The sequence below is a fragment of the Steroidobacter sp. genome, assembly GCF_036406195.1.
Classification (GTDB): Bacteria; Pseudomonadota; Gammaproteobacteria; order Steroidobacterales; family Steroidobacteraceae; genus Steroidobacter.
This window is the reverse complement of the sequence record NZ_DASWVW010000055.1, coordinates 56,886-172,228: the sequence shown is the minus strand read 5'-3', so window position 1 is coordinate 172,228 and position 115,343 is coordinate 56,886. Positions and strand designations below refer to the sequence as shown.

At 63.3% G+C, this 115,343-nt stretch carries 87 protein-coding genes (2 of these 87 cut by a window edge); 65 read left to right on the top strand and 22 right to left on the bottom strand.

Annotated features, from left to right (window positions below; genetic code table 11):
- From VGE08_RS21375 to VGE08_RS21365, 3 genes are all read right to left on the bottom strand, one after another.
- A protein-coding gene (locus VGE08_RS21375; RefSeq protein ID WP_331069952.1) for an FAD-binding oxidoreductase crosses the window boundary here: on the bottom strand, positions 1 to 1,252 show its 5' portion. 128 nt of this gene lie to the left of the window's left edge; 1,252 of the gene's 1,380 nt are visible here — the first part of the coding sequence; its start codon is at positions 1,250 to 1,252; its stop codon lies off the left edge, out of view.
- A 35-nt stretch (positions 1,253 to 1,287) separates the two neighbouring features.
- The gene (locus VGE08_RS21370) at positions 1,288 to 2,835 is read right to left on the bottom strand and encodes an acetolactate synthase large subunit (protein ID WP_331069951.1); all 1,548 of its coding nucleotides are present in this window, start codon (positions 2,833 to 2,835) and stop codon (positions 1,288 to 1,290) included.
- A gap of 98 nt (positions 2,836 to 2,933) precedes the next feature.
- Positions 2,934 to 4,193: a putative Na+/H+ antiporter gene (locus VGE08_RS21365; RefSeq protein ID WP_331069950.1), complete on the bottom strand. Its 1,260-nt coding sequence runs from the start codon at positions 4,191 to 4,193 to the stop codon at positions 2,934 to 2,936.
- 510 nt (positions 4,194 to 4,703) lie between these two features.
- Between VGE08_RS21365 and tssA the strand changes: the two genes are divergently transcribed.
- The 26 genes from tssA (at position 4,704) to VGE08_RS21235 (ending at position 47,051) form a co-directional block, all read left to right on the top strand.
- Entirely contained in the window at positions 4,704 to 5,711 is a 1,008-nt protein-coding gene (gene tssA, locus VGE08_RS21360) for a type VI secretion system protein TssA (RefSeq protein WP_331069949.1), read from the top strand.
- Between the two features lie 58 nt (positions 5,712 to 5,769).
- Positions 5,770 to 6,279 (top strand): type VI secretion system contractile sheath small subunit, encoded by a 510-nt coding sequence (gene tssB / locus VGE08_RS21355; RefSeq protein WP_331069948.1) that lies wholly within the window; start codon positions 5,770 to 5,772, stop codon positions 6,277 to 6,279.
- Between the two features lie 50 nt (positions 6,280 to 6,329).
- Positions 6,330 to 7,817, top strand: a complete 1,488-nt coding sequence (gene tssC, locus VGE08_RS21350) for a type VI secretion system contractile sheath large subunit (RefSeq protein WP_331069947.1) — start codon at positions 6,330 to 6,332, stop codon at positions 7,815 to 7,817.
- 114 nt (positions 7,818 to 7,931) lie between these two features.
- Positions 7,932 to 8,414 (top strand): type VI secretion system tube protein Hcp, encoded by a 483-nt coding sequence (locus VGE08_RS21345; RefSeq protein WP_331069946.1) that lies wholly within the window; start codon positions 7,932 to 7,934, stop codon positions 8,412 to 8,414.
- A 128-nt stretch (positions 8,415 to 8,542) separates the two neighbouring features.
- A complete protein-coding gene (locus VGE08_RS21340) occupies positions 8,543 to 9,343 on the top strand; it encodes a type VI secretion system accessory protein TagJ (protein ID WP_331069945.1) in 801 nt (266 codons plus the stop codon).
- A gap of 13 nt (positions 9,344 to 9,356) precedes the next feature.
- Entirely contained in the window at positions 9,357 to 10,133 is a 777-nt protein-coding gene (tssE, locus tag VGE08_RS21335) for a type VI secretion system baseplate subunit TssE (RefSeq protein ID WP_331069944.1), read from the top strand.
- A 6-nt stretch (positions 10,134 to 10,139) separates the two neighbouring features.
- The gene (gene tssF / locus VGE08_RS21330) at positions 10,140 to 12,023 is read left to right on the top strand and encodes a type VI secretion system baseplate subunit TssF (protein ID WP_331069943.1); all 1,884 of its coding nucleotides are present in this window, start codon (positions 10,140 to 10,142) and stop codon (positions 12,021 to 12,023) included.
- Positions 12,005 to 13,015 carry a type VI secretion system baseplate subunit TssG gene (gene tssG, locus VGE08_RS21325; RefSeq protein ID WP_331069942.1) on the top strand — a complete coding sequence of 337 codons (1,011 nt, stop codon included), beginning with the start codon at positions 12,005 to 12,007 and terminating at the stop codon, positions 13,013 to 13,015. Before tssF ends, tssG begins: the two co-directional genes overlap by 19 nt.
- A gap of 41 nt (positions 13,016 to 13,056) precedes the next feature.
- Positions 13,057 to 15,768 (top strand): type VI secretion system ATPase TssH, encoded by a 2,712-nt coding sequence (gene tssH, locus VGE08_RS21320; RefSeq protein WP_331069941.1) that lies wholly within the window; start codon positions 13,057 to 13,059, stop codon positions 15,766 to 15,768.
- 27 nt (positions 15,769 to 15,795) lie between these two features.
- Positions 15,796 to 17,001 carry a tetratricopeptide repeat protein gene (locus VGE08_RS21315; RefSeq protein WP_331069940.1) on the top strand — a complete coding sequence of 402 codons (1,206 nt, stop codon included), beginning with the start codon at positions 15,796 to 15,798 and terminating at the stop codon, positions 16,999 to 17,001.
- Between the two features lie 120 nt (positions 17,002 to 17,121).
- Positions 17,122 to 17,394: a hypothetical protein gene (locus VGE08_RS21310; RefSeq protein ID WP_331069939.1), complete on the top strand. Its 273-nt coding sequence runs from the start codon at positions 17,122 to 17,124 to the stop codon at positions 17,392 to 17,394.
- 138 nt (positions 17,395 to 17,532) lie between these two features.
- Positions 17,533 to 19,563: a type VI secretion system Vgr family protein gene (locus VGE08_RS21305; RefSeq protein WP_331069938.1), complete on the top strand. Its 2,031-nt coding sequence runs from the start codon at positions 17,533 to 17,535 to the stop codon at positions 19,561 to 19,563.
- Complete coding sequence (locus VGE08_RS21300) at positions 19,560 to 20,261, top strand: DUF6931 family protein (protein WP_331069937.1); 702 nt, start codon at positions 19,560 to 19,562, stop codon at positions 20,259 to 20,261. The genes VGE08_RS21305 and VGE08_RS21300 overlap by 4 nt, the downstream gene beginning before the upstream one ends.
- Positions 20,258 to 20,557, top strand: a complete 300-nt coding sequence (locus VGE08_RS21295) for a PAAR domain-containing protein (RefSeq protein ID WP_331069936.1) — start codon at positions 20,258 to 20,260, stop codon at positions 20,555 to 20,557. Before VGE08_RS21300 ends, VGE08_RS21295 begins: the two co-directional genes overlap by 4 nt.
- Positions 20,558 to 20,595: 38 nt before the next feature.
- Complete coding sequence (tagH, locus tag VGE08_RS21290; protein WP_331069935.1) at positions 20,596 to 21,939, top strand: type VI secretion system-associated FHA domain protein TagH; 1,344 nt, start codon at positions 20,596 to 20,598, stop codon at positions 21,937 to 21,939.
- Positions 21,940 to 22,013: 74 nt separating this feature from the next.
- Positions 22,014 to 22,487 (top strand): type VI secretion system lipoprotein TssJ, encoded by a 474-nt coding sequence (gene tssJ / locus VGE08_RS21285; protein ID WP_331069934.1) that lies wholly within the window; start codon positions 22,014 to 22,016, stop codon positions 22,485 to 22,487.
- A gap of 12 nt (positions 22,488 to 22,499) precedes the next feature.
- Positions 22,500 to 23,834, top strand: a complete 1,335-nt coding sequence (tssK, locus tag VGE08_RS21280; protein WP_331069933.1) for a type VI secretion system baseplate subunit TssK — start codon at positions 22,500 to 22,502, stop codon at positions 23,832 to 23,834.
- Positions 23,835 to 23,838: 4 nt separating this feature from the next.
- A complete protein-coding gene (gene icmH, locus VGE08_RS21275; protein ID WP_331069932.1) occupies positions 23,839 to 25,218 on the top strand; it encodes a type IVB secretion system protein IcmH/DotU in 1,380 nt (459 codons plus the stop codon).
- Between the two features lies 1 nt (position 25,219).
- On the top strand, positions 25,220 to 28,732 hold the full coding sequence (tssM, locus tag VGE08_RS21270; RefSeq protein WP_331069931.1) for a type VI secretion system membrane subunit TssM: 3,513 nt from the start codon (positions 25,220 to 25,222) through the stop codon (positions 28,730 to 28,732).
- Positions 28,733 to 28,735: 3 nt separating this feature from the next.
- Entirely contained in the window at positions 28,736 to 29,494 is a 759-nt protein-coding gene (tagF, locus tag VGE08_RS21265) for a type VI secretion system-associated protein TagF (RefSeq protein ID WP_331069930.1), read from the top strand.
- Between the two features lie 58 nt (positions 29,495 to 29,552).
- Positions 29,553 to 30,818, top strand: coding sequence for a type VI secretion system-associated FHA domain protein TagH (gene tagH / locus VGE08_RS21260; protein ID WP_331069929.1), 1,266 nt, complete (start codon positions 29,553 to 29,555; stop codon positions 30,816 to 30,818).
- 2 nt (positions 30,819 to 30,820) lie between these two features.
- The gene (locus VGE08_RS21255) at positions 30,821 to 31,558 is read left to right on the top strand and encodes a PP2C family protein-serine/threonine phosphatase (RefSeq protein ID WP_331069928.1); all 738 of its coding nucleotides are present in this window, start codon (positions 30,821 to 30,823) and stop codon (positions 31,556 to 31,558) included.
- A complete protein-coding gene (locus tag VGE08_RS21250) occupies positions 31,555 to 35,652 on the top strand; it encodes a protein kinase domain-containing protein (protein ID WP_331069927.1) in 4,098 nt (1,365 codons plus the stop codon). The genes VGE08_RS21255 and VGE08_RS21250 overlap by 4 nt, the downstream gene beginning before the upstream one ends.
- Positions 35,653 to 35,659: 7 nt before the next feature.
- Positions 35,660 to 37,282: a formylglycine-generating enzyme family protein gene (locus VGE08_RS21245; RefSeq protein ID WP_331069926.1), complete on the top strand. Its 1,623-nt coding sequence runs from the start codon at positions 35,660 to 35,662 to the stop codon at positions 37,280 to 37,282.
- 2 nt (positions 37,283 to 37,284) lie between these two features.
- The gene (locus VGE08_RS21240; protein ID WP_331069925.1) at positions 37,285 to 39,063 is read left to right on the top strand and encodes a ShlB/FhaC/HecB family hemolysin secretion/activation protein; all 1,779 of its coding nucleotides are present in this window, start codon (positions 37,285 to 37,287) and stop codon (positions 39,061 to 39,063) included.
- A gap of 86 nt (positions 39,064 to 39,149) precedes the next feature.
- Positions 39,150 to 47,051 carry a filamentous hemagglutinin N-terminal domain-containing protein gene (locus tag VGE08_RS21235; RefSeq protein ID WP_331069924.1) on the top strand — a complete coding sequence of 2,634 codons (7,902 nt, stop codon included), beginning with the start codon at positions 39,150 to 39,152 and terminating at the stop codon, positions 47,049 to 47,051.
- A gap of 132 nt (positions 47,052 to 47,183) precedes the next feature.
- Here VGE08_RS21235 and VGE08_RS21230 read toward each other — a convergent pair whose 3' ends face one another.
- Both VGE08_RS21230 and VGE08_RS21225 read right to left on the bottom strand, forming a co-directional pair.
- On the bottom strand, positions 47,184 to 48,821 hold the full coding sequence (locus VGE08_RS21230) for a methyl-accepting chemotaxis protein (protein WP_331069923.1): 1,638 nt from the start codon (positions 48,819 to 48,821) through the stop codon (positions 47,184 to 47,186).
- Between the two features lie 130 nt (positions 48,822 to 48,951).
- Positions 48,952 to 50,370 (bottom strand): MBL fold metallo-hydrolase, encoded by a 1,419-nt coding sequence (locus VGE08_RS21225; protein WP_331069922.1) that lies wholly within the window; start codon positions 50,368 to 50,370, stop codon positions 48,952 to 48,954.
- Positions 50,371 to 50,562: 192 nt separating this feature from the next.
- Here VGE08_RS21225 and VGE08_RS21220 point away from each other — a divergent pair, with 192 nt between their 5' ends.
- The 7 genes from VGE08_RS21220 (at position 50,563) to VGE08_RS21190 (ending at position 54,405) form a co-directional block, all read left to right on the top strand.
- Complete coding sequence (locus VGE08_RS21220) at positions 50,563 to 51,015, top strand: CBS domain-containing protein (protein ID WP_331069921.1); 453 nt, start codon at positions 50,563 to 50,565, stop codon at positions 51,013 to 51,015.
- Between the two features lie 37 nt (positions 51,016 to 51,052).
- Entirely contained in the window at positions 51,053 to 51,469 is a 417-nt protein-coding gene (locus VGE08_RS21215) for a cytochrome c (protein WP_331069920.1), read from the top strand.
- A gap of 6 nt (positions 51,470 to 51,475) precedes the next feature.
- Entirely contained in the window at positions 51,476 to 51,916 is a 441-nt protein-coding gene (locus VGE08_RS21210) for a cytochrome c (protein ID WP_331069919.1), read from the top strand.
- Positions 51,909 to 52,883, top strand: coding sequence for a universal stress protein (locus VGE08_RS21205; RefSeq protein ID WP_331069918.1), 975 nt, complete (start codon positions 51,909 to 51,911; stop codon positions 52,881 to 52,883). The genes VGE08_RS21210 and VGE08_RS21205 overlap by 8 nt, the downstream gene beginning before the upstream one ends.
- A gap of 16 nt (positions 52,884 to 52,899) precedes the next feature.
- Positions 52,900 to 53,487, top strand: a complete 588-nt coding sequence (locus tag VGE08_RS21200; RefSeq protein ID WP_331069917.1) for an NAD(P)H-dependent oxidoreductase — start codon at positions 52,900 to 52,902, stop codon at positions 53,485 to 53,487.
- A gap of 114 nt (positions 53,488 to 53,601) precedes the next feature.
- On the top strand, positions 53,602 to 54,042 hold the full coding sequence (locus VGE08_RS21195) for an Hsp20/alpha crystallin family protein (protein WP_331069916.1): 441 nt from the start codon (positions 53,602 to 53,604) through the stop codon (positions 54,040 to 54,042).
- 54 nt (positions 54,043 to 54,096) lie between these two features.
- Positions 54,097 to 54,405, top strand: coding sequence for a DUF2934 domain-containing protein (locus VGE08_RS21190; protein ID WP_331069915.1), 309 nt, complete (start codon positions 54,097 to 54,099; stop codon positions 54,403 to 54,405).
- Between the two features lie 50 nt (positions 54,406 to 54,455).
- Here the strand turns inward: VGE08_RS21190 and VGE08_RS21185 are convergent, their stop codons facing one another.
- Positions 54,456 to 55,451 (bottom strand): zinc-dependent alcohol dehydrogenase family protein, encoded by a 996-nt coding sequence (locus tag VGE08_RS21185; protein WP_331069914.1) that lies wholly within the window; start codon positions 55,449 to 55,451, stop codon positions 54,456 to 54,458.
- A gap of 146 nt (positions 55,452 to 55,597) precedes the next feature.
- Here VGE08_RS21185 and VGE08_RS21180 point away from each other — a divergent pair, with 146 nt between their 5' ends.
- From VGE08_RS21180 to VGE08_RS21155, 6 genes are all read left to right on the top strand, one after another.
- Positions 55,598 to 56,530 carry a universal stress protein gene (locus VGE08_RS21180; protein ID WP_331069913.1) on the top strand — a complete coding sequence of 311 codons (933 nt, stop codon included), beginning with the start codon at positions 55,598 to 55,600 and terminating at the stop codon, positions 56,528 to 56,530.
- Positions 56,531 to 56,590: 60 nt separating this feature from the next.
- On the top strand, positions 56,591 to 57,328 hold the full coding sequence (locus tag VGE08_RS21175; protein ID WP_331069912.1) for an ABC transporter ATP-binding protein: 738 nt from the start codon (positions 56,591 to 56,593) through the stop codon (positions 57,326 to 57,328).
- Positions 57,325 to 59,691 carry an ABC transporter permease gene (locus VGE08_RS21170; RefSeq protein ID WP_331069911.1) on the top strand — a complete coding sequence of 789 codons (2,367 nt, stop codon included), beginning with the start codon at positions 57,325 to 57,327 and terminating at the stop codon, positions 59,689 to 59,691. The genes VGE08_RS21175 and VGE08_RS21170 overlap by 4 nt, the downstream gene beginning before the upstream one ends.
- A gap of 3 nt (positions 59,692 to 59,694) precedes the next feature.
- Complete coding sequence (locus tag VGE08_RS21165) at positions 59,695 to 60,912, top strand: efflux RND transporter periplasmic adaptor subunit (protein WP_331069910.1); 1,218 nt, start codon at positions 59,695 to 59,697, stop codon at positions 60,910 to 60,912.
- A gap of 127 nt (positions 60,913 to 61,039) precedes the next feature.
- Complete coding sequence (locus VGE08_RS21160; RefSeq protein ID WP_331069909.1) at positions 61,040 to 62,044, top strand: universal stress protein; 1,005 nt, start codon at positions 61,040 to 61,042, stop codon at positions 62,042 to 62,044.
- A gap of 63 nt (positions 62,045 to 62,107) precedes the next feature.
- Complete coding sequence (locus VGE08_RS21155) at positions 62,108 to 62,353, top strand: EF-hand domain-containing protein (RefSeq protein WP_331069908.1); 246 nt, start codon at positions 62,108 to 62,110, stop codon at positions 62,351 to 62,353.
- 11 nt (positions 62,354 to 62,364) lie between these two features.
- Here the strand turns inward: VGE08_RS21155 and chrA are convergent, their stop codons facing one another.
- Positions 62,365 to 63,591 carry a chromate efflux transporter gene (gene chrA, locus VGE08_RS21150; protein ID WP_331069907.1) on the bottom strand — a complete coding sequence of 409 codons (1,227 nt, stop codon included), beginning with the start codon at positions 63,589 to 63,591 and terminating at the stop codon, positions 62,365 to 62,367.
- 190 nt (positions 63,592 to 63,781) lie between these two features.
- Here chrA and VGE08_RS21145 point away from each other — a divergent pair, with 190 nt between their 5' ends.
- The gene (locus VGE08_RS21145) at positions 63,782 to 64,369 is read left to right on the top strand and encodes a GNAT family N-acetyltransferase (RefSeq protein WP_331069906.1); all 588 of its coding nucleotides are present in this window, start codon (positions 63,782 to 63,784) and stop codon (positions 64,367 to 64,369) included.
- A gap of 21 nt (positions 64,370 to 64,390) precedes the next feature.
- Here the strand turns inward: VGE08_RS21145 and VGE08_RS21140 are convergent, their stop codons facing one another.
- From VGE08_RS21140 to VGE08_RS21130, 3 genes are all read right to left on the bottom strand, one after another.
- Positions 64,391 to 65,650 carry a ferredoxin reductase family protein gene (locus tag VGE08_RS21140; RefSeq protein ID WP_414717520.1) on the bottom strand — a complete coding sequence of 420 codons (1,260 nt, stop codon included), beginning with the start codon at positions 65,648 to 65,650 and terminating at the stop codon, positions 64,391 to 64,393.
- A gap of 1,545 nt (positions 65,651 to 67,195) precedes the next feature.
- A complete protein-coding gene (locus VGE08_RS21135) occupies positions 67,196 to 67,654 on the bottom strand; it encodes a hypothetical protein (protein ID WP_331069904.1) in 459 nt (152 codons plus the stop codon).
- 20 nt (positions 67,655 to 67,674) lie between these two features.
- Complete coding sequence (locus VGE08_RS21130; RefSeq protein ID WP_331069903.1) at positions 67,675 to 67,914, bottom strand: hypothetical protein; 240 nt, start codon at positions 67,912 to 67,914, stop codon at positions 67,675 to 67,677.
- Positions 67,915 to 67,949: 35 nt separating this feature from the next.
- On the opposite strand from VGE08_RS21130, the gene VGE08_RS21125 reads away from it, so the two are divergent.
- The 4 genes from VGE08_RS21125 (at position 67,950) to VGE08_RS21110 (ending at position 74,578) form a co-directional block, all read left to right on the top strand.
- A complete protein-coding gene (locus VGE08_RS21125) occupies positions 67,950 to 68,132 on the top strand; it encodes a hypothetical protein (RefSeq protein ID WP_331069902.1) in 183 nt (60 codons plus the stop codon).
- A 1,949-nt stretch (positions 68,133 to 70,081) separates the two neighbouring features.
- Positions 70,082 to 72,247 carry a DEAD/DEAH box helicase gene (locus tag VGE08_RS21120; RefSeq protein ID WP_331069901.1) on the top strand — a complete coding sequence of 722 codons (2,166 nt, stop codon included), beginning with the start codon at positions 70,082 to 70,084 and terminating at the stop codon, positions 72,245 to 72,247.
- A gap of 3 nt (positions 72,248 to 72,250) precedes the next feature.
- Positions 72,251 to 72,919, top strand: a complete 669-nt coding sequence (locus tag VGE08_RS21115; RefSeq protein ID WP_331069900.1) for a DUF2290 domain-containing protein — start codon at positions 72,251 to 72,253, stop codon at positions 72,917 to 72,919.
- A 606-nt stretch (positions 72,920 to 73,525) separates the two neighbouring features.
- Positions 73,526 to 74,578 carry an acyl-CoA dehydrogenase family protein gene (locus tag VGE08_RS21110; protein WP_331069899.1) on the top strand — a complete coding sequence of 351 codons (1,053 nt, stop codon included), beginning with the start codon at positions 73,526 to 73,528 and terminating at the stop codon, positions 74,576 to 74,578.
- A gap of 78 nt (positions 74,579 to 74,656) precedes the next feature.
- On the opposite strand, the gene VGE08_RS21105 is transcribed toward VGE08_RS21110, so the two are convergent.
- Positions 74,657 to 74,995, bottom strand: coding sequence for a hypothetical protein (locus VGE08_RS21105; RefSeq protein ID WP_331069898.1), 339 nt, complete (start codon positions 74,993 to 74,995; stop codon positions 74,657 to 74,659).
- A gap of 22 nt (positions 74,996 to 75,017) precedes the next feature.
- Between VGE08_RS21105 and VGE08_RS21100 the strand changes: the two genes are divergently transcribed.
- Complete coding sequence (locus tag VGE08_RS21100; protein WP_331069897.1) at positions 75,018 to 75,464, top strand: hypothetical protein; 447 nt, start codon at positions 75,018 to 75,020, stop codon at positions 75,462 to 75,464.
- A 47-nt stretch (positions 75,465 to 75,511) separates the two neighbouring features.
- On the opposite strand, the gene VGE08_RS21095 is transcribed toward VGE08_RS21100, so the two are convergent.
- Positions 75,512 to 76,216, bottom strand: a complete 705-nt coding sequence (locus VGE08_RS21095; RefSeq protein ID WP_331069896.1) for an AroM family protein — start codon at positions 76,214 to 76,216, stop codon at positions 75,512 to 75,514.
- A 176-nt stretch (positions 76,217 to 76,392) separates the two neighbouring features.
- Here VGE08_RS21095 and VGE08_RS21090 point away from each other — a divergent pair, with 176 nt between their 5' ends.
- From VGE08_RS21090 to cofH, 15 genes are all read left to right on the top strand, one after another.
- The gene (locus tag VGE08_RS21090; RefSeq protein WP_331069895.1) at positions 76,393 to 79,032 is read left to right on the top strand and encodes a LuxR C-terminal-related transcriptional regulator; all 2,640 of its coding nucleotides are present in this window, start codon (positions 76,393 to 76,395) and stop codon (positions 79,030 to 79,032) included.
- 173 nt (positions 79,033 to 79,205) lie between these two features.
- Positions 79,206 to 80,762 carry a hydantoinase/oxoprolinase family protein gene (locus VGE08_RS21085; RefSeq protein ID WP_349258764.1) on the top strand — a complete coding sequence of 519 codons (1,557 nt, stop codon included), beginning with the start codon at positions 79,206 to 79,208 and terminating at the stop codon, positions 80,760 to 80,762.
- A 25-nt stretch (positions 80,763 to 80,787) separates the two neighbouring features.
- Positions 80,788 to 82,911 (top strand): TonB-dependent receptor, encoded by a 2,124-nt coding sequence (locus VGE08_RS21080; RefSeq protein WP_331069893.1) that lies wholly within the window; start codon positions 80,788 to 80,790, stop codon positions 82,909 to 82,911.
- A gap of 19 nt (positions 82,912 to 82,930) precedes the next feature.
- Entirely contained in the window at positions 82,931 to 84,226 is a 1,296-nt protein-coding gene (locus tag VGE08_RS21075) for a cytosine permease (protein WP_331069892.1), read from the top strand.
- Positions 84,223 to 84,999, top strand: a complete 777-nt coding sequence (locus tag VGE08_RS21070) for an aspartate/glutamate racemase family protein (protein ID WP_331069891.1) — start codon at positions 84,223 to 84,225, stop codon at positions 84,997 to 84,999. The genes VGE08_RS21075 and VGE08_RS21070 overlap by 4 nt, the downstream gene beginning before the upstream one ends.
- Positions 84,996 to 86,093, top strand: a complete 1,098-nt coding sequence (locus tag VGE08_RS21065; RefSeq protein WP_331069890.1) for a DUF917 domain-containing protein — start codon at positions 84,996 to 84,998, stop codon at positions 86,091 to 86,093. The genes VGE08_RS21070 and VGE08_RS21065 overlap by 4 nt, the downstream gene beginning before the upstream one ends.
- A gap of 843 nt (positions 86,094 to 86,936) precedes the next feature.
- Entirely contained in the window at positions 86,937 to 89,237 is a 2,301-nt protein-coding gene (locus VGE08_RS21060; protein WP_331069889.1) for a TonB-dependent receptor, read from the top strand.
- Between the two features lie 189 nt (positions 89,238 to 89,426).
- Positions 89,427 to 90,368: a cyclase family protein gene (locus VGE08_RS21055; protein ID WP_331069888.1), complete on the top strand. Its 942-nt coding sequence runs from the start codon at positions 89,427 to 89,429 to the stop codon at positions 90,366 to 90,368.
- Between the two features lie 70 nt (positions 90,369 to 90,438).
- Positions 90,439 to 91,335, top strand: coding sequence for an LLM class F420-dependent oxidoreductase (locus tag VGE08_RS21050; RefSeq protein WP_331069887.1), 897 nt, complete (start codon positions 90,439 to 90,441; stop codon positions 91,333 to 91,335).
- Entirely contained in the window at positions 91,335 to 93,011 is a 1,677-nt protein-coding gene (locus VGE08_RS21045; RefSeq protein ID WP_331069886.1) for an FAD-dependent oxidoreductase, read from the top strand. The genes VGE08_RS21050 and VGE08_RS21045 overlap by 1 nt, the downstream gene beginning before the upstream one ends.
- Before the next feature lie 42 nt (positions 93,012 to 93,053).
- Positions 93,054 to 93,743, top strand: coding sequence for an NADPH-dependent F420 reductase (npdG, locus tag VGE08_RS21040; protein WP_331069885.1), 690 nt, complete (start codon positions 93,054 to 93,056; stop codon positions 93,741 to 93,743).
- 4 nt (positions 93,744 to 93,747) lie between these two features.
- Positions 93,748 to 94,515, top strand: a complete 768-nt coding sequence (gene cofE, locus VGE08_RS21035; RefSeq protein WP_331069884.1) for a coenzyme F420-0:L-glutamate ligase — start codon at positions 93,748 to 93,750, stop codon at positions 94,513 to 94,515.
- On the top strand, positions 94,512 to 95,483 hold the full coding sequence (cofD, locus tag VGE08_RS21030) for a 2-phospho-L-lactate transferase (RefSeq protein WP_331069883.1): 972 nt from the start codon (positions 94,512 to 94,514) through the stop codon (positions 95,481 to 95,483). The genes cofE and cofD overlap by 4 nt, the downstream gene beginning before the upstream one ends.
- On the top strand, positions 95,480 to 96,103 hold the full coding sequence (gene cofC, locus VGE08_RS21025) for a 2-phospho-L-lactate guanylyltransferase (protein ID WP_331069882.1): 624 nt from the start codon (positions 95,480 to 95,482) through the stop codon (positions 96,101 to 96,103). The genes cofD and cofC overlap by 4 nt, the downstream gene beginning before the upstream one ends.
- Complete coding sequence (gene cofH, locus VGE08_RS21020) at positions 96,100 to 98,487, top strand: 5-amino-6-(D-ribitylamino)uracil--L-tyrosine 4-hydroxyphenyl transferase CofH (RefSeq protein ID WP_331069881.1); 2,388 nt, start codon at positions 96,100 to 96,102, stop codon at positions 98,485 to 98,487. Before cofC ends, cofH begins: the two co-directional genes overlap by 4 nt.
- A gap of 55 nt (positions 98,488 to 98,542) precedes the next feature.
- Here cofH and bktB read toward each other — a convergent pair whose 3' ends face one another.
- From bktB to VGE08_RS20995, 5 genes are read right to left on the bottom strand one after another with little or no spacing between them, the layout of a single operon-like run.
- Positions 98,543 to 99,727 (bottom strand): beta-ketothiolase BktB, encoded by a 1,185-nt coding sequence (bktB, locus tag VGE08_RS21015; protein ID WP_331069880.1) that lies wholly within the window; start codon positions 99,725 to 99,727, stop codon positions 98,543 to 98,545.
- 37 nt (positions 99,728 to 99,764) lie between these two features.
- The gene (locus VGE08_RS21010) at positions 99,765 to 101,528 is read right to left on the bottom strand and encodes an acyl-CoA dehydrogenase (RefSeq protein ID WP_331069879.1); all 1,764 of its coding nucleotides are present in this window, start codon (positions 101,526 to 101,528) and stop codon (positions 99,765 to 99,767) included.
- 9 nt (positions 101,529 to 101,537) lie between these two features.
- Complete coding sequence (locus VGE08_RS21005) at positions 101,538 to 102,320, bottom strand: SDR family oxidoreductase (RefSeq protein WP_331069878.1); 783 nt, start codon at positions 102,318 to 102,320, stop codon at positions 101,538 to 101,540.
- A complete protein-coding gene (locus VGE08_RS21000; RefSeq protein ID WP_331069877.1) occupies positions 102,317 to 103,636 on the bottom strand; it encodes a 3-hydroxyacyl-CoA dehydrogenase in 1,320 nt (439 codons plus the stop codon). The genes VGE08_RS21005 and VGE08_RS21000 overlap by 4 nt, the downstream gene beginning before the upstream one ends.
- Positions 103,637 to 103,662: 26 nt before the next feature.
- A complete protein-coding gene (locus VGE08_RS20995) occupies positions 103,663 to 105,207 on the bottom strand; it encodes an AMP-binding protein (RefSeq protein ID WP_331069876.1) in 1,545 nt (514 codons plus the stop codon).
- A gap of 281 nt (positions 105,208 to 105,488) precedes the next feature.
- Between VGE08_RS20995 and VGE08_RS20990 the strand changes: the two genes are divergently transcribed.
- Positions 105,489 to 106,205, top strand: a complete 717-nt coding sequence (locus VGE08_RS20990; protein WP_331069875.1) for a TetR/AcrR family transcriptional regulator — start codon at positions 105,489 to 105,491, stop codon at positions 106,203 to 106,205.
- A gap of 48 nt (positions 106,206 to 106,253) precedes the next feature.
- Here the strand turns inward: VGE08_RS20990 and VGE08_RS20985 are convergent, their stop codons facing one another.
- Genes VGE08_RS20985 through VGE08_RS20965 form a run of 5 tightly spaced genes read right to left on the bottom strand, consistent with a single transcriptional unit; the run spans position 106,254 to position 111,060 of the window.
- The gene (locus tag VGE08_RS20985; RefSeq protein WP_331069874.1) at positions 106,254 to 107,435 is read right to left on the bottom strand and encodes a hypothetical protein; all 1,182 of its coding nucleotides are present in this window, start codon (positions 107,433 to 107,435) and stop codon (positions 106,254 to 106,256) included.
- Positions 107,436 to 107,449: 14 nt separating this feature from the next.
- Positions 107,450 to 108,685, bottom strand: coding sequence for an acyl-CoA dehydrogenase family protein (locus tag VGE08_RS20980; RefSeq protein WP_331069873.1), 1,236 nt, complete (start codon positions 108,683 to 108,685; stop codon positions 107,450 to 107,452).
- Entirely contained in the window at positions 108,682 to 109,467 is a 786-nt protein-coding gene (locus VGE08_RS20975; protein ID WP_331069872.1) for a hypothetical protein, read from the bottom strand. Before VGE08_RS20975 ends, VGE08_RS20980 begins: the two co-directional genes overlap by 4 nt.
- Positions 109,468 to 109,516: 49 nt before the next feature.
- Entirely contained in the window at positions 109,517 to 110,668 is a 1,152-nt protein-coding gene (locus tag VGE08_RS20970; RefSeq protein WP_331069871.1) for a thiolase family protein, read from the bottom strand.
- Positions 110,668 to 111,060, bottom strand: coding sequence for a Zn-ribbon domain-containing OB-fold protein (locus VGE08_RS20965; RefSeq protein WP_331069870.1), 393 nt, complete (start codon positions 111,058 to 111,060; stop codon positions 110,668 to 110,670). Before VGE08_RS20965 ends, VGE08_RS20970 begins: the two co-directional genes overlap by 1 nt.
- A gap of 143 nt (positions 111,061 to 111,203) precedes the next feature.
- On the opposite strand from VGE08_RS20965, the gene VGE08_RS20960 reads away from it, so the two are divergent.
- The 4 genes from VGE08_RS20960 to VGE08_RS20945 form a co-directional block, all read left to right on the top strand.
- Positions 111,204 to 111,968, top strand: a complete 765-nt coding sequence (locus tag VGE08_RS20960; RefSeq protein ID WP_331069869.1) for an enoyl-CoA hydratase/isomerase family protein — start codon at positions 111,204 to 111,206, stop codon at positions 111,966 to 111,968.
- Positions 111,969 to 111,979: 11 nt separating this feature from the next.
- Positions 111,980 to 112,771, top strand: a complete 792-nt coding sequence (locus VGE08_RS20955) for an SDR family NAD(P)-dependent oxidoreductase (RefSeq protein ID WP_331069868.1) — start codon at positions 111,980 to 111,982, stop codon at positions 112,769 to 112,771.
- Positions 112,772 to 112,823: 52 nt separating this feature from the next.
- Positions 112,824 to 114,035: a CoA transferase gene (locus VGE08_RS20950; protein ID WP_331069867.1), complete on the top strand. Its 1,212-nt coding sequence runs from the start codon at positions 112,824 to 112,826 to the stop codon at positions 114,033 to 114,035.
- 114 nt (positions 114,036 to 114,149) lie between these two features.
- Positions 114,150 to 115,343 carry the 5' portion of a hypothetical protein gene (locus VGE08_RS20945; RefSeq protein ID WP_331069866.1) on the top strand. It continues 12 nt past the right edge of the window, so 1,194 of the gene's 1,206 nt are visible here — the first part of the coding sequence; the start codon lies at positions 114,150 to 114,152; its stop codon lies off the right edge, out of view.

Sequence of the window (115,343 nt, the reverse complement as noted above, 5' to 3'; positions counted from 1 at the left end):
GCTCGGCCGACACCGATCCGCCGATGGCCAGCAGCGGGTGATAGACCATCTCCTCGGCGCGGCGTTTCGCTTCCGGGCTCCAGGGCCGCGGAGCGATGACGATGTGCAGGTTGCTGTCGCCGATGTGGCCAAAGACGGCCATCATGGCCGTGGCGCCGCAGACCGAGGGCAGGGATTCCTGCAGGCCCGAGATGTACTCCTGCATGCGCATGATCGGCAGGCTCACGTCGAAAGCGACGCCGGGCATGAATGTTTTTATCTGTCCTTCCACATCCTCGCGGATCGCCCAGATCGCGTCATGCTGCGACTTGGAGGAGGCGATCACGGCGTCCGCGGCCAGGGACTTTTCCATCGCAGCGCCGAGCACTTCGGTGAACAACGCGCTGTCTGCATCGGGATCGTTGCCGGCGGCCTCGACGATCACGTAGAAATCGTGCCCGGCGGGCAGCGGCGGTTGATGACGGCCGCTGTCGACGCCGATGCGCTGATAGTAGCTGTTCCACATCACTTCGAACGAGCGGACCAGCCCGCCGAGCCGGCGGCCGACGTGCGCGAAGAATCCGGTGAGGTTGTCGAAACCGTCGATGGCGACGATGGCGGTCGCTTCGCTGGCCGGCGCCGGGTGCAGCTTCAGCACTGCCCGCGTGACGAAACCGAGCGTGCCTTCGCTGCCAATGAACAGCTGCTTCAGATCGTAAGCCGCGTTGTTCTTCAGCAGCGTGTTCATCGACGAGACGATCGTGCCATCGGCCAGCACCGCTTCGAGACCGAGCACGTTGTCCCGTGTCATGCCGTAGCGAATCACGGTGTTGCCGCCGGCGTTGGTGGAAATGTTTCCTCCAATGGTGCAGGAGCCGCGCGAGCCGAGATCGACTCCGTAGATCAATCCATGCTCGGCTGCTGCTTCGTGGACCGCTTGCAGCGGAACGCCCGCTTGCAAGGTCATGGTGCGCCCGATCGGATCGATGCTCTCGATCGAGCGCATGCGTTCGAGCGAGATCAGCAACTCCTCGGGACCGGCTTTCGCACCATGCACCAGGCCCGTCAGTCCTCCCGCGGGCACCACTGGCTGGCGTGCGGCGTGGCAGAGCTTCATGACTCTGGACAATTCGGCAGTCGAGGCCGGCCGCACGATGGCCATCGCTTCGCAGCGCTCACGACCCAGCCAGTCCGCCGGGCGGGCGGCAGCGTCGGCGCCCGTGATGAGGCCCTTGTCTCCGACGAGGCTGTGGATGTCTGCAAGCAAAGTCATATCAATTCCTTATGCCTCTCGGCTGATCGGCCTCATCAAAGCATGGCCTCGATCAGCCGAGGTCCCTTGATGTTCAGTGCTTCGGTCAGTGCCTGGCGGAATTCCGCTGTCGTGGCGGCGCGCACAGCAGGAACTCCCATGCCCTGCGCCAGGTGCGTCCAGTGGATCGCCGGCCGGGTCAGATCGAGCATCGAGAGTGCCTTCGGTCCTGGTGCGCCCACGCCCACGCGCTGCAGTTCGATGTTGAGGATGGCGTACGAGCCGTTGTTGAAAATGATGGTGACGACATCCAACTGTTCGCGCGCCATCGTCCACAACGCCTGGTTCGTGTACATGCCCGAGCCATCGGCCTGGAGGGCGATGACCTTGCGATCCGGACATGCCACCGCGGCGCCGACTGCAAGAGGCAATCCCTGGCCTATCGCTCCGCCCGTGAGAGTCAGCCAGTCGTGCGGCCTGGCGCCCGCCGTCATGGGGAACAGGGCGAGGGTGGCGGTTGCGGCTTCATCCGACACGATGGCGTTTTCGGGCATCAGTTCGCAAAGCACGGCTGCCACTTTGGCTGGATTGAGCTTGCCTTCTTCGCACGGCACGCGTTGCGCTTGCTGCACGTTGGCTGGCTGGGCCGGCGCATCGAGCGCACTCGCGACTTCTTCGAGCGCTGCGCGTGCATCCTCACGTGCCGACGCGAGACGGACCATGTTGCATTTGTCCGGTGACAGCCAACTCGGCTTGCCGGGATAGGCGAAGAACGACACTGGCGGTTCCGCGCCACAGAATACGATGGTTTCGAGTCCTTCGAGGAAGGCCCGAGCCTGTTCGCCGAAGTACGGCAGTTTCTCGACGGGCACGCGTCCCGCTCCCCGTTGGTGTCGGGCGGGAAATGTTTCGCACACCAGGCGCGCCCCGCTTGCGGCTGCGATGCGACCCGCCAACCACAACGTGTCTTCGCGAAGCGCGCGCCCGCCGAGAAACAAACATTTGGCGCCTTTCCCCGAGCGCAGAGCGGCAACCGCCGCATCCACTGCCGCTTTCGGACTGCGTGGCGCGGGCACCGGTGGAGCAGGAGCGACGGCCGCGGCTCCTTCGCACCAGGCGTGGTCCGCAGGCGCGATCACCGTGGCAACTTTTCCAGGATAGGTTTGCGCGGCGCTGAAAGCTTCAGCTCCTGCTCGCGCCAGATCTCGCGAGGAACGCGAGGTGCGCACCCAGTCGGATACCGGCGCAGCGATGCCGGCGATATCCGACGTGAGCGGAGCGTCGAAATGCAAATGATAAGTCGCATGTTCGCCCACGATGTTGATGATGGGCGAAGCGGCGCGGCGGGCATTGTGCAGGTTGGCGAGACCATTGCCCATGCCGGAACCCAAGTGCAACAACGTCACCGCGGGCTTGTCCGCCATGCGGCCATAGCCGTCGGCGGCCCCCGTGACCACTCCCTCGAACAAGCCGAGAATGGCCCGCATGCCTTCCTGCCGGTCGATCGCGGCCACCAGTTGCATTTCGGAGGTGCCGGGATTGGCGAAGCACACATCTACGCCGCAGCTGTGCAGGGTGCGGATGAGGGCTTCGGCTCCATTCATATCGAGTCTCGCGGCAGTAGTCATACAGATCATGCTCCACGCGTCATGTTGCAATTTGATCGAGATCAATTCGCGAGCCCGGTCGGACGCCGCGGCTCCTAGAGAAGCAGGAAGGCAGCGGCCGCCAGCAAGGTCGGGCCGGCGGCGCCCAGCAACAGGCCGCCTGCGCCAATGGTCTCATCGGCAAACCCTCGCTTCAGCAAAGCCACTCCCGCGGGATTGGGCGCGTTGGCGATCACCGTCAGTCCGCCGCCGGCGACGGCTCCGGCGACCAGCATATACTTCGACGAATCGGCAATGCCTTCGATCAACGAGCCGAGATAGGTGAGTGCGGCGTTGTCGGTGATCGCGGTGAGTCCCAGCGCACCGGCAAACAATGCCAGCGGCTCGAGAGCGGCGACGATCGGCTGCAGCCACCAGCGCTGCATGCCGCCCAGTACCACCAGTCCGGCGAGAAAAAAGCCGACCAGCAATGCTTCCCTGAGAATGAGCGGGTTCTGGAATCGCTCGTACGCCTGGGTGAAGCCCAGGAACAGCAGGAACAAGGCCATGAAGATGATGGGATGGTGGGCGAACGCCACCACGCCGGCCAGGAAGGCGATGTGGACGAGAGTGACCGCCAGGGGAACGGGTTCGTGCTCGCGAACCTCGATTGCCTGTCGGAGATTCGGTCGCAGCACGATCGTGGCTACGGTGGCATTGATCATCACCACGATCGCGGCCTTCCAGCCAAAGTTCGCGAGCATGAAGCCGGAGTCCCATCCCCAGGTGCCGGCGACCATGAGCACCGGAGGCGCGGCGTAGGACGTCAAGGTGCCGCCAATCGAGACGTTGACGAACAGTACGCCGAGCGCGAAATATTTGGAGCGCTCCGGTACGTAAGGTTGAAACACCTGGGGCGAAAGCATCAAGGCCGCGATCGTCATTGCGGCAGGCTCGGTGATCAGCGAGCCAAACAACGGAACCACGGCAAGGCTGAGCCAGGCGCTAACGAGCGGGGTGGGTGCGGGAACGACGTGAGCAAGCGTACGCAAGCTCGCTTCCACGGCGCGAAGCAGTGGGCGCGAAGCGGCGATGACCATCACGACGAACACGAACAGCGGTTCGGTGTAGTTGCGCGACTCGGCATACTCCACCGCGCCTGAGCCGCCGCCGATCAGCGCCATGCTGGCGATCAGTACGACAGCCCAGAAACCGAAGACGACTTCGACTTCTCCGAGCAGATGAAACAAACCCGCGTGACGAGGCGAGCGCGCCGCGAGGCGTTCGAATTGCTTGGTCGAGAACGTGTGGAGCAGCGCGAGCGCGAAGAGCAGGGCGGCGATTTTTTGCAGCAGCGGGTCGGTTTCGAGATTCATGGGTACAGCGGACAGGCACGGCACAACCGCGTGGCGGCCCGACCATCGCTGCAACCTGCCGCACGAGTCGTCGTCCGACACCCAGGCGCGCGAGTGTATCGAATTGATGCGAGCAGACAACCGACGATCTTTGACATGGCGAGCGGTCGTATCGACCGCAATGCCATTTGCGAACGTGCGAGTCGGCGTTGACGCAGCGGGCTGCGACCTGACAATCCGGCAATAAGATCGCGCGTCCAGCCGGGGTGGGCCGCGACGGGTGCACCATGCCGGCGCATCGTCAGGCGCGCCACCTGATGGCGATCATCCATCAGCCCGGGCAGGGTGCCGGGGGCCGGGGAATCGGGCTTCGCCGGCCGCGGAACTGGTCGACATATTACAAAGCAAATCGTTGACTTCAAGGTGAATTGGTTCATTCTTGGCGCGCTGCGTGCACTGGAGCGGGTGAATGGGCCGGCGCGCGGTGTTTGATATCGACAAGAACGGTTACAAGAACCAATAACGGCAGGCATGCATAGCGCACTGACGACATTACTCGAGCCGATTGCGGCGGATCAGCCCTGTGGGGCCGATCTCGAAGACACGCAGTTGCTCGCCTCGTTCGACGCTTACCGTTTGTTTGGCCAGACCGCTCCCCTGGGCGAGGAGACCGATTGGCGCGAAATTCGCGACCGGTCGCTGGAGGCCATGGCGACCAGCAAGGACTTTCGCCTGCTCACCCACCTGGGGAGCGCGCTGTTGCGGGCCGAGGGGTTCGCGGCGTTCGCCGATACGCTCAAGGTCGCATCCCATTGGCTCACGACCTGGCCCGCCGAAGTCTTCCCGCGCGTCGACGAGGACGCGATCCTGCGTCGTAACGCATTGAACGGCTTTGCAGACCGCATGGCCGTCATCGACGGCCTGCGCCGCACCCCCCTCATGGTCCATCGGGTGCTGGGGCCGCTGTCGATTAGAGATATCGAGATCGCGACCAACCAGATCGCACCGGTGGAGGGCGAGTCGCCGTCGATCGACGCGGCGCAGCTGCAGGCCCACTTGAGCGCGACCGAAGTCGACGATCTCAACGGGCTGAAGCAACAACTCGATGACGCCATCCAAAGCCTCGCTGCGATCGAGGACGAGATGCGTTCCGCCGGCGGCGTGCAGGCAGCGCCGGATTTCAACAACCTGACGACGCCGCTGAAGCGCACGCTGAAGCTGGTGACCGATCACCTGGGCACACGCGGGCCGGTGGCAGGCGAGGCCAGCGACGCAGCCGCCGAATCCGGTCCGGTGTCTGCTGGAGGTACGACCACGGTCGCGGTCGGCGCCATTCGCAGCCGGGAAGATGCCACTCGCGCCCTCGATGCCGTCGCCACGTTCTTCCGCACCAACGAACCCTCCAGTCCGGTGCCGTTGCTGATCGAGCGCGCCAAGCGCCTGGTCGGCAAGGACTTCCTGGCCATGCTCGAAGACCTGGCGCCAGATGCCCTGGAGCAGGCCAAGGCGGCCAGCGGCGTGCGGGAGAACAGCGAGTAGCGCCTTTTCGGATCGAGCCGACAACTATCAGCAGCCATCAGTTCACGGGAGATGAGTCGTGGCCAAGCCCAGCAGTCAGAAATTCATCGCGCGTAATCGCGCGCCGCGCGTGCAGATCGAATACGACGTCGAAGTCTATGGCGCGCAGAAGAAAGTGCAGATCCCGTTCGTCATGGGCGTCATGGCGGATCTGTCGGGCGACCCCAAGGAACCGCTGCCCGGCGTCGATGACCGCAAGTTCGTCAACTTCGACGTCGACAACTTCGACGAGCGCATGAAGTCGATGAAGCCGCGCGTCGCCATCAGCGTGCCGAACACGCTCACCGGCGAGGGCAACATGCAGGTCGATATCACGTTCGAGAGCATGGACGACTTCTCGCCGGCCGCGGTGGCGCGCAAGGTCGACTCGTTGAACAAGCTGCTCGAGGCCCGCTCGCAGCTGTCCAACCTGATCACCTACATGGACGGCAAGGCCGGCGCCGAGGAGCTGATCGCCAAGGCACTGAACGATCCAGCGCTGCTGAAATCGCTGGTCGAGCAGGCCAAGCCGGCCGACAAGGCCGAGTGATCGCCCCAGTGTCGCGCATGACGAACATCATTTCCTGAAGGGGTCCAGACATGGCTGAAGCCAAACAGGCCGCAGAGGCACAAGTCGTCGCGGAGGCGGATCAATTTGCCGCGCTTCTGCAGAAAGAATTCAAACCCAAGACCGACGGCGCCCGCGTCGAGGTCGAGCGCGCGGTGCGCACGCTCGCCGAGCAGGCGCTGCGTGAAACCGCGGTCATTTCCGATGACGTGGTCGGCACCATCAAGGCGATCATCGCCGAGATCGACCAGAAGCTCACCGAGCAGATCAACGTCATCCTGCACAACGAGCGTTTCCAGCAGGTCGAGAGCGCGTGGCGCGGCCTGCACTATCTCGTCAGCAACACCGAGACCGACGAGCAGCTCAAGATTCGCGTCATGAACATCTCCAAGAAGGATCTGGGCAAGACGCTGAAGAAGTACAAAGGCGCCTCGTGGGACCAGAGCCCGCTGTTCAAGAAGTTGTACGAGCAGGAATACGGCCAGCTGGGCGGCGAGCCCTACGGCTGCCTGGTCGGCGACTATCACTTCGATCACACCCCGGGCGACGTGGAGCTGCTCGGGCAGATGGCGCAGATCGCCGCCGCCTCGCATGCGCCGTTCATTGCCGGCGCCAGCCCGACGTTGATGGGCATGGACTCCTGGCAGGAGCTGGCCAATCCGCGCGATCTCGGCAAGATCTTCGCCGCCCCGGACTACGCGGCCTGGCGCTCGTTGCGTGAGTCGGACGACGCCAAGTACCTCGGCCTGGCGATGCCGCGCTTCCTGGCGCGCCTGCCGTATGGCGCCAAGAGCAGCCCGGTCGAAGAGTTCGACTTCGAGGAAGAGACCGGCGCGGGCGATCACAGCCGCTACACGTGGGCCAATGCGGCTTACGCGATGGCGGTCAACATCAACCGTTCCTTCAAGAACTACGGCTGGTGCTCGTCGATTCGCGGTGTCGAGTCGGGCGGCGCGGTCGAAGGGCTGCCGGTGCACACCTTCCCGAGCGACGACGGCGGCGTGGACATGAAGTGTCCCACCGAGATCGCCATCAGCGACCGCCGCGAGGCGGAGCTGGCGAACTGCGGCTTCATGCCGCTGATCCATCGCAAGAACACCGATACGGCGGCCTTCATCGGCGCGCAGTCGCTGCAGAAGCCGGCTGAATATGCCGATCCGGACGCCACCGCGAACGCGCGGCTGTCGGCCCGCTTGCCGTATCTGTTCGCGAGCTGCCGGTTCGCACACTTCCTCAAGTGCATGGTTCGCGACAAGGTCGGCTCATTCAAGGAACGCGCGGACATGGAGCGCTTCCTGTCCGACTGGATCATGGGCTACGTGCTGGGCAATCCCGAGAACGCGGGCGAGACCCTCAAAGCGCAGAAGCCGCTGGCCGGCGCCGAAGTGAAGGTCGAGGAAGTCGAAGGCAATCCGGGCTACTACGCGGCCAAGTTCTACTTGCGCCCGCACTATCAACTCGAAGGCGTGAGCGTGACGCTGAGTCTGGTCTCGCGGCTGCCTTCGCAGAAGCAAGGCTGATCCGCGCCAGCGGCACAGCGGGGGCGCCGGGCGCATAGGAGCGAGCGGCGCGGGCACGACAAGCAACTCGAAACAAGCAAGTCGAAACAAGCAACTCAATAAAGGATCGCGATCATGGCAGTCGATATGTTTCTCGAGCTGGAAGGCGTCAAGGGCGAGTCGGTCGACAAGGTCCACAAGGACAAAATCGACATTCTCGCTTGGTCCTGGGGCCTGTCCAACACCGGCACCCTGCACCACGGCGCCGGCGCCGGCGCCGGTAAGGCGAACTTCCAGGATATTTCCATCACCAAGTACATCGATGCGGCTTCGCCGAATCTGATGCTCTACTGCGCCAACGGCAAGCACTTCGGCAAGGGCAAGCTGATCGTGCGCAAGGCCGGCGAGACGCCGCTGGAGTATCTGGTGATCGATCTGACCAAGGTGATGGTGGCCTCCTATTCGACCGGCGGCAGCGGCGGTGAAGAACGCCTGACGGAAAACGTGACGCTCAACTTCGCGCAGGTGAAGGTCGAGTACGTCACGCAGAACGAGAAGGGCGGCAAGGGCACGCCGCAGGCGTTCGGCTGGAACATCGCCGAAAACACCAAGGCGTAAGGCATACGCCACGAGGCGAACGCGTCACGCTGCGCCGACCCCGCCATCGGCGGGGAGCGCAGCTGGCGCGCGGTTTTCATCATGTGCGGCGCCATTCTGCGAACAGTGCCGCCGATTCCGGGTGACGTATGAGCCAGGCCCAAGAGCTGTTCGGTGCGGGAGATCTTGCGGGCAGCATCGCACAGTTGCAGAACGACGTGCGGCGCCAACCGGCGGACAGCAAGCTGCGCGTCTTTCTGGCTCAATTGCTCATGCTGACGGGCGACTGGGAACGTGCGCTCAATCAGCTGTCGGTCGCCGCCGATCTGGATGCCGGCGCCTTGCCGATGAAACATGCGTACAGCGCGGCTATTCAATGCGAGCGGCTGCGGGCGGACGTGTTCGCCGGCAAGCGTTCGCCACTGGTGTTCGGCGAGCCGCTGCCCTGGATCGCATCTCTCTTACAGGCGCTCGCACTGGATGCGGGCGGACAGGCGGCGCAGGCCGCATCGACAAGAAACGCGGCGCTCGAATTGGCAGCGCCTACTCCCGGAACCATCAATGGCGCAGCGTGCGAATGGATCGCGGACGCGGACTCGCGCCTCGGCCCGGTATTGGAAGTGTTGCTGAACGGTGCCTACTACTGGGTGCCGTTCGAGCGCATTCAGAGCATCATCATCGAGCCACCGTCGGATGCACGTGATCTGGTGTGGATTCCGGCGCAGCTCACCTGGACCAATGGCGGCGAGGCCATGGGCTTGTTGCCCGTGCGCTATCCGGGATCGGAGCGCAGCGACGACGCCATGATTCGCCTGTCTCGCAAGACCGAGTGGCGCGAGCTGGGCGGAGATCAATACGCCGGCCTCGGCCAGCGCGTGCTCACCAGCGATGCCGAAGAGCTCGGCCTGCTCGAGGTGCGCGAGATCGTGCTCGGTCCCGCAGCCGACTGATGCGGGCGGTCCGATGGAACTCAGTCTCCGCGAACGCCTCCAGCCCGCGCTGTTCGATCGCCTGATCGACGACGAGCGGCTGCTCACCCTGTACGAGGTGAGCGTGGCGCACGCCGAGCTGCAACGCCTGGGACTGACCGATCGCGAGCTGAGTGCCATCCTCGAGGGGCAGGGGCTGCAATTCCTCGGCCGCAGTGAAACCAACAGCGACGAGCACCCGAGGATCCTGCTGCGATTCTCCGCGGGTGTTGGACGCACCACACCTTCGCAACTGAAAGCGCTGACGCTCAAACCTCCGGGCGCGCCGCAAGGCATCGCGCTGCAGGCTTTCTGCGAGTTCACAACCAGCAACGTGCCGAACCCCAATGCGGAGACGGCGGAGCAACGTTCGATGGCAATCCGCAGGTTGCGCGACTATGTATGCCGCGACCTGGCTTCGTTGCTCAATTGCGGCAGCCTCGACGCCTCTATCGATCTTGCCGACTATCCATACGTGCAGCGTTCCGTGCTGAACTACGGCATGCCTTCGCTCGCCGGGCGTATGGCGCGCTCGGTGGAAGCCCAGAGCATCAGCAGCAGGATCGAGGCCGCCATCGCGAATTTCGAGCCACGCCTGTCGCGCGTGCGCGTAGTGCCCGAGCTGGGCGACGATGGCAGCGAAACTCACGTGCTTGCCTTCCGCATCGAAGCGCAGCTGTGGGGACAACCGACCCCTCAGCATCTGGTCTTGCGCACCAGCATCGATGTCGATTCCGGCGATGTGAGCATCGCCGACTCCGGTGTGAGATAAGCGCCGATGGATCCACGCCTGCTCGATTACTACAACCGCGAGCTGCAGTTCGTTCGTGAGATGGGCGCGGAGTTCGCGCAGGCCTATCCACGTATCGCCTCGCGCCTCGGCGTCGACGGCGTCGAGTGCTCCGATCCCTATGTCGAACGGCTGCTCGAAGGGTTTGCGTTTCTTGCGGCCCGCGTGCAGCTCAAGCTCGATGCGCGCCATCCGGATTTCACGCAGCACCTGCTCGAGTTGGTGTACCCCCACTTCCTGCAACCGACGCCGTCGTGCGCGGTGGTCGAGCTGGCGCCGGATCTCAAGGAAAGTGCATTGCATACGGGCCACCTCGTAAAGCGCGGTACGAGTTTGCGTAGCCCGCTGGTCAAGGGCGATCGGATCTCGTGCGAGTTTCGTACTGCACATGACGTGACGTTGTGGCCGCTGATCGTCGCGGAAGCCAAGTATCTATCGGGTTCGGGTGCGCTGGCGACGCAAGGAGTGGCCACGGACGGACGCGCGCGCGCCGCTATTCGCCTGCGCCTGAAGACGGCGCCGGGCGTCAAGATGAAGCAGTTGCCGCTCGATTCGCTCACTTTCTATTTGAAGGCGACGCCGGATCTGGCGCATCGGATCTTCGAGCAGGTGGCCGCCGATTGCATGGGGATGTACATCCGCTCGCCGCGCGCTACCAATGCTCAGTCCGCGATGGTGCACTTCCGTCCGGCCGCGAGCGTTCGTCAGGTCGGGCTCGATGACGGCGAAGCGCTGCTGCCGGTGACGCGTCAAAGCTTTCAGGGCTATCGACTGTTGCAGGAGTACTTCGCGTTCGCCGAGCGCTTCCTGTTCTTCTCGCTGCACGATCTGCGCGAAGCGGTGCAGACCTGCGATGGCGACGAGATCGAAATCTATCTGGCGATGGAGCGAGCCCAGCAGGGACTGGAGAATGCGCTGGATGCGGCGCATTTCCGCCTGTTCTGTACTCCGGCGGTGAACTTGTTTCCCCGGGCCCTGGACCGGGTGCACGTCAATAACAAGCAGACCGAATATCACCTGGTGCCGGATCGCAACCGGCCGATGGACTTCGAAGTCCACAGTTTGCAGAAGATGGAAGGCATCGGCGCCGGCGGTGAATCGATCACGCAGATTCGCCCGTTCTATTCGGTCGGTCATGGTGGAGAGACCCGGAACGCCGCGTACTACACGATCCAGCGACGACCGCGTTTGATGTCCGCACGCCAGCAACAAACCGGCGCGCGCTCCACCTATGTCGGCAGCGAATGTTTCGTATCGCTCGTCGATGGCGCGCAGCGCCAGCTCACTGGCGAAATCCGGCAGCTCGATGTCCAGGCGCTGTGTACGAACCGCGACTTGCCGATCCAGCTTGCGACCGGTCAGGCACGCTCGGATTTTACGGTGGAAGGCGGCGCGCCCGTGGAGGCAGTCCGCTGCATTTCAGGGCCCAGCTATCCGCGGCAGTCGCCAGGCTTTGGCGCGACCGCGTGGAAGTTGGTGAGCCATCTCTCGCTCAATTATCTGTCGCTGATCGAGCGCACGCCGGAGGCGGGCGCCGAGATGCTCCGAGACATGCTCGCGTTGTACGTGGATCAGAACGACGTGACCGGCCTGCGACAAGTCGAAGGTGTGCGCAGTGTGGGATACGACACGGTCGTGCGTCGTGCGCCCATCGAGGGTCCGATCAGTTACGCGCGCGGCCTGGAAATCACGTTGACCTTGGATGATGCCGCGTTCGAAGGCGCCGGCATCGTTTCTCTCGGTAGCGTGCTGGAGCGGTTCTTTGCTCGCTACGTTTCATTGAATTCGTTCACGCAGACCCGGCTCGCGTCGGCGTCGCGCGGCGTCGTCAAAACCTGGCCGGTGAGGGTGGGATGCCGACGCTCGATCTGAATGCGCCCATCCAGCCGCTGGCGGAGCTGCAGTCGCGGCCGCACGGCTACACTCTGTTCGCGGCCCTGCGGCTGCTCGAACAGGTATTCGCGGCAAACCCTCGGCTTGGCGAAGCACGCAAGGCCGGCGACGATGCGGTGCGGCTTGGCCAGGCCCCGCATTTGTCGTTTGCTCCGTGCGATGTGGCGCAACTGGAGCATGCAGAAGACGGCACGTTGCATCTGGAGCAGTTTGCGTTCGGCCTGTTCGGCCCCAACGGCGCACTGCCGCTGCACTTGACCGAGCTGGCCTATGAGCGTCGTCGTCACAAGGACGACGCAACCATCGTCGACTTCCTCAACCTGTTTCAGCACCGGCTGATTTCGCTGTTCTATCGCGCCTGGGCGGAGTCGGAACCGGCGGTTAGCCTGGACCGGCCCGACAGCGACCGGTTTCGCACGTATGTGGGCGCACTCATCGGCCTGGCGCCGGAAAGTGCACGCGATGCCGACTCGACGCCGGATTACGCGAAGCTGTCCCGCGCCGGCTTGTTCGCCGCGCAGCCGCGTTCGGCCGAAGGTTTGGAAGCGGTGCTCGCCGACTACTTCGGCATCGATGTCGAAGTGCGACAGTTCATCGGCTCCTGGATGGAGATTCCCGATGACTTGCGCTGCCGCCTCGGCGGTCGCGAAGCGGCGGCGCTCGGCAGCAACGCGACCTTGGGCGCGGCGACCTGGCAATGCCAGCACAAGTTCGAGATCGTGCTCGGGCCGCTGCCGCACGCGACGTTCAAGAATTTTCTGCCTGGCGCGCCGGGCCTCGCGGAGCTGCATTCGCTGTTGCGGCTGTACACGAACGACGAATGGGAATGGCAGGTGCGCCTGTTACTGCGCGAGGTGGATATTCCAGGCGCGCGTCTGGACGGCGCAAGCCCGCTTGGCTGGACCAGCTGGCTCGGCGAGCGCCGCTCGCATGCGGCGGACGTAGTCATTCAAGAATCAGCGGCACGCTAGCAAACCAACATCAACTTACACGGGATCGGGAGCAGGAACTCATGGGAGACATCAGTCGAGTCGCGCTGTTCGGCAAACTGAACAAGCTGGCTTACGAGTCGGTCGAAAGCGCAACCGTGTTCTGCAAGCTGCGCGGCAATCCATACGTCGAGCTGGTTCATTGGCTGCACCAGATCCTGCAGCAGCAATCGTCCGACCTGACGTACATCGTGCGCGCCTTTGACATCGATCCCAGCCGGCTCGCGAGCGACTTCACGAAGGCGCTCGATCGCCTGCCGCGCGGTGCAACCGCCATTTCGGACCTGTCTGCGCACATCGAAGACGCCGCCGAGCGCGCCTGGGTGTGGTCGACGCTCAAGTTCGGCGACGGCCAGATCCGCACCGGCTACATCCTGCTGGCGGCGCTCAAGGCCCCGTCGCTGAAGAACGTGCTGACGAATATTTCCAAGGAGTTCGACAAGATCAAGGCGGATCAGCTCGCCGAGGACTTCGCGAAGATCGTCGCGAGCTCTCCGGAAAGCGCGCTTGGCGCAAGCGACGGCTCGCAGATCGCGGGCGGTGAACCGGGCGAAGCCAGCGGTGCGCTGGCGCCGGCTCAGATGGGCAAGCAGGAAGCGTTGCAGAGATTCACCGTGGATCTCACCGAGCAAGCGCGTGCCGGCAAGATCGATCCCGTGGTGGGACGCGACGATGAGATTCGCCAGATCGTCGATATCTTGATGCGTCGGCGCCAGAACAATCCCATCCTCACGGGTGAGGCGGGTGTCGGCAAGACCGCGGTGGTGGAAGGCTTTGCTCGACGTATTGCTTCCGGCGATGTGCCGCCTTCGTTGAAGGACGTTGCTTTGCGCGCGCTCGATGTCGGTTTGTTGCAAGCCGGCGCCAGCATGAAGGGCGAGTTCGAGCAGCGGCTGCGCCAGGTGATCGATGAAGTACAGGCGTCGCCGAAGCCGATCGTGCTGTTCATCGACGAGGTTCACACGCTGGTGGGCGCGGGCGGCGCTGCCGGCACTGGTGACGCGGCGAACTTGCTGAAGCCGGCACTCGCGCGCGGCACGTTGCGCACGATCGGCGCCACGACCTGGGCCGAATACAAGAAGTACATCGAGAAAGACCCGGCGCTGACACGCCGCTTCCAGACGGTCAAGGTCGAAGAGCCGACCGAAGACAAGGCCGTGCTGATGATGCGCGGCATCGTCTCGACGATGGAAAAGCACCATCGCGTGCAGATCCTGGACGAGGCGCTCGAAGCCGCCGTGAAGCTGTCGCATCGATACATTCCGGATCGTCAGCTCCCGGACAAGGCCGTGAGCCTGCTCGATACGTCGTGTGCCCGCGTTGCAGTCAGTCATCACGCGACGCCTGCGCAGGTGGAAGACAGCCAGCGTCGCATCGAAGCGCTGCAGACCGAGTTGGAAATCATCGGCCGCGAAGCCGCGATCGGCCTCGAGACCGCCGACCGCGAGAAGACTGCGCGCGAAGCGCTGGAATCGGAGAAGGCGCGTCTCGAAACGCTGCAGGCGGCATGGGGCAGCGAGAAAAAGCTCGTCGACGAGATCCTCGCCCTGCGCGGCAAGCTGCGTGAGGCGACTGGCAAAGCAGATGCCACGAATGCAGCAGCGCCTGCCGATCCGGCGGGTGCTGCGCCGATGTCACAAGAGGAACGAGCTGCGGCCATTGCGCGACTGCAGACCTTGCAGGAAGAGCTGGCGAAGGTGCAGGGCGAGCAACCGTTGGTCCTGCCGAGCGTCGATGAGCAGGCCGTCGCGTCGGTGGTCGCGGACTGGACCGGCATCCCGGTCGGCCGCATGGTGAAGGACGAGGTCGCGACCGTGCTGAAGCTGGCGCAGACCCTCGGCCAGCGCGTCATCGGCCAGGATCACGCGCTCGAAATGATCACGCGCCGTCTGCAGACCGCGCGCGCCGGTCTGGAAAATCCGAACAAGCCCATCGGCGTGTTCATGCTGGCCGGCCCGTCCGGCGTCGGCAAGACCGAAACCGCGCTCACGCTGGCCGAGGCCCTGTACGGCGGCGAGCAGAATCTCATCACCATCAATATGAGCGAGTTCCAGGAGGCGCACACGGTCTCCACGCTCAAGGGCGCACCTCCGGGCTACGTCGGCTACGGCGAAGGCGGCGTGTTGACGGAAGCCGTGCGGCGCAAGCCCTACAGCGTGGTGCTGCTCGATGAGGTGGAGAAAGCCCATCCGGACGTGCATGAGATCTTCTTCCAGGTGTTCGACAAAGGCGTGATGGAAGACGGCGAAGGCCGCCTCATCGACTTCAAGAACACGCTGATCATTCTCACCACCAACGTCGGCACCGACCTGATCATGGGCATGTGCAAGGACCCGGAGCTGCTGCCCGAGCCCGAGGGCATCGCCAAGGCGCTGCGCGCGCCGTTGCTGAAGACCTTCCCGGCGGCGCTGCTTGGACGCATCGTCACTATTCCGTATTACCCGCTGAGCGACTCGATGCTCGGCCGGATCATCCGGCTGCAGCTCGACCGCGTCGTGTCGCGCGTGAAGGCGCGGCACGACATCGCTCTCAGCTACGACGAAGAGGTGGTGAAGTTGATCGCCTCGCGCTGTACCGAGCCGGAAAGCGGCGGCCGCATGATCGATGCGATCCTGACCAACACGCTGCTGGCCCAGGTCAGCCGCGAGTTGCTGGAGCGCGTGTCGCTGGGGCAGCCCACGGCCCAGATCGGCGTCGCCGTCGACGGCGTCGACTTCAAATACTCGTTCGCTTGAAGAGGGCCTGAGAGGGGTTGTCTGGCCGTGACCGCGGGGACCGAGAAAGCAGTGCTGTTGCGGGCGATCGAAGCGCACAAGGTTGGGCGCTTCGCCGAAGCGGAGGCGGGCTATCGCCGCGTCCTGCGGCGGCGGCCGAACGATGCCGACGCACTGAACTTTCTCGGCATGATGCGTGTGCAGACCGGCGAGATCGGGCAGGGAGTGGAGCTGTTGCGCCGCTCGGTCAAGAGTCAGCCGCGCAATCCGCACGCATGGACGAATCTCGGCAACGCGCTCATGGCGAGTGGCGCATTCGAGGAGGCGCACCAGGCGTTCAGTAGCGCCACCGATCTCGCTCCGACGATGACAGAAGCCTGGTTCAATCGCGGCGTCTGTGCACGTCACTTGAAGCTGCCCGAAGAGGCGATGGAATGCTTCAGCAAAGCCGTGGAGTTTGGTCCGGGCTATGCGGCGGCATACGACGCGCTCGCGAGACTGCTGTATCGCGCCCGGCGCCTGCCGGAGGCGATCGAGGTCTACCGCAAGTGGCTGGCGGCCGACCCCGACAATCCGCAGGCCAAGCACATGCTGGCAGCGTGCACGGGCGAGAACGTGCCGGCACGAGCCGGCGATGCTTATCTCACGGCAACATTCGATGCGTTCGCCGACACCTTCGATGAAAATCTGCAGTCGTTGGGTTATCGCGCCCCCGAATTGATCGCTGCTGCCGTGACTGAGCAATTGCACGCGCCGGCCGGGTCGCGGCTCGATATCGTCGATGCGGGCTGTGGAACGGGCTGGTGCGGGCCGCTGTTCAAGCCGTTGGCCCGGACGCTGGTCGGGGTCGATATCTCGCCGGGCATGGTGGAGAAGGCGCGTGCCCGGGATGTCTATGACGAGTTGATCGTGGCGGAGTTGTCGACATTCTTGCGGCAACGCCCGGGGTCCGCCGATCTGATCGTCTCGGCCGACACGCTCGTCTATTTCGGCGAGCTCGACGAGCCGCTCGCGGCGGCATGCGCCTGCCTGCGCACCGGCGGTATGATGGCCTTCACGCTCGAACGACTCGAGCCCGGCCCGGACGGCCAACCGTATAGAATCGAACCCCATGGACGCTATTGCCACCAGGAATCCTATGTACGGGCCAGGCTGGCGCAGGCCGGCTTCCAGTCCGTTTCGATCACGGGCGATACGCTGCGCAAGGAAGGCGGCCGGGACGTCGCCGGCCATGTGGTGGTGGCCGTCAAATGAGCGCGCGCCACTGGCCAGATATCGGGCGGCAGCGCCTGGATTGCCGACCCGACACTTGCGGGCGCCCGGTGTTTCAGGTACTTACCGCGGCAACAGACATAATCAAGGTCGGTAGAAGACATGGCGCGGGGCAGAGTGGTCGAGTTCGACTATTACCAGTTCGTCAAGCTGCTGCGGCGGGCGACGGACGCGGGCCAGCGCATCGACAAGAGCGATGCGCGCTGGGCGGAGTACGTGAAGTCGAACGGCATCAACGAAGTCGCCGCGACGGCGATCGCCCGTCAAAAATTCGAAGGCGCGACACCAGTGATCATCGCCGAGGGCCAGGACTCCGACGGCCTGTATTTCTATTCGAAGAACGAGGAAGCCTGCCTGAAGCTGGTGTTCGGCTGAGCGGGCGGCCCGGCACCGGGCCGAGCGGGATTCGTGGCTGGATCATGCAGCCGGGCCAGGCTCGGCCGGCGGGCCTGCGCCTGAATGGTGTGGCCGCCGGGCGGGCCTCCTTTATTGCGAGCAAGGACTAAAGACGCCATGCCGGATTATGGGCAGAACCGTTCCGTAAGCCTCACCGGTCCCGGCGACATGCGCGGGCTGCTGGTCACCCGGCTGACCGCCGCCGAGCAAATCAGCCGGCCGTTTCAATTCGATCTCGAGCTGTGCGGTATGGAAGGCGCCGGCGAGCGCGGCGCGGTCAATCCGGACGGCATCCTGGGCCAGCCGGCGTGCGTGGAGCTGAAAGTCACCAGCACGTACAAGCGCTATTTCCATGGCATCGTCACCGAATTCGCGCATATCGGCTGCAACGAGCGCCGGCACGAATATCGCGCGGTGCTGCGGCCGGCGTTCTGGCTGCTCACGCGCCGCGCCGACTGCCGCGTTTTGCAGAACATGTCGACGCCGGACATCTTCAAGGAAGTCTGTCGCCAGGCCGGTTTCGACGATCACCAGCTCAAGCTCAGTGCCAGCTACGAGCCTTGGGAATACCGCGTCCAGTATCGCGAAAGCGATTTCGATTTCCTGAGCCGGCTGCTCGAACACGAGGGCATCTACTATTACTTCGAGCATACCGGCAGCCGCCACATCATGGTGCTGACGGATGACGTGGCCAAGCTCGGCTCGGAGCCCGACTACGGTGTAGTGCCGTATTACCCGCCCGGCGGCGCGGGCGTGAAGCGCGAGCGCGATCATTTGAGCACGTGGGTCTCGGCGAAGACCTTCCAGCCGGCTGCGTTCGCGGCGCGCGAATACAACTTTGAAACGCCGGCGTCGGTGGCCAGCGGCGTCTCTCCCGTCGCGAGAAGAAGCGATGCCAATCGTTTCGAGATATTCGACTACCCGGCAGGCGCGACCACGCTCACCGCCGCGGGTGTCGAGCGCATAGCCAAAGTGCGTGCCCAGCAGATGCAGTCGTCGCAGACCGTGATCCGCGGCGGCGGCGATGCGGCGGGCCTGTTCGCGGGCAAGCTGTTCGCGCTCAAAGGCCATCCGCGTGATGACTTCAACGATAAGCAACACTTGATCACCAGTTCCTCGTGCACGGTGGTTTCGGATGGCGCACGCACCGGAGAGGTCCGGGCGGACGATAGCCTGCAGATCGCGGTCAGCCTCGAGGCGATCGATGCGCAAGAGCCATTTCGTCCGGCGCGCGTCACGCCGAAGCCGCTCATCCAGGGACTGCAGACGGCACGTGTAGTCGGCGCGAAGGGCGAAGAGATCACCACCGACAAATATGGCCGCGTGAAGGTGCAGTTCCATTGGGACCGTGCCGGCGAGTCCAACGAGGACAGCTCGTGCTGGGTGCGCGTGGCGCAATCATGGGCGGGCAAGAACTGGGGTACGCAGTTCGTGCCCCGCATCGGCCAGGAAGTGGTGGTGTCGTTCCTCGAAGGCGATCCCGATCATCCGCTGATCATCGGCAGCGTCTACAACGCCGAGCAGATGCCGCCCTACGATCTGCCCGCCAAGCAGACCCAGAGCGGCGTGAAGAGCCGCACCACCAAGGAGGGCACGGCCGAGAACTTCAACGAGATCCGCTTCGAGGACAAGAAGGACGCGGAGGAGATCTACATCCACGCCGAAAGGGACCTGCGCCTGGTGGTGGAGAACAACCAGATCGTCACGGTGGGGGCCGAGAAAAAGGAAGACGGCGATCGCACCACCACCATCCACAACCACGACAAGCTCACGGTCGGCGGCGACCTGGAAACCAAGGTGACCGGCAAGGAGACGCGCACGGTCAGCAAGGACCGCGTCACCACCCTGGAAGCCAATGACTCGGCGGACGTGAAGCAGAAGTTCTCGCTCAAGGCCGGCCAGGAGATCACGCTGGAGGTGGGCCAGTCGAAGCTGGTGATGAAGAGCGACGGCACCATCGAGATCAGCGGCATGCAGCTGAAGCTCAAGGGCAATTCCAAGGTCGAGATCGACGGTACGCAGACCGCCATCTCCGGTCAGCAGCTGGATGTGAAAGGCACCATGACCAAGGTGGAGGGCTCGGGTCAGCTGGATCTGAGCGCCAGTGGCATCGCCTCGCTCAAGGGCGCGCTTACCAAGATCGGTTGAGCGCCGCCGGAGATTGCAGCAGCAGACAGCGCAACGAGAAGCATCGAGACAGCAGCGTTAAACAAGAAACATTGGATATGAAGGACGGCATGGTCGCAGCTTTCGATCCCACAACCGAGGTGTCCGCAGCCAGCGTCGTGCAGCTCTCCGCGCTGAGCTCGGACGCGCTCGCGCTGCTGAAGTCGGACAGTGGCGCCAACGTGCGCCGTTTTCTGGATCGGCTCATGGGCTCCGGCCTGCCTGCCGATGCGCTCGCGCTCGTGGCGCGCGTGCTGCCGAAGCGCTACGTGGTCGCCTGGGCGTGCGACTGCTTGAGGACCGCGCTGGCCGACGCTCCCGAGGTGAGCGACGTCGACCGGGCCGGACTGGCGTTGGCTCAGCAATGGTTGTCGGAACCCTCGGAAGACAATCGGCGAGCCGCCCTGGAGTTTGCAGAACGCGGCGAGCTGCGCACGCCAGGCGCGTGGATTGCCGCGAGCGCCGGCTGGACTGGCGGAAGCCTGGCGCCGCGTGGCTACGATCCGATCCCGCCACCAGATCATCTGCCGGCTGAGGCCGCCATCGCGGCCCTGCGGCTCACTGCCGCGCGTGGCACGAACTACGCGGCAACAATCAACGGTTTCGTGACGCGTGCGATACAGATCTTCGGACCCGCCGTTGCAAGATCCGGCTCTGAAGCTGCCGGAGGACGTGCATGAAACCCGCGGCGCGCGTGAGCGACATGCATACCTGCCCGATGCAGACGCCCGGGGTGCCGCCGATTCCGCATGTGGGAGGGCCCATCGTCCCGCCCGGCGCGCCGACCGTGCTCATCGGCAATCTGCCGGCCGCGACGCTGGGCGACATGTGTACGTGCGTCGGTCCGCCGGACTCCATCGTGATGGGATCGACGACCGTGATGATTCAAGGCAAGCCGGCCGCGCGCATGGGCGATACGACGGCGCACGGCGGCACGATCGTCGCGGGCTGTTTCACGGTATTGATCGGAGGCTGACAAAAAGTGACGGGCCCAAAGTCTCGAACCTCTAAGTCATGTATCTGACCCTCGAAGTCATCAGCGCCAACGCCGCCGCGCTCGGCGCGGGTCGTCGCCAGGTATTTTCCGTCGATGGCGGGCGGATCGGCCGCGCGCCCGAGAATCAGATGGTGCTGCCCGGCGCGGGCGTGCACAGGCATCACGCCACGGTGCGCTTCATCAACGGTGTGTTTTTCATCGAAGGCGTCGGCACCAACGGCATCGCCGTCAACAATCCCGATATCGTTCTGCCGCGCCACGAGCCATATCCGCTCAAGAGCGGCGACAAAGTATTCATCGACGAATTCGAGCTGGTGGCGTCGGCGTCGGCGACGCCTCCTGTCGAACCAACGGCGCCTACGGATGCGCCGTTGACCGCGCAGACGGGCCGGCACGCTACGCGTGCAGCCGCGCCTACCATTCCACTCGTCGATATGCCGGGCGAGGCGGAGGATCTCGATCCGCTCAAACAACTGCTGCTCGGCGGCGCCGCGCCGACACCGCCTGCGCCGCGCGTACCGGAGCAGCCGTGGAATCATTCACCCGCGCTGTCCGATCACTTCGCGCCTTCGCCCATTGCGCCTTTCGGTGCGCCGAGCCCCGCGCAAGCCATTCCGGAGGATTGGGACAAGACTTCGTTCAATCGTTCGAAGCTGCAGCCCGCGTCCCCGGTGCCACCGCCGGCTTCTGTCACAGCGAGTGCGCGTCCTACGGCGCCTCCGCCATCACCCGCGCGCCCTGCGCCAATGCCGCCTCACGCGCCCGTTGGCGAAGCCGATGCGGGCACGTTCGACTGGAATGCATTCTTGCGCGCTGCCGGCGTCGATCCCGCCACGGTCCCGTCGGATACATCCGCCGTGCTCGGGAACATCATGCGCACCGTGGTGCAGGGCCTGATCGAAGTGTTGCGCGCGCGCTCGGAGATCAAGACCGAGTTCCGCATGCCCGTAACGCAGGTCAAGGTGTCCGAAAACAATCCGCTCAAGTTCGCGGCGAATGCAGAGGACGCGCTCGCCAATCTGTTCGGCCGTCGCAATCCCGCGTACCTGCCGCCGCAGGAAGCGTTCGAGGACGCGTTCAGCGATGTGCGTTTCCACCAACTCGCGATGCTGGTCGGCGTGCGCGCCGGCTTCGATCACCTGATGAGCCGCTTCGACCCCGAGCAATTGGAAGAAGTGTTCTCGCGGCAGGGCCGCCGGAGCCTGTTCGGCGGCACCAAGAATTGGGAGATGTACTCGGAACGCTATCGCGAAATGGTGAAGGACGGCGATGAAACATTCCGTCGGTTGTTCGGCGAGGAGTTCGCGCGCGCCTATGAGCAGCAGCTGTCGGTACTGAAGCGCGGGCGCACGACGCGCTGAATGGGGCAGTGAGTGGGGCAATGAGTGGGGCAATGAATAAAACGCATCACCGTTCAACGTCTCGGTTCTCGGCAATGCGTCTGTCCACCGCGTGCTTGCTGGCGGTGAGCATGCTCGCTGGCTGCGCCTCCAAGCCGCCGAAGCCACAACCGGCGCGCGCACGCCTGGTCGCGAGCGAGCAGGTGAATCCGGATGCGTCGGGCCGGGCTTCGCCCATCGTCGTGCGCCTGTTCCAGTTGCGGGACGAGGATGCGTTCGCGTCGGCCGAATTCTTCGACTTGTACGGAAAGGAAAAAGAAATTCTCGGCGAGAGCCTGGTCTCGCGCCAGGAATACGTGCTCGCGCCGGGCGAGACACGAGAGCTGGAGATTCCCCTGGACGCGCAGGCGCGCTACCTGGGTGTGCTCGCGGCCTTTCGCGACATTCGCGCCGCGCAGTGGCGCGCTCTGACGCGAGCGCCGGAGAAGAAGCTCACGGACCTGCTCGGCAAGGATGGCGTCACGATCACGCTCGACAAAGACACCGTGGCGCTGTCCGTCAAAGATTGAGAACCAAAGACCATGTCAGAGAACAACCGCGTTGTCTGGTCCGAGGGGCTGTTCCTACGCCCCCAGCATTTCCAGCAGCAGGAACGCTATCTGGAGTCGCACCTGGAAGGCCGCGTCGCCGCTCTGCGCGCCTATTCGTGGGGCTTCACCGAAGTCGAGATTGAGCGTGACCTGCTCGCCATCGGCAAGCTCGGCTTGCGCCGCGCGCGCGGCGTGTTTCCCGATGGCACGCCGTTCACGATGCCTGAGAACGAGCCGTTGCCTGCGCCGCTCGAAATCGGTCCGCAGGTGCGCGACCAGCTGATCTCGCTTGCCGTACCGCTGAGGAAGTCGGGAGCGTTGCAATCTACACGGCAGCCGAACGGCGTCGAACTGACACGCTATCGCAGCCGCGACTACGAGACGCGCGATATCACATCGGACTCCGCCGTTGCGACAGAGCTTACCGTCGCTGCGCTCAATACTCGTCTGATGACGCAAAGCGAGCCGCGCGAGGACTTCGCGCAGATCCCGCTCGCGCACGTTGTGGAGCGTCGCGCGGATGGTCAGGTCGTACTCGATGACCGGTTCATGCCGACTGTCCTGAAGACCGGCGCTGCGGCACGCCTGGCGACCTTCCTGACCGAATTGCAGGGCCTGTTACATCAGCGTGGCGAAGCGCTTGCGGCGCGCGCGGTCGCGACAGGGCGGGGTGGTGCGGCTGAGATCGCGGACTTCCTGATGTTGCAGGTCGTGAATCGTTACGCGCCTGTAGCCACGCATCTGGCCGCGAATGCCGTGTGTCATCCCGAGGAGCTTTATCGGTTGCTGCTGGAGATGACCGGCGAACTGTCGACGTTGACCGCCGCCGCGCGCCGTCCGCCGCAGTTTCCTCCTTATCGTCACGATGCGCTGAATGCGAGCTTCGAGCCCGTCATCAATGCGTTGCGCTCGTGCTTGAGCGTGGTCATGGAGCAGACCGCGATTGCAATTCCGCTGGCTCACAAGAAGTTCGGCATCAGCGTTGCCACCGTCGCGGACCCGACCTTGTTCGATTCCGCGGCCTTCGTGCTCGCCGCGAACGCGGACATGCCGGCCGAAGAGCTGCGCCGCCGCTTTCCCGCCCAGCTCAAGATCGGTCCCGTCGAAAAGATTCGCGATCTGGTGAACCTGCAGCTGCCCGGTATCGGCCTGCAGGCGATGGCGGTCGCGCCGCGCCAGATTCCGTATCACGCCGGCTTTGCCTATTTCGAGCTGGATCGCTCGAACGAGCTGTGGCGCATGCTGAAGACGTCGGGCGGCATCGCCATCCATCAGGCCGGCGAGTTCCCGAATCTCAACATGGAATTCTGGGCCATCCGGGGTTGAGCGCATGAGCCAGGACAGACCCGACGATCCGCTCGCACCCCGCGACGTCACTATTCTCAGGCCGCGCCCCGGCGCGGGCCGCAAGCCCGCCGCGCCGGCACCGCAATCGCCACCGCCCGTGCAACCGTCGGCTCCGCCGCCGGCTGCGTATGCGCCTGCACCCACTCCGCCTCCGCCACAGCCGGCGCAGTTCGCAATGCCTGCGAACGCCGAGCTGCTCGCGCAGTTGCCTGGAGTTGCAGTAAATCCGCTGGTGCAAGCGGCCGTTCCGTTGTTGCTCCTCGCCGGTCGACTCCGCGGGCAGATCGCGCCTGCCGACGTAGAGGCACTGCGTCGTCAGACCATGCAGGAGATCAACTCATTCGAAGATCGCGCGCGACGCGTGGGTATTCCGCCGGAAGACGTGCTCGCTGCGCGTTATGCGTTGTGCACGGTCGTCGATGAAGCCGTGCTCAACACGCCTTGGGGCGCGCAAGGCGGCTGGGCTTCGCAATCGTTGCTCGTCACGTTTCATCGCGAGGCGTCGGGCGGCGAGAAGTTCTTCCAGATTCTGGATCGCGTGTCCGGCGAGCCGCAGCGCTACCTCGCTCTCCTGGAACTGCTGTATGTCTGTCTGGCGCTGGGCTTCGAAGGCAAGTATCGGCTGGACCCGCAGGGCGCCGCGCGCCTCGCGGAGATTCGCCAGAACCTGTATCGCCGCATCGAGGGCTTGCGCGACGGCGTCGAGCCGGAGCTGTCACCGCGCTGGAAGGGCGTTGAGGATCGGCGCAATGCCGTAATGCGCTTCGTGCCGTTGTGGATCGTTGCCGCGGCCTGCGCCGTGGTGCTGCTCGGCGGATATCTCTATTTCGATTCGCAGTTGCGTGCCAAAGCCGATCCACTCAACGCGACACTGGCAGGTGTTGGACTTGAATCGTTCGATACGCCCGCGGTCGCCACGCCTGCTCCGTCGAGCGGTCTGCGCGAGTTGCTGGCTACGCAGATCGCGAGCGGACAAATCTACTTCGACGAGGCTGGCGGACGTACCGCGATCACGCTAGCCGTGCCTGATCTGTTCGCTTCTGGCAGCACTCAGGTCAACGACCGGCACGCGAGCCTCGTGCACGCGATTGGCGCGGCACTGAATCAAGTGCCCGGCCGCGTGGTCGTGATCGGTCACACGGACAATCAACCGCTGCGGTCGCTGCGGTTCAAGGACAACTACGAGCTGTCGCGTGCGAGAGCCGAGCAGGTCGCCGCGCTACTGATGAAGGACATACACAGCGGCGCACGCATCGAGACCGCCGGCAAGGGCGCGCTCGAACCGCGCTTCGAGCCTGCCGACCTGCCGGAAAACCGGGCGCGCAACCGGCGCGTCGAAATCATTCATCGCAGGGACGGCTGACATGCTGGCGCTACTCAAGAGCCGTAACGTGCTGCTGCTCATCGGGCTGGTCCTGCTGTCCGCGCTGATCTGGTTTGCGGGGCCGTATTTTGCATTCGCCGACTTCAAGCCGCTTGAAGGTGTGTTGGCGCGCGTCGTCGCGATTCTCGTGATGGTGCTCGCGTCGGTCATCGTGCTGCTGTTGAAACAGATGCGCAGCACGCGTGCGAGCGCCAAGCTTGCCGACGAAGTCGTGGCGCAAGGTGCCGGAGCGCAAGATAGCGATGCCGCTGCCGGGCGTGCGGGCGATGCCGCGCAACTGCGCAAACGCTTCGAGGAAGCGATCGACGCGCTGAAGAAGTCGAAGAAGAAGGGCGCTGCGAATCTCTACGAGCTGCCGTGGTACGTGATTATCGGTCCGCCCGGCGCGGGCAAGACGACCGTGCTGGTCAACTCCGGGCTCAATTTCCCGCTGGCGCAGAAGTTCGGCAAAGACGCGCTGCGCGGCGTGGGTGGCACGCGCCACTGCGATTGGTGGTTCACCGACAAAGCCATCCTGCTCGACACCGCGGGTCGCTACACGACCCAAGACTCCAATGCGCGCGCGGATGCCGCAGGCTGGGTTGCGTTCCTGCAGTTGCTGCGCAAGTTCCGCAGCCGTCAGCCGATCAACGGCGTCATCGTCGCGATGAGCGCTTCGGATCTGCTCACATCGAGCGAGCAGGAGCGCGAACGCCACGTGATCGCGATTCGCGAACGCCTGGCGGAAATCGGCCGCACGCTCGGCATCGATGTGCCCGTGTACTTCCTTGTGACCAAGTGCGACCTGGTCGCCGGCTTCTCCGAGTTCTTCGACGAGCTCGGGCAGGACGCGCGCGCCCAGGTGTGGGGCACGACCTTTCCGATCGAAGTCACCGAAGCCGGTCAGGCGCCCGCTACGTTCGAGAAGGAGTTCGAGCGCCTGATCGAACGACTGCAGCAACGTGTGCTGCCACGCATGGACAGCGAACGCGATCCGCGTCGCCGTGTCGGCATTCTTGCGTTCCCGCAGCAGATGGCTGCGTTCGGCCCGTTGCTGAACGATCTGCTACGTCGTGTGTTCACGACCACCGACTTCGAAGAGCAGATTCTGTTGCGCGGTGTCTACTTCACCAGCGGCACGCAGGAAGGCACGCCTGTCGACCGCGTGTTGGGCAGCATTGCGCGCACGTTCGGCGTGAGTGGTGCAGTAGCGCCCGCAGCGGCTGGTCGCGGCAAAGCGTTCTTTATCGAGAAGCTGCTGAAGAACGTCGTGTTCCAGGAGTCCGGCCTGGCGGGCATCAATCGACGTCTGCAACTGTGGAAGTTCGGGCTGCAGGCGGCTGCCTATGTCGCTTGCGCCGCCGTGCTGGTGCTCGGCCTTACGGGGCTGGCGCTCAGCTACAAAGCGAACGCGACGTATATCGATTCGGTCAGCGCTTCTGCTGCGACTCTCGATCAAAGCAGCCTCGGACCAAACGTCGCCACGCTGCCGGCGGAAGCTTTGCTGCCGCGGTTGGATGCGCTCCGTGATGTAACGAACACGGCAGAGCAGTATCGCGGCGATGTGCCCCTGAGCATGCGCATGGGCTTATACCAGGGCAACGCGCTCGGCGGAGCGGCTCGCGAAGCGTACTTGCGCGAGCTGAACAATGTGCTGTTGCCAGTGATGGCCATGCGATTCGCGGAGCAGGTGCGCGCGAGCGTTGCCGCGCCCGATCGCTTGTACGAATACCTCAAAGCGTATCTCATGCTTGGCGATGCCGAGCATCGCGACGCAGAGCATCTGCGCGTGCTGGGCGACATTGAGCTGCGCCGAATGTATCCGAATGACCCGAGCACGCGCGAACGCCTCGGTGAGCATTTCACACAGCTGCTGACCGACGAAGAGGGAATGCGTCTCGCGAGCATCGATTCAGATCTCGTCGAGCAAGCACGCTACGCCTTGCGCACTGCATCGCTTCCAGTGCTGATGTACAGCCGGCTGAAGCTGGGCTACGCGGGTGATACGAAGCGTGCGTTGCGACTTGATCTGGCCGTGGGGCCGGGAGCAGAAACCGTGCTCGTGCGGACAAGCGGCGCCGCGCTTTCCGAGCCGGTTCCCGCTCTTTACACGCGAGATGTATTCCTCGAAGTGAACAGCACGGGCAAGTACGAGTTGCTGAAGCAGTTCGCGGCGGACGCCTGGGTATTCGGCGGCAACTTGCTCGATGCGCGCAACAGCGGCGCGCTGCTGCACGAGATGATTTCTTTATATGAGCAGGACTACATCCGCACTTGGGACGGCGTGCTGCGCGATGTGAAGGTCCGGCCGACGGCGAGTGCAACCGAGCTCACGGATCAGCTCGGGATCCTGTCGAGTCCAGCTTCGCCGTTGAAGGGCTTCCTTGCTGCCGCGGGCGAGAACACGAATCTCTTGAAGCCCGCCACAGATGTTGCTGCAGCGGGTGCCGCTGGTGCCGCCGCCGCAGGACTGGCAGCGAAGGCGGCGCAACTCGCCAACGTTCTCGGCGCTCCACCGCCGGGTGCCGCGGAACCTGGCACGGCAGTGACGAAACACTTCGAGTCGATTCGTTCCCTCGTGCAGGGACCGCCCGGCGCGGCACCGATCGATGCCGTGCTTGCGACACTCAAGCAAACACATACTCAGTTGCAATCGATGGGTTCGGGCCTGGGCGACACCAGTGCATTGGACGCCGTGGTGAAGTCCGGTCAGGCGGACGCAATGAAGAGTTTGCAGTTGCAGGCGCGACAGTTGCCGGAGCCGATCGGAGCCATGGTGGCGCAGATCGGCGCTCGCGGTGAATCGATTGCGATGGGGCAAGCGCGCGGTGATCTCTCGCGCCGCTACACCGAACAGGTGTTGCGCGAGTGCCGTGAGCTGTTGGAAGGGCGCTATCCGTTGGATCGCAGCAGCCCCAACGATGTTCCGCTGCAAGACTTTGGTCGGGTGTTCGGTTACAACGGCACGTTCGACACGTTCTTCCGCGACAATCTCGCCGGACTCGTCGACGTGTCGCGCACACCGTGGACCTGGCGCGCAGGCGCGGCAGCCATCGGTGGCTCGCCGGCGATGCTGAAGCAGTTTCAGCAGGCTCGTCGCATCCGCGACGTCTATTTCAAGCCCGGCTCACAGACACCAGAAACACGCTTCACGTTGACTCCCAACTCGCTCGATGCCGCAGTGACGCGGTTCAGCCTCGAGTTGGACGGCCAGCGATTCGAGTATCGACACGGTCCGCAGCAGAGCAGTGCGATGACCTGGCCAGGCGGAGCGGTCGGCCAGGCCGCGATTGTCTTCGAGGCGGCAGGCGGCTCCGGTCCGAGCCTCGTGCGCGAGGGGCCGTGGGCGTGGTTCCGGCTGCTCGATCAATCACGAGTTCAGCGTGTTTCAGATACGCGCCTCAATGTGGCGTTCGCAGCCGGTGGTCGCACGATGCAGGTCACGCTCGATGCGGCATCCATCCGCAATCCGTTTGCGCGCGATGAGCTCGCGGGCTTTCGTTGTGCGATGTAAGTCATGACGAGCGCGGCGATCGACATCGGCTTTTACGGCAAGCTTCCTTGCAGGGGAGATTTCCTGCAGCGTCGCGCGCCGTCGCTGTTCGTGGATGCCTGGGACGCGTGGCTGCAGGAGTGCATGCACGCGAGCAAAGAGCAGCTGGGAGAGGCGTGGCTCGATGCGTATCTCACGGGTCCGGTGTGGCGATTCGTGCTCGATGCCGGCGTTTGCGGTGATGCGTGTTACGCGGGAGTGCTCGTGCCGAGCGTGGATCGCGTCGGCCGGTACTTTCCTCTGACGGTCGTTGCACAACTCGCCGCCGGTCATTGTCCACTCGACGTTGCATGCGGCGCGGGCGCGTGGTTCGAAGCTGCTGAGGCGTTGGTGATCGAGGCACTGGAAGCCGAGGCGGTCGACATCGAAGCTTTCGACGAGCGTGTCGCTGGGCTCAGCGCACCTCTTGCTGCAGAACATGCGAGAGAGTCGGCTTCGCTGATGCAATCGCTGTGTGACAGCGCGTTTCCTGCGCAGGCGCTTCGGTGGCATGTGCCACTCGAGTCCGCGCAGTCTCTGCAGCGTGCAGTCAACGTGCTGGCGTACCGAGAGATGAATCGTGGATTGAAGCCACTCACCCTGTGGTGGACAGAAGGATCTCAAGCGGTCGGTGCGAGTTGGCTGGCGCTGCGCGGGTTGCCCGAAGCAACGGCGTTTGGCGCCATGTTGTCCGGCGACTGGTCGCGCTCGAGTTGGACCAGTCCCGCGGAGATGCTCGTATGAGGCGCGATCGCATGCTCGGCTGTGAGATTTCGGCTGCGGCGTATTGGGGGCTGCCGTCATGTTGCTGGCGTTGAGCATCATCAGTTCGCAGGCTGCGGCGCTCGGCGCGACCGCATATAAAGTGTTCGACCAGCGCGGCGGCACGATCGGTCGCGTGGGCGGCAACGACTGGGTGCTGCCCGATCCGGACAACTTCGTCTCCAGCCGCCACGCCAAGGTGCGCTGGGAGGCCGACGGCTTTTATCTCGAAGACACCAGCTCGAACGGTACGTTCCTCAATGCTCCGGACAAGCCGGTGTCGCGCACGGTGCCGACCAAGCTGCAGGACGGCGACCGGCTGTTCATCGGCGATTTCGAAATCATCGTGCAGCTCATTGCATCCGCGCCGGCGAGTGCGCCTGGCGTAGGGCTCGGAACCGTTGATCCGCTCGCGGCACTCGGCGCGGGCTTGTCTCAGCCGCGCGCTACGCCGGCCGCGGCAATGGTTCATCCCTCGGCGCCACCTGTATCTGCGGCGCCGCCGGTTCATCCTTCGGCACCTCATCCTGCAGCTGCGCCCGCCGCACCTGGTGCAAGCCTTATTCCTGATAACTGGGAGCCCACGGGTTTCAATAGCGTGTCGGCTGCTCACGCAGTGCCAAGCGCGCCGCAACCGGTTCCAACGCCTGCGCCTGCGCCCGCGGCCGTGCCATCACCGCCGGCGAGCGCGCCTCCTGCGGCTGCTGCTGCGTCTGGCGGCGCTGCGGAGCTGCTCACATCGCTCGGCTTGGATCCTGCGCGTGTCGATCCGGCGATCCAGCAGCAGCTAGGTGCGGTTCTACGCATCGCTGTGCAAGGTTTGATGGACGTATTGAAGTCGCGCGCCGACGTGAAGAACACCTTCCGCCTGCCCATTACCATCATCAAGCCAGTGGAGAACAATCCGCTGAAGTTCTCGATGAACGCCGAAGATGCGCTGTTCAATTTGTTCGTGAAGCGCAATCCCGGCTATCTCGGACCGCTCGAAGCCTTCGAGGAAGGTTTCCAGGACGCGGCGTTTCATCAAGCGGCGGTGCTGGTTGGCGTGCGCGCCGCGTTCTACGCGATGCTGGCGAAGTTTCATCCCACGCATCTGGAGGAAGTCTACGAGCGCAAGGTACGGCGTACCGCGATGCTCGGACTCGGCGGGCGCGGCAAGTATTGGGAGCTGTATCGCGAACGCTTCGAGGAGATAGACCGCGACCGCGAGGCTCATTTCCAAATGCTCTTCGGTGAAGAATTCGCACGGGCTTACAACGAGCACCTGCAGAAGCTCGCCGCGGACGCGCGGCTGCGCAGGCGCTGAGCATGTCCGCAGTGGATACTTCATCACGGAAGGGGTTCACGTGGCGCTGCGCTTCGGCCACGACGAAGGGCAATGTCCGCTCGCACAACGAAGACTCGATTCTGGACCTGTCAGCCTGTGGCCTGTGGGTGGTCGCGGACGGCATGGGTGGCCATAACGCTGGCGACGTCGCCAGTCGCATGATCGTCGAGTCCCTCGCGGGATTCCAGCGGCGCGGCCCTCCAAGCGCGCTGCTCGACGATCTCGAAGACCGACTGACCGAGGTGAATCGGCGCCTCTACAACGAATCGCTCGTGAGCGGCGCGGGTATGAGCGGCAGCACGATCGTCGCGCTGCTCGCGCTCGAGCGCCATTGCATCAGCGTCTGGGCCGGCGACAGCCGCGTGTACCGCGGGCGTGGCGGCAAGCTCGAGCAGATCACACATGATCACAGCGAACAACAGGAGGCGATCGACGGTGGTGTGCCGGATGCGCACACGAACGCCTCGAACGTCATCACACGCGCCGTGGGCGGCGCGCAGGATCTGTATCTCGATATCGAACTACGCGAGCTGCGCAATAACGACCGCTACTTGTTGTGCAGCGACGGGCTGTACAGGGAAATCTCCGAGAACGACATGTCTCATCACTTGACCGCGAACGATCCCGAAGGCGCTTGCAAGGCGCTCATGAAACAGGCGCTCGGCGGAGTGTGCAGCGACAACGTTTCCGTCATCGTGGTGGAGTTCTCCGGCGCATGAACGAGTTCCGGCAGGCTCTCGACGCGCACACGGGCGGCCAGCTTGGCATGGCCGAGCTCGAACGCGTGCTCACGCTCGGTTTGACGCGGCAGCCACAGCTCGCGGCGGCGCACGGCGCCTACATCGAGGCGGTATATCGCAGTGGACGCCTTTCGGGCGAGACATATCTGGCGCTCATCCAAGCGGTGCGTACGTTTCAACAGAGTCAGTCTCCGACGCCGGAACCCAGCGCTGCACAGCCGAGCTCGGCGCAGGAGAGCGCAGACAAGACGCAGTTTCGCGCACCCGCAAAGGCAGCAGCACCGCCACCGTCGGGTGATGCCACTCAGTTTCGCGCGCCACGCGCAGCCGCGCCCCCGAACACTGGCGTCGGCAATGCAACCGGCAGCGCTCAACCCGTAGGGAATGTAACGGGCACGGGCGGGGCCCCAAACAGTGCAAATGTGACCGGCACAGGGAACGTGACGGGCACTGGCGTTCCGACTGGCTCGCGGCCCACGGGCTCGAACTGGTCCGATCCGAGCCTGTGGGCGGGCGATGCCGCTTCGCCAACCCGCGGCAGCATCGTCAAAGATCGCTTCGTGCTCGAGGAAGAGCTGGGGCGCGGCGGCATGGGGGTCGTCTACAAAGCGCGCGACCTGCGCAAGGAGGAAGCGCAAGATCGCAATCCTTACGTGGCGATCAAGCTGCTCAACGACGAATTCAGACGCCATCCCGAATCACTGAAAGCTCTGCAACGCGAGTCGCGCAAGGCGCAACATCTCGCGCACGCGAACGTCGTGACCGTCTATGACTTCGACCGCGACGGCGCGAACGTGTTCATGGTCATGGAATTGTTGGAGGGCCAGTCGCTCGACCGGCTCATTCGCGAACACGAAGAAACCGGGCTGCCACTGGACCGCGCGCTGCGGCTCACGCGCGATATGTGCCGGGCGATGGCGTATGCGCATGAGCAAGGCGTGGTGCACTCGGACTTCAAGCCGGCGAACGCGTTCCTGACCAAGGCCGGTGTCGTGAAGGTGTTCGACTTCGGCATCGCACGCGCGGCCAAGCGCTCCGACAACGTGACGGGTTCGACGACGCTGTTCGATCCGGGAACGCTCGGCGCGCTCACGCCGACCTACGCGAGTTGTGAAATGATCGAGGGCCTGGAGCCCGATCCGCGCGACGACGTGTACGCGATCGCGTGCGTTGCTTACGAGCTGATCAGCGGCAAGCATCCATTCAATCGTTTGTCCGCCGTACAAGCGCGCGACAAGCATATGGTTGCGAAGCGCCCGCGCGGTTTGAAGCGCCATCAGTGGAAGGCGCTGAAACACGGCCTTGCGTTCGATCGCGAGCAGCGCACGGCATCGGCGCAGCAATTTCTCAACGAGTTGCTGCCGCGGCGTCGTCGGCCGGGCACTCACGTTGGTGTCGCTGCCGCAGTGATTGCAGTGCTCGTCATCGTGGGTACGCTCACGCCCGGATATCTGGCGAAGCGCCGCGAGCGAGCGCTGATCGACGCGCTTGCCAAGGGCGACGCTACCGAGCTGGATGCAGTGGTGTTGCAATTGGAGTCGCTTACTCCGGAGCAGCGCGCAGCCATCATGCTCGATGATCGTGCGCGCACCGGGCTCATCACGCTGTTCGAGAACCGCATCAACGCAGCAACGGACCCGAGCAGCGAGAATGTCGACTATCCGCGCGCCCGTGCGCTGCTCATTCAACTGCAGTCGTTCCTGCCGGACTCGCTGGCGGTCAAGGATCTGGATGACCGCCTGGTGGCGCGCGAGAACGACGAGATCAAGCGGCTGAGCGACCTGTTCGATGACTACTTGAAACGCGGCTTGCTCATCGATGCGCAAGGCACACCCAACGTGGGCACGGTGCTGGCGGCGTTGCGCGGCATCGATTCCGAGAACCGGCTGCTGCGCGATCCGCGATTGCCGGGTGCATTCGTGCTGTCTGCCGCGCAAGCTTTGAACGCCCAGGACCCAGCTCTCGCTCAACAATTGGTCAGCGCGGGTTTGTCGTTCGACCCCAACGACGCCATGCTGGCCGACTTGCGCGACCAGGCTCTGCGGGCCACGAACGAGCAGCAGCTAGCGATGCGTGCACAAGCGCTCGAAAGCTCGTTGGGCACCTTGCTCGATGGCCAGGTGCAGTTTGCCGACCTCGAAGGCCGTCGCGCAGAAATCGAGGAACTACGCTCGGTCGCTCCGGACAGCGCAGTCCTCAAGCGCGTTCAGCAACTCGCACAGCAGGAAGTGGGCGAGCAGAGCGCACTACTCGCGAAACAGGGCGACCACGCACAGGCGCTGGAACTCGTCGCGCGCAATGCTGACTTGCTTCCTGTCGCTTTCGTCAACCAACAGCGAGAGCAGCTCACCGCGGGGCAGGGCGCCGCTGCGGAACGCGAGGCGGCTGTCGCACAAATCAAGAGTCGCATAGACGCGTTGGTGCAAGGTGGTGCCGCCGATGCGAAATGGGGCGAACGGTTCGAGCTCGAACTGCGCCGGCTGTCGGCATACGTTTCCAGCTCGGACCCATACGTCGCGCAGGTCAAATCGCAAGCGGCGGATGCATATATCGAGCAAGCGCGTGAATTGCGTGGCGAGCAGCGTTTCGCAGAAGCGAGCCGCATGCTCGACCAAGCGCGTGCTTACGCCCCGAAAGCTGCATCTCTTTCTGCCGAGCAGCAACTGCTCGCCGAAGCGCGTGCGGCGCGCGAAGCCGCTGCACAACAACGTAGTCGACTCGCGCAGCTGGAAGCCCTCAAGCACAAGCTGTTGTTGCAGGCCAAAGCCAATGAGGTTACCGAGGCGCTGGCATCGTTCGCGGAATTGCGCGAGAACTTGCCTAAGAACGACACGTACCTCTCCGACGAGGCTCCCCAAGCGATCGGCGGTGCCTACTTGCGATTGGCGTCGGTTGCAGCCAAGGAAGGGCGCTATGCCAACGCGATTACGCTGACTACGCGCGCCGGCGAAGTCGCGCCTTCGATGGCGGGTGTCAGTCAGGCACGCGACCGGTATCAACGTTATCAGACGCTCGATCAGCGTCTGCAGTCCGCGAATGTGATCGATGTCGGCGCGACGCGCAGCGAGCTCGAACGTCTCGCGAGGCTCGATGCCACCGAGGCCGCGGTTGTGAGGCAGCGCCTCGCGCGCAGTCTCATTGCGCGGATTCGTTCGAGCAACGATGCAGCCCAAGTCGAGCGCCTCACGAATGCCGCGCGCGAGATTTTCGCGGGTGAAGCCATTCTCGAAAGCTTGAATGCACCTGCGACAACAGAAGAACCGACTACTGTTGCGCCCGCGACAGCGGATCCGACGGAGCAGGCAGCGACAACTGCAAGCGAGCAGCCCGCAGGCACGCAGCCGCAGGCAGCACCTGCCGAGCGGAGTACGCAGCGAGTTGCCGCCGTTCGCCCTGCGAATCCGGTCGCGGAAGTTTCCGTGCCCGCACGCAAGCAGCCGGAGATCGCTTGTTCTGCGCAACTTGCTGGCTACGGCAAGCGCAGGCAGGCTGTGTGTTACGACACACTGGACGGCGACGGACGCGGTCCCGATCTCGTCGTGATCCCCGCTGGCGGATCGGTCGGAAAGGTATTTGCGCTGGGACGTACCGAAGTCAGCATCGCGGAGTATTCCGTCTACTGTGAGCGCACTGGCAAGTGCAAAGCACCGACGGGCCCGGGCGATCGACCTGTCACGGGTATCTCGCTCGAGGACGCGCAGAACTACGTCGCCTGGCTGTCGAGTGCCAGCGGCGCCGTCTATCGGCTGCCCACGGATGCGGAGTGGACCTACGCGGTTAAAGCTCAGGGACGTGGCGCGGATGTCAGCTCGATCAACTGTTCAGTGGAGATCGGCGGCAAGAAAGTTCGCGGCGTCGCGCTCGAGCCTGTGCAATCCGGCAAAGCGAATGATTGGGGCCTGTACAACTATCTCGGTAACGCGCAGGAACTGGTCGTAGGCGACAGCTTCATCGCGGCCCGCGGTGGCTCCTACAGCGACAGCATGTCAGCGTGTGCTCCGGAATCGAGCCGCCCGCACTCGGGAGCGGCTGATGCGGTCACGGGCATGCGCGTCGTGCGGGAGATCGGGTGATGCCTGCATGAGTGCCGATCTCGCCGCCCGCCTGCGCGCGCTGGCGCAGGATCATCACGCAGGCAGACTCAATCTGGAGACGTATCGCAAGCTGCGTGCTCCATTGCTCGATTCATTGGAGCTGCACGCGCTGGGGATGGACGAAATGGCCGTCACTCAGCCGCGTTCGCTGGGACGTGCGGCTTCTACGCGGCCTCCGCAAATCACGGGCTCAACCACGAAAGCGCCAGCGCGGCCTACAAAACTACCGCGGCGCATCGTCATCGCGCTGTCGGCTCTGCTGCTGATCGCAGCCGTCGCATGGTGGGCTCTGCACCGTTCGACGCCGGAGGAGCAGACCACCGCGGAAGCGGACGTAGTCGCGCCGGTCAGTCCGGTTCGTGAGGTCGTCGAGCCATTCGTTCAACGCGGAGACTGGAGCGACGCGCATGTTGCCGCCTTGAACGTGGCATTGCTGGAGCTTGGGCAACAGCAGATCGGAGCGGTCGCAGGCGAGCAGTGGTTCAAGCGCTTCGTGGACGATTTGCGCAAGCGCTTCAAGGAACAACAGGCACTCGCGCGAGCACCGCTGACGGCCAAGTCGAGCCCGCTAGCAGCGCTCGCCGTGACCGTGGGCCTGGATCTGAACTCGCCCGATGCGGCTATCCGCATTACCACCAGCGACAGCCTGCATCAGTCTGGAATGCATCAGTCTGGGACACCCAAGCCCACATCAACCGCGCCTGCAACACCTGTAACCGAGGAAGCGCCACGCGAAACTCCGGCGCCGCGCGCGGCGAAAGCCGATGAGGAATCGAGCGCACAGAAGCAGAACACTGATGCCGTAGCTGCCAAAGCCGTGCCCACTGCGTCGAAGGTTGCCGAGTCCATGACTCCTACGACCACGTGCCGCCGCGATCTGATTCGCACGCGCCGGCCGTTCTGTCAGGACACGTTGTCGTCAGGTCAGAGCGGTCCGCAGCTTGCGCTGGTGCCCGCGGGTGAGTTCGACATGGGCAGCGATGTCGCTGCCACCGAGCAGCCAATCCGCCGCGTGAGAGTCAGCGAGCCATTTGCAATCTCGGTGCACGAAGTTTCGCAAGCGGAGTACCAGTTGTACTGCGCCGACACGGGCCGATCGTGCGCCACGCAACCGTGGACGGGCGACGATTATCCAGTCGTCAACGTGAGCTGGCAGGATGCACGCGCGTACGCCGAATGGTTGTCGCGCGAAACGGGCTTTCGATATCGCTTACCGAGCGAGGCGCAGTGGGAGTACGCCGCGCGCGCGGGACAAAGCGGGCTGGTGCCGCGTGGCGATTCGCTGTCGCCCACAGATGCGCACTTTTCCATGCTGGCGAGCCAGACGATGCCTGCGCGCCGCAGCCAAAAATTCAACGACAACGCTTTTCGGTTGATGCACACGCTCGGCAATGTGCGCGAGTGGGTCGAAGACGGATGGGTCGAGAACTTCACCGGCGCGCCCAGCGATGGCTCCGCGGTGAGTTCATCTGCGAACGACATGCGCGTGGTGCGCGGCGGTTCCTATGCCGACGGCGCTACAAAACTGCGGCTATCGATGCGCGAGGGGCTGCCTTCCGAGACGCGAGATGCGTTGACCGGCTTTCGAGTCTTGCGGGAGGTACCGTAAACGTGGCGCGACCCAATTCCGTGTTGTTGACCGCATTGGCTGTCAGCCTGGCGATCAGCACGTCGATAGACAAAGCTCGCGCGCAAGTGCCGCCCGCGGCAACGCCGGGAGGTGTGCTGCCACGGGTCGAACCTGCTGTGCCGCAGACCGAGCAGCGAGGCGATCTCTTCTCCATTCCGCGCGTGTATGACCGGCCGCTCGGACTCGACGAGGGGCCGAGGATCCTGGTCAAGGCGTTCAAGCTCGTCGGTGCCGTGGATCGGCCGGCGCACAGGGTGAGCGTGGCAGAAGCCGAGGCGGTGCTCGAGAAGGCGCGCATCGAGCAGCCCGACACCGGATACTCGATCAACCAACTGCATGAAGTTGCCGGCAACGTCGCAGCGTATTACCGCGAGCACGGCTACATCCTGGCGCAGTCGTTCGTGCCCGAGCAGGAGGTGGTTGACGGCCAGGTGGTTGTCCAGGTGTTGGAAGGTACGCTCGCGGAAGTTCAGGTCGAGGGTAACAAACGCTACCGCGCAAACGTGCTGGAGAGACCTTTCGACTCGCTGCTGGGGCAGCCCATCGAGAAGGACTCGATCGAGTCGGCGCTGCTGACGTTGACGAACTATCCCGGCGTAACGGCGTTCGGCGTGCTCGGCGCCGGTCGCGAAGTGGGCACGAGCCGGCTGACGCTGCGAGTGCAGTCGGAAGATCGATTCGGGATGGAAGCGGCGCTCGACAATCACGGCTCGCAGTTCGCGGGAGAGTACCGCGCTCAGTTTGTCTTCACCTTCAATGATCCTTTGCGCCGCGCCGATCGACTGCAACTCGTCGGGCTATATGCGCTCGACTCCTCCGATAGCAGCACTCACGGCATCTACGGCGGACTCGACTACGAGATTCCGCTGTTCAGTCCGCGCGACTCGTTGCGCGTGCTGCATTTGACGAATACGTACACCGTGGGTGCGAGTGCCGCCAATCTCGCGACAGTCGACACTGAAGGTGAAACGCAGGTCGACGAGATCGGCTACCGCCACGACTTCCCACGCACTCGCCTCGGGTCGGCCAGCATCGGGCTTGCCGTCAACGTGAAGACGGCGGAATTTCGTGCGCCGCCTGCAGCCATCTACGACGACAAGCTCACGACCGCGCGGCTCGACGCGCAATGGGAACGAATCGATACGCGCTTTCGCGGCGTAAATCAGTTCACGTTCTCTTACACGCATGGTTTCAAGGACCTGTTGGGTTCGCTGGGCGACTACGATCCGTCACTTCCCGGCGGTGCCAGCCGGCTGGGCGCCTCGGGTGAGTTCGACAAGATCTCGCTGCAAATCCAACGCCTGCAGCGCCTCACGCAGACGACCTCCATTCTTCTTCGCGTGGAGGGGCAGTACAGCGACGATCCGCTCGTGTCACTCGAACAGTTCTCGCTCGGCGGTCCGGATAGCGTGCGCGCGTACTCCGTCTCCGAAGTGCTCGCGGAACGAGGCGGCGTTGCCTCGCTCGAGTTGATCCTGGGCGCGCCCGGTATCGCGAGCCGTCCCGCATTCGGTAGTTACACGTGGGGTCAGCTGCTGCAGCTATCGATGTTCGCCGATTACGCCAAGGGTTGGCTCAATCCGCCATTGCTGTCCGCGCAGGATCGAAGCGTAGAGCTCAGCGGTGCCGGCGGCGCGATGCAGTTCTCGGTACCAGGGCGTGTGTTCGCGCGCCTGGAAGTCGCGACCCCGTTGTCGAGTCGACCGGTCGGCAACGACCGTGATCCACAGATCTATTTCCGCTTGGGCGCCAGCTTCTGAGGCGTCGTCCGGACCGGTTTCGAATCCTCTGGGTGGGGTTTCCTGTTTCGTTGCGTGCCAGCATGCCTATAAAAGGATTTCAGTCCATGAACCAACGGCCCGCCAATCATCGGCTCATGGAAGCCGTAAAGACGATCTGTGCCAGCCGCGCCGGCCTCTCGGTGCCCGCAGTCGCTCTGCTAGGTTTCAATATCGTGTCGGTGGCGCTCGCCGATCCGACCGGTGGCGTCGTGGTCGGTGGCCAGGCCACGATCTCCACGCCTGCCGCGGGCAGGACCGTGATCGATCAGACCTCGCAACACCTGCAGGTCAATTGGAATACGTTTGATGTGGGCGCCAATGAAAGCGTGCGCTTCAACCAGCCCTCTTCGTCCTCGGTCGCGCTCAATCGCATTCTCGATCAGAACCCGAGCCAGATCTTCGGCAGCATCGAAGCCAACGGACAGGTCATCCTGGTCAATCCCAACGGCATGCTGTTCGGGCATTCCGCGCAGCTCAATGTCGGCTCGCTGGTCGCAAGCTCGCTCGATGTGATCGGCTTCGACGCGGCAACAGGCCGGTATTCGTTTGGCACGTCGCGCTCGGATGTCGGCGCGATCGTCAATGACGGCACGATCACGGCCGCGCGCGGCGGCTCGGTCACCTTGCTCGGCGGACGTGTCACAAACAACGGCAGCATTCTTGCCGATTTCGGCACTGTGAATCTCGCAGCAGGACGTGCGGCGACACTGGACCTCGCAGGCGACGGGCTGTTGCGTCTCGAAGTGGATGGTGAACTGTTCTCGAACAGTGATGGCGCGAGCGCGGCCGTGGCGAACAGCGGCGTCATCGAGGCGAACGGCGGGCAGGTGCTGCTGACCGCTCAGGCCATCGATGGTGTATTCGCGAATCTCGTCAACAACACCGGAGTGGTGCGCGCGAATCGGATCGACAACAGCGGCGGCACGATCAGATTGATCGGCGCCGGTGGCACGGTGCGCTCGAGCGGAGTGCTCGATGCGTCGGCGGGCGATGCCGTGAGCAGCGGCGGAAGGGTCGAGGTCCTGGGCGAGCAGGTTGGCCTGTTCGATGCGGCAGTGGTCGACGTCTCCGGCGCGACTAACGGTGGCACGGCGCTCATCGGTGGCGATTTTCAGGGCAAGAATCCCGACGTGCTGAATGCAGCGCGGACCTATGTGAGCACGGATGCAACGATTCGTGCTGATGCAGGCAGCTCCGGTGACGGCGGTCGCGTGATCGTTTGGGCGGATGAGATCACGCGTTTCAATGGTTCCATTTCCGCGCGCGGCGGCTCGGTGTCGGGCGACGGTGGTTTCGCTGAGGTATCAGGCAAGAACCATCTGGTGTTCCAGGGGGCCGTCGATCTGTCCGCGCCGCGCGGCAATATCGGCACGCTGCTGCTGGATCCAACCGACATCACGATCACCGATTCGCCTGATACCGATCCTGATTTCGAAGATGACGGTACCTATGCGTTCGCCGACGAGGCCGGACCTGCGACCATCGGCAACGCGACCATCGAGGCGCAGCTGGCGATTACGAACGTCGTGCTCCAGGCGACCAACAGCATCGTTCAGGACGCCGACGCGGACATCGACGTTTCAGGTGTTGCGGGCGCAAGCGGCCGTTCGTTGACGCTCGAGGCCGGCGGGAGCATCGAGCTCAGTGGCACGATCCGCATGAACAACGGCGCCGTGACGCTGATCGCCGATAGCGTTGGTGCAGGTGCGAGTGACGGTATCGGCGAGATCACGATGGCGGACGGCTCGTCGATCCACGCCGGAACGGCGGCTGTTTCATTGGCTGCGGCCGAAGACATTCGCGTCACCACGATCGAGGCGGCCGGCGGGGTGACCGTCGCATCGTCCGATGGCGCGATCACAATGGCCGACGGGTCGTCCATCGACGCTGATGCGGGCGCCGTGTCGTTGACCGCCGTAAACGACGTTCGAGTCACCTCGATCACGGCTACGGGTGCTGTGACGGTGACATCGTCCGATGGCGCGATCACAATGGCCGACGGGTCGTCCATCGATGCCGATGCGGACGCCGTGTCGTTGACTGCTGCAAACGACATTCGAGTCACTTCGATCACGACTACGGGTGCCGTGACGGTGACATCTTCCGATGGCGCGATCGTCAACGACAGCGACGATACCACGCTCATCAGCGGAGGCACCGTCACGCTGAGCGGCGAGGCAATCGGATCTCTCGCTGATCGCATTGACACGGACGCGACGAGCATCAGCGCTACTGCCTCGAACGGCGGAGTCTTCATCACCGAAGCCGATGCATTGAATCTCACGGCAGATGCAACGAATGGAGCCGTGAACGTACGCACAGTCAGCGGCGCGCTCACTGTGAATGACGTGACTGGCGATGAGGTGACGCTCGCGGCCGGCGGTGATGGCAGTGGCATCACGCTCAATGGCGAGGTGAACGCAGGAACGGGCAATGTGACGCTGACGGCCGGATCGCCCGCCAGCCGTGGAGCAATCGTTGCTGGCGTGGGCGGCCAGGTCATCGGTGCCGAATTCACGGCCACGGGCTCGTCGATTGGCAGCTCGGGCGCTCGCTTGAGCACGTCCGTCAGTTCGTTGAATGCGACTGCGACGGACGGCAGCATCTTCGTCACCGAGGCGAACGGTTTGAGGCTGAGCAATGTCAGCGCAGCCGGTACGGGCAGCGACGTTGACGTGACGAGCACGACCGGCAATATCCAGGTAGAAACGGTGACGGCTACAGATGCGGTAACGCTGACCGCGACCGAGGGATCGATCATCGACGACGGCACCGATACCACTCGCATCAGTGCTGAAACTTTGACACTGAGCGCGGGGGCATCAATTGGCGGCGCCGCGGGCTCGGATGAAATTGACACGAACGTAGCCTCATTGACGGCTACTGCGGGAACGGGTGGCGTCTACATCGGCGAGCTCAATGGTCTCACGTCCACTACTATTACCGCGTCGAATGCGGGTGCCGATGTACGCCTGACCAGCACGACGGGCAACATCACCGTGAATTCGGTGACCGCGGCGGACGAGGTGACGCTGATCGCTACGGCGGGTTCCATCTTCGATGACAATGCGAATGCCACTCGCATCAGCGCGCAGTCATTGACCCTGAGCGCGGGTGCGGCAATCGGCAGCAACACCGCCACGGGTCAGATCGACACAAGCGTTGCCTCGCTGTCGGCGACCGCCAACGGCGGCATCTACATTGGCGAGCTGGATGGCCTCACGTTGACGAACGTTATTGCCAACACGGGGGGCAGCGACGTAGAGGTAACGAGCACGACCGGGGATATCTGGGTAGACACGGTGACGGCTGCAGATGCGGTAACACTGACCGCGACCGCGGGATCGATCATCGACGACGGCATTGATACCACTCGCATCAATGCTCAATCTTTGACACTGAGCGCGGGGACGGCAATCGGCGGCGCCGCGGGCTCGGATCAAATCGACACGAACGTAACCTCGTTGACGGCCACTGCCGGAACGGGTGGCATCTACATCGGCGAGCTGAATGGCCTCACATTGACGAGCGTCGTTGCAAACGGGGCGGGCAGCGACATAAGCGTGACGAGCACGACCGGCGACATCGAGGTAAACACCGTAAGCGCCGCGGATGCAGTGACGCTGACTACGGCAGGATCGATCACCGACGATGGCTCTGATACCACTCGCATCAATGCCCAATCCTCGACACTGAGCGCCGAGACGGCAATCGGCAGCGGCGTCGGCTCGGGCCAGATCGACACCAACGTAGCATCGTTGACGGCGACCGCGCTCGCGGGCGGTGTCTACATCGGCGAGCTCAACGGCCTCGAGCTCACCAGCATCAACGCGGTTGGCGGCGACGTAAACGTAAGCAGTACGACCGGCGACATTGTTGCAGGAAGTGTCAATGCAACTAACAACGTAACGCTGACGGCGACCGCTGGCGCGATCACCGACGACGACAACGATGCGACGCGCATCAACGGCTTCAACGTATCGCTGAGTGCTGCGACAAACATAGGCACGGTCGTCAACTTCGACGCAGCCGACGATCTGGACGTAGGTTCGTCCGTGGATGTCCAGCTCCTCGGCGCGTTGACTGCGACCGTGGCGAGCAATACCGGATCGATCAATCTGAACATCTCGGGTCAGCCCGACGTTGCGGCGGGCGGCATCACGTTGGGCAGCGGATCGAACCGAGCGGGCGCCATCGTCTTGCAATCCACCGGTAATTTGAACCTCGTCGGGCTCATGCCCGGTGCCATCAACATTGGCAGCGCGAACACGACGAGCGTTGGCCTGCGAGCCGGCTCCATGCTCACGTTGCCGGTCGGTGAATTTACAGACCAGCCAGCAGACCGCTTGCTGGTGAGCGGCGCGTTCGATGTCTTGAACGGCTTCAATGGGCACGAACTTACGTTCGCAGCAAGAGAGCTGGACTTCCGCGCAGGCGGCGGAGATGGGGCCGTCACGTTGAACACCGACGTCGACCAGTTGAGCGCGAGTGTCGGCAACAATCAGAACCTGACGGTGAATGAGGCGGATAGCCTGACAATCGGTACGCTCGACGTGGGAGGCGGCAACATCACGCTCTCGGCGGGCGGCGCGGTCGCTGACGATGGCCAGGACACTACTCGGATCGTGGCCAACGTTGCATCGCTGTCCGCAGCTTCGCTAGGCGGTGCCGGCAACGCGCTCGACACGCAAGTGAATACTCTCTCTGCGTCAACGACGAGCGGCGGCGTGTATATCAACGAAGCCAACGCGCTTGCACTGACGGTGAACGCAACCGGTGGTGCGGCTGATGTACGCACTACGAACGGATCGTTGACCGTCAGCAGCGCGAGCGGCACCGGCGTGACACTGGTTGCCGGTGGCGCCGGCAATGGCATCACAGCCAATGGCGCGGTGAACAGCGGCGCCGGCAATGTGACGATGACGGCTGGCGGTGCCATCGTGCTGAACGACACGCTTCAGACCAGTGGGGGCGACGTTGCCTTGACGACGACTGATGGTGCCATCGCTCAAAATGGCGCCATCAGTACCGGCGGCGGCGACGTGACAATGACGGCCGGTGGCGCCGGCAACGGCGTTACATTGAACAACACGGTGAATGCAGGGGCCGGTGATGTGACATTGACAGCCGGGACAGCGGCGAACCGCGGTGCCATCGTCGCTGGCCTTGGAAGTCAGATCATCGGCGGCTCGCTCACCGCGACGGGTTCTGTGATCGGCACAGGCGCTGCACGCTTGAGCACGGCCGTGAATACCCTCAATGCCACCAGCACCAATGGCGGCATCTTCATCACCGAAGCCGACGCACTCACTCTCAGTGCAAATGCAACGGGCGGCGCGGTGGACGTTAATACTACCAACGGCGCGCTCACAGCGACTTCGGTGACCGGCAACGGCGTGACGCTCGTCGCCGGTGGCGACGGCAGTGGTATCACGCTGAACGGCGCAGTGAATGCCGGCGCCGGCGATGTGGCATTGACGGCCGGTACGGTGGCCAGCCGTGGCGCCATCGTCGCGGGCGCGGCGAATCAAATTACCGGTGGCTCGCTCACCGCGACGGCCTCCAGCATCGGAACGGCCGCAGCACGCTTGAACACCACCGTGAACTCGCTGAGCGCAACGAGTACCAACGGCGGCATCTTCGTCACCGAAGCCAACGCGTTGACTCTGACCGCGGACGCCACGAATGGCGCCGTCGACGTCCGAACCACCAACGGCGCACTCACGGCGACCTCGGTAACGGGCAGTGGCGTGACGCTGGTTGCCGGCGGCGCCGGCAACGGCATCACGCTGAATGGCGCGCTGAACGCTGGCTCGGGTGACGTGACGTTAACGGCCGGCGGCGCCATCGTCGCGGGCGCGGCGAATCAAATTACTGGCAACTCGCTCACCGCGACCGGCTCCAGCATCGGAACGGTTGCCACGCGCTTGAACACCACCGTCAGCTCGCTGAACGCAACGAGCACGAACGGCGGCATTTTCGTCACCGAAACCGATGCATTGACTCTCACCGCGAACGCCACGAATGGCGCCGTCGATGTTCGTACCACCAACGGCGCGATTACGGCGACTTCGGTGGCGGGCAATGGTGTGACGCTGACCGCTGACGGCGCCGGCAACGGCATCACAATCAATGGCACCATAAACGGCGGAGCAGGCGATGTGACATTGACCGCGGGCACGGCGGCCAGCCGCGGCGCCATCGTGGCGAACGCGGCGGCGCAGATCGCTGGCAATTCGTTGACTGCAATCGGCTCCGCGATCGGTACTAGCGCCGCGCGATTGAACACGGCAGTGGCAGCACTCGATGCGACCAGCACGAACGGCGGCATCTTCATCACCGAAGCCGACGCATTGAATCTCACTGCGAACGCCACGAATGGCGCCGTCGACGTTCGTGCTACCAATGGCGCACTCACGGCGACCTCGGCAACGGGCAGTGGCGTGACGCTGGCCGCCGGCGGCGCTGGCAACGGCATCACGCTGAGCGGCGCGCTGAACGCTGGCTCGGGCGACGTGACGTTAACGGCCGGCGGCGCCATCGTCGCGGGCGCGGCGGGTCAAATTACCGGCAACTCGCTCACCGCGACCGGCTCCAGCATCGGAACGGCCGCCACGCGCTTGAACACCACCGTCAGCTCGCTGAACGCAACGAGCACGAACGGCGGCATTTTCATCAACGAATCCGATGCACTGACCCTGACCGCAAGTGCCACGGGCGGCTCGGTCGACGTGCAGTCCAATAACGGCGCACTCAACGTCGCCGCTGTCAGCGGTAATGGCGTGGTGCTGACGGCTGGCGGCGCGGGCAGCGGAATCACCTTGAACGGCGCATTGAACGCCGGCGGGGGAGATGTGGTCCTGACCGCCGGTACGAATGCCAATCGAGGCGCGATTGCCGGCGCGGCAGGTCATTCGATCTCGGGACGCTCGCTCACGGCAACGGCATCGAGCATCGGAGCGAACAATGCACGCCTCAATACGAACATCGATTCGCTGATCGCGGCCGCCAGCACCGGTGGCGTTCATATCACCGAGCAGAATGGCTTGACGCTCGCCAATGTGAGTGCCGCCAGCGACGTGGCCGTGAGCGGAACTGCGGGCGACATCGTCGTCAGCAGCGTCGATGCGGGAGGCAATGTGACGCTGGCGGCGTCAGGGGGTGCGATCGCGGACGACGGCGACGATTCCACGCGCCTGTCCGGCAACGCATTGTCGCTCACCGCTCGGTCGATTGGCGCCGCCTCGACCCTGACGGGCACCGTGCTGAATAGCAGCGGTCGCCTGGACACGGAGGTGACGACGCTCAATGCAACGGCAACTGCCGGCGGCATTTTCATCGATGAGGCAGACGGCTTGCAGAGCGTGAGCCTGCAAGCCTCGGGCGGGGCAGCGGGCGACATCGAGCTGCTCACTCTTGCCGGCGATCTGATACTGCAGCAGGTGAGCGCCAGCGACACATTGCTGCTCGCAGCAGGGCGCAATCTACTCACTGCGCCGGGCGCAAGCGCGATCAAGGCGCGCGCTGCCGAGTTGCGCGCAGGAACGACGGACCCCGCTGGCGGACGGATCGGAACGATCACGGATTCGATCGACCTGCAACTCAGCGCTGGTAACAGCCTGCGTTTGTTCGTGCCTCAGACGATCGATCCCAACGATCCGGATCGCGCGCCGGCGACCCTGCCATCCGCAGGCGTGACCTCGACAGTGACCCTGTTTGGCTTGCAAGGGACGCTGGCCGCGCGCGCCGGCTTCAATCAATTCCAGGGCCTCGGCGAGACACAGTTCACCTCGCCGGCGGAAACCCTGGTGCGATCGTTGCAGAGCCAGACCGGCACGGTACAGGCCGGGCTCGACATCGACTGGGTGTCGTTCGACCCGGAGGTGAGCCTGTTCGGCACCCTGGAGCCCTCGGTCTGTCTGCCGGGCGATCAGCGCGACGAGGAAAGCAGCACGCCGGATTGTTGATTGCGATCGTCGGGGATCCGCTGCTGAAGGCCGCGGATGGCACACCACGTTGCCACCGGCATGGGCTGCATTGGCACCCTCCAGTCGTGGTACGCGTCGTTGTAGACGACGCGTACCCCCGGTTCGAATGGATCAGGCCGCTGCTCGCTCGTGCGTGGCGGCCATCGTATCGTGCGAGCCAGTTGCGCTCGCCGGCCTGGTCTCGTGGCTCGAGTGCAGCGCGAACGCCGAAATCGCCGTGAACATGTGCTCCGACTGGTCCTTCAGATCGGTGGCGGTCTTCAGCAACTCTTCGGCTGCATGGGCGTCACGCTGTGCGATCGTGTCCATGTGAGTGATGGCATGGCTGATCTGCTCGATGCCTTCGGCCTGTTCGCGGCTGGCACTCTGGATGTCCCCGATCACATCGGCCACGCGCCGGACGGCCTCCACCACCTGTCGCATGGAATTCTCGGCCTCGCTGGCAAGCTCGCCGCCGCGCGCCACGGTTTCGCTCGAGGCTCCGATCAGATCCTTGATCTCCTTCGCCGAGGCGGCCGAGCGTTGCGCCAGATTGCGGACTTCCTGGGCAACGACGGCGAAGCCACGCCCCTGATCGCCGGCACGTGCGGCCTCCACCGCGGCGTTCAACGCCAGCAGGTTGGTCTGGAAGGCGATGCCGTCGATGATGCCCACGATCTCGCCGATCTGGCGCGAGGACTCCAGAATCGATCCCATCGTGGCGTGCACTTCGCTGACGATCTGTCTGCCACGCGCCGTGATATCGAAGGAGTCTGCCGCAAGCTTGGCGGCCTGCTGTGCGCCGTCGGTATTGCGAGTGACCGTTGCCGTGATCTGCTCGACCGATGCCGCTGTCTCTTCCAGGCTCGCGGCATGCTCATGAGTACGATTGGTAATGATGCGGCTTGAAGACACCACCTCGGTAACGTGCCCACGTACTGCCGAGGCTGCTTCGAGATTGTCCCGGAGCACGCCCTGCAGCTTGACTCGCAACTGCTCGAACAATTGCGCGAGAGAGTCGACGCATTGGACGGCATCGCTGCAGATGCGGGTACGCGTGTCGCCACTCAGCAGCCTCGATGCGGCGGCCTGGAGTTGCTTCACGGGCCGAGCCACGTAGCGCTGCACGTAGTACAGGTTGGCGGCCGCGATGCCCATCCCCAGCAGAGCCAGCACTGAAATGGCGTTCATGCCCGAGTGGGCAAGGTTCATTGCCAGGATGCTGCTGAACAGTGCAATCAAGCAGCCGAGTACCAGCCAGGAGCCGCGTTCCAAGGGGAGATGAGTGATCAGGCGCTGCAAGCGCCCCGCCGGTGACAGGTCGACGATGCGGCCCTCGGTGACGCGAACGTTCCGGGCTCGTCCGGCGCGAATTGCCGCGTAGACGCGTTCGGCCCGCTCGATCTCCCGCCGCGTGGGTGCCACGCGAACGGACATGTAGCCGGAGACGCGACCGTTCTGCGAGATTGGCGTGATGTTGGCGCGTACCCAGTAGAAGCCGCCGTGCTTGCGCCGGTTCTTGACGAGGCCGGTCCAGCTCTTGCCTTCTTGAATCGTGGCCCACAGGTCCGCGAACGCTTCGCGAGGCATGTCGGGGTGGCGCACGATGTTCTGTGGTTCACCGAGGCATTCCTCGAGCGAGAACTGGCTCGCGTGGAGGAAGGCGGGATTGGCGTAGGTAATTCTGCCTGTCGGATCCGTGTGGGTGATAATCACGTCGTCATCACGTAACACGTACTCGGCCTGGGTCACGGGGCCGTTCATTCGCATGATTCTGGTCTGCTCACTTCAAAGCGTCGACTGGAAAACATTGATGGTTCTCGGCCGCCGGACGGAAAAAATGAAGGGTCGCGAGCATGGAATCAGGGTTTCGCTGAAGCGGCATTCGCCGGTTGCAGAGTCAAGGCACCGCAGCGTGACGCAATTCGCGATGTGCATGCGGTGTGAGCTCGATGGTCTGTCGATATTCAGGCACCAACACGGGCCATCCCAGCTCGCGCTCGATGCGCTGACGAAGCGCATCGCTGGCGCCCGGTTCGCCGTGGGTGATGAATGTCTGGCGCGGCGGCGTCTTCAGCTGCCTCATCCACGCCAGGATTTCATTCGCGTCGGCGTGCGAGGAGCTGGCCTGCAGTTGCCGTACTTCGGCACGGACGGGAAAATCCTGGCCGTGAATTCGTATGGTCGCTGCACCATTCACCAGCGATCCACCGCGTGTGCCGGGTGCCTGGAAGCCGGCAAGCAGGATCAAGTTGCGTTGCTCGCCGAGGAAGGCCTTGAGGTGATGAATGACGCGGCCCCCGGTCGCCATGCCGCTGGCGGAAATGATGATCATGGGACCGTCGCGCCGGTCGAGCGACTTCGATTGCTCCGGTGTGTTGATGAAACTGGCGGCGTTGCACATGAGGCTGTTGTCGGCGGCGCTGAGTCGATGCTCACGCATGAAGCGTCGGTACAGCCCGCTCGCATCGATGGCCATCGGGCTGTCCAGGTAGACAGGAACGTCGGGCAACTCGCCTCGGTGTTTGAGCCTCGCTATGTGCAACAACAGGGACTGCGCGCGTCCCACGGCAAAGGTAGGCACCACGACCACTCCACGACGAGCGATAGCAGGCCTCAGGCATCGCGCCAGCTCGACCTCCGGATCGATCTTGGGATGCTCGCGATCTCCGTAGGTTGATTCGCAGACCAGATAGTCGGTGGCCTCGGCAGCGGTCGGAGGGTTCAAGATGGGATCGTCGACTCGCCCCAGATCGCCGCTGAACGTGACGCTTACTCCATGACCTTCGATGCGAACGAAGCAGGCACCCAGCAGGTGGCCGGCGCGCCGCAAGGTAAACGTGGTGCCGGCGCCCAGCGAGGTGCCGTCGTCCATCGACACTGCACGAAATTGTCGCAGGCAGTCTTGCACATCGGCCTGGGTATAGAGCGGCAGCGCCGGCTTGTGCTTGGACAGGCCATGCCGGTTCAGGAAGGCCGCGTCATCTTCCTGCAGGTGCGCACTGTCGGGCAGCAGGACCTTGCAAAGCGCCAGCGTGCCTTCGGAACAATAGATGGGCCCTCGATACCCCTGCTTGGTGAGCACGGGCAGATAGCCGCTGTGGTCGATGTGGGCATGGGTGAGGACCACCGCATCGATGTCGCGAACCTTGAAGGGCAGGGCCGACCAGTTGCGCAGCCGCAGCTGCTTGTAGCCCTGGAACAGTCCGCAATCGACCAGGATGCGCCGGCCGCCGGTCTGTAACAGGTAGCGCGAGCCGGTGACCGTTCCGGCGGCGCCGTAGAAGCTCAGGCTGGCGGGTTTGTTGGTGGTTCGCATGCGATGTCAGGATGTTCCTCAGGTCGCTGGAGGTTTAGGATGATCGAGTATGAGGTGCCTGCCGGCAACGAATCCACGGGGAACCCGCGTTCAACTGCCATGATTCCGTAGAGGCGGCCGGCCCGGGCACCGGCACAATGCCCTTGGACCAAAGAATCGCCGCTGGCGGTAACCATTTCTGGAGGGTGTGCAATGAAAGTTGGTGAACTGTGTCAGCGCGGTGCCATTGCGATTGCCGACAGCGCGGATATTCCGGCGGCGGCGCAGATGATGCGAGAGCATCATGTCGGCTTCCTGGTGGTGTACAGCCAGGGCGACGAATTACGCCGCCCCATTGGGGTATTGACCGATCGTGACATCGTCGTCGGCGCGATCGCCAAGAAAGTGGACCCGGACGCGCTCAGGGTCGATGACCTGATGACCCGGCAGCCGGTGGTCGCCCAGGAAACCGAAGACCTGAGCGATGTGCTGCAGGCCATGCGCCTGGCGGGAGTCCGCCGTGTGCCAGTGGTCGACCATCGCGGCGCGCTGACCGGCGTCGTCGCGATCGACGATGCCTTCCACGTCATCACCAATTTCATGTGCGACATTACCGGTTCGGTGCAGAACCAGCAGCGACAGGAACGCCGTGCGCGCATTGGTTGAGGCGAGCGTCCCGCGCAGGCGGATGAAGGAGCCGAACATGAAGTTCTGGGCAGTGCCGGTCGCGGCCATGTCGTTGACTTTCGCCGCCTGCGCGCCCATGCCGACCCAGCGTGACTTGTCGCAAATGTCGGGTGCGGAGATGTACGAGTCGCTCTGCGCCAGCTGCCATGGCGCCCGTGGCGAAGGCGACGGCCCGGTCGCGCCCCTGATCAAGATCCATGTGCCCGATCTCACTCGCATCGCCCAGCGCGAAGGGGGCGAGTTTCCGGCCGAGGATGTCCACCGCACCATCGATGGCCGTTTCGACCGGCCGGCGCACGGCTCGCGCGACATGCCTGTCTGGGGCTGGCAGTTCTATCGCGGCGAGACGGCGAACGATCCCGGCGAGCGGGCCCGTGTCGATGCGATGATCGGCAAGCTCGTCGAGTATCTGCGTTCCATACAAAAGGGCTGACAGCGAATGCGCGCGACGCTCCTGTGCTCGATTGCGCTGCTGAGCTGGAATACCGCGGCAAGCTCGGCGGACTACGTCGCGATGTCGGGCAAGGAGTTGTACGCCCGCTTCTGTGCCAGCTGTCATGGACCGACCGGCCGCGGCGACGGACCGGTGGCCGACTCGTTCAAGGTGGAAGTCCCCGACCTGACGCTGATTGCCCGGCGCTCCAAAGGCGTGTATCCGCGGGACCGCATCGAGCAGATCATCGACGGCCGCCATGTCCTCGGCGCCCACGGCAGCCGCACGATGCCGGTGTGGGGCGAGGATTTCAACCGGCTGGAATTGGGCAATCCCGACGCCGAGCGCGCCACGCGCTTGATCATCTTGAGGTTGGCAGACTACGTCTGGCTGCTGCAGAAGCCCACCGCCAGCGCTCCAGCCCCCGCAGAGGCCAATGATGAGTAAGCGAGCTTTGAAAACGTTGTTGGTGGTCATCAACGATCCCTTTTCGAAGCATCAGCCGGCCTTGACCAAGGCCATGGCGCTGTCGGCTCGCAGCGGCGCGAAGCTGGTGCTGTTCAACTCGTTCATGATTCCCCAGCCGGTGAACGACGTGCCCATGACTTCGCGGCCGCAGATCATTGCGTCGGCAACGCGGCAGCGGCGTGAACGCATGGAGGAGTTGATCCAGAACGCCGGCGTTCGGGGCGCGAAGTGCATCGCCGCCTGGGACTATCCGGCGCACGAGGCCATCGTTCGACAGGTGGCGAAGACCAAGCCCGACCTGGTGATCACCGCGAGTCATCGGCATGGCCGCCTGGCTCGATGGCTGCTGGCCAACACCGATTGGGAGCTGATCCGTCAGTGTCCGTGTCCGGTGTGGTTCGTCAGGTCGCCCGAGATGGTCGCGGAGCCCAACATCCTCGTCGCCGTCGACCCGTTTCACGAGCATGACAAGCCCGCCGCGCTCGATGAGCGATTGGTCCAGACGGCGCGGGTCGTCGCCGACCAGTTTGGCGGTCGCGCCAGTCTGGTGCATGCCTGCCAGGTTCCCGACGGCGCGCGAGCAGTACGGTCGCTGGTTGTCGCTCGCGCCAAGCAGGCCGTGCAGGACCTGGCGAGCCGACACGGCATCGCTGCCGAGGCCTGCGATGTGAGAGTGGGCGCGCCCGAAGACGTGATTCCCTCCATCGAGCGTCGTATCGCCGCGGACCTGCTGGTCATGGGCGCGGTGTCGCGGAGCATCGATGCCCACCCTGTCATTGGCAATACTGCCGAGCGAGTGATCGATCGCGTTTCCTGCGATCTGTTGGTCATCAAGCCTTCCCGAGCCAGAGTCCCGGCGCTGAAGGCCGCCACACGACGGCCTGCGCCTACACGCACCAGAACCGGCACTCGCAACAAGCGCACGCCATCGACCTACGCAAGTTGATGGCGGCATTGCAGTCATGGCCGAGCGCATTCTGATCATCGACGGGCATCCAGACGCTGCTGCCGAGCGCTTCGTGCATGCACTGGCCAACGCCTATCGCGAGGGTGCGGAAGCCGGCAAACATGAAGTCATGATGCTGCGATTGGGTGAGATCGAGTTCCCGTTGCTGCGTACTCAAGCCGACTACGACAAGGGCGAGCCGCCGCAGGCCGTGCGGGAGTGGCAGTCCATGTTCGATTGGGCCTCGCACGTGGTCATCTTGTATCCGCTCTGGCTCGGCTCGATGCCGGCGCTGTTGAAAGGTCTGCTCGAACAGGTGCTACGGCCCGGCTTCGCTTTTGGCACGAAAAGACTCGGACGCTGGCCCGTCAAATTGCAGTCCGGCAAGAGCGCACGAATCATCGTGACGATGGGCATGCCCGCGTGGCTCTATCGCTGGTACTACCGCGCGCCCGGTGTGCGGAGCCTGCGAAAGAACATTCTGCACTTCATCGGTTTTCGCCGGGTCCGCGCCACGCTGATCGGCAATGTGGCCGGCTTGTCGAGCAAAGCACGACAGGCTTGCCTGGAGCGCGTGCGGGCGCTGGGACAGCGTGGGAAATAACGCTGTCGCAGGGAACACGTAGCACTTACGACGTTCTCCGAATGGCGGCAGCGGCGCGCGAAGTTAACCATTTCGGGCGCCGATTACCGGTCCAGCATTCATGGGAGAAACGACATGAACATTACTCGTTGGGAACCTTTCCGCGATCTGGATGACATGTTCCGGCAGTATTCGCCGTTCTTCTCGCGGGCGTTGCGACGCTTCGAGGGCGAAGAAGACGTCAAGTGGCGTCCGGTTGCCGATATCAGCGAGACCGACACGGAATATCTGATCAAGGCGGAGTTGCCCGAGGTCAAGAAGGAGGACGTCAAAGTCACTTTCGAAAACGGCCAGCTCACCATCTCCGGCGAGCGCCGCCACGAAAGCAAGCAGAAGAACGAGAACGAACTGCGCGTGGAGAGTTTCTACGGCTCGTTCGCCCGCAGCTTCATGCTGCCGGACAACGTCGATCCCAAGAACATTCGCGCCGAATCCAAGGATGGCGTGCTGCGCGTGCGAATCCCCAAGACCACGCCCACCAAGCCGGAACAACCCATTGCCATCGAGGTGAAGTGAACCGTGGCGTCGGCAGGCGCTCGGGCGCCTGCCGACAGCTGCAAGAGGTGCATCATGAGCTCACCATTGACGAGCGTTTCCGCAAGTAGATCGGACTCGGGCAAGCCAGGCGGGGTTGCACCAAGGATCATCACGAGGCGTAAGAAGCGCATCGATCACGCCGAGATCGTCCGCATGGCCGAGGCTGCAGCGCAAAGCCGTGCGGCCGAGAGACACGAAATGATTGCAACGGCGGCCTACTTCCGTGCGCAGCAGCGCGGCTTCGAGCCGGGGCACGAGCTCGAGGATTGGCTGGCTGCCGAATCTGAGGTCACGCACGCTCAGCAGGTGAGCGCCATCGTCTCAGGCGCTGACGTGCCGTAAGGTTATCGCTCGTCTTATCGCTCGTCGGAAGAGAAGACGCTAGAAGACCACTAGGGGATCAGCACTGCCGCACCGCTGAGTTTGCCGGCGCGTAATTTCTCCAGCGCTTCATTGGCGCTGCCGAGCGGGAGCGTCTCGATACTCGAGCGAATGCCGATCTCGCCGGCCAGTGCGAGAAACTCCACGCCATCGCGGCGGGTCAAGTTGGCGACCGATCGAATCGAGCGTTCGCCCCAAAGCAAAGAATAGGGCATCGCCGGAATGTCACTCATGTGGATGCCGCCACAAATGACACTGCCGCCCTTGCGCACGGCCTGCAATGCCAGCGGTACCAGATTGCCTACTGGAGCAAAGATGATCGCAGCATCGAGCAGCACCGGTGGACGCTCGTCGCTGCCTCCTGCCCAGCGTGCTCCGAGTTGCATCGCGACCCGTTGCGCCACCGAATCACCGGGGCGCGTGAAGGCATAGACATCCTGACCCTTGTGGCGCGCGACCTGGGCGACCAGGTGCGCGGCCGCGCCAAAACCATAAATGCCCAGATGTCGGGCATTGTCCGCCATGCGCCATGAGCGATAGCCGATCAGGCCCGCGCACAACAACGGTGCGGCGTGAACGTCGTCGATCCCAGCCGGCAACTCGAAGCAATAGCGTGCATCGGCCAAGGCATGCTCGGCATAGCCGCCGTCGAGTTGATAGCCGGTGAACGCGGCCTGGTCACAAAGATTTTCCCGACCGCTCGCACAGAACTCACATCGGCCGCAGGTGTAGCCAAGCCATGGCACGCCGAGCCTCGTGCCCGGGCTGAATGCGGCTCCCTCGCCGCAGGCGACCACCGTGCCGACGATTTCGTGCCCGGGGACTACAGGCAGGCGGGGATCGGGCAACTCGCCATCCACCAGATGCAGGTCGGTTCGACACACGCCGCAGGCGTGCACTTCGAGCAGCACCTGCCCGGGTCCCGGCACAGGCACCTCGCGCCGCTCCATGATCAACGATTCTCCGGGGCGGTGCAGCCGCATGCACAACGATTGTCCGCTCGTCATGAGAGCAGTCTCCAGCCAGATCTGGCAATGTATCACCCTGGGGTTGTGCGGGGTGGTTAGTGGGATTCAACGGTACACTGGCTGGCCTGCCCCGGCAGAGACTCAACCGATTGGATGAATGCGCGCCAACTGAACGAGGCGGGATCATGAGCTCGATCCGTAGCATACTGGTGATCGTCGATCCGACGGCGAAAGAGCAGCCGGCCGTGGCCAAGGCCGCCTTGCTGGCACCCAGGTTCTCGGCGCGGCTCGATCTGTTCATTTGCGACACTCACTCGGCCCGCAATGCGCGCCTGGCCCGACACCTGCGAGAGTCGCCGAAGACCCCGCCGGAGCCGCTGGATGCCTGGCTCGAGTCCATTGCAGAGCCCCTGCGGCGGCAAGGCATCGAAGTCACGACAGATGTATTGGCCGCCGACCCGCTGCACACCGCGCTCGTCGAGCGAGTGAAGCACACCTGCGCGGACCTGGTGATCAAGGACACCCATCAGCAAACGGCCACGAAACTGCCTTTCTTGACCAACACCGATTGGGAACTGATTCGGAACTGCCCGGTTCCCTTGTTGCTCGTCAAGCCGGCGCCCTGGTCGTCGGCGTTTCGCATTGGAGCGGCTGTCGATCCCGGCCATGAGGATGACAAACCGAGACTGCTGGATCGCTGCATCCTGCAGGAGGCTCGGAAGTTCGCGCAGGCACTCGGCGGCGAGCAGCATGTCATCCATTCCTACATTCCGGCAGCGGTGCTGGCGGCGGCGGTTGCTGTGCCCCCCGTTGCGATCGATACGACTGCCAAGGAGATGGAGGAGGAACGCAAGGCCAGGCTCGAGGAGCTGACCGCGCTGGTCGCCGACTATCAGGTGCCGGCGGAGAACATACACTTGGTAACAGGTGGGGTGTGCGAAGCGCTCTGCCGTATCGCGCGTGAGCGCGGTATCGACATCATGGCAATGGGCGCCGTCTCTCGCCGGGGTCTGAAGCGGATCATGATCGGCAGCACCGCGGAGTCTGTGCTGCAACAACTGCCGTGCGACATGCTGGTCGTCAAGAGTCCGAACTTCGCCGAGCTGCTGGCACTTTAAGCGCGGGCGGTGGCTGCGGGTGAACGCCAGTCGAATGCCAGGAAGTCCCAGGAGGATGGGGTGGGCACGGAATCTCGCGCGGCCACAACAGATTCGCAGTCGGTTCTACAGGCGCGTGAGCTGAGCAAGGTCTATCGCACCGGCGAAGTCGAAGTTCATGCCTTGCGCAACGTCAACCTGGACCTGGTCTCCGGAGAGTTGATCGTTCTGCTGGGCGCATCCGGCAGCGGCAAGTCGACGCTGTTGAATATCCTGGGCGGATTGGACACGCCCACCAGCGGCGAGGTTCGCTTTCTCGGCCAGCCGCTCACGGCTGTGGATGATGCCGCGTTGACGCGCTATCGCCGCGACCATGTCGGTTTCGTCTTCCAGTTCTACAATCTGATTCCCAGTCTGACGGCGCTCGAAAACGTCTCTTTGGTGACCGAGATCGCGCGACAGCCGATGGCGCCGGAAGAAGCGTTGCAACTGGTCGGCCTCGGGCCGCGCATCCATCACTTTCCCGCACAACTCTCCGGCGGCGAGCAACAGCGTGTGGCAATCGCGCGGGCGATTGCAAAGCGGCCCGATCTCTTGTTGTGCGACGAGCCGACTGGTGCACTCGACAGTCCCACCGCCGTTCTAGTGCTACAGGCTATCGAGCGCATTCACGCCGAGCTGGGTACGACGACGGCGCTCATTACTCACAACTCAGTGATCGCCGAGATGGCCACCCGCGTGCTTTACATGCGTGATGGCCAGATCCAGCAGGAGACGCGCAACGCGACCCGACGGGCTGCCAGCGAGCTGTCGTGGTGACCTCGGCCCTGAACAAAAAACTCTGGCGGGACCTGTGGCGCATGCGCGGCCAGGTGCTCGCGATCGGTCTCATCATGGCCTCGGGCATCGGCGTGCTGGTGATGGGGCTCTCCACGGTCGAGGCGCTTGATGAGACCGCCCGCGCGTACTACGAGCGCTATCGCTTCGCTCACGTATTTGCGAATGTCAAACGAGCGCCGACGCGGCTGCTTGCCGATATCGCGGCGCTGCCGGGTGTGCAGTCGGTCGAGGGACGCGTGGTCGAGTATGCCATCGTCGATATCGATGGCTTCGCAGAGCCCGTGGTAGGGCAACTGGTCTCGCTGCCGGCCCGTGTACCGCAGCGTTTGAATCTATTGACCTTGCGCAGTGGCCGTCTGCCGGCAACGCACGCCGATGACGAGGTCGTCATATCGGAGCCGTTCGCACGCGCCCATTCGTTGTATGCCGGCGACACGATCAAGGCCGTCCTGAATGGCACGTGGCGCGAGCTGCGAATCGTCGGCACGGCATTATCCCCTGAGTTTGTGTATGCCATCGGTCCTGGCGCGCTCATGCCAGACGACCGGCGTTTTGGCGTGCTATGGCTGCCTGAGCTTGCCTTGCAAGCAGCATTCGACCTCGAAGGAGCGTTCAATGAGGTGAGTGTGAGCCTGTTGCGAGGGGCGCGAGCGCAGGATGCCATCGATGGCATGGATCGCATCCTGGACCGCTATGGCGGCGTGGGTGCCTACGAGCGCGCCGACCAGCTGTCGAACTGGTTCCTCATGAACGAGATCAAGCAGCTGGGCACCTTGTCCCGCATTCTGCCCACGGTGTTCCTGGCAGTCGCCGCGTTTCTGACCAACATGGTGCTGGCGCGCCTCATTGCGCTGGAGCGTAGCGAGATCGGCCTGCTGAAAGCTTTCGGGTACACGCGCCGGCAGGTGGCGTGGCACTACGCGAAGTTCGTTCTTGCGATCGGCGCTTTTGGTATCGCGCTGGGCTGGCTCGCGGGCTACTGGCTGGGTTGGTATGAGACCCGGCTGTACGGCGAGTTCTTTCACTTTCCGTTTCTCTTGTACCGGCCCGCGCCGACGTCATTTGTCATCGCGGCTGTCATCGGCTTTGGCGCGGCTCTGCTCGGTGCTTTGCGCACGGTGTTCACGGCTGCTGCGTTGCCGCCGGCCGAAGCCATGCGCCCACCCGCGCCGCCGATGTTCCAACGGGTCGGCATTGTCGGACTCGGATTCGCCCAACGGCTGGAGCAACTGACCCGCATCATCATCCGGCAGGTGTGGCGTTGGCCAATGCGGACGCTGACCACCTGCGGCGGCATCGCGATGGCGACAGCGGTGCTGCTTGCCTCGTTCCAGTGGCTGGACGCCATCAACAATATCGTCGACGTGTACTTCCGGCAGGCGCAGTCGCAGGACGTAACCGTGATCTTTGCCGAGCCGCGCTCGATCGAGGTTGCCCGCAGCATGGCGCGCCTGCCCGGGGTGCGGACGGTCGAGCCGATGCGCGTCGTGCCGGCGAAGATGCGTTTTGGATGGCGCGAGCAGCGCGAGTCGCTGCAAGCCTTGCCGATGAATCAAGCGTTGTATCGAGTGTATGACGCGAACGGCAAGACGCTGTCGTTGCCCCTGGAAGGGCTGATGATCTCCTCGATGCTCGCTGAAATTCTCCACGTCGGTATCGGCGACGAAATCACGGTGGAGATTCTCGAAGGGCGCCGGGAGGTGCTGCGGATTCCGGTCGCAGCGATTTTCGAGACCTACATCGGCTCGCCGGCCTACATCGAAGAGCATGCGCTGGCGAGGCTGCTGCGAGAATCGCAGACCGTGTCGGCCATGCATCTGCGCGTGGATTCATTGCAGCTGCCGGCGCTGCTCGAAGAGCTGAAGACCTTGCCCCGATTGAGCGCGGTGTCGCTGCGCGCCGCGAACATTCAGATCTTCGACGAGACCATGGCACGCACACTGATGATATTCGTCTCGTTCTTCATCATGTTCTCGTGCGCGCTGTCCATTGGCGTTACTTACAACGCCGCCCGCATCTCGCTTTCCGAACGCGGCAGAGAATTCGCAACGCTGCGAGTTCTGGGCTTTACGCGCGGCGAGATCTCCTATCTGCTGCTCGGCGAAATCGCATTGCTTGCCGCGATCGCGTTGCCGCTCGGGTGCCTGCTCGGGCATCTGCTGGCCAAGCTGATCGTGACGGCATTCAAGACCGAGCTGTTCCGCGTGCCCTTCGTGCTGGATGGGTCCAGCTACGGGTGGGCAATGATCATCACGGTCGCCTCGACGGCGCTGTCGGCGGTGTTGGTGCGCCGGCGGCTCGATCGACTCGATCTCATCGCCGTTTTGAAAACTCGCGAGTAACCCATGGCTGGGACGAATGTTCGAAGAATGATCCTCTGGGCGCCGGTGGCGCTGTTGCTGCTTGCGGTGCTGCTGTGGCTGTTCCGCCCCCAGCCGGTCGCGGTCGACATGGCGGAAGTACGACAGGGCGCGTTCCAGGTCACGATCAGCGATGAAGGCGAGGCTCGGGTACGCGACGTGTTTGTCGTGTCGGCGCCGGTGGCCGGGCTGATGCGCAGGGTGGAGTTGAAGGCCGGCGACCACGTGGCGGCGAACCGGACGGAGATAGCCCGGTTGGAGCCGTCGGTCCCGATGTTCCTCGATGAGCGTGCCATCGCCGAGGCCCGCGCCGGCGTGGATGCAGCCAGTGCGGCAACGAAATTTGCGCAGGCTCAGGTGCGTCGCGCCGAAGCAGAGCGCGACTTTGCCGAGACGGAATTGCAGCGCCTGCGTGCCTTGGCCAGCAAGCAAAGCATCTCGCAGAACGATCTGGATGCAGCCGAACGCCGCGCCAAGACGAGCATCGCGGCAGTGGCCGAGGCTCAAGCGAGCTTGCGCATGCGGGAGTCGGAGTATGCGCAGGCAAAGGCGCGACTTCTGAATCCCTCGCAAGCCCGAGGCGCCAACAAGGAGTGCGACTGCGTCGTCGTGTACTCGCCGGTGTCCGGGGCGGTGCTGCGCGTACTGCAAGAGAGTGAGGCGGTGGTTGGCGCCGGTACTCCGATTCTAGAGATTGGCGATCCGGCGAACATGGAAGTGAGAGTGGATTTGCTATCCGAGGACGCGGTGCGCGTGCGCGCTGGCCAGCGTGTGCTCATCGAAAGCTGGGGTGGACCGGGATCGCTCGCGGGCGTGGTGAGGCGAGTCGAGCCATTTGCCTACACCAAAGTGTCCGCCCTCGGCATCGAGGAACAGCGCGTGAATGTCCTGATCGATTTGACGGAGCCGCGTGAGCGCTGGCGCCGGTTGGGCCACGGCTACCGAGTTCAACCGAGCATCATCGTATGGGAAGGCAAGAATACGCTGCAGGTGCCGCAGTCGGCGCTGTTCCGGGACGGCGAGCATTGGGCTGTGTTTGTTGTCGAAAACGATGAGGCGCGACTACGGCATGTGATCATCGGGCAGCACAACGCGACGCACGTGGAGATAAAGAGTGGCGTGTCTGCAGGGGAGCGCATTGTTGTGCATCCGAACGATCGTATCGAGGATGGCTCGCTCGTCGAGGCTCGAAGCGCTGCCTAGTAGCAGTCTGGTCGAAGCTGTGCATTTCCGCGAGGGTTTAAGCGGGTCCCCTTAATGGTTTTCTTGCCTGCCTTGGTAGGCTGTCGATAATAGCGAGGATGTGGGGTACCGCTTTGGAGTTCGCAGCATGAACAAGGGGCAGAAGCATCGGCCAATCCTCGTCGCGGTGCGCACGCCGGATCGGTCGGCCCGTCCTGTCCTGCGCAAGGCTGCAGCGTTGGCCAAGCTGTACGACGCGCCATTGCGAATCGTGCACGTGCTGGCCATACCGCAGGGCTCGCTGGCCAGGGCCGGCGCGACGGTCCGAAAGGCGGCACAGGCCGACTACAACGAGCGCGCGCTGAAGCTGGAGAAATTGGCAGGCCGGGCCGAGCTTCGCGGCCTGGACGTGACTACCACGGTGCGCTGTGACTATCCCGTGCAGGATGCCCTGGTCAGGGAAGCCATGGCCTGCCATGCCCGGATGTTGGTGGTAGCGACGCGGGGGCAGGGGCGGTTCGCCCGGCTGTTCCTCAGCAACATCGATTGGGACTTGATCCGCAATTGCCCGTGTCCGCTGTGGTTGAGCAAGTCCGACGAGCTCGACGTCCAAGCCCCCGTCATTGCGGCGGTCGATCCTTTGCACGCACATGCCAAGCCCACGATGCTCGATGACATCATCGTCGCGCACGCGGTCGAAGCGGCCGGCGGGCGGCCTGACAAAGTCCTGCTCTGTCATGCATACGAACTGCCCGAGGGCGTTGCCATCAACAGCCCGATCGAAGCGTATTGGATCGCGATGTCGAAGGAGGAGCAGCAGGCCCACGAAGAGAGCCTCAAGAAGGCCATCGCCAAGTTACAGAAGAAGGGCGGTGTTCCCGCGAAGAATTCGCTCCTCGTGCTCGGAGATCCCGCTTCTCAGTTGCCGAGGCTTGCGAAGAAACACGCAGCCGCTGTCGTGGTGATGGGCGCTGTCTCGCGCCGCGGCTTGCAGCGAATCTTCATCGGAAATACCGCAGAGCGGGTGATCGACAAGCTCGGCTGTGACGTCCTGGTCGTCAAGCCCCGCGGATTCAAGAGTCCGGTGGATCGCAAGACGTATCGGCAGCGGGTCGCACGACCGCGTCGCTCTGTATCGGCTCTTGGGCATTGACTTGGGCATTGACCTGGGCGTTGACCCGGTAACTTACAAACATTCCCTACTGGAGGCTGCATCATGGAAGCTTCGAATAGTTCAGAATCTCGCCACCCCGCCAGCGAGCGCGAGCTGAAAGAGGAGTTCGTGCTGGCGGATCGCGACCGCGATGGCCGCATCGATTTCGAGGAATTCGTCGGCCTCATGGAGGGGCTGGAAGCGGGCATGTCGCGTAGCGAGCTGCGGATCGGGTTCCATGAAATCGATACGGATGCCGATCACCTGATCGATTTCCGTGAGTTCGCGGATTGGTGGAGATCGGACTGAGGTCCGATGCGTCAACTCAGCAGGGTGCGTAGCGTGGAAGCGATGACACACCACGCGACCACCAGCAGCGAAGACGTTCGCAAAGCCACCAGCAGCACAAATCCGGCCAGCACGATGGCGAAGTCCGGTAATCCTCGGATCGCGCTGGTCCAGACCGGATCGTAAAGCGCAGCTGCGAGAAGCCCAACGACAGCAGCATTCACGCCCGCAAGCGCGCGTGCAGCGCCAGGATACTGCGTGATCGAGCGCCAGACGGGCAGCACGCCGGCAACAAGCAAAAACCCTGGCAGCAGGATGGCGAGCAGACTCACCAGTGCGCCGACGCCTGTGCCACCAATGTTTTCGATTCGCGCACCGAGGAACGCCGCGAGAGAAAACATCGGACCGGGCACCGCCTGAGCGCCGCCGTAGCCTGCTAGAAAATCGTCCTGTGTCACCCAGCCAGGTGTGACCACAGCCTCCTGCAACAGGGGCAATACCACGTGACCGCCGCCGAACACCAATGCACCCGCCCGGTAGAACGCTGCGGCGACAGAAGCAAGCGGTGATTCGCTGGCGATCGGCGTCAACGCAATCGCGAGCAAGAGCGTAAAGATGCACAGGAGCAGCAGCCCAGTGTGAGTCACGTATCGCAACGGGAAACCATCTGCCGCAGGAAGCCTTACATTGCGGCAGATGAATACGCCCAGCAGCGCGCCAGTCGCCACCGCGAGCAACTGAATCGCAGCGGAACCTGTCACCAAGATAATGCTCGCCGAGGCGATTGCGATGAGCCGCCGAGGAGCATCGGGCGCCAAGGTTCGCGCCATGCCGAGCAATCCATGCGCAACGACTGCGACAGCGACGAGCTTGAGGCCGTGGATCGCTGCCTGTCCCAGCGGGTTGTCGAGCAGCGACATGAGTTGCGCGAACGCCAACAGAATGAGCACTGACGGTGCGGTGAATGCGAAGCTCGCCGCCAGCGCTCCTCGCCAACCGCCCCGGATCAGACCCAGCGCGAAACCCAGCTGGCTGCTGGCCGGGCCTGGCAGAAATTGGCACAGCGCGAGCAGTTGACCGTATTGAGCTTCGTCAACCCAGCGCCGCCGCTCGATGAGCTCGCGATGAAAATAGCCGAGATGGGCAATCGGCCCCCCGAAGGAGGTCAGGCCGAGTCTCAGGAATGCAGTAAAGATCTCGGCCACCGAGCCGGATTGAACCGCGCGGCCGGAAGAGGGTGTATCGACAGGGTCGATCATGACTGTCGCGCAGGGTGGTCCGGTCAGCTCGTGTGCCAGGCAGGCGGCGCTACTTTGAGCGCTCGATCAGGCGTATTCTTGTACAGCACCGTTACAATCCGAGCGTCACCGGGTGTTCTCCTCTTCATGCGGGCTTGACCAGCACGGATACAGCTCATGATACGAATGCCGGCACAGTACGCGGTCTGACATGGGCGCGCCACCACCGACAACGCCCCTGGATGAATGGGTCTGGACGGCCACGACCCGCGATGGCACGCCGATCACGATCCGGCCACTGCGCAAGGATGACGAACAGCGCGAAATTGCCTTCGTGAACTCCTTGTCCGAGCGGTCGCGCTATTTTCGATTGTTCACGCCGTTGAAATATCTGCCGCCGCAGATGCTGCATCAGTTCATGGACGTGGATTACGATCGCCGCATGGCGCTGGTCGCGACGGTGGGGACGGGCGATCAGGAAGAGTTCATCGGCGTCGCTCGCTATGGTCCCACGGATCAGTCGGACCAGGCCGAGCTAGGCGTCACGGTGACGGATGCCTGGCAGCGCCGCGGCATCGCTGCCATCCTGGTTCGCGCGCTCATGCGTTTTGCCGCGGCCCATGGCTTTCGGGAGATCACCGGCGTGGTGCTGCCCGAAAACTACGCAATGATCGAGCTGGCGCGCAGCTTGGGGTTTACGACTCACATGGACGCTGCAGCGCATGTCATCAGGATCTCTCGTAAGCTACCGAGTGATTCCGAGGCGCCGGCGGAGGGCGCGCCTGAAGGCGGGCATTAGTGCTAGCCCCGCGTCCAGCGGCTATCTGAACTCGAAATATTCGTATCTCAGGTTCGAGCCTGGCAGACCGAGCTCTTTCATTCGCTCGCGAATGACTGCCAGCAGGCCCTTGGGGCCGCAGAAGCTGATCTCGACCGAGTCCGCGCCGGCAGTGCGAACGATTTCGTTGAATCGCGTGGTGAACTCGGCGCTGTGCGGGCCGGAGGCGACGGGGACCAGCTCAACCCCGCGCTCTCGCGCCATTTCGGTCAGCACATCGATGGGCGGAAAGTCGCGGCCGGGCGTGTAGCAGTAGAAGAGCGTCACCTTCTCGAAGCCTGCAGCGGCTCGATCTTTCAGCCATGCAATGAATGGCGAGATGCCCACGCCGCCGCCGATCCATATCTCCCGCTTCGCCGTTGCGGAACGCTTGAAGCGTCCCCAAGGCGCATAGATGTCGGCTCGCATGCCGATCTTGGCCTCGTGAACCAGCTTCTGCGTGTAATCGCCGAGCGAGCGAATCACGAAGTGCACGTGTCCGTTTGGATCATCGGCACCCGCGATCGTGAAGGGATGCGGCTCACGCAGGCCGTCGTGCTTGATCGAAATGAAGGCGAACTGGCCCGGCGTGAACTCGACGGTTCGATGCACTGGCGCAAGCTCCAGGTGAACTGCCCCGGCGCCGGGGGAAACCGCCGCGATCTGGTACTCGGCATGCTTCGACACCAACGGAAACAGCAGCAGCTTATAGGCTGCAGCCGCGACACCCAGAGTGGCGATGGCCGCGAGCCAGATGCCGGCGGGATCATCGATCGCAATGGGCGATTTGATACTCAGCCAATGCAGAATCACGATGACGAACAGCGGACCGGATAGCTTGTGCCACAAGCGCCAGGTACGGTATGGAATCGCCCGGTTCAGCGCCAGCATGACAATCAACATCAGTGCGACAAAACTCAGTTGTCGCACCGTGCGTGTATGAAATGGCGGCAGCGTCAGGATGGCGGCTGCGTCCCAGCCCTGGATGCCAGCCTTGAACGCAAGATGAAAAGACGCGAACCCCAGGGCCCAGACGGCTAGCCACTTGTGCGCGAGATAGACGCGATCGAGCCCGCCAAACCAGGACTCGATGAATCTCCAGCGCCCGCCCAGGATTGCGGCTGTGCCCATCAGCGAGAGTGCAGCCACTCCCGCACCCAGACTCAGCGCCGCCAACGTGTTCCAGTCGGCGCGCGGAATCTCGGCCAACACCAAGCCGAAGCTGACTGCTGTTAGGAACGCTATCGCCTGCCAGGCCTTGATGTGCATTGTCGGAGTCTGCGGCGACTCTCACGAGTCGCGAAATTGCGAATTGATCGGATTGGATAGGTGAATTGCCGTAGGTGGCCGTGGCCAAGCGGGCGGCTGAAGGGCCGTGGTCGGATTGGGCCGTGCAGCAGGGAACCAGCATGTCAGGCGGCTGTGCTGGTATCGCCAGGAGCGAACAGCCGGCCCAGGTGGCTTGTTTTCATTCCTGCGGAGTGTGTGGCGATCTATCACTCGTTTCAATCCTACGATGTTCAGAATTCACTAGCAGCTTCTGGAGTTCGGCCAGTCCTGCGTAAGCTAGGGCTCGCCAGTCGCCCTTTGTGCAGCGAGAGAACTGAGCTATTTGGATCGAGGAATCGGTAGGTCCCCTTCAGCTGGCTGGTGCTTGGTTCGAACTCCGCACACAGCAGATCTGTCTCGCGAGCGCGAATCACAGCGCATACTCCGCCTTGCGCTGATTGATTGACGAGATAGTCGGTCGTCCACATGCCGACTACGCCTCCAAGGGTCTTCATCGCGTAGCTCAGCCAAACAATAATGAATCCAGCCAGAACGACTTCACGATTGACTCCTGCACGCAATAGACCAGGAATGATGCCTTTGGCGGCATACGGATCAGGGCGCGCCGTCCTCTGTGCAGAGTCGTCGTCTTGATCTGCGCGCGATTGATGCAACTGACGCCGAGCAAGCCCGCCCACGAAAGACGTGCTGCTCCAATCTCCGCGCGTTACGCGCGCAGTGACTCTCGCCCCAGCTTTGCAAGGCTGGAATTCTCGGGATTTTCGAGTGATTCCGAGGACGTATGGATCTTCTTAGCTGTCCCCGGAACAGGAATTGGTGGAGGCGGCGGGAATCGAACCCGGCAAGAAAGGTAGGTGAATCAGTAAGTTACTGATTCATCAAGGCCCGTGGTCCCCTGAAACACCCCTTCGTCCCCTGATTTGCCACCAGATTTGCCACCAAGGTTACCCCCTGATGGGCAATCCGGTGCGGGTCACAAAACGATTATGCTTTGGGCCGCTTCACCAAGAGTTCTATCCTAACTCCGCGGGTGAGCACCAGTGGCATCGATTCGGCCGGCTTGTGTAATGGCGCATCCCGGGCAATGTTATGGCGCCAGCGACATGTGTTTCGCGTGGTTGCAATTCGTCGCATCGTGTTGCGGCCAACTCGGGAGGATCTCGATGGTTGCAAGTGCCGGCGCGACTCCCCTCACGAAGCAGTCTGCCCCACCGTGGCGCTGTCCATGAAGAGATCCAGGTAATCGACGATCTCCTTTACCAGATCTCGCCGACCAGGCTCGCCTTAAGCGGCGCAAGCACGTCATTCGGCAGCTTACTCCCTTCATCGACGGCACGCGCCAGGTCACTCGCCAGCGGCTCGGGCAGCAGCCGAGAACGCTCTCCGCCGCATCGATGTCCCGATCTCTAAGCATGGAATATAGGGGCAGGAGAAGTGCGCGTCGCTCCGGCACCGCGGCGATCGCCCTTGCAGCGCTGACGACCTGATCCACGTCTGCACGCACGCCGACGAGGATGCTCAGCGCGAACGCCGCCCTGGGCGGCCCCTTCGTGAGGTGCTCGTTGCGCACCTGTTCCACCGAACTGCTCTCGAGTTGATCCTCGTGGGCGATGAGCGCGTGCGCGGCGAGACGACGAATGACAGACGAATGACAAAGGAGTCATCCTGTAGGGCTGCGGTGACGACCGCAGCCCTACCTTTGGCGGTTCCATTGGCGACGAGGGCGCGCAACAGCGCACCGGTGATCCCCTCGGTCTCCAGCTTCATCGCGATTGCCAGACTCCGTTCACCATGGACATCGTCGAGCGGGGGTGGGCTACCGAGCACTTCAGCCGCGCCTTCGGCGATCGGGAACCGAATGCGGTGACCGTCCCAACGAATGTCTGGTGTCCAGGTGTCGGAGGCAAGTGTTACAAGGGCGTTGGTGTCCTCCGGGTGGCGACGTGCCTTCAGCAGCTTGAGCAGCGCGCCGCGCACCGCGTGACTCTTGTCGGCGGCTAGCACGAGTAGCGCACCAGGCAGAGTCCCAGGAACCCGTACCGACAGGGCTTCCATGGCACGCTTCGGACATCCGAGAAGCGAGGCGCCAGCCCGATCTCGACGACATCCCACCGCGCAGCCTGAATGGCGACATCGAGTGTGGCTTTCGCAAACTCGACCTCTTCATCGGAGTCGCGCAGCGGTTTCAGCAATTCCTTCAACTCGCCCGTCACGTCATCACCGCTGGCGGCAAGCACGCGTTCGCGCCAGCCGAAGACTCCGACTGCTTCCCGTGTTGAGGGAGCGCCAGATCGGCAGCGTCGACGGATTCGCTCTGGTGGTCGGCACGGATGCGGTCGCCTCGCGTAGCGCCTCGTTCAGAGGTGCTGGCAGCGACGCGGCGATGCGCGCAACTGCCGTCGGAAACACCGCGCTGTCCACGGGCTTGACGCTGGCCAGATCGCAGGCGAGTTGAAGCACTCGTTCCGTACCATAGCCGAGGAGCTCGCCCACGATGTCCGCCGGCTCACATGCGAGGTGACGGGCAAGTACCTCGGCCAACTCGACCCGCGCGGCGTCATCGGAGCTACCTTCAGTGAGGCGAGTGCGCGCCGCATCCGCTAGCACCGCCGGCCAATGCGAGGCGACCTGTGCGCAAAGGTTTGACTCCGACTCGGTGCGCGCCGCGCGCGCCGCGAGCGCGCGCTACTCCACATCGTTCGTACCCGAGTCGCGTCCCGCCGCACCAATCCAATCCTTCAGTAGGTGTGCAGCGCGGGTGATTCCGGAAGCTCTGCCAGCCCATGCGCTCGCGCCGGGCGGCCACCTACGGACGTGCGTACTGATCTCGAATTGGACGATTGTCGGCGCAGAGTGCACGCTGGATGCCGGCTCAGGAAGATCGCATGAGCGTCGAAATCGAGCGGCAGCAGCGGAGTCGCTGAAGCAATCGGCTGCTTCGAGCCCGCTGAAAAAAAGTATGGACCGGTGGTGAAGCGCGAGAATTGACGAGACTTTCGTAGGGAGGGATTCTGAAAGCTGGTCAGATGCTTGAATCGTCTCCTGGTGCTGTGGGGAAGAACAGGTTCACTGACGATGTGAGCAACCCGAGAAGCTGCCCACAAAACGGCAAGCTCCGCTTCGGCTGCGAGAGCTGTTCTTGTATTGACGTGCTCCAGACGGCTGACTAGCTCGTTGAATTTGTCTGGAGTGAGCTGACTGGAGAACTCAGTCAACATTGAACAGAGGCGTCGTTGGGTGAATATCGGCATCGATCCAAATATGGCATGGCGCGTCGAGCGAGCAAAGCGCTGTTTGCTCGTTTGCTCGACTGCCGTTCGAGAGAGGGAGGGAGATTTTTGCGGTGATCGCATTTGCGACAAGTTGCGACTGATTGCCCCTTTGTGGGAAGCAGCCCGGCGGACAAGGATGAGCGCGACACCTGTTTATCGACGAACGTGGCGGATTCTGCGCTTGTTGAGACCATGGCGTGTCGGCCATCGTGTCCGCATGGACCGCATTTCTCCGCATCTGCTTGACGAACTAGCGCGCATCCACGCACGCGCGGCGGCACGGGGGCTATTTCTCACAGATCGTTGCAGATGAGGCGAGGAATCGCGACCGCGGAGTGGGTCGACCGCGAGACAAGCTAGCTATGGTCCATCGGCTCCTTGACGGGATCGATTCACGAACTCATCGCTGCGGTCTTCGACCTGCATGCCTGCGTACCGTTCCAGAAACCTTGCGAGCGATGCGCATATCGCCCGCGTGTTTGCCTTCGATACGGAATTGTCGCGCGCTGCAGCGATTGATCGCTGTGACCACGTTCTGAAGCGTTTCGGCTTTGAACTCGAGACGGCGTTAGCGCCACGGGCGACGAATTGGTACTCCGGTTTACATTTTGCGAACTGCCAATCGCTCACAGTGTTTCCGTCGCCGTCTCGCCAGCCGGCACGGCTCCCGGTGAATCGCACAGTGACGTGGCGCGCAAAGCCTCGGGCCATCGGGATATGCCGAAAGCGATAGCCGGGCGCCCCCCACGCGCAGTATCCTACACCGGACCGAGAGGCGAGAACTCACCGCGTAGGACGTCGGCGGAACGGGGCGCGCCCGATTTACTGCAGACGCCGTTGGCTGCTGGATACGTCATCGTCGGCAATCGATTCCTACGATTGGCTGCGTGCCGCACGAACGTGCGAAGGAAAGTTGTGGCGCACCCATGTAATGTACACCGAGCCTTGGCACCGGGTTTGTCCTGGTCCGGCGCAAGGGCGTCGCCCGTCTGGCCGGCGTTTGTAGCGAGGTAGGAAGTGGTCGTTCCATGCTCGATACCCCGCGTAAACCGTCGGTTTTCGCGTCGCCGTGAATTAGAATACGTACTCGACCCTCTGCTGGTGGGGCGCGTTCAATCTATCGGAATGACCTATGACCTCGGCTGTATCCATTATCCGCGGAACGAACAACAAGCCGGCTGCAAGCCGGGCACTCGCTGACTACTTTGCGTCTGACGGCGAGAATACCGGAGAGTTGCTGATCGGCTTCCCCATCATCGGCACCGCCGAAGGTCGGCACCCGATCGATGCCGTCCTGATCTCGCCGGAGCGAGGCATAGTCATTTTTGATATGATCGAGGGCACTGAGCCCGGTGATTTCGCGGACCGACAAGATGATTCCGCAAACAAGCTGGAAGCCCGGCTGAAGACCTATCGGGAGCTCACACGCGGGCGTGAGTTGATTGTCCCGATCAATACATTGTCCTTCGCGCCTGGTATCGCCAATCCAGAGAAGCACGCGGACAACGGGCATCTGCTCGCGAACCGGGACACCCTCGGCGAATCATTGAGCGAGTTCAAATGGCGCGAATCAAGCACGACCGTTTACGCTGCTGCGCTGTCCGCGATACAAAGCATCTCGACAATTCGAAAGAGCCGCACCAAACGGTCGATCGCGAAGCCTGATTCTAGAGGTGCGAAACTGAAGCACCTCGAAGACTCAATCGCTACCCTTGACAATCTTCAGAGCAAAGCAGTTCTTGAAACCGTCGAGGGCGTGCAGCGCATTCGCGGTCTTGCTGGATCTGGGAAAACCATCATCCTCGCCTTGAAAGCAGCCTATCTGCACGCTCAGCATCCGGACTGGCGTATTGCGGTCACTTTTAACACCCGATCCCTGAAGGGGCACTTCCGGCGGCTCATCAATAACTTCTCACTCGAGCAGACGGGCGAAGAGCCGGACTGGGACAATGTTCGAATACTCAATGCATGGGGCGCACCGGGAGGCGGGGAGAGAGAAGGCATCTATCACGAATTTTGTCGTGCGCATGACATCGAATACCTAGACTTTCGGATGGCGAAGGCGCAGTTCGGCAGCAGTCGAGCATTTGCGGGAGTGTGCAGTCGTGCTCTGAGCCAAATGCAGAAGCCGAAGGCGCTGTATGACTTCATTCTGGTTGACGAAGCTCAGGATTTTCCGCCTGAATTTTTGCGCCTGTGTTATGAGCTCTTGGACAAGAACAAACGTCTCGTCTACGCATACGACGAGCTGCAGAACCTTTCCGGTGCTTCAGTTCCGCCTCCCGAAGAGATATTCGGCAAGTCGGCCAGCGGTTCACCACGCGTCCGGTTTGAGGAGCCAGAACTTGGGAAACCACGGCACGATGTCATTCTGGAGAAGTGCTATCGCAACTCCAGGCCTGTGCTGGTAAGCGCTCACGCACTCGGGTTCGGTATCTACCGCGAGCCTGCACGCAAGGGTGCTACCGGGCTGGTACAGATGTTCGATCAGCCTCCTTTGTGGGAGGAGATAGGATATGTAGTCAAGAGCGGCGCGCTCACGCCGGGATCCAAGGTCGTGCTGGCGCGAACTGAAGCGACTAGCCCTTCCTTTTTGGAGAAACATTCGCCGATTGACGATCTAGCGCACTTCGTAAGATTCGACAGCGAAGATGCGCAAGCCGAATGGGTGGCCAAACAGATACAACACAATCTCTCGCAGGATGAGCTGCGGCACGACGACATAGTCGTCATCAATCCGGACCCCCTAACGACGCGAGAGCGTGTAGGTCCGATCAGAAAGCGCTTGCTGGACATGCGGATCAGTTCACATCTCGCCGGCGTCGATACGGATCCAGACGTCTTTTTTCAGAGCGACACCCCGTCGATTACCTTTACGGGGATCTATCGTGCAAAGGGAAACGAGGCGGGGATGGTATACATCATCAACGCGCAGGACTGCTTTGCAGGCTGGAATCTGGCGAGTGTCCGGAACCGCCTGTTTACCGCGATAACTCGGAGCAAGGCATGGGTGCGTGTCGTTGGGTTCGGAGACGCCATGGATGGATTGATACAGGAGTTCGAGCGCCTCAAGAACAACAATTTCGAGCTGCGTTTCAAGTATCCGACCGACGAAGAGCGAAAGGAGCTCATGATCGTTCACCGAGACATGACTGCGGAAGAGCGCAAGCGTCTCCGTTCTCGGAACAAGGGGCTGGAAGAGCTTGTCAGCGACCTCGAAGAGGGAACGGTCCAAGCTGAAGATCTCGATGACGACTTGCTTGAGAAGCTGCGCGACCTCCTCATGAGGCGTCGGTGACTTATGCCGACTCCAGGAGGGATTCAGCAGCAGATCGACCGGCTCGTCTCACATCTCGTCGAGATCGGGTTATCGAGCGATCAGAACTTTGCCCATCAGCGTCAGGGGCCGAGTGGCTATGTGGAGGTCACGTTCCCTCAGGCTCAACATATCGGTGCCGCGCTGAAGGATCGAAGCTACACCGAGACTTACGAGCATATCGCCCGAGAGCGCGCGTATAACGTCAAGATGGCGGATGGTGCTCTGCTACAGATGACGTACGCTTTCGCTGGGGGGGACTTGCAGCAACATCGCCTTGCATTCTTCCCGGCGCCTCACCTCGAGGAATTTCAGAACAATCCCGAGATTTACATGGAGGATGAAATCTATGCGGACGTGGTGGCGCGTAGTATTGTGCCGTTCCCGCTCCGCTTCGACTTTGATGCTAGAGACGGGGTACATGTCGAGCTGACGCACCCAAAGTCACACTTGACGCTCGGTCAATACGAGAATTGCAGGATTCCCCTCTCTTCGGCGCTCACGCCGTTTTGGTTTGTCGACTTTGTGCTGCGGAATTTCTATCACACCGCATTCAACAAATACGCGGCGCAATTGCCGACATTCACTGAGGTATTTCTGGAGTCGATTCTGGCGGCTGAGAGGAGGGTCATTCACGTTCAAGTCCCCGCCTAGCGCCTAGCTGCGGGCGGTGTACAGCTCCACACGACGGCAAGCCCCTGGCTTCCTATAATGGATCCGACCTAGTGGCAGAGTTCCGATCAGGTGGACGCGATCTGCTCCGCCCCGTTATGAAAGTTGCGTTGTACGTCACTCTGACCTGGGCCGCATGCTCGCGTAGTAAACGATCTCAAACTGGCGAAGTCCCGCGCGACCCCACTGCCCCGGCCAAATGATTCTTGAAGCAGGGTAGGATAAGGCCGCTCGGATTCGTATATATTGCCGCCTCCGCTTTCGACCATGCGACCGTGTGCTCTAACTGGTTCGCCGGTATCGCTGGTGCCAGCTTTGGTGCCAGCCACGGGGATTCGATGGGACTGGAGGGGGTTGAAAAGCGAGTGGAATCAGTAAGCTAATGATTCCGTTAATTCTCTTCGCCGGTTTTGATCCCTGATCCGATTGGTTCGGCTGGCGCACCTCGGCGGATCAGAAACGCTTGTCCACCTCACCCAGGTGGGGCAATTTTGTTTCGGTGGATGTGGCATGCATCACTTCGGCGATGTCAGCGCGGAAGTGCCGATTGCGGCCCGATCGAGCCCGAAACGTTAGCGGCTGACGGCTGTGAATCAGCTGGCGAGCGTCGCGGCAAAGGAGTACGGCGGACTCGGACTCGATCACCGCGGCATGGCGGTGATATTCGAGGCGGCAAGCTGGTCTCCGCTCGGCGCACTCGCTCTGAATATTCAGGCCCCTGACGAGGGCAACGTGAATCTCATCCATCAGGTGGGAACGCCGCCGCAGAAAGAGCGATGGCTGCGACCCATCGTCATGGGCAAGATTCGCAGCATCTTCTCGATGACCGAGACCGCGACTGATGGGGCGGGATCCGATCCCGCTTTGTTGCAGACCACCGCGCGAGAGGTCGATGGCGGCTACGAGATCTCTGGCCGAAAATATATGATCAGCGGCGCCGTCGGGGCAACGCTCAACATCGTGATGGCGCGGACGTTCGATCGTACCGGCCGCGATGTCGGGGCTACGATGTTCTTGACCGACGCCGCCGACCCAGCGTTCCGAATCGAGCGAATGCTGCATACGCTCGATGCCAACACCCCCGGCGCGCATGCCGAGGTCGTGTTCGATCGGTTGTTCGTGCCTCGCGAGGATGTGCTCGGCCAGGTGGGGCAGGGATTTCGCAATGCCCAGGTGCGGCTGGGCCCGGCGCGGCTGACCCATTGCATGCGCTGGCTCGGGCAGGCCGCGCGTTGCCACGCAATCGCCGTCGAACACGCCGGCAGGCGCCACTCCTTCGGCAAGAAGCTGATCGAGCACCAGGGTGTCGGATTCATGCTCGCCGACAATGAGATCGATCTGCACCTGTGTCGTCTGGCGATATGGCACGCCGCCTGGCTGCTCGATCGACATGACTTCGCCCGCAACGAAACGAGCATGACCAAGGTGCTCTGTTCGGAAGCGCTGGGACGAGTCGTCGATCGCTGTGTGCAGGTTCTCGGGTCGATCGGAATCACCAAAGACACGGTGGTGGAGCGCGTCTACAGAGATATCCGTCCTTTCCGCATCTACGACGGCCCATCAGAGGTTCACCGTCATGCGCTAGCCCGACGGCTAGCGACGCGGGGTCCATTCGACTCATGGCGTCGTGTTGAGTCGTGATTTTTTTCGCCACCGAGGACGCAAGAGCCTCCGACCGAAGCGACGCAGCTCTGGCGTGGATATGGTCGGGCGAGTATGTTATTCGCGACGTTGCCCCGGATCGATGAGCACATAGAACACGATGGTATCCACCAGCGCAGTCGTGGCGTGCAACTCGGTGGGGCTGGAGATCAGAACATCTCCGGCGCTGACGATGCTGCTACCCTCGGCGGTGTCGACGCGGGCTTTGCCAGAGACTATGTAGGCGATCTCGTGTTGCGCGCTGGCGCGCATGCCTTCGGCAGGGCTGCGTGTGCCGGCGCCGATGCGCACCATGCCGACATCCGCCGCGTTGGCGCCGGCAAGCGCAATGGACTGAAACGGATGCAGGTCGTAGTGGCCGCTCAGATCCGGGGTCGGGTGAATTCGTGTCAGCATGGGGTTGCGAAGGTATCCGCGCGTGGCGAATGAGAAAGTGATAGACATCCAAGCCGCCCGGGCCGGCGGCGCGCGCGATTCTGACACAGAGGTGAGCTGGTTACTGCTGGGAAAGCTGGCCCCGCCACTGCAGCGTGTAAATGCGGCCCGTAGAACCCGGTTACTCTCGCGCCTCGATGCAAACGACGAAGTCGCGCTCTCGGTCATCGTTTCACCTCCGGGTTTTGGCAAGACCACGCTGCTGACACAATGGTGGCAGGCGTTGCCGGAGCGCGGTGTGCTGCGTTGCTGGTTGTCGCTGGACGAAGCTGACTCGGATCCCGGGCGGTTCCTGTCGAATGTGATTCTTGCCGTGGCCGCCGGTGGTGTCGACGTGGGCGCGCTCGAGATCAGCGCGCGGCAGCTGTTGATCGATATGAACGTGCGTCAGCTTGCTGCCACGTTCCATGACGCCGCAGAACGGCACTGAACAGATGTGTCGCGTGCGGGAAGCTATTCTTCGCCTCGTTCCGGTAGTCAAGCTACCGTACTTACTGCGTTGGCCGAGCAACTCAGCTCCGCCACGACCCTCGCCAGCAGAGAGATTGGCAGGATTGCGGGTCGCTTGGTGACGGCATCCGCGCGTGCGCGAAGTGCACTGTCGTAAGCCATGCAGTCGTAAACGATGAGATCGGGCTGCGCGGCGGCCATGCGTGACGCTGCTGCGTCTATATCGGCCGCGGCCGACTTGGGGACGAGCGGCACAACGGTCAAGTTCTGAAAACCCGAGGCGCGCCAGCGCTGCATTGCCGCCGTTCGTTGCTCTGGCAAAGGTACATAGATGCCCAGCCGACGATCCTGACCGATCGCAACGGCGAGTTGAGTATGCAAGCGCGATGCGAACAGCACCGGCAAGCTGTGCAGTTCAGGGAATTCACCCGTGCAGCACATCGCAACCCACTCGCAGCCTTCCTGCTGTAGGGCCTGCACCACCGAGCGAGCCCTAGTCGAGATGGCGTCGTGGCTGACTTTGACGCCGACACCGCTGGGCAGCACCGTGAACAACGTATCCTCTGCGCAGGTCGGAGCAAGGCACGAGATCTCCTCCAGGGACAGGCCGTCGAGGACTCCGCGCAATACGATATTCGTGCTGGCCGGCAGCACCCGGCGGAACTCGTCAACAAGATCCGGACGAGGGGATTGGCCGATGACTAGAACGCCGAGCATCCTGTGATTCTGCATGAGCGCCCCAGACGGCGTGAGCGCGGCTCGGGTGGGGCGAGTGCAATTGGGCGGAACGGGGATACCTACTCGAACGAGTAGGTATCCCACAAAACGCCTGGCTTGCGAAGGCGCGAGGATTGACCCTCTGAAATCCGCGTGCGACAGTCGCTTGGTCCTGGCAGTACACAACAGCAATGGACGACCTCGTTTCGGCGCCACCGATTCTGGCGAAGGCGCGCCTGGTGCCTCCCGCCAACAACATCGTCGTGCTCGAACGCCCCGCGCTCTTCGAGCGGATCGAGCAGCACGCGAATGCTCAGCTGATCCTGGTCGAGGCACCTGCCGGGTTCGGCAAGACGTTGCTGCTCGAACTCTGGCGGCGCAGGCGGATTGAAGATGGCGCGTGTGTCGCCTGGTTGACCCTGGATGAATCGGACGCGGATGCGGGCAACCTGCTCGATGACATAGCAGATGCTCTGCGGGCTGCTGGACTCTGCTGGATCGATCCGCGGGCGAGTGACTCCACGCAGCGGTTGCGCACCATGCTGGATTCGATTGCCGCCGCAGGGCAATCCGTCGTGTTGCTGCTCGATGAGTTCGAGCATGCCGGCGCAGCGGCGGCGGCAATCGAGCCACTGCTCCGGCGTGCACCGTCCAATCTGCAGGTCGCCATCGCCGGCCGTGTCCGGCCCGTGATGCGTATCGCCGCGTTGCGGGCGCGGGGACTCGTGGTCACGCTGACTGCTGGCGAGCTACGTCTGCGCTCAGAAGAAATAGCGCGCATGTTCGATTGCAAGCTCTCCCGCAAGGAACTGTCAGCTGTTGTGAATGTGTCGCAAGGCTGGCCCGCCATCATTGAACTGTTTCGGAACGCACGCGCGCGCGGCGTCCATATGCCATGGGCTCCAGGGCGCATTCTTCCCGAAGTCACTCAGTACATCGAAGAGGAAGTGCTCACGGGGCTGACGCACGAGCAGTGTTCCATATTTCAGGAAACCAGCGTTCTGGATGAGCTCACCGAAGATGCTGTCGCCGCGCTGACGGGCAGCACCGATAGCTGGCGCGAAATTATCGAGTGCGAACAGATGAGAGCGTTCATCTGCGTGGATGAGGCGAGCGGCTTGCGTCGACTGCATCCCCTATTGCATGGCGTGCTGGCAGAGCGCTTCGCATCGACGGACCGCCCGCGCTATACATCCGTGATGCGTGCAGCCGCCCGTTGGTACGCCGCCAGCGATCAAATCGTGCGTGCCGTTACTCATGCCCTCAGGTGTGGCGATCTCGAGCTCGCCGCGACCATCATCGAAGCTGCTGGCGACGTGCACATCTGGATACGCCACGGCAAGGCAGTAACGATGGGGATCGATGCGCTGCTCACCGAGCCATTGATGTCTCGCTACCCGCGCATTCGCTTGATGCGCGCACTCGTGCAGGTCAAGAACGGACGCCTGAGCGATGCGCGCCGCACTTTCGAACAAGTCAATACCGTTGCAAGCGACGATGCCTTGCTGAAGTTTCATAGTGCCGTGGTCGAAGCGACGCTGCTCTTCAACGAATGCCGGCCCGTGGGAGACAGTTACCTGAGATCGTTCGAGCTGGCGATGCGAGAGGCTGCCTCGGACGATCACATCCTGCGCGGGCATTATTACAATCTTTCCTGCCTGAGCTGTTCCGACCGCGGGATGTTCGACAAAGCGTCGGCCGCCGCCCATGCGGCGATCGAGCATTACAGACAGGCCGGCTCGATGCATGGACAGATCTTCGAGCACCTGCACCTCGGCGGGATCGCCTTCGCGCAGGGAACGCCCATGGCAGCGAAAGCCGCCTACGCCCGCGCGCGAGAGCTGACCCGGCGTTTCTTCGGTGACGATCAGACCAAGGCGGCACTGCTGAGCTCGCTGTGCGGGGAGCTTGCTTATGAGCAGAACATGATCGGACAGGCGTGGCGGCTGAGTCGACACTCGGCACAGCACCTGGCGCGAATCGAATTCTGGTACGAAATATATGCGGCGCATTTCGTCACTACCGCGCTACTTTCGTTGGATCGGGGCGGCCTTGCCGAGGCGCGCAGCGCAATCGAAAGTGCCCGTCAGGAAGCGGCGGAGCGCAAGCTCGTCGGGGTGAAACGGCTGCTGGATGCGACCAGCGCGTCCTGTCTGGCCCTCGCGGGGGAGATCGATGAAGCGCACGAGACCCTGGTGAACGGCGGACTGGAACTCGCCGAGTATCTGCGGGTGGATGAGATCAGAACGTGGCGCGAGCAGGAGGCTGTGCTCGTTGCCGTGCTGCGCGTCGCTGCCAACAGCTCGGTGAGCTCGATCCCGATGGCGACCGTGGAAGAACTGCTGAGCCGCATGTGGAGTGGCAAGAACGTCAGGTCGGCCATCAGGGTCGGCACCAGTCTCGCCTGTCTCTACTGGAGTCTGGAGCGGCCGGCGCAGGCGTTGTCTCATCTCGACAGCGTGCTGCGGGCGAGTCATCGATCCGGCTACGTTCGAGTCTTTCTGGAAGATCGCAATACCGTGCTTCCGGTGCTCGAAAGCTGGCGCAAAAGCGTCGCCGCGCAAACCGACGTGGCAGGTCATGCTGATACCGTACTCGGCCTGCTGGGCCATGCCGTTGCACCAGCAACGCCGCAGTTCAGTCTCACTGCGCGCGAGAGCGAGATTCTGCAGGAGATCAGCCGCGGCCGCTCGGATAAGGAGATCGCTCGAGACTTGCGCTTGAGCGAGAACACCATCAAGTTTCACCTGAAGAATCTCTACAACAAGTTGCAGGTCGGGCGTCGCATGGACGCGATTCACGAGGCCCGACGGCGCGGCATCGTGCACTGACCGAGCCCACCTACCCGAACAGGTGGCCTCGAGAACTCGAGGCGTGTTGCCGAACCCACATCGCGCGCGGCGCCTTCCCACTCGCCGTCTCCATTGTCGTGTTCGCCGCGGAGCGTAGTCTTGCTCTCCGACAGGGGCGCAGTGCTTTTGCACATTCGGGGCAAACATCGATGATGCGATTGGGAATCGACGTTGGCGGTACGAACACAGACGCGGTGCTGCTCGAGGGGCGCCAGCTGCTCGCCTGGCACAAGTCGCCGACCACCTCCGACGTGAGTTCCGGAATCGTGGAGGCGATCTCCGCGGTGCTCGAGCAGGCAAACGCGGCTCCCGCGGACCTGGACTGCGTGATGATCGGCACCACGCATTTCACCAACGCCATCGTTGAGCGGCGCGAACTGTTGAAAGTTGCCGTCATCCGCATCGCGCTGCCCGCGACCAGTGGGCTGCCTCCCTTCGTGGCTTGGCCGCAGGATATGAAAGACGCCGTCTGTGGTGCCACATATATGACCCAGGGTGGGTATCAGCACGACGGGCGCGAGAACATCGCCCTCGATGTCGAGGCGATTCGCTCGGCGGCACTCGATATTCGCAATCGTGGGTTGACCAGCGTTGCCGTCAGCTGCGTGTTCTCGCCGGTCAACGGCGAAATGGAGCGCCGCGCCGAGAGCATCCTTCAGGACATCCTGCCGGGAGTGCGCGTCTCGCTTTCCCATCGAATCGGGCGCCTTGGCATTCTCGAACGAGAAAATGCCGCGATCATGAACGCCTGTCTGGCGGATCTCTCCACGAGCGTGGTGCGGTCATTTCGCGGCGCGCTCGATCGGCTCGGAATCTCGGCGCCGTTTTTTATCAGCCAGAACGACGGCACCTTGATGAAAGCGGAGTTCGTGGAGCGCTATCCGGTGCTCACTTTCGCTTCGGGTCCGACCAACAGCATGCGAGGCGCCGCGTACCTTTCCGAGCGCAGCGATGCGTTGGTCGCCGATATCGGCGGCACGACCACCGATGTCGGCGTGCTCGCGCATGGGTTTCCACGGGAATCTTCCGTCAACGTCGACATCGGTGGGGTGCGCACCAACTTTCGGATGCCCGACATTCTGGCGCTCGGCCTCGGTGGCGGCAGCGTCGTCGATACGACGGGCTCACGGCTGCGACTGGGGCCGAAGTCGGTGGGCTTTCGCATCCGCCAACAGGCTCGGGTGTTCGGTGGAGAGGTGCTGACGGCGACGGATCTGGCCGTAGCCGCCGGCTATGCGGACATCGGCGACCGATCTCGTGTCGCGAACTTGCCCGCATCGCTCGTGCGAGAGGGTGTGGCGGAGATGCACCGCATGGTTGCGACCGCGGTGGATCGAATGAAGACCAGCAGCAAGCAGGCGCCGCTCATTCTCGTCGGCGGCGGCGCGATTCTCATCCGGGAGCAGATTCCGGGTGCGAGTGAGGTGATCGTGCCGCCGCATGCCTCGGTGGCCAACGCAATCGGTGCCGCAATCGCGCAGGCGGGCGGCGAAATCGATCAGGTTTTTTCGTATTCGGCTTTGGGGCGCGAGGGAGCGCTCGCGGCTGCGACCGCGAGTGCCACCGAGGCGGCCGTTGCCGCTGGCGCCGATGGCGCCACGGTCAGGATCATGGACGTGGAGGAGATTCCGCTCGCCTACATTCCAGGTGGCGCCGTGCGCATACGGATGAAGGCGGTCGGCGATCTGGCGATCAAGTTGAAACAATGAGCCACAGCTTTTCGGGGAGTGAACAATGAGAATGAAATTGAAGTACGCGGTTTCACACCGCCCATGGTTGATGGTGCCCATGCTCGCGAGTCTCACGGCTATTCACCCCGCGGGCGCTGCGGAGAATCGCCAGAGCACCGACAGCTCGGTCGCGAGCCTCGGGCTCGAGGAAGTCGTGGTCACCAGTCGCAAGCGTGACGAGCGCGTGCAGGAAGTGCCCGACTCCATCTTCGTGCTCAGCGCGGCGCAGCTTGAAGTCTCCAACGTCGAAGGGCTGCGGGACTTCGTGGATCTCACGCCGAATCTGATGGTGCGAGAGACATTCCGTCCGAACGAGTCGTTCCTGACCATGCGCGGCCTGGCGGGCGCGCAGGGCGCCTTGCCGCCGGTTGCATTCATCGTGGATGGCGTGCAACTCGGCTCGAACGACTTCATCAATCAGGATTTGTTCGACATCGAGCGCATCGAGGTCCTGCGCGGGCCGCAGGGCGCGCTGTACGGGCAGGGGGCCATCGCCGGCGCCATCAATGTCGTCACCAAGCAGCCCACCAACACGCTCGAGGGATTCGTGAAGAGCTCGTACGGAAATGGTAACGCGCTGCGCGTCGCGGGTGCCGTCTCCGGCCCTCTCGTGCAAGACAAACTGTTCGCGCGCGTGTCGGGCTACTATCGAGATAGCGATGGGTTGATCGAGAACGCTCGGGGCCAGGATATCGATCCGGCGCAGGAACAGTCGGTACGCGCCTTGCTGAGCTACCGCGGCGAGCGGTTGAACGCGCAGTTGCGCGGCTCCTATACGGAAGGGAATGCGAGCTGCTGCATGCTCGACCGTGTGCCGCTGGATGCTGCCGGCAACCTGCTGGACATCGACGATGTGACCAATCCCGGCTCGAGCAGCAACATTCTCGGCACGACCGACGATGAGCTTTCCGACGCATCACTGCGCCTGGAGTACGATTTCGGCCCGCTCACGCTGACCTCGATCTCCGGCTATGCCGAGGTCAGCCAGAGAATCTTCGGCGATGCCGACTATACGAGCGATGCCATCACCAGCCAGGACATCACTTTCGCGAGCGACGTGTTCAATCAGGAACTGCGCCTCGCCTCCAACGATGCCGGCCGTTTCAACTGGCTGCTGGGCGGATTCCTGCAGGATCGTCAGGAGCGGCAGGACATCACGGTGGGAGGGGACGGCGGTCCCGGTGTCATCGTTGCTCCCTTGGTACTGCGGCAGAAAAACGTCGTCAACAGCCGCAGCTGGGCGGGGTTCGCTCAGGTCAGCTTCGAGGCGACCGAGCGTCTGGAGCTGACCGCCGCGGCACGCTACGATCGCGACGAGCAGGATTCCCGCGACACGCTGAACCGTGCGGCCACGTTCAAGGAGGCCACTTTCACGGAGTTCCAGCCGAAGATGCAGATCGGTTATCGCTGGACGGACGATTTTCTGTTCTACACCAGCTATGCGCGTGGCTTCCGCGCGGGTGGATTCACGCAGAACACCAAGTTCGACAACGAGGTCACCGACAACTACGAAATCGGCTTCAAGAGCACGATGCTCGATGGCTTGCTGACGTTGAACGCATCGGCATTCCACATCGATTACTCCAACCAGCAGATTGCGTTCGTGATCTTGACGCCGACGGCGGCGGTGCGCGGAGTGGTGAACATTCCGGCCAGCGACATCGACGGCTTGGAGGTCGAACTTTCGGCGAGGCCGACGAATCAGCTGACGCTCTCGGCGGGACTCGGGGTGGTGGATTCGGTGATTCGCGACGTCGCGCCGAATGCGCTGTTCGGCGACGACATCCTGCAATTGCGAGGGAACAAGTCGCCGCTGGTGTCACCGCTGACGTTCAATGCCTCGGCTACCTGGCGACAGCCCATCGGTGCGGATCTCGATCTGCTGGTGCACGGTGACTTCCGCAGACTGGGTGGCTACTACTTCGACGCGCAGAACACGCTATACACCGCGACTGCCAATTTCATGAATGGCAAGATTGCGCTCACGTCCGGACGTTGGGAGCTCGGCCTGTGGGGAAGAAATCTCACCGATACGCGAGTGGCCACCTATCTGTCGCCGACTGGCTCGCGCACGCGCGGTCCAAATCAGCCGCGCAGCTATGGCGTGGAAGCCACCTTGCGATTCTAACGAAGCAGAAGGAGGCTCGATGAGCTTGCCCGATGGGAGCGCGCAATACGCGCAGTCGCAGGTTCCGGACTCTGCCGCCACTTTCAGTGGCGTGCAGATCGCGATCGTCAAGATCGGCGTGGTGCTCGCCCTGCCGGCCTTCATCACCGGCGCGCAGATTGGCTTTTCGCTGGGATTTTCCCGCGCAGCTGTGGCGGTGGCGATCGGAGCGGTGGTGCTGGGAGTGCTGACTACGATGACCGCGACGGTGGGGGCCGTGAGCCGTCAATCGACCGCGCTGATCGTTCGATACGCCTTCGGTTCTCAGGGCGCACGGGCCATCAGCGCGTTGCTCGGCGTTACGTTGATCGGTTTCTTCGCCGTGACGGCGGAGATCTTCGGCAGGAGCCTTGCCTCGCTCATGGAACGTGTGTTGAGCGTGCAGGTGCCGGCGAGCGCGTGCATCGTCGCCGGCGGTGTGTTGATGATCCTGACCAGCATCTATGGCTTCAACGGATTGAAGCGGCTCGCCGATGTCGCCGCGCCGGTCAAACTGCTCGGTCTGTTGTGGATCGTCGCGATCGCTCTGCGCGATCACGACACGACGGCGTTGCTTACCACGCCCGCCGCACCGGCTTCGCTGGGGGTCGGGGTTTCGGCGGTGATCGGCGGCGTCGCGGTGAGCGCAGCCATTCTCCCCGACATGACCCGCTTCGCGCGAACGCCCGGGCATGCCAGAGCGGCGGGCATCGTCAGCTACGCTATCGCGTTTCCGCTGGTGCTGATGCTCTCCGCGATCCCGAGCATCATGACGGCGGAGGCCGACCTCGTCGAGATCATGATCGGCATGGGCCTCGGCCTGCCTGCGTTCCTGTTTCTGGTGTTCGCCGCATGGACCACCAACACGTCCAATCTCTATTCGGCCGGTCTCGGCTTGTCGAGCTTGTTTGGCGGCGCCGGATTTGCGTTGCTGGCTGCCGCGGCCGGGGCGGCCGGTATCGTGCTTGCGCTCTTCGGCGTTGCCGAGTGGCTGCTGCCTTTTCTGGTCTTCCTCGGGGTTGGCATCCCACCGATTGCGGGCGTCTACCTCGCGGACTTCTACGTCGTACGGCGGCAGCGATACGACGAGCGCGCGTTGCTCGATTCGCCACCAATATCTTGGCGGGCCATCGCTTCTTGGTGCGCTGGCGTCGCTCTGGGTACGGCCGCCGCACTGGGATTGATCCGCCTCACCGGCGTTCCGTCCGTCGACGCGATCGTCACCGCGTTTGGAATGTACTCGCTATTGAGTGTCCGGCAAGCACGCATCGCTTCCGTCATGGAGCAGCAGCAATGAATCTGCATGTTCGTATCGTCACTCCGCACACGACTGCGCGGCCGTCCAAGCTCGCGGGCCTGGAGGATCTCACAGGCGCGTTTCCGGGATTGCGCCTGAGCCATGTGGGCCTCGATGCCGGACCGGTGTCCGTTGAAGGAAGTTTCGATGAAGCGCTGTGTGCGCCCGGGGTCGTGCAGCGATGCATCGAAGCGGCGCGCGAGGGCGTAGATCAAATCGTCATCGACTGCATGGGCGACCCAGGACTCGAGGCAGCTCGGGAAAGCGTATCCACGTGCGTGCTCGGCAGTTGCGAGACTACCTTGCATGTTGCGGCCATGCTGGGACACAAGTTCAGCGTGCTGACGGTTTTGGAGCGCGTACGCAACCTGCTGGAGAGGCGTGCCCTTGTCTACGGACTGCGGGACAAACTCGCATCGGTGCACGCAGTCGATGTGCCGGTCCTGGAGATAGGGGTTGATGAGGTCGCGCTGACACGTGCGCTCTTTGAACGAGCCAAGGTGGCGATCGAACAGGATCACGCCGACACGATCGTGCTCGGATGTACCGGTTTTCTGGGGCTGAGCCAACGCCTTTCGAGCGCTCTTCGCGAAGCGGGCTACGCAGTTCCCGTGCTGGACCCATTGCGCACGGCGCTTGCGACTGCCGTTTCGCTCGGGTCACTCGGGCTGACCCACAGTCCGCAAGCGTTTCCAAGCGCGAGCTTCGGCAAACCCATCCGCGGCTTTGCATCGCTCGCGCAATTGTTGAGCCAGGGAGCGCAGAGAACATGAGTTTTGAGATTACGGTGGATGCGCTGGAAGACCTCGCCCGAGGCGCGGCGTTTCTTGGAACAGGTGGAGGCGGCGATCCTTATATCGGCCGGCTTTATACGCAGGAGGCGGTGCGCAGGTACGGTGCCCCGCGCATTCTGCCGCTCGCGGATGTGCACGACGACATGCGCATAGCGTCGATCGCCGGATTTGGCGCGCCGACGGTACAGGTCGAGAAACTCATCCGCAGCGACGAGGCAGAGTTCGCGTTTCGCCGCCTCGAGAGTCTGCTGGGCCACCGCATCGATGCGATCTTGCCTGTCGAGATCGGCGGCTCGAACTCGATGCTGCCACTCATGCTCGGTGCACGGCTGGGTCTGCCCGTGATCGACGCCGACGGGATGGGGCGTGCCTTCCCGGAGCTGCAGATGAATTGTCTGAGCGTCAACGGCATGCGTGCGACGCCGCTGGTCGTGGTAGACGAGCACCTCAACCACGCCATCATCGATGCAGGGGACGACCGTACCGCCGAGCGGCTTACTCGCGCGCTTGCGATCGAAATGGGGCTGCGCGTGTTCATCGCATGTTTCCCCGGCACGGGGCTCCAGGTGAAACAAGCAGCCATCGGCGGAACGCTGAGCGTCGCGCTGGGTGCTGGACAAGCGATCGCGCGCGGCCGGCGCGCCGGCACACCGGTCCAGGCAGTGGTCGACTATCTGTGTGGTGCCGAACCTTACCGTTATGCGCGCGTGCTTTTCGAGGGCAAAGTCGTCGATCTGGAACGCAATATTTCCGCTGGCTTCTCGAGCGGCGTATGTCGCCTCGAATCGCTGGAGGAGAGCGACTCGCGCGCTGAAGTCCTGTTCCAGAACGAGAATCTGGTGGTGCGCGTGGACGGTCAGATGCGCGCCATCGTTCCCGATCTCATCTGTATCGTCGATCGTGAAACCGCTGAACCCATCCCCACTCACGCGCTCAGATACGGCCAGCGCGTCAGCGTGCTGGGCCTGAGAGCTCCCACGCAGATGCGTACGGCGGCCGCGCTCAACTGCTTCGGGCCGATGGCTTTTCGTCTGCCCGAGCCGTTCTCGCCGATCGAGGAGATCGCTGAGTAGTGGCCTGGCAAATCGCCTTTCCACGCATCGTGAACGCTTTTCCGCGATCGTGAACGCCTTATCCACGAATCCCGCCAAAGTGTTCACGATCCCGTGGACTACGCATTCTGCGTCCACCGTGCTTGATACCAGCAGAGTCGCTTGCATTCCCAAGGTTTTTTGGGGAGAAATTGCTGGCGAAGGCGTGTAGGCTGGCTCTCGTCCAACGACGATTTCGATCCGTGTGATTGCTGCTGGGGTACTACTAGACCGAACCCACAAAGCGAGCTCCATCTGCGAACGCGGCATCGGGACGCTTCGCAAAGAGTTTTGGACTGGCTCATTCCGCTCTCGGAAGCACATCTGCGTCAGGCGCTCAACGCTGGGGTGACGCAGTACAGCCGCAGACGCCCGCATTCAGCGCCAGGTTCAGGCGTTACTGATCCTCACGCCGGCTTCGCCGTGCTGTGGTCGCCTTCTCGGCATGGGCTCGAGCACTTCATGTCGGTTCCCGCCAAGGCAATCCCGGTGGATTGCACCTCGAGTATTCGCTCGCCCGCGCATGAAGAAGAATCGAACCGGCCCAGATCGGGCAGGCGAGGATGGTAAGGACCACGGCGGTGGCGCCTGCTTGGCAACGGCACCGCCCCGAAGCGACGCCGCTGCGCCGTCGGTCGAGTCGCTCGCCAGGGGCGCATATGAGGCATTCCGTGACGAATTATATTCGTCCATCGGGGAATATTTTGCGGGGTTTAACTGTTGACATGGATAATCACGTGTACGAAACTTCATCGAGTGGGTAATAAAACACAAGCAGCCTGATCGGGTTGCTGTGCCATCGAGAGGCGTAACTGGGGGAATTCGATGAAGAAAATGCAGCGCGTCAATGCCTTGGGGTGCTTGCCTGCAGCGACGCTGCTATCCGCCTTGACTGGGGGTAGCTCCGCTTGGGCGGCTTCCGATACCAACACCCAACAGACCGAGCTGACGGCAGTTGAGGAAATCTTCGTGACCGCCCGCAAGCGAGAAGAGAGCTTGCAGGACGTTCCCATTTCGGTGGCGGTCGTATCCGGAGAACGGCTGGAAGCAGCCGGACTTACGCGGCTCGAAGCGGCAACGCAACTGCTGCCCGCCGTGACGGTGGCGCCGGGCCCGGCTGGTGATCAGATCTTCGTCCGCGGCATCGGCTCCGGCCAAAATCAGGGTTTCGAGATGTCGGTCGGAACCTTTGTCGACGGCGTATATTTCGGCCGGGGACGCTCGGCCCGGCAGCCCTTCCTGGACGTGAGCCGTATCGAAGTCCTCAAGGGTCCCCAGCCCATCCTGTTCGGAAAGAACACCATCGGTGGGGCCTTCAACATCACGACGCGGCGCCCCACCAAGGAGTTCGAAGCGAGCATCGATGCCTATTGGGAACCCGAGTTCGATACCTACCAGGCGACCGGCGTGATCTCCGGCCCGCTGTCCGACACGTTCGGCGCGCGCATCGTCGGCCGGTCCTCTCGCAGTGACGGGTACCTCAGCAATAGTCTCACCGGTGACGACGAGATGGGGCGCGACGACTGGGCCGTTCGCGCAGTGCTGGCGTGGGAGCCAAGCGATGACCTGTCGATTACGTTGAAGGCCGAGATCAACGAGAGCAGCTTGACCGGCGGGTATGGCCAGATCGCGGCAGCGGCCCCGACTCTGCGTGCGCTCGTGGGCGCCATCGATCCGAGGGCCGAATACAATCTCGACTACGACAAGTCCGGGCCGGGAACGATCGCGCCGTACAACTCGGAGTGGGACAACAACGACGCGTACAACTTCACGTTGACCGCCGATTGGAGCGTGGGTGAACACACGCTCACCAGCATCAGCAGCTACATCGGCTATGAGGTCGATTACGGCTTCGATGTGGACTTCACGCCTATGAACCTCGTCCACCAATGGTGGGACCAGGAGTACAGTGCGTGGTCACAGGAGCTGCGTTTGGACTCTCCCAGCGGGGACCAGTTCGAATACACAGTAGGCATCTACGTGGCGCGCGAAGATCTGAGCAGCCAACGGATCATGCCCTTCAACTTTCCAGCCGTACCGCCGCTGGCCCTGCTCGGCACCGGCCAGCGCGTGCAGAACTTCGAGCAGGACACGGACGACTGGTCCGCTTTCGCCGAACTGCGTTGGCACGCGACGCAAAACCTGTCGGTCGTGGCGGGGCTTCGGTACACGGATGACAGCAAATCAGCATGGAAGGACATGTACTGGGCCGAGGTCGGCTCGCTCACGCTGGACCCTGCGCGCGGCACCCGCTACTCGGCTCTCGGGCTCGGCACGCCTCACGCCTATTACGGCCTGGAACGAAGCACCGACAACCTGTCTGGAGCGATCACCGTCGAGTACCACCTCGGCGACGTGATGTACTACGGCTCATACAGCACCGGATTCAAATCGGGCGGCTTCGACGAAGGCAATGCCACCGGCAATCTGAACGATATCGTCTTCGACGACGAAAGCGCCGACGCCATCGAGATCGGTTTGAAGGCACGCGTTCTCGATGACCGCGCAACGATGAATCTGAGTCTGTTCCGCGCCGAGTACGACGATTTGCAGGTGAGCGCATTCGACGGCGTGGCCTCGCTGGTCGTGGGCAACGCGGCGAGATCGAAGAGCCAAGGAGCCGAGCTCGAGAGCCAATGGGTCGTGTCCTCGCGCCTGCAATTGAATGCGTCCCTGACGTGGCTGGATGCGAAGTATCAAGAGTATCGCGGTGGCGCCTGCTATGCCGGCCGGCCCGGGCCTGCCTGCGACCTCTCGGGTGAACGTCTGCAGTACGCTCCGGAACTCAGTGCTGCCTTGTCGGCAAATTGGGATGATGTCCTGATGGACAGCTGGCGCTACACTCTGCGGGCAGATGCCAACTACAGTGATGAGTTCTACGCGGCCGCCGACCTGGATCCGTTCCTGATGCAGGAGGCCTTCTGGAAACTCAACGCCCGGGTTTCCGTTTACAGCACCGACGGCAGGTGGGAATTCTCGGTGGTCGGCAACAATCTCACCGACGAAACGACGTTTCACTTTGGGGACGATATCCCATTGTCCAATTTGCTGGGCAACAACTATGAAGCGTTCGTGGACGCCCCGCGGACCATCGGGTTGCAGGCTCGTTATCGCTTCTCCCGATAACGAGGCAGTGTCGGCAACGGGGTAGCAGCTGCGCGTTGTATTGGCAACGCGCCGGCCGCAGAGGCGGCTGCTACCCGCCCGCTCTCACCGAAGTCGGTCGGCGTGGGGTCGGATTCAATGCGCCGGTTGCACGTCTGTTCGCAGGCGAGCTCCGGCGCTTCGGACAATAAAGGTCAGTGAGGTGGGATCATGAGGCAATGGCTGATCGGCTTGGCGCTCTTCACCGCCGTTCTCGGCGACAGCGTCAGGGCGGAGCAGAACGACTGGTACCCGTCACGCTACGGTGCGGAGGATTCGCTCGGTGCCATCAACAATCTGTCCGCTGCAAAGGTGCTCCAGGCAGCGCGACTGGTAAAGACCGGCAAGACCTACGCCTTGGGCGTGCCGACCGGGCCGGACACACCCACCTATCCGCCGCGCGAATATTCGATCACCGTGCTGCAACTCGACGACGGCACCGGCAAACCCGTCGGCAGCAATCATGTGGTGAGCAACGACGACCTGCTGATCACCTGGATGGGTATCGGCAGCCAGATCGACGGCTTGGGGCACGCCGGCATCGACCACCGCTATTACAACGGCGTGCCGGCCGGTGAATTCATCAAACCGAACGGACTGACCCGATTCTCGGTCCACACGCTGCCGCCCATCGTCACCCGCGGCGTCCTGCTCGATATGGCCAAGCACCTGGGCAAGCAGGTGCTGGAGCCTGGTACCGCGATCAATCGCGCGCAGATCGAAGCCGCTTCGAAGGCGCAGGGTGTCCGCATCGAGCGCGGTGATGTCGTGCTCCTGCACACCGGCTGGTTGAATGTCGCGGATTCCGACCCGCAAGGCTTCATGAAAGGTGAGCCGGGACTCGGACTGGAGGGCGCACGCTACCTGGCTTCCCTCGGTGTCGTGGCGGTCGGCGCGGACAACTGGGCGCTGGAAGCCGTTCCCTCGGAAGAGCCGGGCGTATTCTTCCCCGTGCACCCAGAACTGCTTGCGAAGAACGGGACCTACATTCTCGAAACCATGGATACCCGCGCACTGGCGGCGGACGGCGTGTACGAGTTCCTGTTCGTGCTGGGTCAGCCTCGCTTCGTCGGTTCGGCTCAGACGATCATCAACCCGGTGGCGATTCGCTAGCGGCCGACGTTGAGAGCGGGCGTCGCAGGCCGTCGTCGGCCAGCGCAATAGATAATTGAGGAGTGGGCTCATGGGGTTTCGCGTCGGCGTATTTTTTCCTCACACCGAGATCGAGGCTGACGCCGGCGCGATCCGGGCTTTCGTACACGCGATCGAGGATATGGGATACGACCATCTCGCCACCGCGGATCACGTCGTGGGCGTGAACCGCGAGAGCCGGCCGGGATGGGAGGGACCTTACGACTCGACGAGCCGGTTCTACGAGCCGCTGACGTTCTTCAGCTTTTTGTCAGGATTCACCACTCGACTGGGCTTCCTTTCGGCGATTCTCGTTGCACCTCAACGGCAGACGGTCCTGATCGCCAAGCAGGCGGCCAATCTTGATATGTTCTGCGGCGGCCGTCTGCGGATTGGCGTCGGCACCGGTTGGAACCCGGTCGAGTATGAAGCGCTGGGCGAGGATTGGGCACGTCGCGGCGAGCGCCTCGACAGCCAGATCCGGCTGCTGCGCAAACTGTGGACCGAACCGCACGTCACCGAGCACTCCGACCAGCACTCGATTTCGGACGCCGGCATCTGCCCGTTGCCGACGCAACAGCCCATCCCGGTCTGGGTCGGCGGCGTCGCACCGCCTGCCATGCGACGGGCGGCGAAGTTGGGTGACGGATGGCTACCGTATCTCACGACCGAAGGCGCGGATGAGAAGCTCGCGGCGTTCCGCGACATGGTGGTGGCCGCCGGCCGTCGCGCCGATGACGTACCGGTGGAAAACGTCGTTCACATGGGCACGTCGATCGGTGGTCCGGAGCGCAACCCGGAGGACATCGTTGCGGACGCCGAAATCTGGCGTAAGGCGGGCGCTGCATCCATCTGCATCAGCACGATGAACCGAGGCCTGCGCGGCGCCGATGAGCACCTCGAGGCATTCCGCAAGATTGCGGACATGCTCGAGCTAGGAACCGACTGATGGCCATTCGCCAAGCGGTCCGATTCGACGAAGCTTTCGATGTCGTCGTCCTGGGAAGCGGTGCGGCTGGCCTGACTGCGGCCACCCTGGCTGCGGATGGCGGTGCGTCGGTCCTGGTGCTGGAGAAGACAGCGCTGCTGGGAGGCACATCCGGTTTATCCGGCGGCGTGCTGTGGATACCGAACAACGATCACATGCCAGATCTCGGCATGACCGATTCGCGCGAGGAAGCGCTCGACTACTTGCAGCAACTCACGCAGGGCAGAGTACCTGACCCGGCATTGCTCGAGACGTATGTCGACACCGCGGCGGAGATGATTCGCTACCTCGAGGACCGGACACCTCTGCGCATGGTGGCGACGCGGTGCTATGCGGACTATTACGCCGATCTTCCCGGCGGGAAGCGCCAGGGACGTTCCATCGAGGTGGCGCCGTTCGATGCACCCGCCGAACTGGGCGAATGGGCCGACCGGTGCCGGGTCAGTCCGTACATGCCTCCGCTGACGCTGGATGAAGGCGGCATTGCCAAGATCCTGGGCGGAGAATTTCCCATGGCGTTGCTCGAGGCGCGCCAGAAGGCAGGCGTAAGAGCCGTCGGCGCGGCGCTGGTAGCTTCGCTGGTGAAGGGGCTCCTCGATCGTTCGGTCGCGCTTCGCACAGGTGCGTCGGCGCGTGAGCTCGTGATCGACGACAGCGGCGCGGTAGTTGGTGTGCGAGTCGCGGACGATGCGGGCGACCGCTACATCGCGGCCCGTCAGGCCGTGATACTGGCGACCGGCGGATTCGAGTGCAACGGCGAGCTCGCGCAAACCTTCCTGCCCGTGCCACCCCTGCCAATGGGAGCCGGGGGCAACGAAGGCGATGGGCTGCTCATGGCGATGAAAGCTGGCGCCGCGCTGGGCAATATGAACTCGGCGTGGTGGTACCCGGCGATGTGCGACGAGTCCCTGCGCTACGAAGGAGCGCCGGTTTATCACCTGGGCATGGGGCGGAACATGGCGGGTTCGCTGTTCGTCAACCGCCACGGCAAACGTTTCACCAACGAAGGCGCGGCATACCACGACGTGGGACGCTCGATGCACGCATTCGATCCGGTGACGCGCGACTATCCGAATGCCGGGCCGAACTGGATGATATTCGACCGCAAGATCAAGGAGCAGACAGCGATCATGTCCGCGCTGCCCGCAGAGGCGGCACCGGACTGGATGCCGAGCGCCGCCACGCTCGAGGAGCTGGCGGAGCGGATTGGCCTGCCGGTGGCCGCGCTGTCGCAAACCGTTGAGCGGTTCAACGCTGACGCCAGACTCGGCAAGGATTCCGAGTTCGCGCGAGGCACCTGTTATGCGGAGAACTTCCTGCTTGGCGGCCCCACTCCCGAAACCAGCCTGGCGCCCGTCGAGGATCCGCCGTTCTATGCCGTGCGCGTATATAACGCCACGCTCGGCACCCATGGCGGCCCGCGAATCGACCGGCACGCCCGCGTGCTCGATCCACAGGGTGGCGTGATTGGCGGACTGTATGCGGCGGGCAACGTGTCGGCCGCGGTCTTCGGGGCCTACTACCCAGGTGGCGGAGCCACGCTCGGTCCGGCGATGACATTCGGGTACATTGCCGGCAGGCATGCGGCGTCCTGCACGGCGCGGCAGCTCACAGCGGGTTTGGACGCAGCGGGCTGAGTGTCCGCCGCGGACGACTCGTTGGGGGACTACTGGAAATCCATGTGTAAAGAATCCGATACGACAGCTTCGCGCGTCATTGCTATCGCAGGCGGCGCCGGCAAGCTGGGCGCGGCGATCGCAAGGCGCCTCGCGATTGCGGGCCATCGAGTGGTGATCGGTTCGCGAGATGCCGACAAAGCACGTGACGTTGCCGCGCGCATGGCGCAAGAGAACAACTGTGTCGTCGATGGAGATTCGAACGCGGCAGCAGCGGCGCGCGGCGATATCGTGATTCTCGCGGTCCCGTACGCCTCGCGAAGGCAGTTGCTGGAGGAGATCCGCGATACCGTCGCGGGAAAGATCGTGGTGGATACAACGGTTCCCTTGCAGCCGCCCAAAGTGATGCGCGTACAGTTGCCGGCAGCGGGATCAGCTGCGCTCGAAACACAGGCGTTGCTTGGAGAGTCCGTGAAAGTCGTGGCGGCGTTTCACAACGTCGCCGCTCACAAGCTCGCCACAGACGAAGAGATCGACTGCGACATACTCGTGTTCGGCGACGACAAGAGCGCGCGGAGCACAGTCATCGATCTGGTCCATGCTTGCAGGCTGCGAGGATTGCACGGCGGCGCGCTTGCGAACTCCGCCGCCGCGGAAGCGCTCACATCGGTGCTGATTTTCATCAACAAGACGTATGGCGTGGATGGCGCAGGTGTAAGGATCACCGGGAATCTGCAGGCCGTCGGCGGTTAGCGGCATGAGCGCCACGATTTCCTATGTCGCGATCGAGGGAATCGGCGAGATTCGTCCCCGTGCAGACCTCGCCGCCGAGATCGCCAGGGGACTGGAGAGGATCGGGTTCGTTCCTCAGCCGGGGGACGCGCTCGTGATTGCACAGAAGGTGGTGTCCAAGGCAGAGGGGCGATTTGTCGATCTGCGCAGCGTCACCCCCTCGGCGAGGGCGGAGGAGCTGGCGCGCATCACGGGCAAGGATGCGCGTTTCATTGAAACGGTGCTGACAGAGACCGAAGAAGTAGTGCGTGCGGCGCCGAACGTCCTCATCGTGCGCCACCGACTCGGATTCGTGGCCGCCAACGCCGGAATCGATCGCTCCAACATCGAAGCGGTGGACGGTTGTGAGCTTGCCCTGTTGCTGCCGCGGGATCCCGATGCCTCGGCTTCGTCTCTGCGTGAGCAGATCAGCGCCAGGTTCGGCGGTCCTGTCGGCGTCATCATCAGCGACAGCTTCGGTCGGCCGTGGCGCTACGGCGTCGTGAATGTCGCGCTCGGTGTTTCCGGTCTGCCCGCAGTGATCGACCGGCGCGGCGAGACGGATCGCCACGGAAGAACGCTCGAGATGACGGAGGTCGCCTATGCGGACGCTATCGCCGCTGGCGCTGCGCTCGCCATGGGCGAAGGCGCCGAGGGGACGCCGGTCGTGCTCGTGCGCGGCCTGCACTGGACGGCGCCGCACAGCAATGGGCAGCGATTGATCCGTGCGAAGCGCGAGGATCTGTTTCGGTGAGCGCCGTGAGTCGGGTGCTCGCACTCTCCGGCGGCGTCGGTGGGGCCAAGCTGTCCCTCGGATTGCAGCGTGTCCTGCCGCCGGGTGCGCTGACGGTCGTTGCCAACACGGGCGATGATTTCGAACACCTGGGGCTGGCGATCTCTCCGGACGTCGATACGACGCTTTACACGCTGGCCAGCCTGGTCAATCCGCAGACAGGCTGGGGTCGGGACCAGGAAAGCTGGAATTTCATGGCGGAGATCGAGCGGCTCGGAGGCGAAACGTGGTTTCGTCTCGGCGATCGCGATCTTGCATTGCATGTCGAGCGAACGCGGCGCCTGCGCGATGGCGAGCCGCTCGATGCGATCGTGCGGGATTTCGGGTGGCGCCTCGGCGTCGAATCGCGGCTGCTGCCCATGAGCAATGACCAGGTGCGCACCGTTCTCGAGACGGATGCAGGCGTGCTGGCGTTTCAGGACTATTTCGTGCGGCGAGGGTGTGCGCCAAGCGTCACCGCGATTCGCTTCGAGGGTGCGCAAAGGGCACGAGCGCCCGCTGGCATACTCGAGGCGCTTGCGTCGGGTGATTTTTCGGCCGTCGTCATCTGCCCCTCCAATCCGTTTCTGAGCATCGATCCAATCCTCGCGATTGCCGACTGGCGCGACGCGCTGCGCAGCGCGCCCGTTCCGGTCGTTGCGGTATCGCCGATCATCGCGGGAGGCGCAGTGAAGGGGCCGACGGCAAAACTGATGCGCGAGCTGGGGCTGGAGGTCTCTTCGACGACGGTCGCGCAGCACTACCGCGATCTGATCGATGGATTCGTGATCGATGTCGCCGACGTCGAACTATCGAATCGCTTCGACGTGCCGGTTCATGTCGCGCCTACGCTGATGATGAGCCTGCGCGATAAGGAGACTCTGGCGAACGAAGTGCTCAAATTCTCGCATTCGATTTCCGGCGCCGCGCGCACCAAGGTCTCGTCTTGATTCACGCCGTTACGCCGCTCAAGCAGCTGTCGAACGGGAAGCGCCGTCTGGGCGGTGCATTGTCGTCGGCGGAGCGGGTTGAGCTCATTCGCACCATGTCGGCGCGCGTGATCTCCGTGCTTGCAAGCATGCACGAGATCGCAAGCGTGAGTGTGGTGACGAATGACGAGACTCTGGTCCCCATGAACTGCGCGCGAATCGAAGATCCGGGGAGTGATCTGAACGCAGCGGCGGCGCACGCGGGTCGCATCCTTCAGTCGTGGGGCGCAAGTTCCATGCTCGTTATCGCCGCAGACCTGCCGTTCGTCACGGCTGAAGACATCCGTTGCCTGATCGCGGCGGGGCGGACCGGTGCTGCAGTATTCGCCGCTGATTCGAAGGGACTGGGGACCAACGCGATTCTGATGTCGCCGCCTGCGCTGTTCCAGCCATGCTTTGGCGAGCATAGCCTCGCCGCACATCTGGCGATCGCCCGGCAGATGGGCGTCTCTGCACGCATCGTGCAGCGCTCCGGCCTTGCGCGCGACATCGATGAACCTGAGGATCTGCCGTATCTCATTCAGCAGGGAGGATCGCGTTATTCCTTTCTGCAACCCGGTTTCAAGAGACTCACCGAATGACTCTCGCCACAGTTCTGCGGCACGCGGTCTCCGGGCGCAGAGTGTCGGACCCCGACGCATTGGCGCTCGCCGACGAAGGCGACGTCGCTGCGCTCTTGCACGGCGCCGAACAGATCGCCCGCAACGGGTTCGGTCTGCGGATGACGTATTCCCGGAAAGTGTTCATTCCGTTGACGCAGTTGTGCCGCGACGTCTGCCACTACTGCACCTTCGCTCAGCCGCCGCGCAAGGGCGCACGCGCCTATCTGTCGATCGACGAAGTCGTTGAGATTGCGCGCAAGGGGGCCGCCGCCGGTTGCAAGGAAGCGCTGTTCACGCTCGGCGACAAGCCCGAACTGCGTTACCGCGGCGCCCGCGCCGAGCTCGATGAGCTGGGATTTGCCAGCACCCTGGATTACCTGGAAGCAGCGGCTCGCGCGGTGTTCGAACAAACGGGGCTGCTGCCGCATCTGAATCCTGGCGTCATGAGCGCGGCGGAGCTGGCGCGACTGCGTGGTGTTTCGGTGTCGATGGGCGTGATGCTGGAATCTGCGTCAGAGCGTCTGTGCGGCAAAGGCATGCCGCATGCGCGCTCGCCCGACAAGATTCCCGCCCGTCGCATCGAAACTCTGCGTGCCGCCGGCGAGCTCTCGATTCCGATCACTACGGGGCTGTTGATCGGCATCGGCGAGACGCGGCTGGAGCGTATCGAGTCTCTGCTCGCGATCAGATCGCTGGCCGAGCAGTACGGACATATTCAGGAAGTCATCATTCAGAACTTCCGCGCCAAAGCCGGAACGCGCATGGCCAGGCACGCAGAGCCGGAGCTGCAGGACTATCTGTGGACCATCGCCGTGGCGCGCCTGGTTCTGGGCGAGTCGATGTCGATTCAGGCGCCGCCCAACCTCAGCCCCGATGCGCTCGGTTCGCTGCTGGCGGCGGGCATCAATGACTGGGGCGGCGTCTCGCCAGTGACGCCGGATCATGTCAATCCCGAAGCGCCGTGGCCCGAGCTGGTCCGGCTCGAGCAGCAGACCGCACTGTCCGGGCGGGTGTTGACGGAACGTCTCGCGCTCGTCCCGCGCTTTGCGTCATCACTCGAACGTTGGGTCGCGCCGCCGCTGCAAGCTTCGGTACGGCGTCTTTGTGATGCCACGGGTCACGCACGCGATGATGGCTGGTGCGCAGGGGAGGGCAGTGAACCACCCTCCAGCTGCGTGACGCTGATGAATAGTGATGTGCATGCAGCGCCGGCGGCGGGTTCACTTGGACCAGTGCTCGACAAGGCGCAGCGAGGCGTTGCTCTCGCGGAAAGCGAGATAGTCGAATTGTTTTCGGCGGCCGGGCCACAGTTCACCGCGGTGGTATGCGCGGCGAACGATTTGCGTGCGCAGGTGATAGGCGACGCAGTCAGTTACGTCGTCAACAGAAATATCAATTACACGAACATCTGCACCTATTCCTGCGGCTTCTGCGCGTTCGCCAAAGGCCGCTCGGCGCGCGCGCTGCGTGGACCGGCCTACGATCTGTCTCTGGATGAAATTCGCCAGCGCGTCGTCGAGGCTTGGAACAAAGGCGCTTCCGAGGTGTGCCTGCAGGGCGGCATCCATCCTCGCTTCACCGGCGAGACCTATGTCGACATCGTCGCCGCGGTGAAGGATGTCGTTCCCGAGATGCACGTGCACGCGTTCTCGCCGCTCGAGATTACGCACGGCGCGCAGACGCTTGGGGTTGCGCTTGAAGACTATCTCCTCCGGTTGAAGGCTGCCGGCTTATCCACGCTCCCGGGCACCGCCGCGGAAATTCTCGATGACGACGTGCGCCGGCTGATTTGCCCAGACAAGCTCACGACGACGCAATGGCTCGATGTGATGCGTACTGCGCACAAGGTGGGCCTGAAAAGCACGGCGACAATCATGTTTGGCCACGTCGATAGTCCGCGTCACTGGGCGCGCCACCTGCTGCGCATCCGGGAGCTTCAGGAGGAGACGGGCGGGTTCACCGAGTTCGTGCCATTACCGTTCGTGCACATGGAGGCGCCGCTCGCACGCCGGGGCATGGCGCGCTCGGGGCCGACCTTCCGCGAAAGCGTGCTGATGCACGCGATCGCCCGGCTGGTGCTGCATCCCCTCGTGCCCAATATTCAGACGTCGTGGGTCAAGATGGGCGTGGCCGGCGCGATGCTCTGCCTGGACGCCGGGGCGAACGATCTGGGGGGCACGCTGATGAACGAATCCATTACGCGCGCCGCTGGTGGCGTGAACGGACAGGAGCAGGATGCGGCGTCGCTCGAAGCACGGATTCTCCAGCACGGCAGAAGGCCGCGACGGCGCACGACGCTGTATGCAGACTTGGGCGTGGTGCCCCGGATTCTTGAACCAGACGGGGTGGTGCTGACGAGCTGAGCGCCGATATCGAGCCGCTTCGAGATGCGCGTACCGCGAAGCGACTTGACCCGTCTTACACGCGCTCCACGATCATCGCGATGCCCTGGCCTCCGCCGATGCACATCGTCGCGAGCCCATAGCGTCCACCGCTACGCTGCAGTTCATGTACGAGCTTCGAGGTGATGATGGCTCCCGTCGCGCCCACGGGATGGCCGAGCGCGATGCCGCTGCCGTTTGGATTGACCTTGTCGGGATCGAAACCGAGCTGGTCGGCGACGGCGCAGGCCTGAGCGGCAAATGCCTCGTTCGCTTCGATGACATCCAAGTCGCCGACGCCGAGTCCGGCGCGTTCCAGCGCGATCCGCGTGGCCGGCACCGGACCGATGCCCATGTACGCCGGATCGACTCCCGCATGACCATACGCAACGATGCGAGCGATCGGCGTGAGCTGGTACCGACTCACTGCTTTCTCCGTGGCTAGCACGACCGCCGATGCGCCGTCGTTGATTCCCGAGGCATTGCCTGCAGTGACGGTGCCGCCGTCGTCGCTGAACATCGGGCGGAGCGCGCTCAGATCCTCCGCAGTCGTCTGTGGGCGAATGTGTTCGTCGGTATCGAATGACTTGCTGCGCCCTCGCGACTTTACTTCGACCGCAACGATCTGGCCGGCGAAGCGTCCTTCGGCGCTCGCCCGCGCCGCGCGCTGCTGACTTTGCAGCGCCAGGGCGTCCTGCCGGTCGCGCGATATGCCGTAGCGCTTCGCGACGTTTTCGGCGGTGACGCCCATCAGTATGCCGCCGAACGGATCGGTCAAGGCACCGCTGAGCGCGTCGACCAGCACCGCATTGCCCATTTTGTGTCCCCAGCGTGTAGCGGGCGACAGAAATGGCGCGCGACTCATCACCTCGGCGCCGCCGCCGACCGCGACGTCGCAATCACCGAGCAGCAACGACTGTGCGCACGACACGATCGCCTGAAGCCCCGATCCGCACAGGCGGTTGACCGTCATCGCCGGCGTTTCCTGCGGCACGCCCGCACCGATCGCAGCGACACGGCCGAGATACGCATCCCCAGGCTTGGTCGGAATCACTTGTCCGAAGACGACGTGGCCGACCTGCGCCGCGTCGACGCGTGCCCGTTCGATCGCAGCGCGCGTCACTGTCGCGGCCAATTCGCCGGGTCTCTTGTCGCGCAGCGTTCCTCCAAAGCCGCCAATCGCCGTGCGTACGGCCGAAATGATGTACACCGTCTCCGTCATGCTGGTCGCCCTCGATACGGCGCATCGCGCCGGTTGTTCAAAAGATTTCCGGGGGCGCGTTAGTCGCGACGTCGCTGCACGACGCAACCAGGGCGAGCCACGCCGTGATATGTGGCATTTCACACTCGAAGAAAAACCGGCAGGCGCGCAACTTGCCTCGAAGGAACGCCGCATCGTCGCCTCGTGGTGCTTCGACGGAATCAGCGACGATCGCCTGTTCGAGCCACAGCCAGCCGACGACGACATGGCCGAAGGCGCGCAGGAAGGGCGTCGCGTTGTCGAGGGTATGCTCCCGCTCATTCCGCAGTATCGCGACCGTCGAGATGATCTCGGTCCAGCTGCGCGCGAGTGTCGCGCCGTGCGCGGCGAGTTGCGGAATGCTCGAAGCACGCAGGGCGGTGCGCTCGATCGCCGCAGCCAACACCGCCATGCCGGTGCCGCGATCGCGCAGAATCTTCCGTCCCAGCAGATCGATGGCCTGAATTCCCGTCGTGCCTTCATGAATCGCGTTGAGACGGTTGTCGCGCCAGAGTTGCTCGACATCGAAATCGCGCGCATAGCCATAGCCACCATGGATCTGGATCGCGATGTCGTTCGCGGCGAGCCCGTATTCGGAGGGCCAGGTCTTCGCCACCGGCGTCAGCAGACCAAGCAGCGCGGCGCTGTCCGCATCTCGCCGATCGACCAACTGCGCGCAGAAGAGGCACAGCGCCAGGGCGCCTTCTGCGTAGCACTTCTGCGCCAGCAGCATTCGCCGCACGTCCGGATGCTCGATGATCGCGACGGGTGCGCCGCCTCTGACGCCGAGCGGCCGTCCCTGCAAGCGCTCGCGCGCATAAGCGACCGACAATCGATAGCCGCGGTAAGCGAGCGCCGCCGCGCCGATTCCAACACCGATGCGCGCCTCGTTCATCATCTGGAACATCTGGCGCAGGCCCTCGCCGGGCTCACCGACGATCCAGCCCAATGCGCCGCTTCTTTCGCCGAAATTGAGCAGACAATTGGTGGTGCCGCGATAGCCCATCTTGTGGTTCAAGCCGGCGACGGCGATGTCGTTGCGCGTGCCGTCCTCCAGCACCTTGGGCACGATGAACAAGGATAGTCCTTCCGTGCCGCCCGGCAGTCCGCCGTCGGCGTCCGGCACCTTGGCCAGCACGAGATGCACGATGTTCTCGCTCGCATCGTGATCGCCGCCGGAGATCCACATCTTGTTGCCGGTGAGCCGATAGCGCGCGCCCAAGGCATCTTCGCCGTCCGGTTCGGCGCGTGTCCGCACATCGGCGAGACTGGATCCTGCCTGCGGCTCCGACAAGCACATCGTGCCGAACCAGCGGCCCGCGATCTGCGGCAAGGCGAAGCGCTCGATCTGCGCTTTGCTCCCGAACGTTGCGATCAGGCGCGCATTCGCGACCGTCAGCATGGGATACGCGGCTGTCGCGATATTCGCAGCGGCGAAATACGCGAACGAAGCGGCGCCGGCGACATATGGCAGATCGAGTCCGCCCAGCGATTCTGGAAAGCCGGCGGCGAACAGGCCGAGCTCGGCGTATTGGCGCAGCGCTGCGGCGATGTCAGGGCAGATGTGCACGCCATTCGCGTCCAGGAACGGCTCTTCGGCATCGGCGCGTCTGTAGTGATTCAGAAAGCGTTCTGTCGCGAGCCGCTCGGACAATTCGAGCAAGCCGTCGACGGTGTCGCGCGAGAAGTCGCGGAAGGGCGGATCAGCGGCGAGCGTTTCGATTCGCAGCCAGTCGTGGAGCAGGAAGTCGAGATCCCGGCGAACTAGCAATGGAGCCGTCATGGTTTCATCTCATATGATCGTCGCGCCGCCGTCGATCACGATGACCTGGCCGGTGATGTGGCCGCCGGCATCGGAGGCGAGCAGCAACGCAGGTCCCATTAGATCCGTATCGCCGCCGAGCTTGCCGAGCGGCGTATGCGCGACGATTTTCTCGCCATACTCGACGACGGTGCCGGCGGTCATCTTCGACGGGAAGAAACCAGGGGCGAGTGCGTTGACACGGATGTTATGTGGGCCCCATTCCGCGGCGAGCGCGCGGGTCATATTTACGACCGCGCCCTTCGAGGTGTTGTAGGCGATCGTTCCCAGGCGATCGGGATGATGACCCAGCAAGCCTTCGATCGATGCGACGTTGAGCACGACACCCTTGCTCTGGGGCAAGAACGCACGCCGTGCGACCGCCTGGGTCAACAGGAACAACCCGGTGACGTTGAGATCGATGACCTTGTTCCAGCTCTCCAGAGGATAGTCTTCGGCACGCGCGCCCCACGTCGCACCGGCGTTGTTGACCAGGATGTCGACGCGTCCGAAACGTTCGAGCGCGCGCTCGACAAGTGCGGGTGCCGCATGTTCGTCGCCGAGATCGGTGGGAAAGGCGGCCGCTGCGATGCCTCGTGCGGCGAGATCGGCGACAGCGAGCTCGAGTTCCTCGCGCTTGCGTGCGACGAGTGCGATCGTCGCGCCATATTCGCCTAGCGCCGTCGCAATCTGTGCGCCGAGCCCGCGCGATCCGCCGGTGACGATGGCTACGCGCCCCGAAAGTTCGAACAGGCGAGCGAGCGATGATGTCATCGATTGAGTTCCGCGAAGGATCCACCGCGCGCAACCAACTCGCGCAGCAGCGGTGCCGGCTCCCAGGCCCAGCCATGACGGCCAGCCGCGTAGCGCTCGATGGCTGCGAGGACGGCGGGCAGGCCGAACTCATCGGCGTGGAACATCGGACCGCCACGCGCCGCCGGAAATCCATAGCCGTTGAGATAGACGACATCGACGTCGACGGGACGATAAGCAATCCCTTCGCCGACGACGCGTGCGCCTTCATTGATCATCGCGAAGATGCACCGGTTCACGATCTCGTCGTCCGAGAGCGATGCGCGCGTCAGACCGAGCCGGGTCGATTCGGCCACGACCAGCGCGTCGATCGCCGGATCGACGACCGGCGTTCGGCCGTCCGGATAAAGATAGAACCCGGCGCGCGTCTTCTGGCCGAAGCGCCCGAGCTCGCAGACCTGATCCGGAATCGCGGAGTAGGGGCGCTCGGGCTGTGCGATCTTGCGGCGCTTGCGGATGCTCCAGCCGATGTCCTGTCCGGCCAGGTCCATCGTCCGAAACGGTCCCATCGCCATGCCCCAGGTCTCGAGCGCGAGATCGACCTGTTGCGGGAGTGCGCCTTCCTCGATCAGGAAATAGGCCTGGCGCAGGTATTCCTCGAAGATGCGATTGCCGATGAAGCCGTCGCACACGCCGGCAACGACGCCGACTTTTCCGATCGCTTTCGCAAACGCCATGGCGGTCGCGAGCGTCTCGGGCGAAGTCCGCGCGCCGCGCACGACTTCCAGCAGCCGCATGAGGTTGGCGGGACTGAAGAAATGCAGGCCGACGACCCGATCCGGCCTGCCCGTGACGGCGGCGATGGCGTCGAGATCGAGCGTCGAGGTATTGCTGGCCAGGATCGACTCATGCGGCGCCACTCGATCGAGCGCCGTGAACACTTCGCGTTTGACGGCCATGTCTTCGTAGACGGCTTCGATGAACAGTTGCGCGTTTGCCGCGTGCGTCAGTTCAGTCGTCGTGCGTAGCCGCTCGATGCGCTCGCGAGCTACGGCGCTCGTGATGCGTCCCTTCGCCGCATCGCGTTCGATGCTCGCCGCGATCGCCGAGCGCGCTTTGTCGAGTTGATCCTCGCGCGGCTCGACCAGCGTGACATCGAGTCCCGCATTGAGAAGCGCAAGTGTAATGCCCATTCCCATCAGGCCGCCGCCCACGACAGTGACGTCGCGAATGATGGCCGCGGTCGCGGGCGGTTGATTGGGAATGCGAGCCACGATGTCGCGCCCGAGCGCGGCGTGCCCCAAGGCTCGCTCTTCAGCCAGGTGTTCACCTGTCATGTCGTATGTCGCCGCAGAGATGGAGATCAGACCTTGCGTTCGCGTCCGGCCCAATACGGCTCACGCAGCTTGAATTTCTGCAGCTTGCCCGTCGCCGTTCGTTCCAGCGCCGCGCGAAACTCCACCGAGGTGGGACACTTGTAGTGCGCAAGCTTGTCGCGGCAGAACGCGATCAGGTCGCTCTCGGTAAGACTCGAGCCCTCGGCCAGCACGACCAGCGCTTTGACGGTCTCGCCCCATTTTTCGCTGGGCACGCCGATCACCGCCGCCTCCTTGACCTGCGGATGACTGAGCAACCGATCCTCGACTTCGATCGAGCTGACGTTCTCCGCGCCGGTGATGATCACGTCCTTCTTGCGATCCGTGACGTTGAAGTAACCCTCGTCGTCGACATAGCCGCCGTCGCCGGTATGGAACCAGCCGCCGCGAAGAGCTTCGGCGGTGACCTGCGGCTCCTTCCAGTAGTTCGTCAGCACATGGTTGCCGCGAGCGAGCAGTTCGCCTTCCTCGTCGATCTTCATGCGTATGCCGACGACCGGCACGCCGGCGCGCCCGAGCTTCTTGGCACGCTCCGGCGGCGAGAGCGAATCCCATTCCGGCCGGCAGCGATTCACGGTCAACAGCGGAGCGGTTTCAGTGAGGCCGTAGATCTGGATGAACTCCCAGCCGAGCTCGGTCTCCACGCGTTCGATGATGCTGGTCGGCGGCGGTGCGCCCGCAACGACGATGCGGGTGCGGCCGCGGCCGGGGATGTCGCCTTCGCTTGCACGATCCCACTTCGCCGCGGCATCGAGGATGGAGGCGCAGACAGCAGGCGCGCAGCACATCAGTGTCACACCGTGGTCGCGCACACGACGCAGGATCTCCATGCCGTCGACCTTGCGCAGCACGATCGTCTTCACGCCGAGTGCCGCCAGCGTGTACGGCATGCTCCAGCCGTCGCAATGGAATATGGGCACGACGCTCAGGTACACGTCGCGTTCGCTGACGCCCAGATGCCAGCCCATGACGACGGAATCGGTCCAGCGTGCGCGCTGTGTCTGTTCGACGCCCTTCGGCTTGGAGGTCGTGCCCGAGGTGTAATCGATGCTGACGATGTCCGTCTCTGCCGGCTCATGCGCGCTCGGCTCGCCTGCGTGCCCGAACCACGCCGCATCGAACTCGGGTCCCATCGTGATGACTCTCGGGCATTCGATGTCGCCCAGCTCATCGGCTACATCGGGGTCGAGCAACAGCACGTCGCTGTGCGAATGCGCCACGATCCAAGCGACCTCTTCGCGCTTCAGTCGAAAGTTGATGGGCACGAGGACGCGGCCGTTGCAGCAGACCCCGTAGTAGAGCAGCAGGAAGCGAGCGGCATTCGGGCTGACGACGGCGATTCTGGCGCCCGCGGGCAGGCCCATCTTGTCCATCGCGACGCCCATCTGACGGCGCAGATCCGCGATCTGCCGCCACGTCAAATCGGGCAGCGGCGGCGCTGGCTGGTTGGGCTCATCGACGATCGCCACGCGATCCGGATAGACGGCGGCGGCACGGTCGACGAAATCATTGATGGTCAATGGCACGATCATGGTTCTATGCCCTCTGTCCGGCTGCTTCTGTGCGTTCACCGACGCAAGCCCACGGGCTCGACATCGATGTTTCGGTATTTAACTTCATGAGCGCCCAATAGTACATAGTTATATTGCATGAAATGGGGCATTATAGACGATAATAGTCACATACTCGGGCATCGGGGCCCATCGGCGAGTACAATGACCTTCTACGGATCGGCGAGGAACGCAGCTCCCCGTGAGTCGTTCAGGCGGCGATCCCGTCCCTGAGCCCGATCAGCGAGGATTTCTCTTCAGGCATGACACGCGCATCCAAGAAAAACGTTGGCCGCAAGCCGGCAGCGCCGCGTGACTCCGAGGCCCGCCTTGCAGGCGGCAAACCGGTTCGCAAGAAGCAGGTACGTCGCGAGCAGCAGCGAGCGCTCGATACCAAGCTGGCGATCGTGGAAGCGGCGCTGCGCGAGTTCGCCGACAAAGGCTTCGATGGCGCCGGCACGCGCGAGATCGCGCAGCGCGCCAAAGTGAATCATCGGCTCATCGGCCATCACTTCGGCGGCAAGGACAATCTCTGGAAAGCCACCGCGGAGCACGTGTTCGGCATGTATGCCGAGCGGCTGCGCAAGCGCCACGAAGGGCTGGACGGCGTCGATGAGCCGGTGCTGCTACGTCTGATGCTGCGCGAGTTCGTTCTCTTCAGTGCCAAAGTCCCGCAATTGCATCGCTTCATGGTGCAGGCGAACGAAGGCGACCGCGAGCGCCTCGACTGGCTGATCACCAACTCCCTGGCGCCGGGAATCTCGCTGGAGCTGGAGCTGTTGGGCAAGGCGCAAAAGGCGGGATTGCTCAGGAGCGGCGATCTGGTGCACTTGCGCTATCTGTTCATCGGAGCGGCCACCTCGGTGTTCACGCTCGCCGCCGAATATCAGCAGGTCACGAAACAGGATCCGTTCGATGAAGAATTCGTGAACAGGCACGCCGACATGGTGCTGTCGCTGTTCATGACGCCCAAGGCGTAATTTCAGGGCGAAGCGCCGCAGGCTCGTGGCCCGCGGCGCATGTCGCTGTCACTGGCGGGCCGGCAGACCGTCGAGGAGTTTATTCCGCTGCATCCAGTCGATGCAGATGTCGATCGCCTCGAACAACTGATCGCGTTGCCCCAGATAGTAGTGGTTCGCGCCGCGAATCACATGGAACTGCTTCGGGCCGCCGAGGCTCGCATGAATCATTTCGGTGTGAGACGGCGGACACGCATCGTCGGCGCCGTTGCCGATGACCAGCGCTGGAATGGTGACCTGCGCGCCCTGGCGCTCGGTGTTCGCATACGAGTCGTCGATGCTCCATTGCGAGAGCCAGCTGCGCAAAGTGCAGAAGCGAGCCAGGCCGATTGGACCATTGTTCGCCACCGCCGGGTTGCCGATATAGCAGCGACCGGGTATGCGCTCGTTCGGGTCCAGCGCCGGATCGAGCCAGCGCGGATCGGCCATCGTGCCGTGAACGACGAAGCACCGCTCCAGATCCGGGCCTTTGCGTCGTTCCAGATCTTCCAGGGTGTCGCGCACCCATGCAGTGATCTTGCGATTGCGGGCAACCTGCGCCGCACGATAGCGCGCGACGAAATCGGCGCTGTAAGGCGCTTGCGGACCGCCGCTCTTGGCGTACAGATCCAACGCCGGGTCACGATCGGTTGGATCGAGCTCGTTGCGGATCGATGCATCCATCGATTCGGTCATGATCCTCGCGCGAGAGCTATGCGCCGCAAGTTGCATGATGCCATCGGCGCGCATCAGGCCGGAAAAATCGACGGGCTCGCCCGCGGGGGTCGCTGTGACCGTCGGTTTCTCTGCTTGCGCCTGGTAATACACGGACAGCGATGCGCCGCCGCTCCAGCCGGCGAGCACGACGTGCTTGTACCCGAGCTTCTCCCGGGCATAGCGGACGTACTGTCCGAGGTCGATCAACACCTTCTCCATGATGAGCGCGCTGTCGTTATGAGGATAACGACTGGCGCAAGCGAGGACGGGCACGCCGCGCCGTGCGAATTCGCGCGGCATCGGCAACGTGTCGATCGTCGCTGTCGGATGCATGAAGATGAGCACCGTATCCTTGGTGGCGTCTGGCCGACGCATGTGTCTGCCTTCGACCAGTACATTGCCCTCTCCGCCGCCGTAGGTTTCTTTGAAGCGCGCAGCTTCGCTGAACTTGATGAGAAACGGAGTGTTCTCGAAATCGATTCTGTCGCGAGTCATTGATAGCTCCAGGGTCAGCCCGTGATGTCCTTGCCGAAGATGCTGCGGGCAATCACCAGCTTCTGGATCTCGTTGGTGCCCTCGTAGATTTCGGCGATCTTGCAGTCGCGGTAGATTTCTTCCACGCGATAGTGCGAAGCGTCGGCGGCCAATTCGCGCATGAAGCCGTAGCCGCCGAAGATCTGCACGGCATCGCGCGCAAATTCGCCGGCGAGGTTCGTGCCATACCACTTGGCCATCGCGGCTTCCGGTTCGGGGAACGCATGGCCGTCGTCGAGACGCAGCGCCGCTTTGAGATAGAGATTGCGGGCGTTTTCGAGCTCCGTCGCGCGCTCGGCCAGCTTGAACTGCCAGTGCTGAAACTGGGCGATCGACTTGCCGAAGGCGCGGCGGCTCTTGAGGCGCTCGACGCAATGATCGAACAGCGCCTGCGCCATGCCGACGCCACTGGCGGCGATGCCGATTCGTCCATAGGTCAGGGTCTGCAGGGCGATCTTGAGCCCCTGGCCGGCCGCGCCGACGACGTTCCGGGCGGGAACCTTGACGTTGTCGAAATAGAGATCGGCCGTCAGTTGTCCATGATTGCCCATCTTCTTGTCCGGCTCGCCGACACGCACACCGGGCCAGTCGAGATCCACGACCAGCTCGGTCATGCGCTCGCCGTCGACGCACAGGAGCACGACGAAATCGGCGACGGGAGAATTCGTGATGAAACGTTTGCGGCCGTTGACGACATAGCCGTCGCTGACGCGCGTCGCGATGGTGCGCATCGCGCTCACGCTCAGGTCGGTGCTGGCATCCGGCTCGGTCGTGGCGAAGCTGCCGATCTTCTCGCCGCTCAGTACCGGCGCGAGGTAGTGCTGCTTGATGAAATCGGAGCCCTGCTTCAGGGCGTTGCCGGCCAGAATGCAGTGGACATCGACGATGGCGGCCACGGAGTTCGAGTGATACGCAAGCTCCTCGATCATCACGGCCGTGGCGGCCGCCGGATGCCGCAGGCCGCGTCCGCCCACTTCGGCGGCGAAAGGAATCTTGAACAAGCCGGCGCGCGCCATCGCGCTCATGAGCTCGCGGGGAAAGGCGGCGACGGATTCCTCAGTGTGACCGATCGCGTGGGCGACAGGTGCAACGTGCTCGTCGGCGAATCGGCGGACCTCCGCGCGAATGGCGCAGGTTTCCTCCGGCGTGGCGGTGTCGTGATACAGCGAGTCTTGATGACGCGGAGGCAGGGGGTGCTTCGGTGTGTTCACTGCGCCTGCCTCCCGAACGATGCCGATGCGTCGGTTCCCTTGTTCGCATCGCTCAGCATGAAGCCCGCATCTGGCGCGAGCGGCTCGAGCTTCAGCGCGCGAAGCATCGAGCGAGTAGTGCAGACGGCGGCGGAGGTCACGGGCATGCCGAGTCGTTGCTCGAGGAGCGGGATGGCCGCGAGCGAAGGCATCTGCACGCACGCCGAGGCGACGACGAGATCGGCGCCCTGAACATTGAGCCGCTCCGCATCGCTCAGCAGCGCCATCGGATCGCGGCGTCCGACTTCGAGATTGTCCTGGATCGACAGCGAGATCGAATCGACGACCCGAATGCCCTGGTCCGAGATGTAGTCGACGACCAGCGCCGTCAGATTCGGCATGTAGGGCGTGAGCAACGAGATCGAGCGGACGCCGGCGAGCTTGAGCTCTTCCACGAGCGCTCCGGCCGAGGTGATCACCGGAGCGGCGTGGCCTTCGTCTTTCATCCGTTGCAGCAGTGCCGCCTGGCTGGTGCAATGATAGCCGCGCCCCATGCTCATGATGGCGACGAGGCAGGCGTAGCCGACGACATCGACCGCTGCATCGGCGAGCTCGGCGGCGCAACGCAAGCTGTCGCGATCCATTGCCGCAAGCTCATCCTTCGTCACCTGCTTCATGCGCATGCGGCTCGAATGAAACGTGAAGGTCTCCGCCGGGAGCATGCGCTCCCGCTTGCGAAGAATCGCGGGAATCTCCGTCTCCATCGTCGTGTTGGAGCTCGGGACAATCTGGCCAATGCGCATTTGGGTTCCTGTGATTGAAAGTGGATCCGCCGTGGCGGCGAGTGGGATTTCAGTCGTTGCGCGTGAGCACGTGCGCCACGCATACCGATCCGATGCCGACCATGTGCGCGAGCCCGAGCCGTGCGTCGGGCTGCTGTCGCCGGCCCGCTTCGCCGCGCAGCTGGCGAGCGATCTCGCACACCTGTCCGACGCCAGTGGGGCCGATGGGGTGGCCCATTCCCAACAAGCCGCCTGATGGATTGACGGCGCATTCACCGCCGATGTCGAACGCGCCGCGTGCGAGGAACTGCGCCGCCGTGCCTTCAGCGCACAAGCCCAGTGCTTCCACGTACAGGAGCTCTTCGATGGAGAACGCGTCATGGAACTCGACGACGTCGAGCTGAGTGGGCGCGATCCCGGCCTCCGCGCACGCCATCGACAAAGTCTCGCGGGTGAGCTCGGTGTCGGGGTCCAGGCCCGGTTCGTAGACCCGTTCGGAGCGCGACACCGATGAAAGGATGCGGACTGCGCGCGAACGAGCGATCCCGTACTCACGAATGGCGTTCTCGGACGCGACGATCACCGCAGCTGCGCCCTCGCCGACAGGACAGCATTGCAATCTCGTCAGAGCGCCTGCGATTCGCGGACCCGCAAGCACCTCTTCGAGCGAATAGGATTTCGAGCGCTGCGCATACGGATTGAGCTCGGCGTTGCGGAAGTTCTTCACGGAGACCGCGGCCACCTGTTCGGCCGTGACGCCGTAGCGGTGCATGTAGTCGTGAGCCAGCAGCGCGAAATGCGTGAACGGCGCGACATGGCCATTGACGAGATCGGGTACGCCCGCGCGGTCGTGCGCCAGCTGAATTCTTCCAGGCTTATCGACGCCGACCGCGAGGGCGACATCGCAGATGCCGCTTGCTACCTCGAGGCATGCCTGACGCACGGCGGTCGATCCGGACGCCGATGCATTCTCGATCTGTGCGATCGATACGCCGGATCCGCCGAGGTGGCGAAGCATCACCCGGCTCGGCGCCATGCCCAGCAACGCAGTGCCGGTGTACACGGATTCGACCGCCGAGAATGCAACTCCGGCGTCCTGCAACGCCTCGCGAATGGCCGTCAGGCCCAGCTGGACATACGGCGTTTCGCTGGCCGACTGATATTTGTGCAAGCCGATGCCGATGACGTACACGGGCCGCAGATCGCGTAGCACTTTGCGCATCAGGGTGTTTCCTTGGGCTCGAACCGCAGTTGCGTCTGCATGCCGTTCTCGGACGACTGTTGCTCGACGAGCACCGCTTGCACAGCTCCACCGATGCGGAGCGATTCATCCGTAGGACAAGTCAACAGCGCTCGCACGACGGGCCCATCGTCGAGAGTGATCGAAGCCACGGTAAAGGGCGCGGGTACGTCCTTGCGAGGCGGGAGAAACGTCGTCGCGAACGCACGCAAACGGCCTCGGCCCGCAAGTGCGTGCTCGGCCAGATCCGCGCCTGTCGCGCCACACTGCTCGCACCCATATGGATTGGGCGGGAACGTTACGGCATTGCAGACACGACATCGCTGCCCGCGAAGAGAAGGGGGCAGCGTGCCCTCTACATAGAGATCGGCCATGTTGGAAGCGCCCTGGGTTCTCGTGAGGAAAAATGTGTTGACATGGAGAATATAAGAGGTCCACAGTACACAGTCAAGGAAGCACAGGAACTCATAGCTTGTCAGAGCAACCAAGAACAATTCGTGTCGAGCAACGCGAATCCGTGGCGATTTTGTTCCTCGATCGGCCGAAGGCCGCCAATACGATCAACCTGCAGCTGACGATCGACGTGAACGACGCGTTGGACGAGCTGGATCGCGATCCGTCGGTGCGATGCATTCTGTTGACGGGCGCCGGCGATCGGCACTTCTGCGGCGGAGCGGACCTGCGCGAGATCGAGCAGTTGATCTCGCCCGAAGGTGTCGTCGGCGACAGTCGCCGCGACTTCATCAGTCACATTGAAGAAGTGTCGAAGCCCGTGATCGCCGTCATCAACGGCGCGGCGATGGGCGGTGGCTGCGAGATCGCGCTTGCATGCGATTTCCGGGTCATGGCTGACGATGCGCGTATCGGCTTGCCGGAAGTGTGCTTCGGTGCTCTGCCAGGCGGCGGTGGTACGCAGCGCCTGCCGCGCCTCGTCGGACTGGCCAAGGCGAAGGAGTTGATCCTCACCGGCAGGCAGCTATCCGCGGCCGATGCGCTGGCGATCGGGCTGGTGGACGGCACGGCGCCACGTGAACAGCTGATGGATGCCGCTCAGGCGATGGCGAATCAACTCGCCGACAAGGCACCCTATGCATTGGCGGCGGGCAAGCGCCTGCTCAATCAGGCGCTCGAGCTGCCGCTGTCCGAAGGACTCGCGCTCGAGCGGCGTGTCGTCCGCGACATGGGCACGCCGCAAGAGCGCGAAGAATTCCGAGAGCGCTCGAAGCGTGCAAGCCCCACTTACGAAAGCATCTTTTCCCCCAAGGCAGGCGCGAATCGCTGAGAACGAAAAACGTGAGCACAGAAATACTGAACTTGCAGGGCCGCGTGGGTGTCATCACCGGCGCGGGTCAAGGCATCGGGCGTCAGATCGCCTTGCATTTCGCGCAGAACGGCGCGGGCGGCGTCGTCGTGAACGACTTCAATGCGCAACGTGCGCAGGCCGTCGCTGAAGAAGTGCGTGAGCTCGGCTGTCGCGCGCTCGCCATCTCGACCGACGTGACCGACCGGCCGGCCGTGCATGATATGATCCAGCGCGCTTCGAAAGAGCTCGGCCCCATCGACATTCTGGTGAACAACGCCGGAAACATGGGCGCCGAACCTGAGAAAGTGGAGCGCGCGCCGTTCTGGGCGGCGTCGCAGGAAACTTGGGATGCGTTTCTCGACGTCAATCTCTACGGCGTCATCAACTGCACGAGTGCAGTCCTTCCAGGGATGATCGAGCGCAAGCGGGGCCGGTTGATCACGATCGTCTCCGACGCGGGCCGGATCGGCGAGCCCGGGCTCGAGATCTATTCGGCCGCGAAGGCGGGCGCCGCCGGTTTCATGCGCGCCGTTGCGCGATCAACGGGCCGGCACATGATCACGGCGAACAGCGTGTCGATCGCGACGACGCGTACTCCGGGGGTCGCCGATGTCACCGAGGACGCGGAGCGGGCCAAGCGCATGCTGGCACTCTACACGATCCGCCGCTTCGGCGAGCCGAGCGATATCGCCAACATGGTGTTGTTCCTTGCATCGGACGCATCGAGCTGGATCACGGGCCAGACCTATCCGGTGAATGGCGGCCTGTCGTTCGGACTCTAAAAAACTCGAGTGTTCGTTGTTCAGCTCGCGCTGCGAGTACGAGGGGGATAGCGTGGAGAAACAAGACTTTTATCGGCATGCGCGCCACGACAAGACCGGACCGTACGACGGCCTGGTCGTCATCGAGGTGACGACGTCCTGGGCCGGACCGATGGCCGGGTGTCTGCTCGCCGACTTCGGTGCGCGCGTCATCAAAGTCGAGCATCCGATGGGCGAGGTGATGCGTCGTCTGCCGCTGGGCTTTCCAGGCTCGAAGCTCATGATTCAGCACGAGACGGTGAACCGGAACAAGCAGAACGTCTCGCTGAACCTGCAGACGCCGGCGGGCAGGGAGGTCTTTCTCAAGCTCTGCGCCAAGGCCGATGTCGTGATCGAGAACTTTCGTCCGGGCACGCTCAGCTCGTGGGGCGTGGGTTACGGCGATGTGGCGAAGATCAAGCCGGACATCGTCTACGTCTCGATCAGCGGCTTCGGCCAGTTCGGACCGTTGTCCGACCGCGCCTGCTACGACCCGATCGCGCAGAGCTACTGCGGCTGGACCTCGTTGAACGGCGATCCGGACGGCGGGCCGATGAAGGCGCCGACGTTCCTCGGCGACGACCTCGCCGGTCTGCACGGCGCTCTTGGCGCGATGGCGGCGCTACGTCATCGGGATCAAACCGGCGAAGGCCAGCATGTCGATGTGTCGCTGATCGACAGCCTGCTGCACACGAGCAACGGACACCTCACGGCGGGCGCGTTGGGCTTGCCGATCCCGAAGACGGGCAACGAATACCTGATGGCGACACCGGTGAACGAATACCGCTGTACCAACGGCCACGTCTTCACCGGGATGCTGCTCGATTCTCACTGGGCCGTGCTGGCGCCGCTCATGGGTCACCCCGAGCTCGCTCACATGAAAGTGCCCGAGCGCCTCGCGCGTCGTGCCGAAGTCAATCGGCTCGTGAGCGAATGGTGCTCGCACCAGACGGTCGAGTCCGTGGTGGAAACGCTCGCGGCGCACGGCATCGCCGCGACACGCATCAACACATTCCAGGATGTGGCTGGCGAGGCGCACGTTGCAGCCCGCGACATGCTCCAGACCGTGCGGCTCTCCGATGGAACCGAGGCACCGTTGACCGGACCTTCCATCAAGTTCTCTCGCACTCCGACACGCATCCGGAATGCAGCGCCGCCGGTGGGTCAGCACAACGCAGAGATTCTCGCAGAGCTCGGCTATTCGCAGGCCGAGATCGAACGGTTGATCAGCGAGCAGCGGAACTGAGCCGACAGCCCGCAGGCCGCTTCGAGGCTGGCGGGCATATGCATTCGACAAAACAGACTCGCATCTTCGCCGCAGCGGCGAGCGCGACAGTGGTCCCTTGAGGAGTCAGCAGTAATGACATCGAATTCAGCACAGAAACTGTCCCCCGCACAGGGCGATCAGCCGACTTCCGGTCCGGAGCTCGTGAGACGTGCGCGCGAGCTCTCGTCGATGCTCGCGGCGCAGGCTCATGAGGCCGAGCGGCTACGCAGGCCGACGGACGAGGTCATCGAGGCATTGGCGAAGGCGGAGATCTTCAACCTGATGACTCCGCGCGTGTATGGCGGTCTGGAGCTCGATCTCGATACGTTCTTCGATGTCGGTCTTGCGCTGAGTGAGGGCGACGGCTCGATGGGCTGGGTGGCGAACTTCTATATCGAGCATGTCTGGCTCTTCGCTCTGTTTCCCGAGGCGTTTCAGCGTGAACTGTTCGCGGACAGGAGCTATGTGCTCGCCCCGGCGATGCTCTCGCCGACCGGCGAGGTCAAGGAGGTGAAAGGCGGCTGGCGCTTGAACGGCCGTTGGTCCTGGAGCACCGGCATCATGCACGCCGATTGGGTGATTCCCGCGGCGATCATGACCGGTCCCGACGGCAAGCGGGCGCCGATGTTCTTCGCGTTGCCGCGCTCGGAGGTCAAGGTCGAGGACACATGGTTCGTGGATGGAATGCAGGGCACGGGCAGCAACGACGTGCTGATCGAAGATGCATTCGTTCCCGAGGGGCGCATTCTGTCGTTCGCGGATTTGATTGCGGGCGAGGCGCCCGGCGCGGCGATCCACGCAAGTCCGCTCTATAGAACGCCGATGCTGCCTGTGCTCGGTCTTTCCGCGGCGATGCCGGCACTGGGTCAGGCGAGAACGTGTGTGCGGATTTTCCGCGAGCGCCTCGAAGAGCGATTGGCATCCCGCTCGCCTGCGGCGCGACGCGTCGGCCCGGCGAGCCAGATGCGGCTCGCTCGCGCCGAGGTGGAGGTGCAGCAGGTCTACTTGCTGCTCAAGAATCTCGTCGCGGAAGTGTGCGAGCTGCGCAATCGCGCCACGCGCGTGGATAGAACACGCTGGGCGACACAGCTGGCCTATGCCGTGCATCAGAGCAAGAGCATCGTCAGCTACGTGTGCGAGGCGAGCGGTGCAACCGCTCACTTCCAGACGCATCCGATGCAGCGGGCGGCGCGCGATGTCAATGTCATCGGCTCTCACATCGTGTTCGATCTCGATGCGCGCCTGGAGCTGCATGGCGCGGCGTTGCTCGGTCAGGAGATTCCGGGA

Excerpts from the sequence above, each read along its gene's own strand:
- VGE08_RS21370 (WP_331069951.1), bottom strand. The coding sequence starts at position 2,835 with ATGAATGGAGCCGAAGCCCTCATCCGCACCCTGCACAGCTGCGGCGTA.
- VGE08_RS21365 (WP_331069950.1), bottom strand. The coding sequence starts at position 4,193 with ATGAATCTCGAAACCGACCCGCTGCTGCAAAAAATCGCCGCCCTGCTC.
- tssA (WP_331069949.1), top strand. The coding sequence starts at position 4,704 with ATGCATAGCGCACTGACGACATTACTCGAGCCGATTGCGGCGGATCAG.
- tssC (WP_331069947.1), top strand. The coding sequence starts at position 6,330 with ATGGCTGAAGCCAAACAGGCCGCAGAGGCACAAGTCGTCGCGGAGGCG.
- VGE08_RS21345 (WP_331069946.1), top strand. The coding sequence starts at position 7,932 with ATGGCAGTCGATATGTTTCTCGAGCTGGAAGGCGTCAAGGGCGAGTCG.
- VGE08_RS21340 (WP_331069945.1), top strand. The coding sequence starts at position 8,543 with ATGAGCCAGGCCCAAGAGCTGTTCGGTGCGGGAGATCTTGCGGGCAGC.
- tssE (WP_331069944.1), top strand. The coding sequence starts at position 9,357 with ATGGAACTCAGTCTCCGCGAACGCCTCCAGCCCGCGCTGTTCGATCGC.
- tssF (WP_331069943.1), top strand. The coding sequence starts at position 10,140 with ATGGATCCACGCCTGCTCGATTACTACAACCGCGAGCTGCAGTTCGTT.
- tssG (WP_331069942.1), top strand. The coding sequence starts at position 12,005 with ATGCCGACGCTCGATCTGAATGCGCCCATCCAGCCGCTGGCGGAGCTG.
- tssH (WP_331069941.1), top strand. The coding sequence starts at position 13,057 with ATGGGAGACATCAGTCGAGTCGCGCTGTTCGGCAAACTGAACAAGCTG.
- VGE08_RS21310 (WP_331069939.1), top strand. The coding sequence starts at position 17,122 with ATGGCGCGGGGCAGAGTGGTCGAGTTCGACTATTACCAGTTCGTCAAG.
- VGE08_RS21305 (WP_331069938.1), top strand. The coding sequence starts at position 17,533 with ATGCCGGATTATGGGCAGAACCGTTCCGTAAGCCTCACCGGTCCCGGC.
- VGE08_RS21295 (WP_331069936.1), top strand. The coding sequence starts at position 20,258 with ATGAAACCCGCGGCGCGCGTGAGCGACATGCATACCTGCCCGATGCAG.
- tagH (WP_331069935.1), top strand. The coding sequence starts at position 20,596 with ATGTATCTGACCCTCGAAGTCATCAGCGCCAACGCCGCCGCGCTCGGC.
- tssJ (WP_331069934.1), top strand. The coding sequence starts at position 22,014 with ATGCGTCTGTCCACCGCGTGCTTGCTGGCGGTGAGCATGCTCGCTGGC.
- tssK (WP_331069933.1), top strand. The coding sequence starts at position 22,500 with ATGTCAGAGAACAACCGCGTTGTCTGGTCCGAGGGGCTGTTCCTACGC.
- icmH (WP_331069932.1), top strand. The coding sequence starts at position 23,839 with ATGAGCCAGGACAGACCCGACGATCCGCTCGCACCCCGCGACGTCACT.
- tssM (WP_331069931.1), top strand. The coding sequence starts at position 25,220 with ATGCTGGCGCTACTCAAGAGCCGTAACGTGCTGCTGCTCATCGGGCTG.
- tagF (WP_331069930.1), top strand. The coding sequence starts at position 28,736 with ATGACGAGCGCGGCGATCGACATCGGCTTTTACGGCAAGCTTCCTTGC.
- tagH (WP_331069929.1), top strand. The coding sequence starts at position 29,553 with ATGTTGCTGGCGTTGAGCATCATCAGTTCGCAGGCTGCGGCGCTCGGC.
- VGE08_RS21255 (WP_331069928.1), top strand. The coding sequence starts at position 30,821 with ATGTCCGCAGTGGATACTTCATCACGGAAGGGGTTCACGTGGCGCTGC.
- VGE08_RS21250 (WP_331069927.1), top strand. The coding sequence starts at position 31,555 with ATGAACGAGTTCCGGCAGGCTCTCGACGCGCACACGGGCGGCCAGCTT.
- VGE08_RS21245 (WP_331069926.1), top strand. The coding sequence starts at position 35,660 with ATGAGTGCCGATCTCGCCGCCCGCCTGCGCGCGCTGGCGCAGGATCAT.
- VGE08_RS21235 (WP_331069924.1), top strand. The coding sequence starts at position 39,150 with ATGAACCAACGGCCCGCCAATCATCGGCTCATGGAAGCCGTAAAGACG.
- VGE08_RS21230 (WP_331069923.1), bottom strand. The coding sequence starts at position 48,821 with ATGCGAATGAACGGCCCCGTGACCCAGGCCGAGTACGTGTTACGTGAT.
- VGE08_RS21225 (WP_331069922.1), bottom strand. The coding sequence starts at position 50,370 with ATGCGAACCACCAACAAACCCGCCAGCCTGAGCTTCTACGGCGCCGCC.
- VGE08_RS21220 (WP_331069921.1), top strand. The coding sequence starts at position 50,563 with ATGAAAGTTGGTGAACTGTGTCAGCGCGGTGCCATTGCGATTGCCGAC.
- VGE08_RS21215 (WP_331069920.1), top strand. The coding sequence starts at position 51,053 with ATGAAGTTCTGGGCAGTGCCGGTCGCGGCCATGTCGTTGACTTTCGCC.
- VGE08_RS21210 (WP_331069919.1), top strand. The coding sequence starts at position 51,476 with ATGCGCGCGACGCTCCTGTGCTCGATTGCGCTGCTGAGCTGGAATACC.
- VGE08_RS21205 (WP_331069918.1), top strand. The coding sequence starts at position 51,909 with ATGAGTAAGCGAGCTTTGAAAACGTTGTTGGTGGTCATCAACGATCCC.
- VGE08_RS21200 (WP_331069917.1), top strand. The coding sequence starts at position 52,900 with ATGGCCGAGCGCATTCTGATCATCGACGGGCATCCAGACGCTGCTGCC.
- VGE08_RS21195 (WP_331069916.1), top strand. The coding sequence starts at position 53,602 with ATGAACATTACTCGTTGGGAACCTTTCCGCGATCTGGATGACATGTTC.
- VGE08_RS21190 (WP_331069915.1), top strand. The coding sequence starts at position 54,097 with ATGAGCTCACCATTGACGAGCGTTTCCGCAAGTAGATCGGACTCGGGC.
- VGE08_RS21185 (WP_331069914.1), bottom strand. The coding sequence starts at position 55,451 with ATGACGAGCGGACAATCGTTGTGCATGCGGCTGCACCGCCCCGGAGAA.
- VGE08_RS21180 (WP_331069913.1), top strand. The coding sequence starts at position 55,598 with ATGAGCTCGATCCGTAGCATACTGGTGATCGTCGATCCGACGGCGAAA.
- VGE08_RS21165 (WP_331069910.1), top strand. The coding sequence starts at position 59,695 with ATGGCTGGGACGAATGTTCGAAGAATGATCCTCTGGGCGCCGGTGGCG.
- VGE08_RS21160 (WP_331069909.1), top strand. The coding sequence starts at position 61,040 with ATGAACAAGGGGCAGAAGCATCGGCCAATCCTCGTCGCGGTGCGCACG.
- VGE08_RS21155 (WP_331069908.1), top strand. The coding sequence starts at position 62,108 with ATGGAAGCTTCGAATAGTTCAGAATCTCGCCACCCCGCCAGCGAGCGC.
- chrA (WP_331069907.1), bottom strand. The coding sequence starts at position 63,591 with ATGATCGACCCTGTCGATACACCCTCTTCCGGCCGCGCGGTTCAATCC.
- VGE08_RS21145 (WP_331069906.1), top strand. The coding sequence starts at position 63,782 with ATGGGCGCGCCACCACCGACAACGCCCCTGGATGAATGGGTCTGGACG.
- VGE08_RS21120 (WP_331069901.1), top strand. The coding sequence starts at position 70,082 with ATGACCTCGGCTGTATCCATTATCCGCGGAACGAACAACAAGCCGGCT.
- VGE08_RS21115 (WP_331069900.1), top strand. The coding sequence starts at position 72,251 with ATGCCGACTCCAGGAGGGATTCAGCAGCAGATCGACCGGCTCGTCTCA.
- VGE08_RS21105 (WP_331069898.1), bottom strand. The coding sequence starts at position 74,995 with ATGCTGACACGAATTCACCCGACCCCGGATCTGAGCGGCCACTACGAC.
- VGE08_RS21095 (WP_331069896.1), bottom strand. The coding sequence starts at position 76,216 with ATGCAGAATCACAGGATGCTCGGCGTTCTAGTCATCGGCCAATCCCCT.
- VGE08_RS21090 (WP_331069895.1), top strand. The coding sequence starts at position 76,393 with ATGGACGACCTCGTTTCGGCGCCACCGATTCTGGCGAAGGCGCGCCTG.
- VGE08_RS21085 (WP_349258764.1), top strand. The coding sequence starts at position 79,206 with ATGCGATTGGGAATCGACGTTGGCGGTACGAACACAGACGCGGTGCTG.
- VGE08_RS21080 (WP_331069893.1), top strand. The coding sequence starts at position 80,788 with ATGAGAATGAAATTGAAGTACGCGGTTTCACACCGCCCATGGTTGATG.
- VGE08_RS21075 (WP_331069892.1), top strand. The coding sequence starts at position 82,931 with ATGAGCTTGCCCGATGGGAGCGCGCAATACGCGCAGTCGCAGGTTCCG.
- VGE08_RS21070 (WP_331069891.1), top strand. The coding sequence starts at position 84,223 with ATGAATCTGCATGTTCGTATCGTCACTCCGCACACGACTGCGCGGCCG.
- VGE08_RS21065 (WP_331069890.1), top strand. The coding sequence starts at position 84,996 with ATGAGTTTTGAGATTACGGTGGATGCGCTGGAAGACCTCGCCCGAGGC.
- VGE08_RS21060 (WP_331069889.1), top strand. The coding sequence starts at position 86,937 with ATGAAGAAAATGCAGCGCGTCAATGCCTTGGGGTGCTTGCCTGCAGCG.
- VGE08_RS21055 (WP_331069888.1), top strand. The coding sequence starts at position 89,427 with ATGAGGCAATGGCTGATCGGCTTGGCGCTCTTCACCGCCGTTCTCGGC.
- VGE08_RS21050 (WP_331069887.1), top strand. The coding sequence starts at position 90,439 with ATGGGGTTTCGCGTCGGCGTATTTTTTCCTCACACCGAGATCGAGGCT.
- VGE08_RS21045 (WP_331069886.1), top strand. The coding sequence starts at position 91,335 with ATGGCCATTCGCCAAGCGGTCCGATTCGACGAAGCTTTCGATGTCGTC.
- npdG (WP_331069885.1), top strand. The coding sequence starts at position 93,054 with ATGTGTAAAGAATCCGATACGACAGCTTCGCGCGTCATTGCTATCGCA.
- cofE (WP_331069884.1), top strand. The coding sequence starts at position 93,748 with ATGAGCGCCACGATTTCCTATGTCGCGATCGAGGGAATCGGCGAGATT.
- cofH (WP_331069881.1), top strand. The coding sequence starts at position 96,100 with ATGACTCTCGCCACAGTTCTGCGGCACGCGGTCTCCGGGCGCAGAGTG.
- bktB (WP_331069880.1), bottom strand. The coding sequence starts at position 99,727 with ATGACGGAGACGGTGTACATCATTTCGGCCGTACGCACGGCGATTGGC.
- VGE08_RS21010 (WP_331069879.1), bottom strand. The coding sequence starts at position 101,528 with ATGACGGCTCCATTGCTAGTTCGCCGGGATCTCGACTTCCTGCTCCAC.
- VGE08_RS21005 (WP_331069878.1), bottom strand. The coding sequence starts at position 102,320 with ATGACATCATCGCTCGCTCGCCTGTTCGAACTTTCGGGGCGCGTAGCC.
- VGE08_RS21000 (WP_331069877.1), bottom strand. The coding sequence starts at position 103,636 with ATGACAGGTGAACACCTGGCTGAAGAGCGAGCCTTGGGGCACGCCGCG.
- VGE08_RS20995 (WP_331069876.1), bottom strand. The coding sequence starts at position 105,207 with ATGATCGTGCCATTGACCATCAATGATTTCGTCGACCGTGCCGCCGCC.
- VGE08_RS20990 (WP_331069875.1), top strand. The coding sequence starts at position 105,489 with ATGACACGCGCATCCAAGAAAAACGTTGGCCGCAAGCCGGCAGCGCCG.
- VGE08_RS20985 (WP_331069874.1), bottom strand. The coding sequence starts at position 107,435 with ATGACTCGCGACAGAATCGATTTCGAGAACACTCCGTTTCTCATCAAG.
- VGE08_RS20975 (WP_331069872.1), bottom strand. The coding sequence starts at position 109,467 with ATGCGCATTGGCCAGATTGTCCCGAGCTCCAACACGACGATGGAGACG.
- VGE08_RS20970 (WP_331069871.1), bottom strand. The coding sequence starts at position 110,668 with ATGCGCAAAGTGCTACGCGATCTGCGGCCCGTGTACGTCATCGGCATC.
- VGE08_RS20965 (WP_331069870.1), bottom strand. The coding sequence starts at position 111,060 with ATGGCCGATCTCTATGTAGAGGGCACGCTGCCCCCTTCTCTTCGCGGG.